At 70.6% G+C, this 113,014-nt stretch carries 106 protein-coding genes (1 of these 106 only partly in view); 68 read left to right on the top strand and 38 right to left on the bottom strand.

What is annotated here, in order from left to right; genetic code table 11:
- Positions 1-422 carry the 5' end (the start) of an N-acyl-D-amino-acid deacylase family protein gene (locus ACQPXS_RS29135; protein WP_433452207.1) on the bottom strand. It extends 1,198 nt beyond the left edge of the window, so only the first 422 of its 1,620 coding nucleotides appear in the window; it begins with the start codon at positions 420-422; the stop codon falls past the left edge of the window.
- A gap of 29 nt (positions 423-451) precedes the next feature.
- The gene (locus tag ACQPXS_RS29140) at positions 452-1,735 is read right to left on the bottom strand and encodes an amino acid deaminase (protein ID WP_433452208.1); all 1,284 of its coding nucleotides are present in this window, start codon (positions 1,733-1,735) and stop codon (positions 452-454) included.
- 176 nt (positions 1,736-1,911) lie between these two features.
- Here ACQPXS_RS29140 and ACQPXS_RS29145 point away from each other — a divergent pair, with 176 nt between their 5' ends.
- The 6 genes from ACQPXS_RS29145 (at position 1,912) to ACQPXS_RS29170 (ending at position 6,811) form a co-directional block, all read left to right on the top strand.
- Positions 1,912-2,934 (top strand): sugar kinase, encoded by a 1,023-nt coding sequence (locus tag ACQPXS_RS29145; RefSeq protein WP_433452210.1) that lies wholly within the window; start codon positions 1,912-1,914, stop codon positions 2,932-2,934.
- Positions 2,931-3,692, top strand: coding sequence for an IclR family transcriptional regulator (locus ACQPXS_RS29150; RefSeq protein WP_433452211.1), 762 nt, complete (start codon positions 2,931-2,933; stop codon positions 3,690-3,692). Before ACQPXS_RS29145 ends, ACQPXS_RS29150 begins: the two co-directional genes overlap by 4 nt.
- A gap of 16 nt (positions 3,693-3,708) precedes the next feature.
- The gene (locus tag ACQPXS_RS29155; RefSeq protein WP_351799047.1) at positions 3,709-4,119 is read left to right on the top strand and encodes a RidA family protein; all 411 of its coding nucleotides are present in this window, start codon (positions 3,709-3,711) and stop codon (positions 4,117-4,119) included.
- A gap of 124 nt (positions 4,120-4,243) precedes the next feature.
- Positions 4,244-5,719 (top strand): GntP family permease, encoded by a 1,476-nt coding sequence (locus ACQPXS_RS29160; RefSeq protein WP_433452213.1) that lies wholly within the window; start codon positions 4,244-4,246, stop codon positions 5,717-5,719.
- A gap of 73 nt (positions 5,720-5,792) precedes the next feature.
- Entirely contained in the window at positions 5,793-6,386 is a 594-nt protein-coding gene (locus ACQPXS_RS29165; RefSeq protein ID WP_433452215.1) for a hypothetical protein, read from the top strand.
- Positions 6,383-6,811 carry a DUF5959 family protein gene (locus tag ACQPXS_RS29170; RefSeq protein WP_433452217.1) on the top strand — a complete coding sequence of 143 codons (429 nt, stop codon included), beginning with the start codon at positions 6,383-6,385 and terminating at the stop codon, positions 6,809-6,811. Before ACQPXS_RS29165 ends, ACQPXS_RS29170 begins: the two co-directional genes overlap by 4 nt.
- A 4-nt stretch (positions 6,812-6,815) precedes the next feature.
- Here the strand turns inward: ACQPXS_RS29170 and ACQPXS_RS29175 are convergent, their stop codons facing one another.
- Both ACQPXS_RS29175 and ACQPXS_RS29180 read right to left on the bottom strand, forming a co-directional pair.
- The gene (locus tag ACQPXS_RS29175) at positions 6,816-7,466 is read right to left on the bottom strand and encodes a CatB-related O-acetyltransferase (RefSeq protein ID WP_433452218.1); all 651 of its coding nucleotides are present in this window, start codon (positions 7,464-7,466) and stop codon (positions 6,816-6,818) included.
- Positions 7,467-7,617: 151 nt separating this feature from the next.
- Positions 7,618-9,339 carry a chitinase gene (locus ACQPXS_RS29180; RefSeq protein ID WP_433452220.1) on the bottom strand — a complete coding sequence of 574 codons (1,722 nt, stop codon included), beginning with the start codon at positions 9,337-9,339 and terminating at the stop codon, positions 7,618-7,620.
- Positions 9,340-9,670: 331 nt separating this feature from the next.
- Here ACQPXS_RS29180 and ACQPXS_RS29185 point away from each other — a divergent pair, with 331 nt between their 5' ends.
- From ACQPXS_RS29185 to ACQPXS_RS29250, 14 genes are all read left to right on the top strand, one after another.
- Positions 9,671-10,531 (top strand): hypothetical protein, encoded by an 861-nt coding sequence (locus ACQPXS_RS29185; RefSeq protein WP_433452221.1) that lies wholly within the window; start codon positions 9,671-9,673, stop codon positions 10,529-10,531.
- 58 nt (positions 10,532-10,589) lie between these two features.
- The gene (gene cpaB, locus ACQPXS_RS29190; protein WP_433452222.1) at positions 10,590-11,297 is read left to right on the top strand and encodes a Flp pilus assembly protein CpaB; all 708 of its coding nucleotides are present in this window, start codon (positions 10,590-10,592) and stop codon (positions 11,295-11,297) included.
- Between the two features lie 12 nt (positions 11,298-11,309).
- Positions 11,310-12,548: a P-loop NTPase gene (locus ACQPXS_RS29195; protein ID WP_433452224.1), complete on the top strand. Its 1,239-nt coding sequence runs from the start codon at positions 11,310-11,312 to the stop codon at positions 12,546-12,548.
- A gap of 7 nt (positions 12,549-12,555) precedes the next feature.
- A complete protein-coding gene (locus ACQPXS_RS29200; RefSeq protein ID WP_351799068.1) occupies positions 12,556-12,936 on the top strand; it encodes a TadE family protein in 381 nt (126 codons plus the stop codon).
- A gap of 1 nt (position 12,937) precedes the next feature.
- On the top strand, positions 12,938-13,285 hold the full coding sequence (locus ACQPXS_RS29205) for a TadE/TadG family type IV pilus assembly protein (protein WP_433452225.1): 348 nt from the start codon (positions 12,938-12,940) through the stop codon (positions 13,283-13,285).
- Positions 13,286-13,301: 16 nt separating this feature from the next.
- Positions 13,302-14,639, top strand: a complete 1,338-nt coding sequence (locus tag ACQPXS_RS29210) for a CpaF family protein (protein ID WP_351799074.1) — start codon at positions 13,302-13,304, stop codon at positions 14,637-14,639.
- Between the two features lie 7 nt (positions 14,640-14,646).
- Entirely contained in the window at positions 14,647-15,591 is a 945-nt protein-coding gene (locus ACQPXS_RS29215) for a type II secretion system F family protein (protein ID WP_433452227.1), read from the top strand.
- A 16-nt stretch (positions 15,592-15,607) separates the two neighbouring features.
- A complete protein-coding gene (locus ACQPXS_RS29220; RefSeq protein WP_351799079.1) occupies positions 15,608-16,498 on the top strand; it encodes a DUF5936 domain-containing protein in 891 nt (296 codons plus the stop codon).
- A 25-nt stretch (positions 16,499-16,523) separates the two neighbouring features.
- Entirely contained in the window at positions 16,524-17,921 is a 1,398-nt protein-coding gene (locus ACQPXS_RS29225) for a sensor histidine kinase (RefSeq protein ID WP_433455996.1), read from the top strand.
- An 11-nt stretch (positions 17,922-17,932) separates the two neighbouring features.
- Positions 17,933-18,682, top strand: a complete 750-nt coding sequence (locus ACQPXS_RS29230; protein ID WP_433452229.1) for a response regulator — start codon at positions 17,933-17,935, stop codon at positions 18,680-18,682.
- A gap of 125 nt (positions 18,683-18,807) precedes the next feature.
- Positions 18,808-19,005 (top strand): Flp family type IVb pilin, encoded by a 198-nt coding sequence (locus ACQPXS_RS29235; RefSeq protein ID WP_365321953.1) that lies wholly within the window; start codon positions 18,808-18,810, stop codon positions 19,003-19,005.
- Positions 19,002-19,598, top strand: coding sequence for a pilus assembly protein TadG-related protein (locus tag ACQPXS_RS29240; protein WP_433455998.1), 597 nt, complete (start codon positions 19,002-19,004; stop codon positions 19,596-19,598). Before ACQPXS_RS29235 ends, ACQPXS_RS29240 begins: the two co-directional genes overlap by 4 nt.
- A gap of 34 nt (positions 19,599-19,632) precedes the next feature.
- Positions 19,633-20,214, top strand: coding sequence for a hypothetical protein (locus ACQPXS_RS29245; protein ID WP_433452230.1), 582 nt, complete (start codon positions 19,633-19,635; stop codon positions 20,212-20,214).
- A gap of 7 nt (positions 20,215-20,221) precedes the next feature.
- Positions 20,222-20,836: an OmpA family protein gene (locus tag ACQPXS_RS29250; protein WP_433452231.1), complete on the top strand. Its 615-nt coding sequence runs from the start codon at positions 20,222-20,224 to the stop codon at positions 20,834-20,836.
- A gap of 30 nt (positions 20,837-20,866) precedes the next feature.
- On the opposite strand, the gene ACQPXS_RS29255 is transcribed toward ACQPXS_RS29250, so the two are convergent.
- Positions 20,867-21,280 carry a DUF3224 domain-containing protein gene (locus tag ACQPXS_RS29255; RefSeq protein WP_433452233.1) on the bottom strand — a complete coding sequence of 138 codons (414 nt, stop codon included), beginning with the start codon at positions 21,278-21,280 and terminating at the stop codon, positions 20,867-20,869.
- Between the two features lie 34 nt (positions 21,281-21,314).
- Complete coding sequence (locus tag ACQPXS_RS29260) at positions 21,315-21,710, bottom strand: DUF192 domain-containing protein (RefSeq protein WP_433452235.1); 396 nt, start codon at positions 21,708-21,710, stop codon at positions 21,315-21,317.
- 92 nt (positions 21,711-21,802) lie between these two features.
- On the opposite strand from ACQPXS_RS29260, the gene ACQPXS_RS29265 reads away from it, so the two are divergent.
- From ACQPXS_RS29265 to ACQPXS_RS29275, 3 genes are all read left to right on the top strand, one after another.
- The gene (locus tag ACQPXS_RS29265; RefSeq protein ID WP_433452236.1) at positions 21,803-22,675 is read left to right on the top strand and encodes an LLM class flavin-dependent oxidoreductase; all 873 of its coding nucleotides are present in this window, start codon (positions 21,803-21,805) and stop codon (positions 22,673-22,675) included.
- Positions 22,676-22,720: 45 nt separating this feature from the next.
- Positions 22,721-23,212, top strand: a complete 492-nt coding sequence (locus tag ACQPXS_RS29270) for a GNAT family N-acetyltransferase (RefSeq protein ID WP_433452238.1) — start codon at positions 22,721-22,723, stop codon at positions 23,210-23,212.
- A 239-nt stretch (positions 23,213-23,451) separates the two neighbouring features.
- Entirely contained in the window at positions 23,452-23,643 is a 192-nt protein-coding gene (locus ACQPXS_RS29275; RefSeq protein ID WP_351799100.1) for a hypothetical protein, read from the top strand.
- Here ACQPXS_RS29275 and ACQPXS_RS29280 read toward each other — a convergent pair.
- Positions 23,640-24,134: a DinB family protein gene (locus tag ACQPXS_RS29280; protein WP_365321970.1), complete on the bottom strand. Its 495-nt coding sequence runs from the start codon at positions 24,132-24,134 to the stop codon at positions 23,640-23,642. The two genes, ACQPXS_RS29275 and ACQPXS_RS29280, sit on opposite strands and share 4 nt — an antisense overlap.
- A 52-nt stretch (positions 24,135-24,186) precedes the next feature.
- On the opposite strand from ACQPXS_RS29280, the gene ACQPXS_RS29285 reads away from it, so the two are divergent.
- From ACQPXS_RS29285 to ACQPXS_RS29305, 5 genes are all read left to right on the top strand, one after another.
- Positions 24,187-24,969 carry a methyltransferase domain-containing protein gene (locus tag ACQPXS_RS29285; protein WP_433452240.1) on the top strand — a complete coding sequence of 261 codons (783 nt, stop codon included), beginning with the start codon at positions 24,187-24,189 and terminating at the stop codon, positions 24,967-24,969.
- Between the two features lie 807 nt (positions 24,970-25,776).
- The gene (locus ACQPXS_RS29290) at positions 25,777-26,550 is read left to right on the top strand and encodes an isoprenyl transferase (protein WP_351799108.1); all 774 of its coding nucleotides are present in this window, start codon (positions 25,777-25,779) and stop codon (positions 26,548-26,550) included.
- A gap of 346 nt (positions 26,551-26,896) precedes the next feature.
- Positions 26,897-28,222: a PhoH family protein gene (locus ACQPXS_RS29295; RefSeq protein WP_330338055.1), complete on the top strand. Its 1,326-nt coding sequence runs from the start codon at positions 26,897-26,899 to the stop codon at positions 28,220-28,222.
- Between the two features lie 398 nt (positions 28,223-28,620).
- Positions 28,621-29,319: a lytic transglycosylase domain-containing protein gene (locus ACQPXS_RS29300; protein WP_351799113.1), complete on the top strand. Its 699-nt coding sequence runs from the start codon at positions 28,621-28,623 to the stop codon at positions 29,317-29,319.
- Between the two features lie 151 nt (positions 29,320-29,470).
- Complete coding sequence (locus ACQPXS_RS29305; RefSeq protein ID WP_433452242.1) at positions 29,471-30,808, top strand: AI-2E family transporter; 1,338 nt, start codon at positions 29,471-29,473, stop codon at positions 30,806-30,808.
- Positions 30,809-31,034: 226 nt separating this feature from the next.
- Here ACQPXS_RS29305 and ACQPXS_RS29310 read toward each other — a convergent pair whose 3' ends face one another.
- Together ACQPXS_RS29310 and ACQPXS_RS29315 are read right to left on the bottom strand one after the other, a co-directional pair.
- The gene (locus ACQPXS_RS29310; RefSeq protein WP_351799121.1) at positions 31,035-31,568 is read right to left on the bottom strand and encodes an alkyl hydroperoxide reductase; all 534 of its coding nucleotides are present in this window, start codon (positions 31,566-31,568) and stop codon (positions 31,035-31,037) included.
- A 3-nt stretch (positions 31,569-31,571) separates the two neighbouring features.
- Positions 31,572-32,126 carry a peroxiredoxin gene (locus tag ACQPXS_RS29315; protein ID WP_055704786.1) on the bottom strand — a complete coding sequence of 185 codons (555 nt, stop codon included), beginning with the start codon at positions 32,124-32,126 and terminating at the stop codon, positions 31,572-31,574.
- 139 nt (positions 32,127-32,265) lie between these two features.
- Here ACQPXS_RS29315 and ACQPXS_RS29320 point away from each other — a divergent pair, with 139 nt between their 5' ends.
- From ACQPXS_RS29320 to ACQPXS_RS29335, 4 genes are all read left to right on the top strand, one after another.
- On the top strand, positions 32,266-33,213 hold the full coding sequence (locus ACQPXS_RS29320) for a LysR substrate-binding domain-containing protein (RefSeq protein WP_351800155.1): 948 nt from the start codon (positions 32,266-32,268) through the stop codon (positions 33,211-33,213).
- Between the two features lie 174 nt (positions 33,214-33,387).
- Positions 33,388-34,254, top strand: coding sequence for a MarR family transcriptional regulator (locus tag ACQPXS_RS29325; protein ID WP_433452244.1), 867 nt, complete (start codon positions 33,388-33,390; stop codon positions 34,252-34,254).
- 59 nt (positions 34,255-34,313) lie between these two features.
- On the top strand, positions 34,314-34,700 hold the full coding sequence (locus tag ACQPXS_RS29330) for a roadblock/LC7 domain-containing protein (RefSeq protein WP_433452245.1): 387 nt from the start codon (positions 34,314-34,316) through the stop codon (positions 34,698-34,700).
- 3 nt (positions 34,701-34,703) lie between these two features.
- Complete coding sequence (locus ACQPXS_RS29335) at positions 34,704-35,129, top strand: hypothetical protein (RefSeq protein WP_433452247.1); 426 nt, start codon at positions 34,704-34,706, stop codon at positions 35,127-35,129.
- A 64-nt stretch (positions 35,130-35,193) separates the two neighbouring features.
- On the opposite strand, the gene ACQPXS_RS29340 is transcribed toward ACQPXS_RS29335, so the two are convergent.
- The 4 genes from ACQPXS_RS29340 to ACQPXS_RS29355 all read right to left on the bottom strand — a co-directional run bounded on the left by ACQPXS_RS29340 (position 35,194) and on the right by ACQPXS_RS29355 (position 39,222).
- Entirely contained in the window at positions 35,194-37,536 is a 2,343-nt protein-coding gene (locus ACQPXS_RS29340) for an ABC transporter permease (RefSeq protein WP_433452249.1), read from the bottom strand.
- Positions 37,533-38,222 carry an ABC transporter ATP-binding protein gene (locus ACQPXS_RS29345; RefSeq protein WP_356301536.1) on the bottom strand — a complete coding sequence of 230 codons (690 nt, stop codon included), beginning with the start codon at positions 38,220-38,222 and terminating at the stop codon, positions 37,533-37,535. The genes ACQPXS_RS29340 and ACQPXS_RS29345 overlap by 4 nt, the downstream gene beginning before the upstream one ends.
- Positions 38,219-38,743 (bottom strand): PadR family transcriptional regulator, encoded by a 525-nt coding sequence (locus tag ACQPXS_RS29350; RefSeq protein ID WP_351799130.1) that lies wholly within the window; start codon positions 38,741-38,743, stop codon positions 38,219-38,221. The genes ACQPXS_RS29345 and ACQPXS_RS29350 overlap by 4 nt, the downstream gene beginning before the upstream one ends.
- Positions 38,744-39,051: 308 nt before the next feature.
- Positions 39,052-39,222 (bottom strand): hypothetical protein, encoded by a 171-nt coding sequence (locus tag ACQPXS_RS29355; RefSeq protein ID WP_433452251.1) that lies wholly within the window; start codon positions 39,220-39,222, stop codon positions 39,052-39,054.
- Positions 39,223-39,469: 247 nt separating this feature from the next.
- On the opposite strand from ACQPXS_RS29355, the gene ACQPXS_RS29360 reads away from it, so the two are divergent.
- Positions 39,470-41,782, top strand: a complete 2,313-nt coding sequence (locus ACQPXS_RS29360) for a transglycosylase domain-containing protein (RefSeq protein ID WP_433452253.1) — start codon at positions 39,470-39,472, stop codon at positions 41,780-41,782.
- 80 nt (positions 41,783-41,862) lie between these two features.
- On the opposite strand, the gene ACQPXS_RS29365 is transcribed toward ACQPXS_RS29360, so the two are convergent.
- The 4 genes from ACQPXS_RS29365 to ACQPXS_RS29380 all read right to left on the bottom strand — a co-directional run bounded on the left by ACQPXS_RS29365 (position 41,863) and on the right by ACQPXS_RS29380 (position 48,463).
- Complete coding sequence (locus tag ACQPXS_RS29365; protein WP_433452254.1) at positions 41,863-44,007, bottom strand: SpoIIE family protein phosphatase; 2,145 nt, start codon at positions 44,005-44,007, stop codon at positions 41,863-41,865.
- Positions 44,008-44,266: 259 nt separating this feature from the next.
- Positions 44,267-44,974, bottom strand: a complete 708-nt coding sequence (gene fomD / locus ACQPXS_RS29370; RefSeq protein ID WP_433452255.1) for a cytidylyl-2-hydroxypropylphosphonate hydrolase — start codon at positions 44,972-44,974, stop codon at positions 44,267-44,269.
- 95 nt (positions 44,975-45,069) lie between these two features.
- Positions 45,070-46,461 (bottom strand): class II fumarate hydratase, encoded by a 1,392-nt coding sequence (locus ACQPXS_RS29375; RefSeq protein WP_365322017.1) that lies wholly within the window; start codon positions 46,459-46,461, stop codon positions 45,070-45,072.
- 331 nt (positions 46,462-46,792) lie between these two features.
- Complete coding sequence (locus ACQPXS_RS29380) at positions 46,793-48,463, bottom strand: fumarate hydratase (protein WP_356301521.1); 1,671 nt, start codon at positions 48,461-48,463, stop codon at positions 46,793-46,795.
- A 167-nt stretch (positions 48,464-48,630) separates the two neighbouring features.
- On the opposite strand from ACQPXS_RS29380, the gene ACQPXS_RS29385 reads away from it, so the two are divergent.
- Together ACQPXS_RS29385 and ACQPXS_RS29390 are read left to right on the top strand one after the other, a co-directional pair.
- On the top strand, positions 48,631-49,350 hold the full coding sequence (locus tag ACQPXS_RS29385) for a DUF1707 SHOCT-like domain-containing protein (protein ID WP_433452257.1): 720 nt from the start codon (positions 48,631-48,633) through the stop codon (positions 49,348-49,350).
- Positions 49,351-49,525: 175 nt separating this feature from the next.
- Complete coding sequence (locus tag ACQPXS_RS29390; protein ID WP_433452259.1) at positions 49,526-49,903, top strand: WhiB family transcriptional regulator; 378 nt, start codon at positions 49,526-49,528, stop codon at positions 49,901-49,903.
- 127 nt (positions 49,904-50,030) lie between these two features.
- Here the strand turns inward: ACQPXS_RS29390 and glpX are convergent, their stop codons facing one another.
- Positions 50,031-51,065 (bottom strand): class II fructose-bisphosphatase, encoded by a 1,035-nt coding sequence (gene glpX / locus ACQPXS_RS29395; protein ID WP_351799149.1) that lies wholly within the window; start codon positions 51,063-51,065, stop codon positions 50,031-50,033.
- A 127-nt stretch (positions 51,066-51,192) separates the two neighbouring features.
- Here glpX and ACQPXS_RS29400 point away from each other — a divergent pair, with 127 nt between their 5' ends.
- A complete protein-coding gene (locus ACQPXS_RS29400; protein ID WP_433452260.1) occupies positions 51,193-51,720 on the top strand; it encodes a DUF4245 domain-containing protein in 528 nt (175 codons plus the stop codon).
- Between the two features lie 66 nt (positions 51,721-51,786).
- On the opposite strand, the gene ACQPXS_RS29405 is transcribed toward ACQPXS_RS29400, so the two are convergent.
- The 3 genes from ACQPXS_RS29405 to xseA all read right to left on the bottom strand — a co-directional run bounded on the left by ACQPXS_RS29405 (position 51,787) and on the right by xseA (position 53,961).
- Positions 51,787-52,377 (bottom strand): malonic semialdehyde reductase, encoded by a 591-nt coding sequence (locus ACQPXS_RS29405; RefSeq protein ID WP_433452261.1) that lies wholly within the window; start codon positions 52,375-52,377, stop codon positions 51,787-51,789.
- 148 nt (positions 52,378-52,525) lie between these two features.
- Positions 52,526-52,756, bottom strand: a complete 231-nt coding sequence (locus ACQPXS_RS29410; RefSeq protein ID WP_356301509.1) for an exodeoxyribonuclease VII small subunit — start codon at positions 52,754-52,756, stop codon at positions 52,526-52,528.
- On the bottom strand, positions 52,753-53,961 hold the full coding sequence (xseA, locus tag ACQPXS_RS29415; RefSeq protein WP_356301507.1) for an exodeoxyribonuclease VII large subunit: 1,209 nt from the start codon (positions 53,959-53,961) through the stop codon (positions 52,753-52,755). Before xseA ends, ACQPXS_RS29410 begins: the two co-directional genes overlap by 4 nt.
- Positions 53,962-54,031: 70 nt before the next feature.
- Between xseA and ACQPXS_RS29420 the strand changes: the two genes are divergently transcribed.
- Both ACQPXS_RS29420 and ppgK read left to right on the top strand, forming a co-directional pair.
- On the top strand, positions 54,032-55,048 hold the full coding sequence (locus tag ACQPXS_RS29420; protein WP_356301505.1) for a 4-hydroxy-3-methylbut-2-enyl diphosphate reductase: 1,017 nt from the start codon (positions 54,032-54,034) through the stop codon (positions 55,046-55,048).
- A gap of 29 nt (positions 55,049-55,077) precedes the next feature.
- Positions 55,078-55,824, top strand: a complete 747-nt coding sequence (gene ppgK, locus ACQPXS_RS29425; protein ID WP_351799163.1) for a polyphosphate--glucose phosphotransferase — start codon at positions 55,078-55,080, stop codon at positions 55,822-55,824.
- Between the two features lie 23 nt (positions 55,825-55,847).
- Here ppgK and ACQPXS_RS29430 read toward each other — a convergent pair whose 3' ends face one another.
- A complete protein-coding gene (locus ACQPXS_RS29430; protein ID WP_433452263.1) occupies positions 55,848-56,405 on the bottom strand; it encodes a DUF6542 domain-containing protein in 558 nt (185 codons plus the stop codon).
- A 184-nt stretch (positions 56,406-56,589) separates the two neighbouring features.
- Here ACQPXS_RS29430 and ychF point away from each other — a divergent pair, with 184 nt between their 5' ends.
- A complete protein-coding gene (gene ychF, locus ACQPXS_RS29435; protein ID WP_351799168.1) occupies positions 56,590-57,678 on the top strand; it encodes a redox-regulated ATPase YchF in 1,089 nt (362 codons plus the stop codon).
- Between the two features lie 110 nt (positions 57,679-57,788).
- On the opposite strand, the gene ACQPXS_RS29440 is transcribed toward ychF, so the two are convergent.
- The 3 genes from ACQPXS_RS29440 to ACQPXS_RS29450 all read right to left on the bottom strand — a co-directional run bounded on the left by ACQPXS_RS29440 (position 57,789) and on the right by ACQPXS_RS29450 (position 61,127).
- On the bottom strand, positions 57,789-58,370 hold the full coding sequence (locus ACQPXS_RS29440; protein ID WP_433452265.1) for a Uma2 family endonuclease: 582 nt from the start codon (positions 58,368-58,370) through the stop codon (positions 57,789-57,791).
- Between the two features lie 292 nt (positions 58,371-58,662).
- Positions 58,663-59,883, bottom strand: a complete 1,221-nt coding sequence (locus ACQPXS_RS29445) for a serpin family protein (RefSeq protein ID WP_433452266.1) — start codon at positions 59,881-59,883, stop codon at positions 58,663-58,665.
- Positions 59,880-61,127: a serpin family protein gene (locus tag ACQPXS_RS29450; RefSeq protein WP_433452267.1), complete on the bottom strand. Its 1,248-nt coding sequence runs from the start codon at positions 61,125-61,127 to the stop codon at positions 59,880-59,882. Before ACQPXS_RS29450 ends, ACQPXS_RS29445 begins: the two co-directional genes overlap by 4 nt.
- 110 nt (positions 61,128-61,237) lie before the next feature.
- Here ACQPXS_RS29450 and ACQPXS_RS29455 point away from each other — a divergent pair, with 110 nt between their 5' ends.
- The 6 genes from ACQPXS_RS29455 to ACQPXS_RS29480 all read left to right on the top strand — a co-directional run bounded on the left by ACQPXS_RS29455 (position 61,238) and on the right by ACQPXS_RS29480 (position 67,980).
- The gene (locus ACQPXS_RS29455) at positions 61,238-62,383 is read left to right on the top strand and encodes a DUF4190 domain-containing protein (protein WP_433452268.1); all 1,146 of its coding nucleotides are present in this window, start codon (positions 61,238-61,240) and stop codon (positions 62,381-62,383) included.
- Between the two features lie 158 nt (positions 62,384-62,541).
- Positions 62,542-63,294, top strand: a complete 753-nt coding sequence (locus tag ACQPXS_RS29460; RefSeq protein WP_433452270.1) for a GntR family transcriptional regulator — start codon at positions 62,542-62,544, stop codon at positions 63,292-63,294.
- Positions 63,295-63,842: 548 nt separating this feature from the next.
- On the top strand, positions 63,843-64,034 hold the full coding sequence (locus ACQPXS_RS29465; RefSeq protein WP_351799181.1) for an SPOR domain-containing protein: 192 nt from the start codon (positions 63,843-63,845) through the stop codon (positions 64,032-64,034).
- Positions 64,035-64,091: 57 nt separating this feature from the next.
- Positions 64,092-64,529, top strand: coding sequence for a (deoxy)nucleoside triphosphate pyrophosphohydrolase (locus ACQPXS_RS29470; RefSeq protein ID WP_356302384.1), 438 nt, complete (start codon positions 64,092-64,094; stop codon positions 64,527-64,529).
- Positions 64,530-64,688: 159 nt separating this feature from the next.
- Positions 64,689-65,123 carry an ATP-binding protein gene (locus tag ACQPXS_RS29475; RefSeq protein WP_351799184.1) on the top strand — a complete coding sequence of 145 codons (435 nt, stop codon included), beginning with the start codon at positions 64,689-64,691 and terminating at the stop codon, positions 65,121-65,123.
- A 271-nt stretch (positions 65,124-65,394) separates the two neighbouring features.
- Complete coding sequence (locus ACQPXS_RS29480) at positions 65,395-67,980, top strand: SpoIIE family protein phosphatase (RefSeq protein ID WP_433452272.1); 2,586 nt, start codon at positions 65,395-65,397, stop codon at positions 67,978-67,980.
- Between the two features lie 16 nt (positions 67,981-67,996).
- Here the strand turns inward: ACQPXS_RS29480 and ACQPXS_RS29485 are convergent, their stop codons facing one another.
- Entirely contained in the window at positions 67,997-69,571 is a 1,575-nt protein-coding gene (locus tag ACQPXS_RS29485) for a hypothetical protein (RefSeq protein WP_433452273.1), read from the bottom strand.
- A gap of 108 nt (positions 69,572-69,679) precedes the next feature.
- Between ACQPXS_RS29485 and ACQPXS_RS29490 the strand changes: the two genes are divergently transcribed.
- The 3 genes from ACQPXS_RS29490 to ACQPXS_RS29500 are packed head-to-tail and all read left to right on the top strand — an operon-like array spanning position 69,680 to position 72,180.
- Positions 69,680-70,840, top strand: a complete 1,161-nt coding sequence (locus tag ACQPXS_RS29490) for a hypothetical protein (RefSeq protein ID WP_433456001.1) — start codon at positions 69,680-69,682, stop codon at positions 70,838-70,840.
- A gap of 42 nt (positions 70,841-70,882) precedes the next feature.
- The gene (locus tag ACQPXS_RS29495; protein WP_433452274.1) at positions 70,883-71,860 is read left to right on the top strand and encodes a phosphotransferase; all 978 of its coding nucleotides are present in this window, start codon (positions 70,883-70,885) and stop codon (positions 71,858-71,860) included.
- 5 nt (positions 71,861-71,865) lie between these two features.
- Positions 71,866-72,180, top strand: coding sequence for a hypothetical protein (locus ACQPXS_RS29500; RefSeq protein WP_433452275.1), 315 nt, complete (start codon positions 71,866-71,868; stop codon positions 72,178-72,180).
- Here ACQPXS_RS29500 and ACQPXS_RS29505 read toward each other — a convergent pair.
- The 4 genes from ACQPXS_RS29505 to ACQPXS_RS29520 are packed head-to-tail and all read right to left on the bottom strand — an operon-like array spanning position 72,161 to position 76,024.
- Positions 72,161-72,931 (bottom strand): succinate dehydrogenase/fumarate reductase iron-sulfur subunit, encoded by a 771-nt coding sequence (locus ACQPXS_RS29505; protein WP_433452277.1) that lies wholly within the window; start codon positions 72,929-72,931, stop codon positions 72,161-72,163. The genes ACQPXS_RS29500 and ACQPXS_RS29505 overlap by 20 nt on opposite strands.
- The gene (locus ACQPXS_RS29510; protein ID WP_433452278.1) at positions 72,928-74,865 is read right to left on the bottom strand and encodes a fumarate reductase/succinate dehydrogenase flavoprotein subunit; all 1,938 of its coding nucleotides are present in this window, start codon (positions 74,863-74,865) and stop codon (positions 72,928-72,930) included. The genes ACQPXS_RS29505 and ACQPXS_RS29510 overlap by 4 nt, the downstream gene beginning before the upstream one ends.
- A gap of 18 nt (positions 74,866-74,883) precedes the next feature.
- Entirely contained in the window at positions 74,884-75,705 is an 822-nt protein-coding gene (locus ACQPXS_RS29515; RefSeq protein WP_433452280.1) for a hypothetical protein, read from the bottom strand.
- A gap of 28 nt (positions 75,706-75,733) precedes the next feature.
- Positions 75,734-76,024 carry a hypothetical protein gene (locus ACQPXS_RS29520; RefSeq protein ID WP_433452281.1) on the bottom strand — a complete coding sequence of 97 codons (291 nt, stop codon included), beginning with the start codon at positions 76,022-76,024 and terminating at the stop codon, positions 75,734-75,736.
- 315 nt (positions 76,025-76,339) lie between these two features.
- On the opposite strand from ACQPXS_RS29520, the gene ACQPXS_RS29525 reads away from it, so the two are divergent.
- The 7 genes from ACQPXS_RS29525 (at position 76,340) to ACQPXS_RS29555 (ending at position 87,191) form a co-directional block, all read left to right on the top strand.
- Positions 76,340-78,328 (top strand): ABC transporter family substrate-binding protein, encoded by a 1,989-nt coding sequence (locus ACQPXS_RS29525; protein ID WP_433452283.1) that lies wholly within the window; start codon positions 76,340-76,342, stop codon positions 78,326-78,328.
- Positions 78,329-78,481: 153 nt separating this feature from the next.
- A complete protein-coding gene (gene typA, locus ACQPXS_RS29530) occupies positions 78,482-80,389 on the top strand; it encodes a translational GTPase TypA (RefSeq protein ID WP_351799213.1) in 1,908 nt (635 codons plus the stop codon).
- Between the two features lie 557 nt (positions 80,390-80,946).
- Positions 80,947-81,981, top strand: coding sequence for an ABC transporter permease (locus tag ACQPXS_RS29535; RefSeq protein WP_433452284.1), 1,035 nt, complete (start codon positions 80,947-80,949; stop codon positions 81,979-81,981).
- Between the two features lie 111 nt (positions 81,982-82,092).
- A complete protein-coding gene (locus ACQPXS_RS29540; protein ID WP_433452285.1) occupies positions 82,093-83,901 on the top strand; it encodes an ABC transporter substrate-binding protein in 1,809 nt (602 codons plus the stop codon).
- A gap of 87 nt (positions 83,902-83,988) precedes the next feature.
- Positions 83,989-84,969 carry an ABC transporter permease gene (locus tag ACQPXS_RS29545; protein WP_433452286.1) on the top strand — a complete coding sequence of 327 codons (981 nt, stop codon included), beginning with the start codon at positions 83,989-83,991 and terminating at the stop codon, positions 84,967-84,969.
- Between the two features lie 10 nt (positions 84,970-84,979).
- The gene (locus tag ACQPXS_RS29550) at positions 84,980-86,044 is read left to right on the top strand and encodes an ABC transporter ATP-binding protein (RefSeq protein WP_365322065.1); all 1,065 of its coding nucleotides are present in this window, start codon (positions 84,980-84,982) and stop codon (positions 86,042-86,044) included.
- A 28-nt stretch (positions 86,045-86,072) separates the two neighbouring features.
- Positions 86,073-87,191, top strand: coding sequence for an ABC transporter ATP-binding protein (locus ACQPXS_RS29555; RefSeq protein WP_433452287.1), 1,119 nt, complete (start codon positions 86,073-86,075; stop codon positions 87,189-87,191).
- Here ACQPXS_RS29555 and ACQPXS_RS29560 read toward each other — a convergent pair whose 3' ends face one another.
- The 6 genes from ACQPXS_RS29560 to ACQPXS_RS29585 form a co-directional block, all read right to left on the bottom strand.
- Positions 87,192-87,932, bottom strand: coding sequence for a class I SAM-dependent methyltransferase (locus ACQPXS_RS29560; RefSeq protein WP_433452288.1), 741 nt, complete (start codon positions 87,930-87,932; stop codon positions 87,192-87,194). It abuts the gene before it with no gap.
- A 216-nt stretch (positions 87,933-88,148) separates the two neighbouring features.
- Positions 88,149-89,207 carry an ABC transporter ATP-binding protein gene (locus tag ACQPXS_RS29565; protein ID WP_433452290.1) on the bottom strand — a complete coding sequence of 353 codons (1,059 nt, stop codon included), beginning with the start codon at positions 89,205-89,207 and terminating at the stop codon, positions 88,149-88,151.
- A 26-nt stretch (positions 89,208-89,233) separates the two neighbouring features.
- Complete coding sequence (locus tag ACQPXS_RS29570) at positions 89,234-90,271, bottom strand: ABC transporter ATP-binding protein (protein ID WP_433452291.1); 1,038 nt, start codon at positions 90,269-90,271, stop codon at positions 89,234-89,236.
- 50 nt (positions 90,272-90,321) lie between these two features.
- Positions 90,322-91,302 carry an ABC transporter permease gene (locus tag ACQPXS_RS29575; RefSeq protein ID WP_365322075.1) on the bottom strand — a complete coding sequence of 327 codons (981 nt, stop codon included), beginning with the start codon at positions 91,300-91,302 and terminating at the stop codon, positions 90,322-90,324.
- A 99-nt stretch (positions 91,303-91,401) separates the two neighbouring features.
- Complete coding sequence (locus tag ACQPXS_RS29580; protein ID WP_433452293.1) at positions 91,402-93,159, bottom strand: ABC transporter substrate-binding protein; 1,758 nt, start codon at positions 93,157-93,159, stop codon at positions 91,402-91,404.
- A gap of 81 nt (positions 93,160-93,240) precedes the next feature.
- Positions 93,241-94,269, bottom strand: coding sequence for an ABC transporter permease (locus ACQPXS_RS29585; protein ID WP_433452295.1), 1,029 nt, complete (start codon positions 94,267-94,269; stop codon positions 93,241-93,243).
- A 474-nt stretch (positions 94,270-94,743) separates the two neighbouring features.
- Between ACQPXS_RS29585 and ACQPXS_RS29590 the strand changes: the two genes are divergently transcribed.
- Genes ACQPXS_RS29590 through ACQPXS_RS29610 form a run of 5 tightly spaced genes read left to right on the top strand, consistent with a single transcriptional unit; the run spans position 94,744 to position 100,280 of the window.
- Positions 94,744-96,363 (top strand): peptide ABC transporter substrate-binding protein, encoded by a 1,620-nt coding sequence (locus ACQPXS_RS29590; protein ID WP_433452296.1) that lies wholly within the window; start codon positions 94,744-94,746, stop codon positions 96,361-96,363.
- A 5-nt stretch (positions 96,364-96,368) separates the two neighbouring features.
- On the top strand, positions 96,369-97,289 hold the full coding sequence (locus ACQPXS_RS29595; protein WP_351799243.1) for an ABC transporter permease: 921 nt from the start codon (positions 96,369-96,371) through the stop codon (positions 97,287-97,289).
- Complete coding sequence (locus ACQPXS_RS29600) at positions 97,282-98,262, top strand: ABC transporter permease (protein ID WP_433452297.1); 981 nt, start codon at positions 97,282-97,284, stop codon at positions 98,260-98,262. Before ACQPXS_RS29595 ends, ACQPXS_RS29600 begins: the two co-directional genes overlap by 8 nt.
- 7 nt (positions 98,263-98,269) lie before the next feature.
- Positions 98,270-99,253: an ABC transporter ATP-binding protein gene (locus ACQPXS_RS29605; protein ID WP_433452299.1), complete on the top strand. Its 984-nt coding sequence runs from the start codon at positions 98,270-98,272 to the stop codon at positions 99,251-99,253.
- Positions 99,237-100,280, top strand: coding sequence for an ABC transporter ATP-binding protein (locus ACQPXS_RS29610; protein ID WP_433452300.1), 1,044 nt, complete (start codon positions 99,237-99,239; stop codon positions 100,278-100,280). Before ACQPXS_RS29605 ends, ACQPXS_RS29610 begins: the two co-directional genes overlap by 17 nt.
- A 146-nt stretch (positions 100,281-100,426) precedes the next feature.
- On the opposite strand, the gene ACQPXS_RS29615 is transcribed toward ACQPXS_RS29610, so the two are convergent.
- Positions 100,427-102,565 (bottom strand): prolyl oligopeptidase family serine peptidase, encoded by a 2,139-nt coding sequence (locus ACQPXS_RS29615; protein WP_433452301.1) that lies wholly within the window; start codon positions 102,563-102,565, stop codon positions 100,427-100,429.
- A gap of 164 nt (positions 102,566-102,729) precedes the next feature.
- Between ACQPXS_RS29615 and ACQPXS_RS29620 the strand changes: the two genes are divergently transcribed.
- From ACQPXS_RS29620 to ACQPXS_RS29655, 8 genes are all read left to right on the top strand, one after another.
- Complete coding sequence (locus tag ACQPXS_RS29620; protein WP_194294050.1) at positions 102,730-102,924, top strand: hypothetical protein; 195 nt, start codon at positions 102,730-102,732, stop codon at positions 102,922-102,924.
- Between the two features lie 1,242 nt (positions 102,925-104,166).
- A complete protein-coding gene (mshB, locus tag ACQPXS_RS29625) occupies positions 104,167-105,024 on the top strand; it encodes an N-acetyl-1-D-myo-inositol-2-amino-2-deoxy-alpha-D-glucopyranoside deacetylase (RefSeq protein WP_433452302.1) in 858 nt (285 codons plus the stop codon).
- A complete protein-coding gene (locus ACQPXS_RS29630) occupies positions 105,021-105,437 on the top strand; it encodes a DUF6113 family protein (protein WP_365322094.1) in 417 nt (138 codons plus the stop codon). The genes mshB and ACQPXS_RS29630 overlap by 4 nt, the downstream gene beginning before the upstream one ends.
- Positions 105,438-105,598: 161 nt before the next feature.
- Complete coding sequence (locus tag ACQPXS_RS29635) at positions 105,599-108,034, top strand: hypothetical protein (RefSeq protein WP_433452303.1); 2,436 nt, start codon at positions 105,599-105,601, stop codon at positions 108,032-108,034.
- 150 nt (positions 108,035-108,184) lie between these two features.
- Complete coding sequence (locus ACQPXS_RS29640) at positions 108,185-109,138, top strand: ABC transporter ATP-binding protein (protein WP_433452304.1); 954 nt, start codon at positions 108,185-108,187, stop codon at positions 109,136-109,138.
- Complete coding sequence (locus tag ACQPXS_RS29645; RefSeq protein ID WP_351799269.1) at positions 109,135-109,875, top strand: ABC transporter permease; 741 nt, start codon at positions 109,135-109,137, stop codon at positions 109,873-109,875. Before ACQPXS_RS29640 ends, ACQPXS_RS29645 begins: the two co-directional genes overlap by 4 nt.
- A gap of 5 nt (positions 109,876-109,880) precedes the next feature.
- Complete coding sequence (locus ACQPXS_RS29650) at positions 109,881-111,071, top strand: sensor histidine kinase (RefSeq protein ID WP_433456003.1); 1,191 nt, start codon at positions 109,881-109,883, stop codon at positions 111,069-111,071.
- Positions 111,068-111,682, top strand: a complete 615-nt coding sequence (locus ACQPXS_RS29655) for a response regulator transcription factor (protein ID WP_351799271.1) — start codon at positions 111,068-111,070, stop codon at positions 111,680-111,682. The genes ACQPXS_RS29650 and ACQPXS_RS29655 overlap by 4 nt, the downstream gene beginning before the upstream one ends.
- Before the next feature lie 4 nt (positions 111,683-111,686).
- Here the strand turns inward: ACQPXS_RS29655 and ACQPXS_RS29660 are convergent, their stop codons facing one another.
- The gene (locus ACQPXS_RS29660) at positions 111,687-112,553 is read right to left on the bottom strand and encodes a tetratricopeptide repeat protein (RefSeq protein WP_433452305.1); all 867 of its coding nucleotides are present in this window, start codon (positions 112,551-112,553) and stop codon (positions 111,687-111,689) included.
- Positions 112,554-113,014 lie beyond the last annotated feature (461 nt).

A 113,014-nucleotide genomic window follows, 5' to 3' on the forward strand; every position in this document is an offset into this window, starting at 1 on the left:
CGGTCGAGCCGGTCCAGGTACTCGCCGACCGACCGCCAGTCGAAGTCGATGTCGTCGCCGTACCCGTTCCACCCGGTGATCGCCCGCCGCACCTCCTGAAGCGTGCGGTCGTCGACGGGCGCGTACGACAGCCCGTCCTGCCCGAGGACCTCCAGCGTGACCCCCTGCGCCGCCTTCGCGCTGTGGTCGAGGTCGCGGAGCAGGGCGAGGTCGGAGTGGGCGTGCATGTCGATGAAGCCGGGGGAGAGGACCAGGCCCTCCGCGTCCAGCTCCCGCATGGCGCGCGGGCGCTGGCAGCCCGCCGCGGCGGCCTCCTTGACGATCGACACGATCCGGCCGCCGTCGATCACCACATCGGCCCGGTACGACGGTTCGCCGCTGCCGTCCACGACGTCGGCGTCCCGGATGACCAGGTCCTCCATGCCAGGCCTCCTGATGTCCCTGATGTCGTCTAGAAGAAGGTGCGGATGTATTCGACGACCGTCCCGTCGGCCTCGGCCACCGGGATCAGCTGCCACTTGTCGAACGACGTGCACGGATGGGACAGACCGAGCCCGATCCAGTCGCCGACCCGGACGTCCGCACCGGGTTCCGTGCGCAGCCAGGCGTGCTGGTCGGACAGGCCGGTCACGGTGATCCCGTCGGCCGGGCGCTCGGCACCGTTCCGGCGTACCACCTGGGCGGTGGGCAGGTCCAGGTCGTAGGCCGCGTCGCGTTTGCCCGCGTTGGCGAAGGCCTGCTCGGGGGTGGGCCGGGAGACGACCTGCGCCCACAGCCGGAAGGCGGGCTCCAGGGCCCCCTCCTCGGGAACGCGGGTGAAGGGCGTGAGCCTGCGGTAGTGCCCGTCGTCGTGCGAGACGTACGCCCCCGAGCGCAGCAGCTTCAGCACCGGCAGGGAGAGCTCGGGGATCTCGGCGAACACCTCGGCCACCGCGTCGAACCAGGCGCTGCCGCCCGCGCTCACCACGATCTCCCCCGCGTCCTTGAGGAGGCCGGTCCCGTCGAGGTCGGCGGCGAGCGCCACCAGCCGCCGCAAGTACGACCGCACCCGCTCCGGATCGGCCTGCGGGACCTCGCCCTCGTACCCGGCGACCCCCACGAGCCGCAGCGTCCGGGTTCGGGCCACCGCCTCGGCCACGGCGCGGGCCTCGGCCTCCGTGCGCACGCCGGTCCGTGCGCCGTCTCCGGCGCCCAGCTCGACGACGACGTCCAGGGGCCGCGCGCAGCCGTTGAGCGCCGCGTCCATCAGCTCGACGCCGTGCACCGAGTCGACGTAGCAGACGAACCGGAAGTCCGGGTCGGCGGCGAGTTCGGCGGCGATCCACCCCAGCGCCGGGGCGTCGACCAGCTCGTTGGCGAGGAAGACCCGCTGGATGCCGAACGCCCGGGCGACGCGCACCTGGTGGGGCACCGCCAGCGTGATGCCCCAGGCGCCGTGCTCGATCTGGCGGTGGAAGAGCTGCGGGGCCATGGAGGTCTTGCCGTGCGGGGCGAAGGCGAGGCCGTGCCGGGCGGCATACGTCTCCATGAGCGCCAGGTTGTGCGCGAGCCGCTCGGCGGAGAGGACGAGGAGGGGCGTGGTGAAGCCGCCGCCTGCGCCTGCCGCTGCGAAGAGCTTGCGGCGCTGGGCGGCCAGCTCGCCGACCGTGAGGCCGTCGGCGTCCGGCGGGAGGCCCTTGAAGCGGTGGTCGACGCGTTCCTCGGCCAGCCGGGCGAGCGCTTCGCTGCTGCTCATGGAGCCCCTCTCTCAGTCGTTGCAGGAGTTGCAACGGCCATTGCATGTATTGCCAACTGGTGTCTAGCATCTCGCCGACATCGGGTCAACGGAAACCGTCGCCCGGGTATCGGACAGGAGTCATCATCAACGACGCTGCTTACGTCTCGACCGTTGCGCACGACACGGTTCCGTTGGTGGACGTCGTGGCGCTCGGCGAGTCCATGGTCACCTTCCTGCCCAGCCGGCCGGGCCGCCTCGCGGACGTGCCCTCCTTCGACCGTGCCATCGGCGGGGCCGAGTCCAACGTGGCCTGCGCGCTGGCCGCCGCCGGGCACACCGCCCGCTGGGTCGGCCGGGTCGGCGCGGACGGCTTCGGCGACCACCTGGTGGAGCGCATCGCCGGGTACGGCGTCGACGTCACGTCCGTATCCCGTGACCCGGCCCGCCCCACCGGCGTCTACTTCCGCACGGCCGTCGACCGGGGAACGGGCGTGCACGAGGTCGCGTACTACCGGGCGGGCTCGGCGGCGTCGGCGATGTCGGTGACCAACGTGGATCTGCCGGCCGTACGGGCGGGGCGGGTTCTGCATCTGTCCGGTATCACGGCTGCGCTGTCCCGGGAGTGCGGAGCCCTGATGCGGACGCTGACGGAGGCCCGCCCGGGGCGCCCGTTGCTGTCCTTCGACGTGAACCACCGCCCGGCCCTGTGGCCCACCCCCGAGGGCCCGCTGACGCTGCTGCACCTGGCCCGCCGGGCGGACATCGTCTTCGTCGGCGAGGACGAGGCGGAGGAGGCCTGGGGCATCACCGGCGGCCCGGAGGCGATCCGAGCGGCGCTTCCGGAGCCGGGGGTGCTGGTGGTGAAGCAGGGCGAGAAGGGCGCGACGGCGTTCGAACGGTGCCGGCGCACCGCGACCCCGCCCACCTTCGAACCCGCCCTCCACGTGGACGTCGTGGCGACCACCGGCGCCGGGGACGCCTTCGCCGCCGGCTTTCTCTCCGGGACCCTCCGCGACCTCCCGCTGAGGGCGCGCCTCCGGCTCGGTCACCTCTTCGCCGCGGCAGGCCTCACCGTCCCCGGCGACCTGGCCACACCCCCCGCCCGGGACCACGCCGACCGCCTGACCGCCCTGGACGACACCGCATGGGGGAGACTTCGACTCGCCCCCGGCTGGACGCAGGCCGAGCGGGCCACACAGGAGGCGAACACCCCATGAGCCAGACCGTAGACCGCGCCCTGAGCATCCTGCCGCTCCTGGCGGAGGGCCCGGCCGACCTCGGCCGGGTCGCCGACCGGCTCGGCGTCCACAAATCCACGGCACTCCGCCTCCTGCGCACCCTGCACGAGCACGGCCTGGTCTACCGCCAGTCCGACCAGCGCTACCGCCTCGGCGCCCGTCTCTTCGCCCTCGCCCAGGAGGCGATGGAGAACCTCGACATCCGCGAGATCGCCCACCCCCACCTCATGCGGCTGAACGAGGCCTGCGGGCACACCGTGCACCTCGCCGTGTACGAGGAGGGCGAGGTCCTCTACATCGACAAGGTGGACAGCCGCTACCCGGTCCGCATGTACTCGCGGATCGGCAAGCCCGTCGCCATCACCGTGGCGGCCGTCGCCAAACTGCTCCTCGCCGACCTGCCCGAACCCGAGCGCCGCGCCCTCGCGGACAAGCTCGACTACCCCCTGTACACGCCCCGTTCCACCCCCAACGCCCCCGCCTTCCTGCGGGAGTTGGAGAAGGTACGCGAACAGGGCTGGGCCGCCGACCTCGGTGGTCACGAGGAGTCCATCAACTGCGTCGCCGCCCCCATCCGCGGCGCCGACGGCCGTGTGGTCGCCGCGATGTCGGTGTCCGCTCCGAACGTGGTCGTCACCGCCGAGGAACTCCTCACCCTGCTCCCGCAGGTCCGCCGCACCGCGGACGCGATCAGCGGCGAGTACTCCGGAAGAACGCCAGTAGGTGACCCCGAATGACAGACGAGGACCGTGCATGACCGAGAAGACCGCCCTCACCCCGAAGACCCACACCACCCCGCCCGCCAAGTTCTCCCACGGCGTGCGGAAGGGCAACATCCTCCAGGTCGCCGGCCAGGTCGGCTTCCTGCCCGCCGAGGAGGGCAAGCCCCCGACGCCGGCCGGTCCCACCCTGCGCGAGCAGACCCTCCAGACCCTCGCCAACGTCAAGGCGATCCTCGAAGAGGGCGGCGCGAGCTGGGACGACGTGATGATGATCCGCGTCTATCTGACGGACGTGGACCACTTCGCCGAGATGAACGAGATCTACAACGCCTACTTCGAGGAGCAGGGCCTCACCCAGCCGCCCGCCGCCCGGACCACCGTCTACGTCGGTCTCCCGGCCGGCCTCCTCATCGAGATCGACGCGCTCGCCGTCCTCGGCTGACGGCCGACTGACGTCCCCTCACCCTCCGCACCGCCGTCACGGCACGGCGGCCCCCACCCCCGGGCCGCCGTGCCGCGATCCCCCCTGCCCGAAAGCACCATGTACTTATGCAGAGGACCCCCGTATGTCCCTCCCCCTGGCTGCCACAGCCCCCGCCGCCCCACCCCACACCGGAGGCCTGCTCCTCCTCCTCGACGGCACCCCCGGCCTCCTCACCGTCGCAGGCCTCGGCATAGCCCTGCTGCTGTTCCTGATCATCAAGGTCCGGCTGCAGCCCTTCGTGGCCCTTCTGGCCGTCTCCATAACCGTGGGCCTGCTGGCCGGCCTGTCGGTCACCGAACTCTTCGGCACGGTCCAGCGTTCCGACGCCGTCTCCACCATCGAGTCCGGCATGGGCGGCATCCTCGGCCACGTCGCGATCATCATCGGCCTCGGCACGATGCTCGGCGCGATCCTGGAGGTCAGCGGCGGCGCGGAGGTCCTCGCGGGCCGCCTGCTGGGCCTGTTCGGCGAACGCCGAGCGCCCCTGGCGATGGGCCTGACGGGCCTGATCTTCGGCATCCCCGTCTTCTTCGACGTGGGCATCTTCGTCCTGGCCCCGCTCGTCTACGCGGCGGCCAGGCGCGGCGGCAAGTCGATCCTCCTGTACTGCCTGCCCCTGCTGGCCGGCCTCTCCATGACCCACGCCTTCCTGCCGCCGCACCCCGGCCCGGTCGCCGCCGCGGGCCTCCTGCACGTCCAGCTCGGCTGGGTCATCCTCATGGGCATCGTCTGCGGCATCCCGGCCGTACTGGCCGCCTGGGCGTACTCCGCCTGGATCGGCAAGCGCATCTTCGTCGCCGTACCGCAGGACATGGTCGAGGCGGCGGAGGAGGCGAAGCAGGCGGTCGTGGCCGAACAGCGCGCCCAGGGCGTGGAGCCGCAGGAGAGGCCCGTACCGCTCGGCACGGTTCTGGGCATCATCGGCACGCCCCTGATCCTGATCCTCGCCGCGACGTTCTCCTCGATCGCCCTGGACCCCTCTCCCACGCGCTCGGTCCTGGAGTTCTTCGGCAGCCCGTTCGTGGCCCTGAGCCTGGCCCTGCTGCTCGCGTACTACCTGCTGGGGATCCGGCGTGGCTGGTCCCGCAAGTCCCTGGAGGCGGTGTCGACTTTCTCGCTCAAGCCGGTCGGCAACATCCTGCTGGTGGTCGGCGCGGGCGGGATCTTCGGCGCTGTGCTGAAGGCGAGCGGGGTGGCCCAGGCCCTGTCGGACACCTTCAACGGCGTAGGTCTGCCGGTGATCGTGCTGTCGTATCTCATCTCCCTGGTCCTGCGGGTGGCCCAGGGCTCGGCGACGGTGGCGATCGTGACGACGGCGGGCATCGTGGCGCCCCTGCTCTCGGAGGGCCACCACTCCCAGGCCTTCGTGGCCCTGGTCATCATGGCCATCTCGGCTGGCTCCATCTTCGCCTCGCACGTCAACGACGGCGGCTTCTGGATGGTGGCCAAGTACTTCGGCATCAGCGAACGGGACACGCTGCGCACGTGGACGGTCCTGGAGTCGGTGCTGTCGGTGGCGGGGTTCGCGGTGGCGGCGGCGGTGAGCATGTTCGTGTGAACGTGACGTGAGTGAAACCGGGGATGGGCGGGCTGACTGGTTCCGGCACAGGTAAGTCGTCCATACTGCCGCCGTGGAGCAGCGCATAGGAGCGAGCAGCAAGCCGTCCGAGGCCGAGCCGTTGAAGGTCGAGCCCGTGACGGGCGCCGGTTTCGACCCGGCGTTCATCCCCGGAATCACGGGCCCGGCACCGGCCAGGTCGGAGGAGCCGGCGGGCGCGGAGCCGGAGTCGGTGGAGCCGGAGGACGCGACGGGGCCTGAGGCCGCCGGGGCGTCCGAGGCGTCCGAGGTGACCCAGGTGACCGAGGAAGCCGCGGCGTCTGCGGACGACGGCGGCCCGGACGACGGTCCGGACGGCGGCCCGGTCTTCGAGGCCTCCGACCGGCGGGCGAAGATCGTGGCCGACCGCAAGGGCGTCCGTCTCCGGCTGGACGAGGAGTCCTGCGAGTTCCGCTGGGACGAGATCGCGGCGGTCGAGACGGAGTCCCCCCGCTTCGGCAAGCGCTACACGATCACCGTCCACACCCCGGACCGCCGCTGGTACCCGATCGAGATCGAGGCGGCGGCCCGGGCGCGCTTCAAGGAGTGGGACGAGCAGCTGGACGCGGTACTGGACGCGTACTTCGAGGACGCCGAGGACTCCAAGGACGCCAAGGACGCCGAGTGACCGAAGCCGGTCCGGGCCCGGTGGACCTGGTCCGTCTGGAGGACGCGGACGGCAGCTTGTGCGTCGTGCGCGTGACCGGCCCGTCCCAACCCGTCGGTGAGACCCTCAGGGCCGACGTGTTGCTCTCCACGAGCTTTCTCGACGCACGCCTGGACGTCCACCTCTTCCCGCAGGATCTCGACGACTGGCAGGGCGGCTTGATCGAGCTGGCGCCGGGGCGTGACCTCAGCATCGGGAACGAGCGCGGACTGACGCTCATGCTGCACATGTTCGAGGACCGCTCCCTGGCCGTGACGGTCCACGACCCCGACCGCCTCACCGCGATGTTCGGCATCGATCCGGAGGAGAACTGGATCGACGACCATCACGAGCGGGTGAACCAGGTCAGACGGAGCTGGTGGGAGGGGTCTCCTTCAGGGCGTTGACGACTCAACCGCGGGGGACGTCCCGGGCGGCGGCCTCCAGGTCGTCGATGGTGCCCGACATGATCGTTCGCACGTGCTCGGTGATGTGTTCCGCCGGCCAGTCCCACCAGGCCACCGCCAGCAGGCGGGCGATGTCCCGGTCGTCGTAGCGGGTGCGGATGAGGCGGGCCGGGTTGCCGCCGACGATGCCGTAGTCGGGTACGTCGGTGGTGACCACCGCGCCAGTGGCGATGATCGCGCCGTGGCCGATCCGTGCGCCGGGCATCACCGTGGCGCCGTGGCCGAACCAGACGTCGTTGCCGACGACGGTGTCCCCGCGGTTGGGCAGGCCGGTGAGCAGGTCGAAGTGGTCGGCCCAGGAACCGCCCATGGTGGGGAAGGGAAAGGTCGAGGGGCCGTCCATGCGGTGGTTGGCGCCGTTCATGATGAACCGCACCCCCGTGCCCAGCGCGCAGAACTTGCCGATGATCAGCTTCTCGGGGCCGTAGTGGTAGAGCACGTTGCGGGTCTCGAACGCGGTCGGGTCGTCCGGGTCGTCGTAGTAGGAGTACTCGCCGACCTCGATCAGCGGGGACCTGACCAGCGGTTTGAGCAGCACCACCCGCGGCTGCTCGGGCATGGGGTGGAGGACCGTCGGGTCGGCGGGTACGGGCATGGCGGGCGCTTCCTCAACGGTCGTGAGTGACGGTGACCGGTCCATGATCGCCGCAACCCGGTGTCCGGGGCACTGGATTGTCGCCTGTGTGCATGTGCGACGACGCCCGGGCCGCTGCGGGCCCGGGCGTCGTCACCATGTGGAACCCGTGTCACGGCAGCGCGTGCACGTGCGCTCCCACCGCGTTCGACCACGCGTTCCCCGCCGAAGCGTCCCAGTTCGTCGACCAGGTCATCGCGCCCCGGAGGTCGGGATAGGTCTTGGACGGCTTGAAGGTGCCGCAGTTGGTGCCGGCCGTCAGGCAGTCAAGGGCGTTGTTCACCACCGTGGGTGATACGTAGCCGCTGCCCGCCGCGCTGGTCGAGGCCGGGAGGCCGAGGCCCACCTGGGAGGGGGAGAGGCCGCCCTGGAGCTGGATGCAGGCGAGGGCGGTGAGGAAGTCCACCGAGCCCTGGCTGTAGACCTTGCCGTCGCAGCCCAGCATGGAACCGCTGTTGTAGTACTGCATGTTGACGACCGTGAGGATGTCCTTCACGTTGAGCGCGGTCTGGAAGTACGCGTTCGACGTCGACTGCATGTCGATCGTCTGCGGGGCCATCGTGATGATCAGGGACGAGCCCGCCTTCGCGGACAGGGCGCGCAGCGCCTGGGTCATGTACGTCGCGTTGAGGCCGTTCTCCAGGTCGATGTCCACGCCGTCGAAGCCGTACGTCTGCATCAGCGAGTAGACCGAGTTCGCGAAGTTCGTCGCCGACGCCGAGTCGCTCACCGACACCGTGCCGTTCTGGCCGCCGATCGAGACGATGACCTTCTTGCCCGCCGCCTGCTTGGCCTTGATGTCCGCCTTGAACTGGTCCACCGTGTAGCCGCCGAGGCCGGAGGAGTCCAGGTTGAAGGTCACCGCTCCGGGCGTCGAGGTGGCGTCCGCGAAGGCCACCGCGATGATGTCGTAGGAGGAGGGGACGTCGGAGAGCTTCTGGACCCTCGCGCCGTTGTTGAAGTTCTGCCAGTAGCCGGTCACCGCGTGCCTGGGCAGCGCACCCCCACCACCCCCGCCGCCGGTCGCGGCCGTCGTGGCCGTCACCGGCGCCGACTTGGCCGACTCGCCCGCCGTGTTCGTCGCCGTCACCTGGAAGGTGTACGACGTGGCGGCGGTCAGGCCGGTCACGGTCGCCGACGTTCCCGTCACCGCCGTCACCTTCGTGCCGTCGCGGTAGACGTTGTAGCCCGTCGCGCCCGACACCGGGGACCAGGACAGCGAGACGGAGGAGGACGTCGTACCGGAGACCGTCACGCCGGTGGGAGCCGCCGGGACCGTCGGGGTCGGGTCGCCGCCTCCGCCGCCGTCGGGGCCGTAGACCGAGACGTCGTCGGCGTAGTAGGGCGCCTGGCCGTACCAGCCGTGCGTGTAGATCGTGACGGATGTCGTGGACGGGCCCGTGGTGAAGGTCGTGGACAGTTGCTTCCAGGCGGAGGTGTCCGGCGTCCATGTGGACACGTCCGTCGTGCCGGTGCCCGTCACGCCCAGGTAGGAGTAGCCGCCCTGCACCCATGCGCTCAGCGTGTACGTCGAGTTGGCCTTGACCGCGACCGTCTGGGTGCACTGGGCGTTGTCCTGGCCGGCCGGGGTCGCCTTCAGCGCCGAGGTGCCGGAGTGCACCGGTGAGGAGACGGTCGTGCCGCTGGCCGCCGTGCACGTCCAGTTGGACAGGCCCGACTCGAAACCGGCGTTCTTGACGTTGTTGACGTCCGCCGCGGAGGCCGGGCCGGCGGCTGCGGTGAGGCCCGCCACGGAGAGGGCCAGTGCCGTGGCGGCGGACCACAGGGTGATTCGCCGTCCGCGAGGTCTGGGTATGCCTGGTGCATGGTCCACTGGGGCCTCCGGTGGGGAAGAGGAGTCGGAGAAGGGGGAGCCGTGGCGGGCAGGGAGGGGAAGAGATGGGGTGGCCGCCGTCGCGCATACAAGTTGGTCCAGACCAATCGGGGTGTCAAGAGGTCCAGACCAAATCGGCTTCCGGATCGCCACTCAAGCTGTCCGTATTTGGCCGGAGTTGTGAACAGAGAGTTCCACGCGAGCTTCACAAACGCTGTTCTCCGGTCATCCGGCCGTGGTTACAGTGCTCACGTAGTCACGCAGTGAAGTCGTCCCGGCGCACGGGAGTTACCTCTGTGGGCCGACGGGTGTGAAGAGCGGGGAGCTGCGCGTGCCAACTGCCATCGCCGTGACCAGTGCCGACATGGCACTGCCGGCGCAGGACGAACGGACCATGCCCGCCGTCGTGCTCGCAGGCCTCGACCAGCGGCCCCTGGAGCAGGCGCTCACCGAACTCCACGCCCTGACCGAGCAGTACGGATACGTGGTCGTCGTGTGCTCGACCGCCACCTCGGAATCCGTCGTACGACGGCTGCACACCCTGCGCTCGCTGCTGGAGAGCGATCGCATCGCCCTCTTCCGGCCGGAGCTGCCCCCGCTGGGCATCGCCGTTCTCGCCCGCCAGCTGCGGCAGCTCGCCTCCTGCGATCTGAGCCCCGGCGTGCTCGCCTCCGCCGGGCGGCTGCTCACCCACTACATCCACGCCGGGGCCGTGCTCGGCTCGGTCGCCAAGCTGGACCGGGTGCCGGTCGGGCTGAAGGCGCACGCCAAGTCCTGGGTTCCCGGCAGCCAGTTCGCCGTGCTCGCGCATCCCGAACCCCAGCTCGTGCGGATAGGGCCCGGCGTCACGCTCAAGGGGCCCGAGTTCAGCACCTGGATGCTCGTCGCCAAGGGGCAGACACAGAGTGACTGGGTCGCCGGGCTCGCGGGGCAGTGGAGCGTGCACGGCCTGCGCGAGGTCCCGCTGCCCGCCGAGTCCCCGGTGTGGTGGGGCACGGGCCGCATGACCGAGTTCTGCAGCCACCTCGCCGATCTGTCCGTTCTGTACCAGCTGGTCACGTCGGTACGGCAGACCGTCTGCCACTGGTGCGGACTGGACGTCATCGGCGACCGCTGCGTCTTCTGCTCCGCCACCCCGCCCGCCTACGAACCCGCCGCGCCCCGCGCCCTGGAACGGCGCACGCCCGCCTGACCCGACCAGCAAGTCCGCATCCCGCTCGACCGATTCCCCCAATGAGGTTGCACGGTTCATGAACTCCCGTCAGCGCCGCGGCGTGATACTCCTGATCCTGTCGGTCCTGTGCGCTCTCGGCGCGTTCGCCGGCGTGCTCTCCGTCGTCCGCAACGTCGATTCCAAGGTCGGCCCGGAGGTCACCGCCTACCGGGTGCGGTCCGACGTGAAGCCGTACACCACCCTGGACGCCGGGCAGTTCGAGAAGATCGAGATGCCCAGGCGGTGGCTGTCCGGCAACGCGGTCACGGATCTGCGGCAGATCCAGGGCAAGATCGCGGTCACCACCCTGCGCAAGGGCTCGCTGCTCCAGACCGACATGATCGTCGACCAGCCCGCCCTCCAGCCCGGACAGCAGGAGGTCGCCATCATGATCGACGCGGCGACCGGCGTGGCGGGGAAGATCACCCCCGGATCGCACGTCAACGTGTACGCCACCTTCGCCGGAAAGAAGGAAGGCGACCCGGACCAGTCGAAGATCATCGTCACCGATGCCCGGGTCCTCGACGTCGGCCAGATCACCGCCCTCGACCCGGACCAGAGCAAGAACCAGCAGCAGCCCAGTGAGGCCGTCCCCATCACCTTCGCGCTGTCCACCCTCGACGCCCAGCGCATCACCTACGCCGAGTCCTTCGCCCAACGCGTCCGGCTCGCGCTGGTGGCGCCCGGCAGCGAGACCAGCGTCCCCGACAAGGACCGCACCTACGAACTCGCGACGGACAAGTGAGAGGCGGCCCGCATGCCTACCAGGATCCTCCCGGCGGGAGCCGACCCGGACGCCGTACGCTCCCTCACCACCCTGCTCAGCCAGCTTCCGGACGCCGAACCACAGCCGCCGGCCGGCGACTCGACCCAGCTCGTCGACACCCTCGCCCGCCTCGCCGCCGAGTCCGTGGACGAACTGCCCGAGGTCGTGGTCGTCCACGAGCGGATCGGCCCGGTACCGGCCCTGGAGCTGATCCGCGAGGTCGCGCTGCGCTTCCCCGCCGTCGGCGTCATCCTCGTGACCACCGACGCCGGCCCCGGCCTGTTCTCCGCCGCCATGGACTCCGGCGCCCGCGGCCTGGTCGCGCTCCCGCTGTCGTACGAGGAACTCGCCAGCCGGGTCCAGGCCGTCGCCCAGTGGTCGACGGGGGTACGGCGTCATCTCGGCCACGGGTCCGACGTGTTCGGCGGAGTCGGCGGCACGGTCGTCACGGTCAGCGGCGCCAAGGGCGGCGTGGGCGCCACCCTGGCGGCGATCCAGCTGGCCCTCGCCGCGCAGGCCTCCGGGCGGCCGACGGCTCTGCTCGACCTGGATCTGCAGACCGGGGACGTCGCCTCCTACCTGGACATCCAGTTCCGGCGGTCCGTGGTCGACCTCGCCGCCATCACCGACATCTCCCCCCGCGTCCTCGCCGACGCCGTCTTCCGCCACGACACCGGGCTCGCCCTGCTCCTCGCGCCCGGCGAGGGCGAACGCGGCGAGGAGGTCACCGACCGCGTCGCCCGCCAGATCGTCAGCGCCCTGCGCTCGCGCTACGAGGTGGTCGTCGTCGACTGCGGCGCGCAGCTGAGCGGGGCGGGTGCGGCGGTGGTGGAGATGGCCGACACCGCGCTGCTGCTCACCACGCCGGACGTCATCGCCGTCCGCGCCGCCAAGCGGACCGTACGGATGTGGGACCGGCTGCAGATCCGCAAGGCCGAGGAGACGACCGTGGTCGTCAACCGGCACACGCGCAGCACGGAGATCCAGCCCGCGCTCGTGCAGCGCATCACCGGGACGGCGCTGGCGCGTACGGCCATTCCCGCCAACTTCAAGGAACTTCAGGCCGTTGTCGACGCCGGGCGGGTGCACGAGCTGGACAACAGGAGTTCCGTGAAGCAGGCCTTGTGGGGGCTCGCGGGGGAGCTGGGGCTCGTGCGGGCCACCGAGGGGACCGCGGCCCATCGGGGGAGCGGGCGCGGTCCGGGTGGGTTCCGGCGGCGGAAGGAGTGAGCGCTCCATGAGGAGGCCGGGTGGCGATCGGGGGCAGGTGAGCATCGAGTTCCTCGGGATGACGCCGCTGATCATTCTGACCTTGGTGCTCGTGTGGCAGGCCGTGCTCGTGGGGTACACCTTCACGCTCGCCGGGAATGCTGCGGACGAGGCGGTGCGGGCCGGGACGGCTGCGCCGCGAGGGGAACGGTCCGGGGTCTGCCGGCAGGCGGCACTGAAGCATCTGTCGGGGGCGTGGCAAGGGGGTGCCGAGGTGAGCGGGTGCGACCAGACCGGCTATGTGAGCGTGGACGTGAGGCTCAGGGTTCCCGTCCTCTTCCCCGGGCTCATCGACTTCCCGGCCCACGTGACCGGTCACGCCGGCGCCGTCGAGGAGGTGAAGCGCTGAGATGTCGTACCGGCGCGGACGGCGGGACAGGGGCCAAGTCGCCATCGAGTACCTCGGTTTCCTTCCGGTCCTCCTGATCGTGGCCATGGCCGGCATCCAGATCGGGGCCGTCGCCTACGCCGCCGAGCAGGCCGGTACGGCGGCCAGGGCGGGGGCCCGGGCCGCGTCCCTGGAGCAGGACCCGCAGCAGGCCTGCGTCCAGGCGGTCAGCGGCGGGCTCACCGTGTCGTGCGGCAGGTCAGGCGGTGGTGCGGGCTCGGTCACCGTCACCGCCACGGTGAGGATCCCGAAGATCATCTGGGACTTCGGCAACGCCACCAAGTCCGCCACCATGCCGCTCGACCACTAAGCGAGGAGGTGCCGACATGAGCCTGCGGGCACGCATCAGCACTCCGGAGGAGCACGGCAGCCGGGGCGAGGACGGGCATCTGGTCGCCTCCTACCGGGCCAAGCTGCTGGAGGAGATCGACCTCGCGGAGATGAGCTCGCTCGCGGCGGCCGAGCGCCGGGCCCGCCTCGAGCGGGTGCTCGGGCACATCATCAGCCGCGAGGGCCCGGTGCTGTCGACCGTGGAGCGCTCACAGCTGATCCGCCGGGTCGTGGACGAGGCGCTGGGCCTCGGCATCCTGGAACCGTTGCTGGAGGACGCGTCGATCACCGAGATCATGGTGAACGGACCCGACGCGATCTTCGTGGAACGCGGCGGCCGCGTCGAGCAGTTGCCGCTCCGGTTCGTCTCCGCCGACCAGCTGATGCAGACCATCGAGCGGATCGTGTCCACGGTCAACCGCCGGGTGGACGAGTCCAACCCGATGGTGGACGCCCGGCTGCCCTCCGGCGAGCGCGTCAACGTCATCATCCCGCCGCTCTCCCTGACCGGCCCGATCCTCACCATCCGCCGCTTCCCGCGCTCCTTCACCCTCCAGGAGCTGATCTCCTTCGGCTCGCTGGACGAACACATGGTGTACCTGCTGGCCGGGCTGGTGCAGGCGAAGTTCAACATCATCGTCTCCGGCGCCACGGGCACCGGGAAGACGACCCTGTTGAACGCGCTGTCGGGTCTGATCCCGTCCCACGAGCGCATCATCACCATCGAGGACTCCGCCGAGCTCCAGCTGCAGCAGACGCATGTGGTCCGGCTGGAGGCGCGGCCGCCGAACGTCGAGGGCAAGGGCCAGGTCACCATCCGCGACCTGGTCCGCAACTCGCTGCGCATGCGCCCGGACCGGATCGTGGTCGGTGAGGTCCGTGGCGGCGAGTCCCTCGACATGCTCCAGGCGATGTCGACGGGCCACGACGGATCGCTGGCGACGGTGCACGCCAACAGCGCCGAGGACGCGCTCACCCGGCTGCAGACCCTCGCCTCCATGTCCGACGTCGAGGTGCCCTTCGCAGCCCTGCACGACCAGATCAACAGCGCGGTCGACGTCATCGTCCAGCTCACCCGGTTCGCCGACGGCGCCCGCCGGATCACCGAGATCGCGCTCCTCGACAGCCATGGCGGGGAGCCGTACCGGATCGCCACCGTGGCCCGGTTCGACGCCCAGCCCATGACCCCCGACGGCCGCGTGTACGGCAGCTTCCGGTACTTCCCGCTGCCGCGCCGCAGCGCGGACCGCCTCTACATGGCGAGCCAGCCCGTCCCGCAGGCCTTCGGAGTCGCCCACTCCGTGGACCAGCTCGCCACCCGAGAAGCCAGGTAGGCCCCCCATGGAACTCCACACCCTCGTCCAGCTCACCACCGGCGTGACGCTGCTGACCTGCGTCCTGGCGGTGGCCGGCGTCCACGCCTACGCCTCGGGCCGGGCCCAGCGCGCGGCCCTCGTGGACCGGCTCACCCACACCGGCCCGGTCCCGGCGGCCGGCCGCAGGCGCCGCTTCCGCGACCTGGACCGGCGGTTGCGCCGCACCCGCCTCGGCCGCCGGCTGGAACTGCGCCTGGCGGCGACCGGACTGGACGTCACCCCGGGTGAGTTCTTCGTCTACATGCTCGCCACGGTCGCCGCGCTGTGGCTGATCGGCCAGGCCACCCTGGCCCCCTTCTTCGGGCCGCTCGCCGGCCTCCTCGGCGTCTGGGCGGCGGTGCAGTTCCTCAACTGGCAGCGGCAGAAACGCATCGAGCGCTTCATCAACCAACTCCCCGAACTCGCCCGCATCCTGGCCAACGCCACCCAGGCCGGCCTCGCCCTGCGCACCGCGATCGGCATGGCGGCGGAGGAGCTGGAGGCCCCGGCGGGCGAGGAACTGGCCAAGGTCGCCGACCAGTTGGCCATCGGCCACTCCCTCGACGACGCGCTGGGCGAACTGGCGGACCGCCTGCCGTCCCGGGAGCTGGTCGTCCTCGTCACGACCCTCATCCTGTCCAACCGGGCGGGAGGCCAGGTGGTGTCGGCCCTGCGCAACCTGACCGAGACCCTGGAGGAACGCAAGGAGACCCGGCGTGAGATCCGCACCCAGCTCTCCCAGGTGACCATGACGTCGTACGCCGTCCCCGTCCTCGGCGTCGGCGCGCTCTTCCTCATGAACGCCGTCAAGGACGGCGCGCTGGCCCGCATGACCGGCTCACCCGTCGGCCAGGCCTGCGTGCTCATCGCCTTCGCCATGTACGCCGTCGGATTCGTCCTCATCCGGCGCCTGAGCCGGATCGACGTGTGAGGAGGCGGCCGGTCCGATGGTTGGATTTCTGCTCGCCCTGCTGATGGGGCTCGGCGTCTGGGGCGCCTTCGCCGGCATCCGGATGTACCGCGCGGACGCGAAACTCCCCGGTGACCTGGCGCTGGCCCTGGAGGTCGGTGCCACCCGCACCGGCGCGGTCGGCTCGGTCATCGACCGGATGGGCATGCGCTACGCCCCCGCCGTGCTGCGCCTGATGGGCCCACGCCTGGTGGCCAGGTACCGCCGCAAGATCGACCTCGCGGGCAACCCCGGCGGCCTGACCATCGACCGCTACGCGGCCCGGCGGGCGGTCTACGGCGCGCTCGGTGCGGTGGGCTGCCTGGTCTTCCTCCTGCGCGGCCAGTGGTTCGTGGCCGTACTGCTGCTGCTCTTCGGCGCGTTCTGGACGGAGGTCGGCATCTGGTCGGCGATCCGGGTCCGCAAGGACGTCATCGAGCGCACGCTGCCGGACTTCCTGGACGTGCTGGCGGTGGTGGTCAGCGCCGGGCTCGGCTTCCGCCAGGCCCTGGACCGCGTGGCCTCCCGCTACGAGGGCCCGTGGGCCGACGAACTGCGCATCACCCTGCGCCAGATGGACCTCGGCATGAGCCGCCGCCAGGCCTTCGCGGAACTGAGGCGGAGGAACGACTCCGAACAGGTGGCGATGTTCGTGACGGCACTGCAGCAGGGGGAGGAACTGGGCGCCCCGATCGTGGACACGCTGGTCTCCCTGGCGAAGGACATGCGCCGCACGGACGCCCAGAACGCCCGCCGCAAGGCCGCCCGCGCGGTGCCCAAGGCCACGCTGATGATCACCACGTTCATGGTTCCGGCCACGATGCTGCTGCTGGGCGCCGGCCTGCTCCTCGGCTCCGGCGTGGACTTCGGCTCGCTCACGGGGAAGTGAGGCGGACGTGACGGTGGCCGGTTCGATGGGGCGCGGGGGAGGAGTGTTCTCCGGGGGCGGCAGCCGGGTGCGCGGAGCCATCGGCTGGTTGGTACGCCGGCGGAGGGCTACCGCCGGTACGGATCCCGCCACCGCCGAACCCTCGGAGAAGATCCAGATCCGCGCGCTGCAGGCGATGTGCCGGCAGGTCTTCGGATTCCGGCTGGCCATGATCGCCGTGGCGGCCCCCGCCGCGCTGCTCAACGCGGCCCCCGGCCTGGGCGTCCGCCTGGTCGGCGCGGCCGTGGTCGTGACGTTCATGGTGTCGTACGTCCTGTTCCGCGACTGGGAGCGCTTCGGCCCGCTCCTCCTGCGCCACCCCAGCCTCCTCGCCGCCGACACACTCTTCGGCTCGTTCCTCCTGGTCTCGGCCGGCCCGGACACCACCCTCGCCTACGTCAGCGTCTGCACGCCGCTCCTGGCCGGCCTGGTCTACAGCTGGCGGGGCGCGGCCTGCTTCGCCTCCCTCCAGTCCCTGATCCTGCTGCTGGTCCACGCCACCCTGAAGGCCGACCGCCACGCACCGATCGCCGAGGCCCTCCTCCTGCCCGGCCTGTGCGTCATCGCCGGCGCGATGGGCTCGACCCTGCGCAACCTGATGCTCCGCTTCGGCGCCGCGACCCACGCCCTGACGACGGTCCAGGCGCGCCTCGCGGCGGCGGAGGCGGTGAGCGCGGAACGTGCCCGGCTCGCCCGCGAGATGCACGACTCCGTGGCCAAGACCCTGTACGGCGTGGCCCTCGCGGCGGACGGCCTGGCGGCGACGGCCTCGGCCGGCGACCCCGACCCCGACCGCATCCGGCAACAGGCGGAACTGGTCTCCCGCTCGGCGCGCAGGGCGGCGGCGGAGTCGAGGGACCTGCTGACGGACCTGCGCACACAACAGCCGGACCCGCCCGCCGGGCGCGGAACGTCGATGTGGCGCGAACTGCCGGACCTGACGAGCGACTTCACAGCGCGCACGGGCCTGCCGGTCACCTGCTCCTGGCCGCTCCACGACAGCGGCGGTCCGGACACCGGCCCCGCCCGCCTCCCCGAGCTTCCCGCCCCCACGAGCCGCCACCTCCTGTCCATCACCACGGAAGCGCTGGAGAACGCCTACCGCCATGCGCGTGCGACCCGGGTGGAGGTGGGGGCGGCCGTGCACGGAGACCTGCTGCGCCTCACGATCCGCGACGACGGCCGGGGCCTGCCGCCCGGCACCACGCTCGAACGGCTCCGTGACTCCGGCCACTTCGGCCTGCTCGGCATGGTGGAGCGGGCCGCGCAGGTGGGCGCCCGGATCCGCATCGGCCGGGGCGGCCACGAGCGCGGTACGGAGGTGCGCGTGGAACTTCCCCTGTCGTCCCCGAACGGCTCCGACCCCGCATCCCGGGAACCCTGAGAGGAGGCGCCATGCAGCACAGTGACCCCTGGCCGAAGGCCCCCACGCCGACGCCGCCGTTGCGGCTGTTGGTGGCCGACGACAACCCCGTGGTCCGGGCGGGCCTGACGGCGCTGCTCTCGGGCCGCGAGGACACCACGGTGGTGGCGGAGGCGACGGACGGCAGAGAGGCCTACGAGGCGGCCGTACGACACCGCCCGGACGTCATCCTCCTCGACGTCCGGATGCCCGGGGTCGACGGAATCTCGGCGTTGCCGCACCTGGTGCGGCTGGCGCCGGTCATGATGCTCACCTACAGCCACGAGACGGAGACCGTGCGGGAGGCCTTGCGGCTGGGGGCGGGGGGATATCTGGTGCACGGCGAGTTCACGACGGAGCAGTTGCTGCGCGCGGTGCGGGATGTCCGGGAGGGGCGGCCGCATGTGACCCCGGGTGCGGCGAAGGCATTGCTGACGGAGCTTCAGGCAAGTGCACCTGCACACACGGAACGCGAAGCCCCGGAATTTTTAAGGAAAAACACACCCGAAGTTCTTTCGCAACTGCAATCCTCTATGGGACAGTCGTTCCGTTCGCGTTTCCGGCTGAGCACGAGGGAGGCGGAGATCATGGACCTCATCGCGTCCGGCATGACCAACCAGCAGATCGCCGCCGCGTGCTTCATCTCCGAGAAGACGGTCAAGAACCACATCAACCGCATCTTCCCCAAACTCCAGAGCACCACCCGCTCCCAGGCGGCCGCGAAGTGGTTGGGGGTGGCTTGAGGTGGGGATGCGGGGGAGAGAGCGGGGCGGGCAATGGGCCTGGAGTTGGGTCCTGGGGCCCTTTGGCAACAGGAGCGTCGGGCCGTACGGTGCCCGGACCGGAGGCGAAGTCGGAGGGGGCAACCGTGAGCAAATGGTTCAACACCACCGTCGCGTATCTGCAGGCCCGTGTTGCTCGCAGCGACAGGGGGCAGACCGCGGTGGAGTACCTCGGCATCATCGCGGTGGTGGTGGCGATCGTCCTGGCGATCACCGGCACGAGCATCGGCCAGTCGATCTACGACGCGATCACGAACAAGATCGCCGAGGTCACCGGGGGCTGATTCCTCCACGCCGCGACGCAGGGCAGGCCTTCCCCATCTACATCACGGTGGTGGCAGGCCTGCTCTTTCTTGCGTTGGCCTACCTCGCTGTCGGCCAGGCGTCGGTGAATCGCAGCGGGGCTCAGACGGCGGCCGACGCGGCAGCGCTCGCGGCGGCCCAGAACGAGCGTGACCAACTCACTGCCCAGTGGGTGAAGGCGCTGCCCGATCCCGCGAAGTGGCGGGACATCTTCGAGGGCAGGGTGGCGTTCGCCGAACTCGAGCCGTGCCGGCGGGCCGGTCAACTCGCCGCGCAGAACGATGCCGTGCTGAATGGCTGCTTTCCGCCAGGGTTGCGGAAGTACCGGGTCGACGTGCAGACCAGCAAGTCCGTCGGCCGGTCTGTCGTGCCCGGGTCGGAGAAGTACCGGTCGACGGCTTCCGCCACCGCCGAGATCGAGCCTCTCTGTTCCTTCACAGCCCCCGCCGAGCGTGCCAACGGCGATGCGCTGCCCGAACTCACCTGCGGGGGCAAGGTCTGGCATCTGAAACCGGACGACACAACCGGGCTGCCCAAACCCGAAGACCTCTTCGACGTCCACCTGGCCGACTGACGAGCGAACGATCAACGACGAAGGAAGCGGAGCGATGAGCATTCGGTTCACTGCGAAGGCCCGCAGGGGGATGGTCGCATTGACCGTTGCGGCTGGTCTGGCCGTCGGTGTGGCCGGGTGCGGCGGAGGTGCCGGCGACGACAAGAAGCCGCACAGTTCCGCGTCCGCTTCCCAAGGCGGCAACGCCGGCCCGAGCGCCCAGGAAGGGCAATCGGACCAACCGCTGGCAGAGTTGAAGGGCTCGGACGGCCTACTCCTGCAGATCACCTCGGCCCAGCGCGATACGGGCGGATTCGTCACGGTCAACGGCACATTGAAGAACGACGGGGCCCAGACCGTGGTGATCCCCTCCGCACTGAGCGGCAACGAAACCGAGATCATCAAGAACGGCAGATCTCTGGGCGGGGCCACGCTGGTCGATCCGCAGGGCAAGAAGCGGTACTACGTGCTGCGCGACACCGAAGGCCGCCCGCTGACGACCACCGGCTTCTCCACGCTCAAGGCAGGCTCCACCTTGGCCGTCTTCATGCAGTTCCCGGCCCCTCCCGCGAACACGACCGGCGTGGAGTTCCAGCTGCCGACCTTCTCCTCCGCCACCATCAAGATCTCCGGGTGAGGCCGAAGTGACCACCACCCGTCTCGCCCTCACCCTCACCGCCGCCACCCTCCTCCTCGCGGCCACGCCGGCCCGAGCCGACGACACCGACCCCAGTCAGCCGCCGGACACCGCGCCCTCCGCCAGTGCCCCGGTGAAGATCGACCCCACCGATCCCGACCTGAAGCTCCCCGAGGGGGCCACCCTCGCCGCGCCCAAGGTGCTCGACATCAAGTCGGTCGTGGAGGACCAGAGCGGGGACGAGCGGCGCGAGGACACCAACGCCGACGTCACGTTCGCTCTGCAAGCCGAGGTCCTCTTCAGCAAGGACAGCGCGAAACTCAGCGAGGAGTCGAAGGGCCGGATCGCGACCATCGCCGAGGAGATCAAGAAGCAGAACGCGACCCGGGTCCGTGTCTTCGGCTTCACGGACAACCTCGGTTCGTCCGCCCACGGCGACGTCCTGTCCAGGCAGCGGGCCAACGCCGTACAGGCCGTCCTGGACCAGGACCTGAACGACCCGAACGTCGTCTTCGAGGTCCGCGGCTACGGCGAGCAGTACCCGATCGCCGACAACTCCACCGAGGAGGGAAGGCGGAAGAACCGACGCGTCGAGGTGTCCTTCCCCCGTACCCAGGAGTGACCCAGGGGCAATCCGACACGCGAAGTCCGGCTACTCACCCACCTCGTACTCGAACCAGACCCGATGGGTGCCGTCCGCGTCGATCCGCAGGCCGCCCGCCCCTCGGATCCCGGCCAGTGCCCCCGTCCCGCTCCCCGGCACGATCACGAAGAACTCGGCCTCTCTGCCCTCTCCGAGGGTCGTCGCCGAGTGGGCGAAGTTGAAGCTGCCGCTCAGCCCGCCGAGACGTCCCTCGAACGACTCCATGGCGACATACGTACCGGTCCCACTGGACTGGTCGTACGCCGCGGTGAACAGCGTCTGCGACACCCCGGCGACCTCGCCCCCGTACCGCTTCCGCATCGTGGCCACCCCGACCGGCACCGCCGTGCCGACCACCGGCTCCGGCAGCCGCACCTCCGCCGGAACGAACTCCTCGACCTCGAACGTCCCTGAAGTCCTCATGACGCGATGCTAGGACGCACCACTGACAACGCCCTCAAACCGAGCCGCCCGCACCGCCTTCGACGTCCGCCCTCAACCGCACCCCCACCCGCACCCCCCACCCCGCCATCGCCCCCGCCTCCGCCTCCAGTACGTGCCGGGCCCGCAGCCGGGGCAGCCCGAGGCGGCCCGGCGGCATCGTGCGGACGGCGAGGACGGTCAGGTGGCGGTCCAGGTAGGCGACGTCGATCGGGATGCGCATGCCGAAGGTGTGCACCCCGCTCGCCGGTGACAGCAGCATCGCCCCGTCGATCGAGTCCCGGCCCAGCAGGCCCTTCGTCCGGGCCCGGTAAGAGGCCGAGATCTCCAGCGGAAGGACCAACGGGTCCTCCGTTCGCTCACCCCGGGGCACGATCAGCCTTCCGGCCCCGTCCCGCCATCGTCTGCCCATGTCCGTCCCCTCCCGTGGTCTGTCGGTGTCGCCAACTCTCCACCGGACAAAACCACTTGTCACCCCACGTCCTCCCCACTAGGAAGAGGTCCATGACTGGACTCGGTGTCGTCTTCCGCCCCCAGCTTCCGCCCGAGCGACTGCGGGCGGTGGCCCGCGCGGCGGACGAAGCAGGCCTTGAGGAACTGTGGCTGTGGGAGGACTGTTTCCGCGAGGGCGGGATGACGACCGCCGCCGCGGCGCTCGCCTGGACCGAGCGGGTGCGGGTCGGCGTCGGGCTGCTGCCCGTGCCGCTCAGGAACGTGGCGCTGACCGCGATGGAGGCCGCCTCCCTGCACCGGATGTTCCCGGGGCGGGCCACCGTCGTCGTCGGGCATGGCGTACAGGACTGGATGGGGCAGGTCGGCTCCCGTGCCGCCTCCCCGCTCACCCTCCTCGGCGAGCACCTCGACGCCCTGCGCGCCCTGTTCCGCGGTGAACGGCTCACCGTGCGGGGCCGGTACGTCTCCCTGGACGACGTCGCCCTCGACTGGCCGCCGGAGCGGGCGGTGCCCGTCCTCGCCGGCGCCACCGGGCCGCGCACCCTGCGCCTGTGCGGTGCCAAGGCCGACGGCACCCTCCTGACCGCCGCCACCTCCCCGGACGGCGTACGCCAGGCCCGGCAGCTCATCGAGGAGGGACAGAAGGAGGCGGGGCGCGGCGAGCATCACCCGGTCGTCGTCTACCTGCTCGCCGCCACGGGCCCGGACGCCGATGCCCGGCTGCGGGCGGAACTCGCCGACGAGGGGCTGGCGTCGGCCACGGACATCGGCGTCGCCGGTGACGCGGCGGCCGTGGCCGCGGCCGTACGGCGGCTGGCCGAGGCCGGTGCCGACACCGTCGTGCTGCAGCCGACCGGGGACGAGCCCGAACCGGAGGGGTTCGTGCGGTTCGCCGCCGAGGAGGTCCGGCCCCTGCTGGGCTGACGCGACGGAGAGGCGTTGTCAGTGGCGGCTGCCACACTGCCCGGCATGAGCGACGAACGTGACGAGCACAGCGAAGTGAGCCTTCGGGGCGTCACGGACGACGACCTGTTCGTCTTCCTCGCCTATGAGCACGACCCGGAAGCCGTCCGGCGGTCGAGATTCACTCCCCGGCCGCGGGACGCCTTCCTGCGGCACTGGCGGGAGCGTGTGCTCGGCGATCCGGACTGCCTCGTGCGGACGGTCACGGTGGGCGGTGCGACCGCCGGGAGCGTCGTCTCCTGGACGGAGGGCGAGCGGCGGTTCGTCGGGTATTGGCTCGGGCGGCCGTACTGGGGGCGTGGCGTCGGCACGCGCGCCCTCGGCCTCTTCCTGGAGCTGGAGCGCGTACGGCCGCTGTACGCCGACCCCTTCGGCGGCAACACCGCCTCCGTCCGGCTGCTGGAGAGACACGGCTTCGAACGGGCCGGCATGGTCCGGCACGGCGACGACGAGCACATCCTCCTCGTGCTCGGGGGGACGACCGGCGGGGGCCGCTGATGGCGCACCTTCCCGGTGCCGCCCCCGCCTCCCTCCCCGCGCCCTGGCAACTGCCCTTCGAGCTGGCCTGGGAGGCCCTGCGGGCCGGAAGCCGGCCCGTCGGCGCGCTGCTGCACAACAGGCAGGGCTCGAGGGTGGTGTGCAGCCGGTGGCCGGGGTGGCGGGGACCGGCCGGGAGCTGGGCGAGGGCGTTGATCTCGGCGTGCGCGAGGCCGGTGCCGGCCGGCTGACCGTGCGGGGTGTCCGTCTCCCGGCCGCCGGCCCGGTTCGGCGGGCTGCTCGTGCGGCTGTGGGAGGTGCGGTACGGACCGCAGCGGTCGCCGGAGGGCGCGGGCGCGCGGGAGGCCCGGCGTCTGCTGGACGCCGGGGTGCTCACCGCGCCGACCGCCGAGGCGGCCTACGCCCTCATCGCCCCGTCCCTGGTCGGCTAGCGCCGGTCCGCCGGCGGGTGGTCGCCGGTGGCGCCGTCGATCAGCTCCCGCAGGATGTCCATGTGGCCGGCGTGCCGCGCGGTCTCCTCCACCATGTGGACCAGCGTCCAGCGCAGGCTCACGGTGATGTCCCGCCAGGCCGGGCTGCCGGTGGTGTCCAGCGGCAGGCCGGTGATCACGGCGTCGGCGGCGGCGCGGGCGCGGCCGTAGAAGGCGACGATCCGCTCGGTCGTCTCCTCGGGGGTGACCCGCATGTCGTCGTGCGGGTCGAACCACAGGGGCTCGGGCTCGCCGCCGAACGTCTCCACGAACCAGCCGTACTCGACGCAGGCCAGATGTTTCACCAGACCCAGCAGGTTGGTGCCGGACGGTGTCATCGGCCGGCGCAGCTGTTCGTCGTCCAGGCCGTCCAGCTTCCACAGCACGGCGTCCCGGTGCCGGTTCAGGCTCGCGTGCAGGGTCTGCTTCTCTCCGGCGGAGTAAGTCGTCATGCGGGCGGAAATTAGCAGGCCGCGCCGACAACAGCCTGCGATCATGGCGGGCATGTCAGTGAACCGCTCCTTCGAGGACCTCGTGGCCGAGGGCGCCGCCGTACCCACGGAAGGGTGGGACTTCTCCTGGTTCGAGGGGCGGGCGAGTGAGGAGCGGCCCTCGTGGGGGTACGCCGTCTCGGCGGGGGAGCGGCTGGGCCGGGCCGAGGCCGTGCTGGACATCCAGACCGGCGGCGGTGAGGTGCTGGACTTCGCGCTGGGCAGGGCCGAGCCCGCCCGGCCGGTGCTGGCCGCCGCGACGGAGGGCTGGCCGCCGAACGTGGCCAAGGCCACCGCGCTGCTGCGGCCGCGCGGGGTGGTGGTCGTCGCCGCGGCGGACGACGCGCCGCTGCCGTTCGCCGACGGGACGTTCGACCTGGTGCTCAGCCGGCATCCGGTGCGGCCGTACTGGGACGAGATCGCCCGGGTGCTGCGGCCGGGTGGCAGGTACTTCGCCCAGCATGTCGGGCCGGCCAGCGTCTTCGAGCTGGTGGAGTACTTCCTCGGGCCGCTGCCGAAGGAGGTGCGTTCGGCGCGGGATCCCGAGCGTGAGCGGGCCGACGCCGAGGCGGCGGGCCTGGAGGTGGCCGGGCTGCGGGCGGAGCGGCTGCGGATGGAGTTCCACGACATCGCCGCCGTCGTCCACTTCCTGCGCAAGGTGGTGTGGATGGTCCCGGGATTCACGGTGGAGGCGTACGAGCCCCAACTGCGCGCGTTGCACGAGCGGATCGAGAAGGAGAGGCCGTTCGTGGCGCACAGCACCCGGCATCTCTTCGACGTCCGCAGACCCGGCTGATTCACCCGCGGTTTGCCAACGGTTTCCACATCGTTATCCAGTCTGGTTCACATCAGCCTCATCCTTCACATAAGTTCAGACCAAGGTAATTCGCGCAGGCAAACCAGCGCGGGTGGCACCGCGCAGTGGAGGGGGCTGCGCGGTGCTGTGAAGCCCCGGGCGATGTTCCCGGGCCGCCGTAGCGGAGCCGTCAAGTCGCCGTTCGCTGACCGGGTAGTCCGTCGGGGGGACGCCGGAGCAACGTGCCGACATATCCCCAAGATGGCGTAAACCGGTCCGAATCCCTCCGAATCATTTCGTATCCGATCGGTTTTGCCTGGGATTCCGCTGTGAACCGGCCATGGGACACCCGTGAATCCAGTGTTCCGCACCCACCGGGGCGTCGCCGGATGATTCCGGAGAGTAGTTATGCCCCGCCGATGCACCCACCATCCCTTACGAAGGGTTATGGTGGAAACCCCCCCTCGGGCCGGTCCGTCTCCCCCCCACGGACCGGCCCGTTTTTCGTTCCCGCCACCGGCGGCCCCTTCGAAGGGAACACCGGCCAGGTCCATCGAGGGGAACCCGGGAACCGCTCGGTGCCCGCCCGGCGTCCCCTCTCAAGGGGTGCGGGGCCGCGCTCGACACGCGGCTGAGCCGTGTGGGCGCGACAAGCCCCCACGGACCTGCACCAGACGGCCGAAACCCCAAGCCCCCGAACCCCAATCCCCAAACCCGAACCAGAACCAGGCCCCCGGCAGGGGTAGGCTCGACGGCTCGGGCACCCTTACGCACCGAACCCCCCATGCCAAACCCCCGGAGGGCCACGTGAACCTGCGCGACAACCTGCGCAGCCTGCTCGTCAGGCTCTACGCACGCCGGGTGGAGGGCCACCTCGACCACGCTCAGGTGCCCAAGCACATCGGCGTCATCATGGACGGCAACCGCCGCTGGGCGAAGGCGTCCGGTTCCACCACCGTCCACGGCCACCGGGCCGGTGCGGACAAGATTGAGGAGTTCCTCGGCTGGTGCACCGAGACCGACGTCGAGGTCGTCACCCTGTGGCTGCTGTCCACGGACAACTTCGACCGGCCGCAGGAGGAACTCGTCCCGCTGCTCGGCATCATCGAGGACGTCGTCCGCACGCTCGCCGCCGACGGCCGCTGGCGCGTTCACCACGTCGGCACGATGGACCTGCTGCCCGGCGGCATGCAGCGCACCCTGAAGGAGGCCGAGGAGGCCACCGCCCACATCGACGGCATACTCGTCAACGTGGCCATCGGCTACGGCGGCCGGCAGGAGATCGCCGACGCCGTGCGCTCCATGCTGCTCGACGCCCACGACAAGGGCGTGGCGATGGAGGACCTCGCCGAGTCCGTCGACATCGACATGATCGGCCGTCACCTCTACACCGGCGCCCAGCCCGACCCGGACCTCGTCATCCGCACCAGCGGCGAGCAGCGGCTGTCCGGATTCATGCTGTGGCAGACCGCGCACTCCGAGTACTACTTCTGCGAGGTCTTCTGGCCCGCGTTCCGCAAGGTCGACTTCCTGCGCGCCCTGCGTGACTACGCCGCACGTCACCGGCGTTACGGCGGCTGAGCCCCGACGCACGCCCCGCCGGCCACCAAGGCAGCGGGGCGTTCGCATACCCATGATTCGTCGGGATGTAACCAGGAGTTCACCGGCACGCCGATGGCTGCTTTTGCATGGCGGTGCATGTTCGAGGGCATAAGCCAAACAGGTCGACACCCGAACCACGGGTGTCGGATCTCAGCGGGCGGCACGGGGCCGTCCGCCCGGGAGGCCCTTTGCACCAGCCCGATCGTGCGGTCCACGCGCGGACGAAGAGGCGGAGGGCCGGTTCTCGGCCCGCGCAGGGCGGCCGACGACCGGTCCAGCTCGATCTCGTCGCTCCCCGACCTCATCCGAGGGGGTACGTCCTTCCGTGGTGACCAGCACAAAGCGCCACAAGCCAGACCGGCGCACCTATGTTCTCGACACCAGCGTCCTGCTGGCCGACCCGAACGCCCTGACCCGCTTCGACGAGCACGAGGTCGTGCTCCCCATCGTGGTGGTCACGGAACTGGAGGCCAAGCGGCACCATCCGGAACTCGGCTACTTCGCCCGCCAGGCCCTGCGCCTGCTGGACGACTACCGGGTGAAGAACGGTCGCCTCGACGCCCCCATCCCGATCGGGGAGCTGGGCGGGACCGTCCGTGTCGAGCTCAACCACTCGGACCCCAGCGTGCTGCCCACCGGCTACCGCCTGGGGGACAACGACTCCCGCATCCTCGCGGTGGCCCGCAACCTGCAGGCCGAGGGGTACGACGTCACCGTCGTCTCGAAGGACCTGCCGCTGCGGATCAAGGCGTCCTCCGTCGGTCTGCTCGCCGAGGAGTACCGCGCCGAACTCGCCATCACGGAGAACTCCGGCTGGACCGGAATGTCCGAACTGACGCTCTCCGGCGAGCAGGTGGACATCCTCTTCGAGGAAGGCCATCTGTACGTCCCCGAGGCCGCCGAGCTGCCGGTGCACACCGGGCTGACCATCCACTCCGAGCGCGGCAAGGCGCTCGGCCGGATCACCGCCGAGGGCAACGTCCGCCTGGTGCGCGGCGACCGGGAGGCGTTCGGCATCAAGGGCCGCAGCGCCGAGCAGCGCATCGCGCTCGACCTGCTGCTCGACCCGGACGTCGGGATCGTCTCGATGGGCGGCCGGGCCGGCACCGGCAAGTCGGCGCTGGCTCTGTGCGCGGGCCTGGAGGCGGTCCTGGAGCGCCGCCAGCACCAGAAGGTCATGGTGTTCCGGCCGCTGTACGCGGTCGGCGGGCAGGAGTTGGGCTATCTGCCGGGCAGCGAGGCGGAGAAGATGAGCCCGTGGGCGCAGGCCGTCTTCGACACGCTGTCGGCGGTCACCAGCCGCGAGGTCATCGAGGAGGTCACCGCGCGCGGGATGCTGGAGGTCCTCCCGCTCACCCACATCCGCGGCCGCTCGCTGCACGACGCGTTCGTGATCGTGGACGAGGCGCAGTCGCTCGAACGGAATGTGCTTCTCACCGTTCTGTCCCGAATCGGCGCGAATTCACGGGTTGTTCTGACCCATGACGTGGCGCAAAGGGACAATCTGCGCGTCGGCCGCTATGACGGAGTGGTCGCCGTCGTGGAGAAGCTGAAGGGGCATCCCCTCTTCGCGCACGTCACGCTGACCCGGTCCGAGAGGTCCCAGATCGCGGCGCTTGTGACCGAAATGCTGGAGGACGGTCACATCTGACCCACCCGCACGCAGTTGGCGCCGCCCGGCAAAGGTCGAGAGCCTAGCCGGGCGGCGCCTTGGCGTGTGGAGCTTTCCGGAAATCCCCAGGGGCAAACGGGATGTGACCTTTCACACGCAACGCAGAATTGCCACCCGGCGTCCGGTTACGGCAGAGTCTCAGTCCTGTCAGGCCCCGCATACGACACACCTGTACCCCCAGCGGTACAGCACCACAGAAGCACCACCAACTCCATAGAGTTCGTCGTATGCCGCCCGAGCACCACGCGGCGCTCCCCGGAAGGGGGGTTGCCCACCGGGCCCGTGCCTCCCGTGACCCCGCAGTTGGGAGGCCAGTGCCAGGGGCACGATTGCGTCCGCCAGGGTCACCGAAGCGGGCGATGCTGGAAGGAAACCGTGTGAGCCGGATTTCGGTCCGGGGATTCGCAGTGGCCTCGGCCACCGCGGTCACCGCCGTCGGAAGCGTCGTCGGAGTTGCCTCGGGCAGCGTCGCGCAGAACAACAACGACGCCGAGGCGACGGCAGCCGACACCACGCTCCTCGCAGACATACCCGCGGGTCAGCAGGCGCAGGTCCAGTCCGCGTCCCTGACGCAGCAGGCCGACGCCCAGGCCATCGCCGCGGACGCGAGTGCCAAGAAGGACGCCGAGGAGGCGGCCCGCAAGGCCGCTGCCGAGACCGCCATCGCGAAGAAGGCGGCGGCCGAGAAGGCGGCCAAGGAGGCCAAGGAGCGCGCCGAGGCGAAGGCCGCGGCCAGCCGCGACAGCGCCCGCTCCTCCTCCAGCTTCCCCGTCCAGAGCAGCTACACCGTCGCGCAGATCCAGGCGATGGCGCGTCAGATGGTGGCGGCCGACCAGTTCCAGTGCTTCAGCAACATCGTGGACCACGAGTCCAGCTGGAACTATCAGGCGACCAACGCCTCCTCCGGTGCCTACGGCCTCTTCCAGGCCCTGCCCGCCGGCAAGTACGCCTCGGCCGGCGCCGACTGGCGGACCAACCCCGCCACCCAGATCAAGTGGGGCCTCAACTACATGAACAGCCGGTACGGCAGCCCCTGCCAGGCCTGGTCGTTCTGGTCGGCCAACCACTGGTACTAGGCCCGTCCGGTCACCGCCGGTCGGACTCAACCTCGCGCAGCCCCTCCCCGTCCTTAGGGGAGGGGCTTTCGCCCTGTACGGTCGTACCCAATGCCTCCTGGGGGGAGGAGAGGTGGCGAGCACGCGGGGACGCGGGGGAAAAGGACGGATCATGTCGCGAGTGCCAGGGTGGCTCGGCAGGCTCGGTGCCGGTCTCACCGAGATGAGCGAGCGCCTGGACGAGCGCCGTGCGGAGGTGGAGCGCGAGACCGCCCCGGATCCCTCGGTCACCCCGCCGGTCCCGTCGCAGCCCGCCGACCCCGACCCCGTCGCCGAGGCCGCCGTACCGCCCGCGCGCCGGCCCGCACCCGCGGCCTCCGGCCACCGCCCCGACCCCGCCGAGGCCGTGCCCTGGGGTGTGCGGGTCGCGGCCGAGGCGGGCTGGCGCATGCTGGTCCTCGCCGGCACCCTCTGGATCCTGATGCGGGTCATCAGCGCGATCCAGCTGGTGGTGTTCGCCTTCGTCATCGCCCTGCTCGTCACCGCGTTGCTGCAGCCGACGGTCGCCCGGCTCACCCGCCGCGGAGTGCCGCGCGGCCCGGCCACCGCGCTCACCGCGATCAGCGGGTTCGTCGTCATAGGGCTGATGGGCTGGTTCGTGACCTGGCAGGTCATGGAGAACATCGACACGCTCTCCACCCAGATCCAGTCCGGCATCGACGACCTGCGCGACTGGCTGCTGAAGAGTCCCTTCCACGTCACCGACAAGCAGATCAACCAGATCGCGAAGAACCTCCGCGAGGCGATCGGCGCCAATGCCGACCAGATAACGTCGGCGGGCCTGGAGGGCGTTCAGGTCATCATCGAGGCCCTCACCAGCATCCTGCTGGTGTTCTTCTCGACGCTGTTCCTGCTCTACGACGGCAAGCGGATCTGGGAGTGGTTCCTGAGGCTGGTGCCCGCCGCGGCCCGCCCGGGTGTGGCCGGCGCCGGTCCGCGCGCCTGGCGCACCCTGACGGCGTACGTGCGCGGCACGGTCCTGGTCGCCCTGATCGACGCGATCTTCATCGGCATCGGCATCTACTTCCTGGACGTGCCGATGGCCGTCCCGCTGGCCGTCTTCATCTTCCTGTTCTCGTTCATCCCGCTCGTCGGCGCGGTCGCCTCCGGCGCGCTCGCGGTGATCGTGGCGCTGGTCACCCAGGGCGTCTTCACGGCCGTCATGACCCTGGTGGTCGTCCTCGCGGTCCAGCAGATCGAGGGCCACGTCCTGCAGCCGTTCATCCTGGGCCGCGCGGTCCGCGTCCACCCGCTGGCCGTCGTGCTCACGGTCGCCGCCGGTGGCATGGTGGCCGGCATCGGCGGCGCGGTGGTGGCCGTACCGCTGGTGGCGGTGACGAACACGGTGGTCGGGTATCTGCGGCAGTATGCGGAGGAGCTCCAGCGGCAGAAGGCCGTCGCGGACGAGCCTGTCGCGGAGAACGCCGAAGGCCCCGCCCACCAGGGGTGAGCGGGGCCTTCGCGGAACCGCTGGACGGCCAGCCGTTCATCCTGGGCCGCGCGTTCGCGTCCACCCGCTGGCCGTACCGCTGGTGGCGGTGACGAACACGGTGGTCGGGTATCTGCGGCAGTATGCCGAGGAGCTCCAGCGGCAGAAGGCCGTCGCGGACGAACCTGTCGCGGAGAACGCCGAAGGCCCCGCCCACCAGGGGTGAGCGGGGCCTTCGCGGAACCGCTTACTCGGCCAGCACGGCCTCGGCGTCGAGGGTGACACCGACCGCCTGGATCACCGAGGCGATCTTGAACGCCTCCTGGACGACCTCGCGCTCCACGCCCGCCTTGCGCAGCACCTGCTCGTGCGAGTCCAGGCACATGCCGCAGCCGTTGATCGCGGAGACCGCGAACGACCACAGCTCGAAGTCGACCTTCTCCACGCCCGGGTTGCCGATGACGTTCATCCGCAGACCTGCGCGCAGGGTGCCGTACTCGTGGTCGGACAGCAGATGACGCGTCCGGTAGAAGACGTTGTTCATCGCCATGATCGCGGCGGCCGACTTGGCGGCCGTGTACGCCTCCGGCGAGAGGTTCGCCTTCGCCTCCGGCTCCAGTTCACGCAGCACGATCGGGGAACGGGAGGCGATGGCGGTCGCCAGCACCGTGCCCCACAGCTGCTGCGCGGGCAGGTCGGAGTTGCCGATGACGGAGCCCAGGTTGAGCTTCAGGTCCTTGGCGTAGTCCGGGACCCGGGACTTCAGCGAGTCGAGCGACATGGGTCACTCACCAGCCAGCAGCGCGACCGGGTCCAGGGTGTCCTCGCCCTTGGTCCAGTTGCACGGGCACAGCTCGTCGGTCTGCAGGGCGTCCAGGACCCGCAGGACCTCCTTGGGGTTACGGCCCACGGAACCGGCGGTGACCATGGTGAACTGGATCTCGCGGTTCGGGTCGACGATGAAGACGGCGCGCTGTGCGAAGCCGTCCTCGCCCTCGATGCCCAGGTCGCGCATCAGCTCGTGCTTGGAGTCCGCCATCATCGGGAACGGCAGGTCGGTCAGGTCCGGGTGGTCCTTGCGCCAGGCGTGGTGGACGAACTCGGAGTCACCGGAGAAGCCGAGGATCTGGGCGTCGCGGTCGGCGAACTCGTCGTTCAGCTTCCCGAACGCGGCGATCTCGGTCGGGCAGACGAAGGTGAAGTCCTTCGGCCATGCGAACACGACCAGCCACTTGCCCTCGTAGGACTTGTGGTGGATCTGCTCGAACTCCTTGCCCTTCTCCAGCGAGACGCAGGCGGTCAGTTCGAACTCGGGGAACTTGTCACCGACAGTGAGCACACGCTCTCCTTGCAGCGAGGAAAGGCCCCTTTTGAGGATCTTTCCCATGGGTTGGACGCAGTCGATGTTGGCACAGGGTGCATTGATTAGTGAAATAGCTACACTCGGTCATGTTGATCGGAGGTAGTTATCAGTGACCATGAGTAACGGCAAGCGCAGGCAGCCGAGCCTCGCACAGCTGCGTGCCTTCGCCGCCGTCGCCGAGCATCTGCACTTCAGGGACGCGGCGGCCGCCATCGGGATGAGCCAGCCCGCCCTGTCGGGCGCGGTCTCGGCGCTGGAGGAGACCCTCGGGGTGACCCTCCTCGAGCGTACGACGCGCAAGGTGCTGCTCTCGCCCGCCGGCGAGCGGCTGGCCCTGCGGGCGAAGGCGGTGCTGGACGCGGTCGGGGCGCTGCTGGAGGAGGCCGAGGCGGTCCGGGCGCCGTTCACGGGCGTCCTGCGTCTCGGGGTGATCCCCACGGTCGCGCCGTACCTGCTGCCGGCCGTGCTGCGGCTGGTCCACGAGCGCTATCCGCACCTCGACCTCCAGGTGCACGAGGAGCAGACCGCCAGCCTGATCGACGGCCTGAACTCCGGCCGCCTCGACCTGCTGCTGCTGGCGGTGCCGCTCGGCGTGCCCGGGGTCGTCGAACTCCCGCTGTTCGACGAGGACTTCGCGCTCGTCACCCCGCTCGACCACTGGCTCGGCGGCCGCGAGGGCATCCCGCGCGAGGCGCTCAGGGAGCTCAACCTCCTGCTCCTGGACGAGGGGCACTGCCTGCGCGACCAGGCCCTCGACATCTGCCGGGAGGCGGGCCGCGCGGACGCCCCGGTGACCACGACCGCCGCCGGCCTGTCCACGCTGGTGCAGCTCGTCGCCGGCGGCCTCGGCTGCACCCTGCTGCCGCGTACCGCCCTGGAGTTGGAGACCACCCGCAGCAGCCGGCTCCTCACCGGCTACTTCGCCGAGCCGGCCCCGAGCCGTCGGGTCGCCTTCGCCATGCGCGCGGGTGCGGCCCGGTCCGCCGAGTACGAGGAGTTGGCGGCAGCCCTGCGCGGGGCACTGCGCTCACTGCCGGTGAGGGTGCTCGACCCGGACGCCTGAGCCCGCCGATCGATCAAATGAGTGTCGAACAAAGCGATGTGACCGGCTCGAAACTCCAACTTCCTTCAGTCCGGGTCAGGTGGGAAATCTCCGGCGGAAATATGCCGATCGACTGATACACATACCCCCTCGGTGCGACACGTCAGGCGTCTGTACGAAATACCAAGGGGGGCAATGGATCACGGCGGGCTCGCGCACGCGCTGACCGCGTGCGGGCGTGACGGATTCACGGGGGAGCTGCGGGTGCCGGGCAGCCCCGGCGGCGCCTTCCATCTGCGGGACGGACTCGTCGTGGCGGCCGAGAGCCCCGGCGCCCCCGGCCCCGAGGCACTGCTCCTGCGCTCCGAGCGCATCGACGGCGAGCAGTGGGCGGAACTGGTGCGCGAGTCCGCGGGGCGCTGGCCGGCCGCCGGGCTGACCGCGCACGGCTACGCGGGGGCCGCCCAGCTCCGGGTGGTGTGCCTGCTGGCGCTGCGGGACGCGGCCTTCGCCGTCGTCGCCGGCCGGGTGGACGCCTGCGAACGCGTCACCGGCACCGGGCCGCACGCCCCGTGCGCCGCCGGTGAGCGGCCCGCCCGGCTGCTGGAGGACGCGGTGCGCAAGGTGGCCGCCGTGGACGCGCTGCCGTACCCCGTGCGCCCCGACCGTGAACGCCCCCTGCCCGTGGCCGCGCCGGAACAGGCCCGCACCCCGCTGCAACGGGAGCTGCTCGCGCACGCCGACGGCCGCCGTACCGCCCGCGACCTGGCCTTCCGCACCGGCCGCGGGGTCTACACGGTCACCGTGGAGGTGGCGCGGATGCTGGGCGAGGGGCTGCTCGAGTGCCCCGGCCCGCTCGCCCAGGCCCCGCTGCTGGTGGCCCCCGATGCCCCCGTCGTACGGCACCGCGAGCCCTGCCCGCCGGAGCCGGAGGCCGCCGCCCCCGCCGAACTGCCGCGCCGCGCACCCGGTGCCAGCGGCATCACCGAAGTCCTCGTCCCGCCGGTGAGCGGGGCGGGCTGGAAAGGGCTCTTCCGGCTGCGCCACGGAACCGCTGGATGACCTGCGTCCGTTGGCTGCCGCAGCGGTCGAACCCGGTAAGGAACAAGGGAGTTGAGCACATGGACCACGAAGCGCTGGCGCGGGAGATGCGCGGACTGCGCGAGGAGGTGACCGGGATCACCGACACGGCCCTCGCGGCGGCCGACGGCATGCTCATCGCGGCCGACACCGCGGAGTCGATCGACCCGGAGGGGCTCGCCGCGCTCGCGGCGGCGGGCCTGGGCCTGGCGCGCCGCACCGCCGCCGCCACGGCGCGCGGAGCGCTGCGCCAGACGGTGACCTACGGCAGCCACGGCTGCGTCGCCTTCTACGCCGTCGGCGACACCGCCCTGATGGTGGTCCTCGGCGACGAGGGGATGGACGTGAACCGCCTGCACCGGGCGACCCACCCGGCCCTCGACCGCATCGGGTCGATCCTCACCGAGAAGACGCCAGAGGGGGTGTGACGGATGGCGACGAAGCGTATGACGGGTTTCTCCGACCAGGTGATGAGTCTGGTCAAGTCGCTGCGCACCGAGGCGCCGGACTGCGTCGCGTCCGGTGTGGTCGACATGTCCACCGGGATGCTGCTGTCCTACGAGACCGTGGACAACCACCCGCCGGAGGTCCTGGACCTGCTGGCGGGTGCGACCCTCGATCTGTTCCAGGGGCGTACGGTCGTCATGATCGAGGACGTCTTCAAGGAGCGTCGCGGAGTCAGCGACGACAACCACTTCTTCCAGGAGATCCTCGTCAACAGCGAGAACCTCACCCACCTGTTCCTGCGGATGAACGAGCAGCAGGACGTGGTCGCCGTGGTCGTCTGCCGTAAGTCGGTGAACGTCGGCATGCTGTTCGCCCAGGCGCGGAGGGTGGTGCGGGAGCACAGCCTGTGAGGCACCGGCCGTGGGCCCCCGGGTGGGAGGGGCCCACGGCCGACCGCGCTCCGACGTGGCGCCGCTACTCCGTCCGCAGCCCCTCGGGCCGCATCAGCCGCAGCAGCGGCGGCAGGCTCAGCAGCGTGACCGTGACGACCACCGCCGCGCCGGCGCCGGCCATCGACAGCACGCTCGGCCAGTCGACGCTCACCGTCGCGCCCACCATCTTCAGCAGCACCCCGCCCAGCGTCAGCCCGACGGCCGAGGCGAGCAGCAGGCCCAGCGCGATGGGGATCGCCGTCTGCCACAGCACCGACATGCTCAGCGTGCGCCGCCGGGTGCCGAAGGCGACCAGCGACGACAGCAGCTTGCGCCGCTCGCGCAACTGCTCCAGCTGGGACACCAGCAGGCTCGCCCCGATCAGCGCCAGCACACACACGGCGCCGACGAACGTTCCGGTGCGGATGGAGGTGAACTTGTTCGACTCCTCGGTGGCCGACCACACCATCGCGTCCGCGAGCGGGTCGATCCGCGCCGCCGTGTTGCGGACGCGGTCGTGCACGTCCGGCACCGACTCGTCGAGCTTGAGGTACACCGCTCCGGTCAGCGCGCTGCTCATCCGGCCGGACAGCGCGGCCGGCGTCATCAGCACCTGGCTGTCCCTGGTCCCGCCCGGACCGGTGATCGCGCGGGCCTGCTTCATCCCGTGCGGCACGGTCCAGACGACGTCCGGTCCGGCGCCCGTGCCGTCGCTCGTGTTGAGGTGGAGCCTCAGGCCCGGCCGGGCGAGCTTGTCCACGTCGACGTCCCGTTCCCCGCCCTTGGCCGTGAAGACGTCCCCGTCGTGGCAGGACGTCAGCCGGGCCACGTCGCGCAGGGAGGCGCAGGTGCCGACGGTGAGGTTCAGCGTGTTCTCCGGCCCGTGATCGGGGGTCCAGCGCCGGTCGCCGAGTTCGGTGCTGGCGAGCGCGGTGGCCTTGCGCACACCCTTCGTCGAGGCGAACTTCCCGGCGGCCGGCACGAAGGGCAGCCCCCGTGGCAGGTTGACCTGCATCTGGATGCGGTCGGTGTCCCGCGCGGTGGCCTTCGTGTAGTCGCCCTGGACGCCCGCGAACAGCATCTGCAGCGCGATCGCCCCGGCCACCGCGACCGCGATGCCGTTGACCATGCGGGCCGCCGAACCGCTGCTCAACTGCAGCCGCCGTACCGCCAGTTGCCAGGCCACCCCGCCCAGGCCCAGCCGGGCCACCACCGCCTCCACGACCCAGGGCAGGAGCGCGGTGACGCCGACCAGCAGGAGCAGGACGCCGCCGATCACCAGGTACTCGTTGAAGGTGCCGTTGCTCCGGCCCTGGCCGATCATCGGCGCGAGGCACGCCAGTCCGCCCAGCGGCAGCAGCAGCCGCCACCACAGCCGGCGGCGCGCGGGCTTGGCCGTACGGACCACGCCCAGCGGTTCGATGACCACCCCGCGCAGCGCGAACAGCGTGACCAGGACCGCCGCCGCCGGAACGGCGACCGCGACCAGGGCGGCCAGCGCCGGGGAGGGGTTGAGATAGCTGGGGAACACGCTGACGCCCATGATGTCGACCGAGGCCGCCAGCTGCCGGCCGAGCAGGAAGAAGCCGGTGCCGAAGACCAGCCCGACCAGCGATCCGGCGAGCGCCTCGCCCGCCGCGATCCGCCGGGTCATCCGGCTGTCGGAGCCCACCAGCCGCAGCGCGGCCAGCCTGCGGTCGCGCCGCTCGCCGCCGAACCGCACGGCCGTGGCGATGAACACCGCGACCGGCATCAGCAGCACCACGAAGACCACCAGCACCAGCAGGATCAGCACCGGGTCGAGCCCCTCCTGCTGGGGCGACCGCGAAGGCCCGAAGTGGGTGATCCGGGCCGTCTGCCATCCGTTGATGCGTGGGGCCAGGTCCTTCGCACCGGCGTAGTAGGCGAGTTCGTGCGAGCCGATGAGCCCGGGCTCGCCGATCGTCCCGACGATCCGGTACGGCAGCCGCTCACGCAGCAGCTTGCCGTCGGCGGAGCCGAGCAGCGTCTTCAGCGCGGGGGAGACCACCATGTCGCCCGGTGCCGGGTACTTCGTCAGGCCCGGCGCGATCGGTGCCCGGGGCCCCTCCGGCTCCACCAGCCGGCCGCGGACGTCCGAGCCGTGGTACGTCGTGTCGGCGTCGGAGATCACCAGGGTGTTCGCGGCCTTCGGCACGTGCGGGCCGTAGGTGTAGTCGTTGCGGTCCTCGTTGCGCTGGTCCCGTACCGCCAGCGCGTTCGGGATCGCGGTCGTCAGCAGCAGCAGCGCCACGCCGAGGCCGACACCGACCGCGGTCAGCAGCATCCGGACCCAGCCCTCGCGCCCGCCGGTGCAGGCGAACCGGACCCCCATGCCCAGGTCCCGGGACCACTGCCGGGTGTTCATACGGCCCGCTCCATGTCCCGGGACTTCCCGTCGCGTACGACGATCTCGCGGTCGGAGTAGGCCGCCACCCGGGGCTCGTGCGTGACCAGGACGACGGCCGCGTTGGTGGTGCGGGCCGCGTCGGTCAGCAGCTCCATCACGCGCTCGCCGTTCAGGGAGTCGAGCGCGCCGGTCGGCTCGTCGGCGAACACCACCCGGGGCCCGGTGACCAGCGCCCGCGCCACCGCGACGCGCTGCCCCTGGCCGCCGGAGACCTCGCCGGGCCGCTTGCCCTCGAGGTCGTCCACCTCCAGGCGTTCCATCCAGGCGAGCGCGGCCTTCTCGGCCTGCTTGCGGGAGGTGCCGTTCAGCCTGAGCGGCAGCGCCACGTTCTCCACGCACGTCAACTCGGGCACCAGCTGGCCGAACTGGAAGACGAACCCGAACTCGGAGCGGCGCAGCGCGCTGCGTTCGGTGTCGCTCATGCCGGCCAGTTCGCGGCCGTTGTAGACGATGGACCCGGAGTCGGGCGGCACGATGCCGGCGAGGCAGTGCAGCAGGGTCGACTTGCCGGAGCCGGAGGGGCCCATGACGGCGACGACCTCGCCGGGGTGGATGGAGAACTCGGCACCGTCGAGCGCGACCGTGGGGCCGTAGGCCTTGCGCAGGTTCTCGGCGGTGAGCAGGGAGCCGGCGGGAGGAGTCACTCGGCCACCGCCGCACGGAGCTTGTCGAGGCGCGCGGCGGTCAGTTCCAGCCAGCGCAGGTCGGCCTCCAGGTGGAACAGCGCGTGGTCGCAGATCAGCTGGTCCGCGAGGTCGCCCTTGCGCTTGCGGTCGGTCAGGATCCGCATGCTGCGCAGGTGCTCGGCGCGCTGGGTGTCGAGGATGACGGCGGCGTCGCGGTGGGTGAGGAGGGCGAGGACGACCTTGGTGTACAGGGTCGACTGCAGGTACTCCTCCGGCTTCTCCGGGGTGCCGAGCCAGCGCTCGACGTCCGTGACGCCGGCGTCGGTGATGGCGTACCGCTTGCGCTCGGGGCCGCCGCCGGCCTCGATCCCGTCGACTTCCACGAGGCCGTGCTTCAGCAGCCGCGACATCGTGGAGTAGACCTGGCCGTAGTGCAGCGGCCGGTCGTGACCGAACTTCTCGTCGAAGGCCCGCTTCAGGTCGTAGCCGTGCCGCGGGCCGGACTCCAGGAGTCCCAGGAGGGTGTGACCGATGGACATGCGCAGCACTCTACACACGGTGTATACGCCGTATGTATACGCGGGGTGTGGAGATCATGGCGGGCTGTACGGCGGTCCAGGTGGGAGCCGATTGTCACGGTTCCGAAACAGGCGGTCCGTAGGTCGTCCCCGGCCCAGCGCGCCAGTGCCTCGCACGCCGACGGGTCCAGCCGCAGCAGCACCTGCTTGCGCTGCGGCGGCCGTCGCTTCGGAGCCTCCGCGGAGTCCGTCACCGGTAGAGCGTCCCGGTGTCGAGGGCCGGCTGCGGGACCCGGTCGCCGCACAGCACCACCCGAGTGGGGGAGGGTTCACTCGCGCAGGTCCTCTTGCCGGATCGTGACCCGCCGGCGCCCGAAGAGTCGGCAAAGCCAGAAGAGCTGGACGTCCCGGGCCTCGCCGGGCGCGACGGTGTTCAGCCCGCGCAGCGCGATGACCGCGGCGAGGAAGACGACGAGCCGGGCGATGACGAGCCGGGCCATGGCACAGGGCGAGCCCGCCGCCTGGCGATCATGCTGATCCCGTGCCGATGCGGCCTATCGCGGATCTAACTAAGCGATATCACTTTTGTGGCTCGAAGCAACCCGCTGACCTCCAGAACCGTCGGTTCCCTTGGAAACAGGTGCTGATTGTCACGTCCGTAAAAGAGCGGATCGGACGACCTTTGTCATATAGACGGGTGTTAGCTTTCGGAGCTGACCCCGAGACGGAAGCGGAGCGAAGGAACCCATGGGACGAGCGGAAGAGAGACGAGCGCGACAGCGCGGTGGCCACCGCGCGGCCCCCAGGCGCCGCCGCTCCGCCCCCACGGCGGGTGCACCGGCGGGTGGCAAGCCCGCGAAGAGCTTCATACGCCGGCTGTTCACCTGGAAGAAGATCCTCGGGACGTTCTTCGGGCTGTGCCTGCTCGGCATCGGCGGCTTCATCGCCCTCTACATGATCGTGGACATCCCCCAGGGCAACGCCCTCGCCAAGCAGCAGAGCAACATCTACAAGTACAGCGACGGCTCGATCATGGCCCGGGTCGGCAAGACCAACCGCGAGAGCGTGGACCTGGCCAACGTGCCCAAGGAGGTCCAGCACACCTTCGTCGCCGCCGAGAACAAGACCTTCTACACGGACTCCGGGATCGACCTCAAAGGCCTGGCCCGCGGTCTGTACAACACGGCGATGGGCCGCGGCGCCCAGGGCGGCTCCACGATCACCCAGCAGTACGTCAAGAACTACTACCTCACCCAGAACCAGACCGTCAGCCGCAAGCTCAAGGAGATGGTCATCTCCTTGAAGGTCGACCAGAAGCTGTCCAAGGACCAGATCCTCGCGGGCTACATCAACACCAGCTACTACGGCCGCGGCGCCTACGGCATCCAGGCCGCCGCCCAGGCCTACTACCGCACCGACGCCGAGAAGCTGACGGTCCAGCAGGGCGCCTACCTCGCCGCGCTCCTCCAGGCGCCGAGCCAGTACGACTGGGCCGTCGCGACCCCCACGGGCAAGAAGCTGGTGCAGGCCCGCTGGAACTACGTCCTGGACAACATGGTCAAGCAGCACTGGCTGGACCCGTCCAAGCGGCAGGACATGAGGTTCCCCTACCCCAAGGAGCCCAAGGCGGCGCCGGGCCAGGAGGGGCAGAAGGGCTACCTGATCGAGCTCGCCAACCAGCAGCTCGAACAGCGGCTGATGGAGGAGGAGAACATCAGCCGCTCCCAGGCGGAAGCCGAGGTGGTCGACCGCGGCTGGACCATCACGCTGAACATCGACAAGAAGAAGCAGACCAAGCTGGAGCAGGCGGTCAAGTCCCAGCTGACCGGCAAACTGGACGCCAAGAAGCGCAAGGTGGACGGCGCCGTCCAGGCCGGCGCGGTCTCGGTGGACCCGAAGACCGGCAGCATCGTCGCCCTGTACGGCGGCACCAACTACTTCGAGCACTACATCAACAACGCCACCCGCCGGGACTACCAGCCCGCCTCGACGTTCAAGCCGGTCATCCTCGCCGCCGCCCTCGAGAACAGCGCCACCACGCAGGACGGCAAGCCCATCACCGCCAACACGGTCTACGACGGCACCAGCGGCCGTCAGGTCGTGGACCACGGCAGCAAGGTCGGCTTCGGCCCGCCGAACGAGGACGACCACGACTACGGCCCCATCACCGTCCAGCAGGCGATGAACAACTCCGTCAACTCCGTCTTCGCGCAGATGGGCATGGACGTGGGCATGGACAAGGTGATGAGCACGGCCAAGCAGCTCGGCATGGACACCACGGGCATGCAGGCGGTGCCCGCCCAGACCCTCGGCTCCATGGGCGCCAGCCCGCTGGAGATGGCCGGGATCTACGCCACGCTCGACAACCACGGCAACAAGGTGACGCCGAGCATCCTCAAGTCGGCCGAGCAGAGCGGCCGTAAGGCGCACATTCCCAGCCCGATCGGCGGCTCGGTGATCACCCGGACCGCCGCTGACACCGTGACCTCGGTGCTGACCGGCGTGGTCGACGACGGTACGGCGAAGACGCACGTGGCGGACAACCCGCTGCGCGACGGCCAGCAGGTGGCCGGCAAGACCGGTACCTCCGACGAGGACAAGTCCGCCTGGTTCACCGGCTACACGCCCGACCTGGTCACCTCCGTCGGCCTCTTCGGCGAGGACGCCAAGACCAAGGCCCACGTCTCCCTGACGGGCGCCACCGGTCTGATCCCGCCCCGCGTCAACGGCGGCGGCTTCCCGGCGCAGATCTGGGCGGAGTACACCTTCGGCGTGACGGACAAGGCCGAGTTCGATCTGGACACCACCCAGGGCGCGGCGGTCCAGCCGACGGACACCCCGACCTACAGCCAGACCCCGTCGCAGACGCCGTCGCACACGCCGACCAGCAAGCCACCGACCAGCTCCGCGCCGCCGTCCCGGACGCCGTCGCAGACACCCTCCCGGACGCCCACGCAGACGCCGACGCAGAGCCCGAGCCAGACGCCGACGCAGTCGCCGACGAGCGAGATCACGGAGAACCCGCTCGATCCGGGCGGTAACCGGAACTTCGGCCAGTAGGCCGGTAGGCCGGTTGGAGCGCGCATGCGAAAGGGCGCCCGGGAATCCCCGGGCGCCCTTTCGCGTGGGCCAAGGCCGCCTCAGCCCCGGTTCAGCTCGAACCACACCACCTTGCCGGTGCTCAGCCGGGTCGCGCCCCAGCGCCGGGCCAGCCTGTTGACCAGGTACAGGCCGCGCCCGCCCTCGTCCGTGGCCCGGGCCTGCCGAAGGCGCGGCAGCTGCGGCACGTCGTCGCCGACCTCGCAGCGCAGCACGTCCGTGCGCAGCAGACGCAGCGTCACCGGCCGGGACGCGTACCGTACGGCGTTCGTCACGACCTCGCTGACCAGCAGCTCCACCGCGTCCGACAGGTCCTCCAGGTCCCAGCGGGCGAGCGCGCGCCGGGCCAGCCGGCGGGCCTGGCCGGGGGCCGTCTCCTCCGGATCCAGCTGCCAGTACGCCACATCGCTCGGCGCGATCCCGTCGAAGCGGGCCGCCAGCAGCGCGATGTCGTCGTCCCGGTCACCCGGCCCGAGCATGTCCAGCACCTCGTCGCACAGGGCTTCCAGGGGCGGCGGATGGTCGGGGCCGGTCAACTGGGCGGTCGCGGCGAGCTTTTCGCGCAGCTGCTCTATGCCGGTCCACACGTCCCGCAACCGGGACTCCACCAGCCCGTCGGTGTAGAGGAGCAGCGTGGCCCCGGCGGGCGCGTCCAGCTCGACGGCCTCGAAGTCGACCCCGCCGACCCCGATGGGCGCGCCCGGCGGCACCCGCAGCACCTCGGCCCGGCCGCCCAGGTGCAGCAGCACGGGCGGCGGATGGCCGGCGTTGGCGATGGTGATGCGGTGCGTCACCGGGTCGTAGACGGCGTACAGGCAGGTCGCCATGCGGTCCGTGCCGAGTCGCTGCGCCTGCTCGTCCAGGTGGTGCAGCACCTCCTGCGGCGGCAGATCGAGCCCGGCCAGGGTCTGCGCGGTGGTGCGCAGCTGGCCCATGATCGCCGCCGAGGTCATGGAGTGCCCCATGACGTCACCGACGACCAGCGCGACCCGGCTGCCGGGCAGCGGGATCGCGTCGTACCAGTCGCCGCCCACCCGCGCCGTCTCCGCCGCCGGCAGGTACCGGGAGGCGAGCCGCACACCGGTCGGGCGGGGCAGGGTCTCGGGCAGCATGGTGCGCTGCAGCTCGTCGGCGATGTACGCCTCACGGCCGTACAGCACCGCCTTGTCGATGCCGAGCGCGCTGTGCGTGGCCAGCTGGGCCGCCACCAGCAGGTCGTCGGCCTCGAACGCGAGCCGCTCCGGGCGGCGCAGGAACAGGGCCGCGCCGATCACCCGGCGCCGGCCGCGCAGCGGCGCGAGGATCGCGTGCTGCCCGGACGGTACGACCGTCTCGGCGCACTCGCCGAGCAGCTCGGGCAGCGCGGCCCGGGCGGCGGGCGACTCGGCGAACACCGGCCGCACCCCGCGCAGCACCTCGTTCAGCGCGCCGCCCGGGCGCACCTCGCACAGTTCGGTGGTGAGCGACGACAGCTCGGCCAGCGCGCTCGGCTCCGGCTCGGGATCGAACGCGGGCGGCAGCAGCACATCGTCGGTGTCCCGGTCCTCCGGTATCCGGTCGGTACGGCGCAGCCGCAGCACCACCGGTCCGGTGGGCCGCTCGTCGCCGACCGGCAGCGGGTCGCGCAGATAGACCAGGATCGCGTCCGAGAAGGTCGGCACGGTCGCCCGGCACAGCCCCATCACGATCTCGTCCAGGTCCAGTCCGCGTGCGATCCGCCGGGTGGCCGCGCCCACGAATCTCAGCCGGTCGCCGTCGCGCCGCATCGGCATCGGCCGGCCCGGCGGCAGGCCGCGCCCGGTACGGCGCTCCTGACCGCCCGGCGCCCGCTCCTGCTCGGCGCCGGGCTGCGGCGGGATGGCCTCCGGCGCGGGGCGCGACGGGGTGGCCTCCGGCGCGGGGCGCGGGCGGTGCGCACCGGGTTCGGTGGTGGCGGGCTGGGAGTGCTCGGGGCCGTTGACTGGGGGCTCCTTCCCCTTGCCGACCGGGGGCTGAATCCCCTTGCCGTCCTTTCCCTGGCCACAGGGCCTGGCCGTGCCGGGTCCGGAGGACGCCCCCTCCGCCCGGGCCGCTTGCACCGGTAAGGCCGGGGCGGCGGCGGGCTCCGGGGTACGCAGGAGCGCCCCGCGGCCTTCCGCGGGGTCGGCGCCCTGGCGGCGCTCGAAGGAGGTGGGCTGCTCCGTCACGCGTGTCGCATCCATCCGTACGGCACTGCGCGTCGGGCGCGCAGTTGCTCCCGCAGAAGTCCCGATACCCGCAATACGTGCCCCAGGAACGGAATTCCCGCGTGGTCAGAGGTGGTTCCTGTGCCCTGGTGCCCCTCGCTCACGTGCTGCCGCCCCTCGGTGACGATCGGTCAAGCCCGGCACATGCTCCGGGAGTTGCACTTCTGCGCCCTTGCGGAGGACGATCCTACGTTTCTTGCCCGGGGGCGCATCAAGGGTCTCATGAGGACACGTGCGCGGGCGTACGGTCCCAGTCATCGGGGAGAGAAGGTACCGCCCAGGACGGATCCGGGCGCCAGTGCTGCCAGCCGTCCGAGAACGGCGCCCCCCAGGCCTCGATCACCTCGACCGCGTCCTGCCCGGCCGCCCGCACCCGCTCGGCGGTGGCGGCGTCCATCAGCCCGTCCCGCTGGGCCTGCGCGAACTCGTCCTCGTCGCGCCAGTGCCAGCTGCGGTCGGGGTGCACGGAGATGTCCAGGAAGTAGTCCTCGGAGTCCACCCCGCCCGCCCAACGGGCCAGGGGCTGCTCCAGGTTGACGTACCAGTTCTTGAACCGCCAGCCCGGCTCCCAGAACAGCCACACCGACCAGGGCCGGCCGGGCTGGGCCAGCTTCAGCACCCCGGTGCCGAACCAGCGGTCCCGCTGCACCGAGCGCGGCTTGGTGTAGCGGGACTGGAGCGGCTCCAGATGCACGGGCGTGCCGTCGGCGAGGACCGGCTTCACACACTCGGTGCCGGGGGCCATCCACACGGCGAGCAGTTCGGCGTCGTCACGGACGACGGTGACGGGCCGGGCGATGTGGATGCGCCGGCCGGCGTTCTGCCGGTAGCGCCACAGGATCGGGGTCCCCGGGGGCCAGCCGGCCGCGGGTCCGTTGTCTCCCGTGTCCGCCGTGTCCACGCGTGTCATCGCTCCGTCGTCCGTCATGGACAGATTTTAGGTGCCGTAGGCATACGACGCTGCGGTGCGCGTCACGGTTCCGGCCGGTCCGGTGAGGGGTGGCCGGAACTGTTCGCTCGTGGTTACGGGTGCGTCATCCGCAGGACGTCCAGGGCCTCGTCGAGCTGGTCCAGGGTCAGGTCGCCACGCTCGACGTACCCGCCCTCCAGCACGACCTCCCGGATCGTCTTCCGCTCGGCGAGGGACTTCTTGGCGACCTTCGCGGCCTCCTCGTAGCCGATGTACTTGTTCAGCGGGGTGACGACGGAAGGAGACGACTCCGCGTACTCGCGGGTCCGTTCCCGGTCGGCGGTGATCCCGTCGACCGTACGGTCGGCCAGCAGCCGGGAGACGTTGCCGAGCAGCCGGATCGACTCCAGCACGTTCTTGGCGATGACCGGCAGCATGACGTTCAGCTCGAAGTTCCCGGCGGCGCCGGCGGTGGCGATGGTGGCGTCGTTGCCGATGACCTGGGCGGCGACCATCAACACGGCCTCCGGGACTACGGGATTGACCTTGCCCGGCATGATGGACGACCCCGGCTGGAGGTCGGGCAGGCGGATCTCGGCGAGCCCGGTGCGCGGTCCGGAGGACATCCAGCGCAGATCGTTGGCGATCTTCGTCAGCCCGACGGCGATGGTCCTGAGCTGCCCGCTGGTCTCCACGATCCCGTCCCGGGCACCCTGCGCCTCGAAGTGGTCGCGGGCCTCGGTCAGCGGCAGCCCGGTGACCCGGGCGACCTCCTGGATGACGGCGGCGGAGAAGCCGGGCGGGGTGTTGATCCCGGTGCCGACGGCGGTACCGCCGAGGGGGAGTTCGGCGAGCCGGGGGAGGGAGGCCTTCAGCCGTTCGACGCCGTACCGGATCTGGGCCGCGTATCCGCCGAACTCCTGACCGAGCGTCACGGGCGTGGCGTCCATGAGGTGCGTCCGCCCGGACTTCACGACGTCGGCGAACTCCTCGGACTTGCGGGCCAGGGAGGCGGCGAGGTGGTCGAGGGCGGGGATCAGCTGGTGGGTGACGGCGGCGGTGGCGGCGATGTGGATGGAGGAGGGGAAGACGTCGTTGGAGGACTGGGAGGCGTTGACGTGGTCGTTCGGGTGCACGTCACGGCCGAGCCGCTCGGTGGCCAGGGTGGCGATGACCTCGTTGGTGTTCATGTTGGACGAGGTGCCGGAGCCGGTCTGGAAGACGTCGATGGGGAAGTGCTCGTCCCACTTTCCCTCGGCGACCTCGGCCGCCGCCTCCTGGATCGCCTCGGCGATCTCCTTGTCGAGCACCCCGAGCTGGGCGTTCACCTTGGCGGCGGCACCCTTGATGCGCGCGAGGGCCTCGATGTGGGCGCGTTCGATGCGCTGTCCGGAGATGGGGAAGTTCTCGACGGCGCGTTGCGTCTGGGCCCGCCACTTCGCGGCGGCGGGGACGCGGACCTCGCCCATGGAGTCGTGCTCGATGCGGTAGTCGCTGTCGCTCATGGCGGTTATAGCGATCGACCACGCCGGGTTGTTCCCGTTCGTCACAGTGAGTGAGGCATCGAGCGCACCGAGTCGCACGGGTGTCGGCCCGGCGCCCACCCCCGGGCTCACTCACCGTAAGCCGGAGATTGGCAGATTTGTTCCAGGGGCGACTCGAGAAGGCGCAGTTCAGAGGCCTGACCAGGCTGGACGGGTGGCACAAATCTGCCAATCACCTGGCGGACTCCACGGCGACCGGGGATCGGTGGACCGGTCCGGTGTGCGGGGGAGGGGCGTTCACCGTCAGGCGGCCCCAGCAGGTACTGGGGCCGCCTGGCAGCGGGGTCGGGGCTTACGCCAGCCCGGGGCCCCGTACGGGGATCGAGGTGAACGTCGGCTGAGGGGCCGGGTCGGTGAAGAAGTCGTTGCCCTTGTCGTCCACGACGATGAACGCCGGGAAGTCCTCGACCTCGATCTTCCAGACCGCCTCCATGCCCAGCTCCTCGTACTCCAGGACCTCGACCTTCTTGATGCAGTCCTGGGCGAGGCGGGCGGCCGGGCCGCCGATGGAGCCGAGGTAGAAGCCGCCGTGCGCGTTGCACGCGTCGGTGACCTGCTTCGACCGGTTGCCCTTGGCCAGCATCACCTTGGAGCCGCCCGCCGCCTGGAACTGCTCCACGTAGGAGTCCATGCGGCCGGCCGTCGTCGGGCCGAAGGAACCGGAGGCGTAGCCCTCGGGGGTCTTCGCCGGGCCCGCGTAGTACACCGGGTGGTCCTTCAGGTACTGCGGCATGTCCTCGCCCGCGTCCAGCCGTTCCTTGATCTTGGCGTGCGCGATGTCACGGGCGACGACCAGCGGGCCGGTCAGGGACAGGCGGGTCTTGACCGGGTACTTCGTCAGCTCGGCGAGGATCGTGTCCATCGGCTGGTTCAGGTCGATCTTGACCACGTCGCCGTCCGACTCGAGGTGCTCGTCCGTCGTCTCCGGCAGGAAGCGCGCCGGGTCGGTCTCCAGCTGCTCCAGGAAGACGCCCTCGGCGGTGATCTTCGCGACGGCCTGGCGGTCGGCCGAGCAGGAGACGGCGATGGCGACCGGGCAGGACGCGCCGTGGCGGGGGAGGCGGACGACCCGGACGTCGTGGCAGAAGTACTTGCCGCCGAACTGCGCGCCGATGCCGATCTTCTGCGTCAGCTCGAAGACCTTCTGCTCGAGGTCCTTGTCGCGGAAGCCGTGGCCGAGCTCCGAGCCCTCCGCCGGGATCTCGTCCAGGTAGTGCGCGGAGGCGTACTTCGCGGTCTTCAGCGCGTACTCGGCGCTGGTGCCGCCGACGACGATCGCCAGGTGGTACGGCGGGCAGGCGGCCGTACCGAGCGAACGGATCTTCTCCTCCAGGAACTTCATCATGGAGGCCTCGTTCAGGACGGCCTTCGTCTCCTGGTAGAGGAAGGACTTGTTGGCGCTGCCGCCGCCCTTCGCCATGAACAGGAACTTGTAGGCGCCGCCGTCCGTCGCGTACAGCTCGATCTGGGCCGGCAGGTTGGAGCCGGTGTTCTTCTCCTCCCACATGGTGAGCGGAGCCATCTGCGAGTAGCGCAGGTTGAGCTTGGTGTAGGCGTCGTAGATGCCGCGGCTCAGCGCCTCCTCGTCGCCCCCCTCCGTCAGCACGTTCTGCCCGCGCTTGCCCATGACGATCGCCGTGCCGGTGTCCTGGCACATCGGGAGCACGCCGGCCGCCGCGATGTTCGCGTTCTTCAGCAGGTCCAGGGCGACGAACTTGTCGTTCGAGCTTGCCTCCGGGTCGTCGATGATGCGGCGGAGCTGGGCGAGGTGGGCGGGGCGCAGGTAGTGCTGGATGTCGTGGATGGCCTCCTCGGCCAGCTTGCGCAGCGCCTCCGGCTCCACCTTGAGGAACGTCCGCCCGTCCGGGCCCTCGACGGTGGAGACGCCCTCGGACGTCACCAGCCGGTACGGGGTGGTGTCCTCTCCCTGGGGGAGCAGATCGGTGTACGCGAACTCAGGCATCTCAGCCCATTCCTCACTCTGACGGACGGCGCCCGCCGACGCTGGCGGGCCTCACCAGCGTAGAACCTGCCGCCGACACGGAATCTGTGAGGTAAGGCTCAGTTCGACACGCCGAGGTTTTCCACAGCCCCTAGTCGCGATCTATCGCGTTTCGGTACGCTGCTTCCGTGGACCTTCAGAAGCACACCGAAGCACCTGTCGCCGAGCTGCGTGCCTCGGACGCCGACCGTGATCGCATCGCCGAGATTCTCCGCGAGGCCCTGGCCGAGGGGCGGCTGACCGCCGACGAGCATGCCGAGCGGATCGAGGGCGTCCTCGCCGCCAAGACGGTGGGCGAGCTGGACGTCTTCATCCGGGACCTGCCCGCCGCCCACCAGCGCCCCGCCGCCCCCGCCTACACCCCCGTGCCGCCCCGCCCCACCCCGGGCGCGATACCGCACGAGGCGGACGCCAACGTTGTCGCCGTGCTCAGCAGCGCCGTGCGCCGGGGCCGCTGGCGCGCAGGCCGCCGGATCCACGCGTTCTCGGTCTTCGGCAGCGTCGAGATCGATCTCAGCGAGGCGATCTTCGAATACCAGCAGGTCGTCATCAAGGCCGTCTCCGTCTTCGGTGACATCCAGATCCGCGTCCCGGAGAACGTGTCGCTGCGCGGCACCGGAGGCGGCGTCCTCGGCAACTTCGAGGTGGACACGCTGGACTCGGTCGAGTCCGAGGCCCCGGTCGTCTACGTCGACGGCTGGGCCGTACTCGGCAATGTCGAGGCACACCCCAGGCGCGGCAAGCGCGTGGCGGACATCCTGGACCGGGTGCAGAGCAAGGTCGACCGGAAGCTGGAGCGGGTCCAGGACAAGGTCGACCGGAAGCTGCGCAAACACCTGGGGCGTTGACGGTCGCGAATCCGCCGGTGATCGAAAGGATCCGCTCCTGACGTGCCGCGGCGGCGGGGGCGTGAACGAGCCGCCCGCGCGCCCGCGGCTGGGGACGCTGTGCATAGGCGCGCGCACAGCGGGTAGGCCTTGCTGCATCGTCTCTCGCTCGCGAAGCCGTCGTCAGGAGTAGACCGTGCTGCAACCGCCGCATTCGTCCCTGCAGGTAGCTGCTCTTCCGGCGCCGCGGGTGCCAGCACGAGACAGGGATCAAGACGCACCCTGGCACACCGAGGCCGTGTGCCGGCGCGACGAGGCCGGCCTGTTCTTCGCTCCGTCGAAGGAGCCGACCGCCGCCCGGCTGTCCCGCGAGGAGGCGGCCAAGCGCGTCTGCGCCCGCTGCCCGGTGATGGTCGAGTGCCGTGAACACGCCCTCCTCCAGCCCGAACCGTACGGCGTCTGGGGCGGCCTCACGGCAGCGGAGCGCCGCGTGGTCCTGGCGAGGCGCCGCCGCAGGGAGATGGAACTGAAGAAGGCGGCGAGGGCGACGACGGCCAACCGCATAGCGGGTTAGACACGCAGGAGGGAGCGCCCCCGCCGCACCGGGGGCGCTTGTTCCCTCAGGGGCGCGGGGATGCGTGCGGGCAACCACGGACATCCCGCGGTCGCCGACACCCCACGCGCCCCCCTCGGAGCAGGCTCTACTTGGCCCGGTCGAAGTCGATCGCGCTGTAGGCCCGCAGCTTGCTGAGCCGGTGCTCGGAATAGATCCTCCGCACCGTCCCGGACTTCGACCGCATCACGATCGACTCGGTCAGCGCGGTCTCCGACCGGTACTGCACACCCCGCAGCAGCTCACCGTCGGTGATACCGGTGGCCACGAAGAACACGTTCTCACCGGAGACCAGGTCATCCGTCGTGAGCACACGGTCGAGGTCGTGCCCGGCGTCGATGGCCCGCTGCCGCTCCTCGTCGTCCTTGGGCCACAGCTTGCCCTGGATGGTGCCGCCCAGGCACTTCACGGCGCAGGCCGAGATGATGCCCTCGGGCGTACCGCCGATGCCGAGCAGCAGGTCGACGCCCGTGCCCTCGCGCAGCGCGTAGATCGAGCCCGCCACGTCACCGTCGGAGATCAGCTTGATGCGCGCGCCGGCCTCCCGGACCTCCCTGATCAGACCCTCGTGCCGCGGCCGGTCCAGGATGACGACCGTGACGTCCTCCGGCGTGGCCTTCTTCGCCTTGGCGATCCGCTTGATGTTCACGGCCACGGGCGCGTCGATGTCGACGAACTCGGCGGCCTCCGGGCCGGTGACCAGCTTGTCCATGTAGAACACGGCGGACGGGTCGAACATGGCGCCCCGCTCGGCCGCGGCGAGGACGGCGATCGCGTTCGGCATGCCCTTGGCCGTCAGCGTGGTGCCGTCGATCGGGTCGACCGCGATGTCGACCTCGGGACCGGTGCCGTCGCCCACGTGCTCCCCGTTGAAGAGCATCGGGGCCTCGTCCTTCTCGCCCTCGCCGATGACGACGACGCCGTTCATCGACACGGTGGAGACGAGGGTCCGCATGGCGCGCACCGCGGCGCCGTCGGCGCCGTTCTTGTCGCCGCGCCCCACCCAGCGGCCGGCGGCCATGGCGGCGGCTTCGGTCACCCGGACGAGTTCCAGGGCGAGGTTGCGGTCGGGAGCCTCGGAGGGAACATCGAGCTCGGACGGCAGGTGATGATTTTCGGTCATCGGAGCGCACCTTTCTGATACGACGACGGCCGGATGAGGGTGTTGGCCTCGACTCTATCGTTAGGCAGACAAAATGAGCAGGGGACCCCACGGATGAGCGCTTGGGGTACCTGCGACGATAGAGGGCGTGGCAGGTTCGAACGGCAAGCAGAAGACGGCCAGGGACATGATCCTCTCCCTGGCCCTGATCGGCATCGCGGCGGCGGTCGTCTACTTCCTCACCATCCCGCACGACGATCACGCTCCCGACCTCAAACGGGTCGACTACCGGGTCGAACTGCTCACGGCCCGTCGCGCGGCGAGTTACCCGGTGGCCGCGCCCGAGGGCCTGCCGAGTACCTGGAAAGCGACGTCCGTACGCTTCCAGGGCGAGAACGGCGACCGCTGGCACCTGGGCTTCCAGACCCCGGACAGCCAGTACGTGCAGATCGAGCAGTCCACGCAGAAGCCGGCCGACTTCATCGACGAGGCCAGTCAGGGCGGGTCGGCGACGAAGCACACCGAGACGATCGACGGCCGCACCTGGACCCGCTACACCGGCGGCCGCTACGACGCCCTCGTGCTGAACGGCGCGCCCGGCTCCACCACGGTCGTGGCCGGCACGGTGCCCTTCGCGGAGCTGACGAAGTTCGTGGCGGCGCTGAAGCTGCAGTGAGCCACGCGGGACATGGGAAAGAGGCCCCCGGCGGTGCCGGGGGCCTCTTCGTGTGTCCGGTGGGGCTCAGACGGTCGTGACGACGTCCTCGTACGCCAGGCGCGGCGAGCGCGGGAACCAGGCGTCCGGGCCCGGCCTGCCGATGTTGACCACCATCAGCGGGGTGTGGTCGTCGTCCAGGAACTCCTTGCGGACGCCCTCGAAGTCGAGGCCGGTCATCGGGCCGGCGGCGAGGCCCGCGGCACGGACGCCGATGATGAAGTAGGCGGCCTGCAGGGCGGCGTTCAGGGCGGCGCTGCCCTCGCGCACCGAGCGCTCGCCGAAGAAGAGGTCCTTGGCCTGCGGGAAGTGCGGGAAGAGCTCCGGCAGCTCCTCGTGGAACTCGTTGTCCGCGGAGAGGATCGCGACCAGCGGGGCGGCGGCGGTCTTCTGCTGGTTGCCCTCGGCCATGTGCTGCACCAGGCGCTCACGGGCCTCGGGGGAGCGGACCAGGGTGATGCGCAGCGGCGACTGGTTCATGGAGGTCGGGCCGTACTTGACCAGGTCGTAGATGGCCTGGACCTGCTCGTCGTTCACCGGCTCGTCGGTGAAGGTGTTGGCGGTGCGGGCCTCGCGGAACAGCAGGTCCTGGGCGGCGGGGTCAAGAACGAGAGACATGCGTGAACTTCCTAGGTGGCGCCGTGATCCGACGTACCGGACCGCGGTCCGGATCGGCTGACAGGGGTGACCCTACGGCAATGAAGTTCAAGCTTCAACAATAGTCGGGGCGCGGTGACCCGCTTCACAGGGCACGACGGACCGACGCCTACTCGGCGTCCGTCTCCTCTTCCGCTTCCTCCTCGGCGAGTGCCGCGTCCAGCCGCGCCCGCGCCCCCTCCAGCCAGCGCCGGCACACCTTGGCCAGCTCCTCGCCGCGCTCCCACAGCGCCAGGGACTCCTCGAGTGTCGTACCGCCCGCCTCCAGGCGGCGTACGACCTCGATCAACTCGTCGCGCGCCTGCTCGTACGAGAGCGCCTCGTCCACCTTGCCGGTCATTCGCCTACCTTCACTGTGAATTCGCCGTCGGCGACGCGGGCCCGGAGCGCCTCGCCCTCCGTCACCTCGTCCGGACCGCGCACCACGTGCCCGTCCGTCTTCTGCAGCACCGCGTAGCCGCGCTTGAGGGTCGCCGCGGGGGAGAGGGCCACCACGCGTGCGTGCGTGTGCGTCAGCTCCGAGTCCGCGCGGTCCAGGAGATGGCCGAGGGTCCGCCGGCCGCGCTCGGCGAGGGAGGCCACCTGGTCGGCACGCTCGTCGATCATGCGGTGCGGATCCTCTATCGAGGGGCGGGCCAGCGCGTGCGCCAGCCCGCGCTCCTCCCGCTCCACGTACGCGTTCACGCAGCGCCGGGCCCGGTCCCGCAGCATCCGCACCCGCTCGAACTCCTCACCCACGTCCGGCACGACCTTCTTGGCCGCGTCGGTGGGCGTGGAGGCGCGCAGGTCGGCGACGTAATCCAGCAGCGGGTTGTCGGGCTCGTGCCCGATGGCGGACACGACGGGCGTACGGCACTCGGCCACGGCCCGCACGAGCTGCTCGTCGGAGAAGGGCAGCAGGTCCTCCACGCTGCCGCCGCCCCGCGCGACGACGATCACGTCGACGTCCTCGATCTCGTCCAGCTCCTTGACGGCCTGCACGACCTGCGGGACGGCGTGCACGCCCTGCACCGGGACGTTGCGCACCTCGAAGCGGACGGCGGGCCAGCGGTGGCGGGCGTTCTCCAGCACGTCCCGCTCCGCGGCGGAGGCGCGACCGCAGACGAGGCCGATCAGCTGCGGCAGAAACGGCAGCGGCTTCTTCCGCTCCGGCGCGAACAGGCCCTCGGCCGCGAGCGCCTTCTTCAGCTGCTCCAGCCGGGCCAGCAGCTCACCGACGCCGACGGGCCTTATCTCGGCGGCCCGAAGGGACAGCTGGCCGCGCGGGGCGTACCACTCCGGCTTCGCCAGTACGACGACCCGGGCGCCCTCCCCGACGACATCGGCGACCGCGTCGAACACCTGCCGGTAGCAGGTCACGCTCACGGAGATGTCGTACGACGGATCCCGCAGCGTCAGGAACACGACGCCGGCGCCGGGCCGCCGCGACAGCTGCGTGATCTGCCCCTCGACCCACACCGCACCGAGCCGATCGATCCATCCCCCGATCAGCCGGGAGACCTCGCCCACGGGCAGGGGGGCTTCGGGGGTGGTTTTCGCAGCCATGCGGTTGAGGGTAACGGGGGGTACCGACAGCGGGCGGCACCACGCAAGCGCGGGCGAACGCACCCTTACGATGGGACGCATGACCGCTTCGTCTGGCCGCCGTGTCCTGCTCGCCGCCCCCCGGGGCTACTGCGCCGGTGTGGACCGCGCCGTGATCGCCGTCGAGAAGGCCCTGGAGCAGTACGGGGCCCCGATCTACGTCCGGCACGAGATCGTCCACAACAAGTACGTCGTGCAGACCTTGGAGAAGAAGGGCGCCGTCTTCGTCGAGCGGACCGAGGAGGTGCCGCCCGGCAACATCGTGATGTTCTCGGCGCACGGCGTCGCCCCGGTCGTGCACGAGGAGGCCGAGCGGGGCCGCCTCGCCACCATCGACGCCACCTGCCCCCTGGTCACCAAGGTCCACAAGGAAGCCGTCCGCTACGCCAAGGAGGACTACGACATCCTCCTGATCGGCCACGAGGGCCACGAGGAGGTCATCGGCACCTCCGGCGAGGCCCCCGACCACATCCAGCTCGTCGACGGTCCCGGCGACGTCGACAAGGTCGAGGTCCGCGACCCGTCGAAGGTCGTCTGGCTGTCCCAGACCACCCTGTCCGTCGACGAGACCATGGAGACCGTCGACGCCCTGAAGACCAAGTTCCCGGGGCTCGTCTCCCCGCCCAGCGACGACATCTGCTACGCCACGCAGAACCGCCAGCTCGCCGTGAAGCAGATGGGCGCCGAGGCCGAGCTGGTCATCGTCGTCGGCTCGCGGAACTCCTCCAACTCCAAGCGGCTGGTCGAGGTCGCCAAGCTCGCCGGCGCCCGCGAGGCCTACCTCGTGGACTTCGCCGACGAGATCGACGAGGCCTGGCTGGAGGGCGTGACGACCGTCGGCGTCACCTCCGGTGCCTCCGTGCCCGAGGTGCTGGTCGAGCAGGTGCTGGAATGGCTCGGCGAGCGCGGCTACGGCGACGTGGAGATCGTCAAGGCGGCCGAGGAGTCCATCACGTTCTCCCTCCCCAAGGAGCTCCGCCGCGACCTTCGCGAGGAGGCCGCCACCCTGGTCGCCGAGCGCGGCGGCAGTGGCGCTTCCGAGGAGTGACTGTCAGTCGTCCGTCGTAACGTGGTGCCATGCAGATCTTCGGTGTGGACATCGGCGGCTCCGGCATCAAGGGCGCCCCTGTGGACCTGGACAGGGGCGACCTCGCCCAGGAGCGCTGCAAGGTGCTCACCCCGCACCCGGCGACGCCGGACGGCGTGGCCGACGGGGTCAAGCAGGTCATCGACCACTTCGGCTGGGCCGGCCCCGTCGGACTGACCTTCCCCGGAGTGGTCACCGGCGGCGCCACGGTCCGCACGGCGGCGAACGTCGACCGGAGCTGGGTCGACACCGACGCGCGCGCGTTGTTCAGCGGCAAGCTGGGCGGCCTGCCGGTGACGGTCGTCAACGACGCGGACGCGGCGGGCGTCGCCGAGATGCAGTTCGGCGCCGGCCGCAACCGCAGGGGCACGGTCATCCTGCTCACCTTCGGCACCGGCATCGGCAGCGCCGTCTTCGTGGACGGCATCCTCGTCCCGAACACGGAACTGGGCCACCTGGAGCTCGAAGGCCACGACGCCGAGCGGCGAGCCTCCAGCAAGGCCAAGGAGGACCACGAGCTGACCTGGGAACACTGGGCGCGCCGCGTCCAGAAGTACCTGGCGCACGTGGAGATGCTGTTCACGCCCGAGCTGTTCATCATCGGTGGCGGAGTCAGCCGCAAGGCCGACAAGTTCCTCCGCTTCATCGACGGCATCAAGGCCGAGATCGTCCCCGCACAGCTGCAGAACAACGCGGGGATCGTGGGGGCGGCGATGAGGGCGGCCCAGGAGAGATGACCGGGGGCGGCCGGGGCGTCGCCTTAGGTCCGCCGCCCCCGACGCTGTCGCACCCACCGCACCCGGCGTACGAGCACGATCACCCCGGCGACCAGCGTCCCCCCGTACAGCCAGCCGGCCTGCGTGGCGAGCCCGGTGAACAGGCCCATCAGCCGGCCGAGCAGCCCCCCGCCGCCGTCGGCGACGGGGACCAGCCCCGCGGCGAAGGCGATCGGTACGACCACGGGGGTGGTCAGTACGTCCCCGGCCCGCACCCACAGCGCGGTCAGGACGCACACCGGCAGGAACAGCACGCCGTACACGGTCATGGCCCCGCCGAACAGCGCCGCGTCCAGGCAGCCGAGCAGGAACATCACCAGGACGCAGAACAGTCCGCTGCCGAGCCCGGTGAGCCGCGGCCCCGGCGGCGCCGTCCGGGCGGCGGCCCCTGTCTGCCGCCCCGGCCGACGCGTCCCCTGCCCCTGGCCGGGCCGTCGCTCGCCGCCGGCGCCGCGCCGGGCCTGCGGGGGCAGGCGCGCGGGCTGGTGCGGTGTGCCGCGTCGCGGTCCGTCGTTCGGGGGGCGCGTCCTGTGTTGCTCCACTGGACCAACTTAGGTCTGTTTATGTGCCGAATAGCCCATCAGACACGCCGGTGGGAAGAGCTTGGGCAGCCGTTCGAAGCTCCCTCGAGCCGCCCGCCGCGGACGCCGTAGACTGGTGGATCGGCCAGTGTCGGTCTCTGGCCCCTGGCAGCCTCTGGCCCACTCATCTACGGGAAGTCGCAACGTGTCGCTCACGATCGGAATCGTCGGCCTGCCCAATGTCGGCAAGTCGACCCTGTTCAACGCCCTGACCAAGAACGACGTGCTGGCGGCCAACTACCCGTTCGCCACGATCGAGCCCAACGTCGGCGTGGTCGGCGTCCCCGACGGCCGCCTGGCCAAGCTGGCCTCGATCTTCGGCTCGGAGCGCATCCTTCCGGCCACGGTCGACTTCGTCGACATCGCCGGCATCGTGCGCGGCGCCTCCGAGGGTGAGGGTCTGGGCAACAAGTTCCTCGCGAACATCCGTGAGTCCGACGCGATCTGCCAGGTCATCCGCGCCTTCAAGGACGAGAACGTCGTGCACGTCGACGGCAAGGTCTCGCCGAAGGACGACATCGAGACGATCAACACCGAGCTGATCCTCGCCGACCTCCAGACCATCGAGAAGGTCCTTCCGCGCCTCCAGAAGGAGTCCCGGATCAAGAAGGATGTGGCCCCGAAGGTCAAGGCGGTCGAGGAGGCCAAGGAGATCCTGGAGAAGGGCGACACGCTCTTCGCGCACGGCATCGTCCAGGGCACCGAGCGCAACGAACTCCTCCACGACCTGCACCTGCTCACCACCAAGCCCTTCCTGTACGTCTTCAACGTCGACGAGGACGAACTGATCGACGAGGACTTCAAGAACGAGCAGCGCGCCCTGGTCGCCCCCGCCGAGGCGATCTTCCTCAACGCCAAGCTGGAGGCGGACCTCGCCGAGCTGGACGAGGAGGAGGCCCTGGAGCTGCTGGAGTCCGTCGGCCAGCACGAACCCGGCCTCGCCACCCTCGCCCGCGTCGGCTTCGACACCCTCGGCCTGCAGACCTACCTCACGGCCGGCCCCAAGGAGTCCCGCGCCTGGACGATCAAGAAGGGCGCCACGGCCCCCGAGGCGGCCGGCGTGATCCACACCGACTTCCAGAAGGGCTTCATCAAGGCCGAGGTCATCTCCTTCGACGACCTGGTCGAAACCGGCTCGGTCGCCGAGGCCCGCGCCAAGGGCAAGGCTCGCATGGAGGGCAAGGACTACGTCATGCAGGACGGGGACGTGGTGGAGTTCCGGTTCAACGTGTGAGCGGTTCGTTACCGAACGCCAGGCCGCGCGGCAAGCGGCCAGGTGGGAAGGGGCCGGACTCTGGTGAGCCCGGCCCCTTCCACGTTCCGCGCTGACATGGTGCCGACTCTTCAGCCGCTTCGGTGCGGTAGCAGCTTGTCGAGGTCCAGGCTGATCTCGAAAGGCACAGGGCGCTTCAGAGTGCCCCGGAAGATGCCGGCGGGCGCGTAGACGCCGGTGGGTTCGTCGCGTTCGTAGACGTGGACGACAGGGGCGCCGTTTTCGTCCTCGATGCACCAGTAGTGCGGGATGTCGGCCTCCGCGTACTTGCGCAGCTTGACCGTGCGGTCCCGGTGCGCGGACTCGGGTGAAACGACCTCGATGACGAGTCGCACCTCGTCCGGCGCGAACCAGGTGCGGTCTCCGTCGTAGTCGGCCGTCGTCACCAGCAGATCCGGCTCGGGCCGGTTTCGCTCGTCGAGTTTTATGGTCATCCCGCGGCCGACCCTGACATCGCCGGGCGCCTGCTCCATGAGAGCGACGGTGAGCGTGGTGACGAGGTGGCCGTGCCACCACCTCTGCGGCGACATCATGAAGACAAGCGCTCCGTCGATCAGCTCGGTGTGGCGGGGCGCCTCGGGAAGGCGGTCCAGGTCCTCCGCGAACCAGCCTTCCTCGCGCGGCGGGCGCATCCAGTCGGGCAGTGCGGTCATGGCTCAACCGTAGCGATTCGGCGAGGTCCGGGCCACGAGATCGTCAAGGGGGGAGCGCTGATATAGGCGTTCCGGTTCAACGCGTGAGTGGTCCGTCCCTCAAGTAGAGCAGTGCCGGGACCGCATCGGATCCCGGCAGGCCTCAGGGCTGGTGACGAGCGTGCCCGGCGGCCTGACGCGGTACACCCGACACGGCCGGACGCCGGTGCCCGTGAGCTGAGCGTCCGGCGTCGGGCGCTCACATCCCCGTCACCCGAGCGCGAGGCCCTGACCAGGCTGCTCGCCCGGTGTGTCAGAGTCCTGGAGGAACAGCGCCCGGGAAGTTCATGACGGGCTCCGGCGCCGGATCCGTCACCCAGCCCGCGACCAGCACCAGCCGGGACTCGCGGTCGACGGCGAGGAAGCCGAAGGGGCGGTCGAAGACGGCCCGGACGACCGTGGTCTCGTAGCGGTACTGCGGCGGAGCGCTGCCCGGCGCCGCCATCACCGCCGTCACGGCGGCCGCCCGGAAGCCCAGCGGACCGAACTGCGCCAGCGCCGACTGGCGGGCCGCGCCGATGGCGAGCGGCTGGTCGCTGATCCCCGGGAAGTGACCGACCCGGGCATCCCTTGCCGCCGTCAGTCCGAACAGCCCCGCCAGGGCGAGCAGATCGTGGTCGGCGCGCACCTCGTACGCCACCGTCCGCACATCCAGCGTCAGCGGCGCCGGCTCGACGGCCGGCTGCTGCTCCACGTGCAGGCCCGGGCCCACGTGTCCGTGCGGCAGCGAGCCGCCCCCGGTCAGCGGCAGCGCCCGCTCCACGATCCCGACCCCGGCCGTCAGCACCTGCCCCGGGGTCATGCGCTCCTCGCCGAGCACCAGATGGACGTCGATGCCGTTGTCGCCGGGCACCGTCAGCGCCGTGACGAAGCCGTCCGGGGTGCCCGTCACCCCCACCCGGTCCGGACGGACGCTACGCCGGTACAGCCCGCGCAGTGTACGGCCCTGCCAGGGGCCGGAGCCGGGCCGCAGCGGCAGTTCGGTGAACGGCTGCCGCCAGGTCGTGCGCAGCGCCAGGGCGCAGGCCAGCACCATCCGCGCGTCCCTGGTCAGCGTCACCGGCATGCGCTCCACCAGCCCGCCGGTCCGCTCGGCCGCCCAGGCGTCCAGCCGCTCCTGCGCGGTGACGAGGTCGTCCCCGAACACCCCGTACGTCCCGGCCGGCAGTCCGGCCCGCCACTCCTCCCGCAGGGCGAGCGCCTGGTGCGTCCACAGCCCGAGCGCCGCGTCCAGCCCGGACACCGACCGCAGCGCCGCCAGCAACTCCCGTGCGGCTCCGGCCGCCTGATCCGCCGGCAGGCCGAGGGCCTCGCTCAGCTCCGTCCGTGCCGGGCCCGCGGCGCCGTCGGCCAGGAAGGCCAGCAGGGGCCAGACACCGGGCGCGGAGAAGACCGTGCCCTCGGGCAGGGCGTGCGCCCAGCGGGTGGTCAGCCCGTTCACCCTGCGGACCGTCTCGGCGGTCACCTTGCTCACTGGTCGTTCTCCCCCGTGTCGTCCGGGTACGCCTCGTCCGGGTGGTCGGGGTACGGCAGTGGATCCGTCACCCACCCCGCCGCCAGCACCAGCCGCGAGTGCCGGTGCAGCGCGAGGAAGCCGAAGGGGCGGTCGAAGGCGGCGTCCACCCTCCGCGTCACGTACCTGAGGCGGGGCATCCCGCCGGCCGCCCAGAACATCGTGACCGCCGCCGCGCGGAAGCCCAGCGCCCCGAACCGCGCCAACGCGCTCTGTGCGGCCGAGCCGATGGCGAGCGGCAACCCGCTGACGCCCGGGAAGTGCCCCTGCCCGGCGTCCCGTGCCGTCGTCAGCCCGAACAGCTCGTGCCGTTCGAGCAGGTCGTGGTCCGCGCTCACGTCGTACGCGGCCGTCAGTACGTCGAGGACCGGCGGGCCGGGCTCCGAGCTGCGCTCCTTGACCACCCGCAGCCCCGGCCCCACCTCCCCGTACGGCAGCCGGGAGCCCGGTACGACCGTACGCGGCCGGTGCAGCAGGTCCACGCCCGCGCCCAGCACCCGGCCCGGCGCCATCCCCTCCTCGCCCAGCAGCAGATGCACGTCCAGCGCGTTTGTGCCGAGGACCTTCAGTTCGGTGACCCAGCCATGCGGGGTGTCGGCGACACCGACCCGGTCCAGCACGGCGCTCCTGCGCCGCAGGCCCAACCGCTCGGTGGCGGCCCAGGGTTCGTACGCCGTCTCCAGCGGCACCTCGTCGAAGGGCCGCAGCCAGCGGGTCCGCATCGTCAGCGCCCCGGCCAGCACCAGCTCGGTGTCCTCGCTCAGCGGCGCCGGCATCCGGCCGATCAGCCCGCCGGTACGGTCCGCCGCCCAGGCGTCCAGCGCCCGCCGGTCGGCGCCGAGGTCCCCGGTGAGCACGCCGTGCGCGTCGGCGGGCAGCCCCGCCTCCCACTCCGGGACGAGCTCCACCGTCCGCTTCGTCCACAGACCGACGGCCGAGTCCACACCGGGCAGAGCGGCCAGCGCGCCGAGCAACTCCCGTGCGGCACCGGCCGCCTGATCCGCCGGCAGGCCGAGCGCCTCGCTCAGCTCGGCCCGCGCCGGGCCCGTCGCGCCGTCCGCCAGGAAGGCCAGCAGCGGCCACACCCCGGCCGCCGAGAAGACCGTGCCGCTCTGTGCCGTCGCCGCCCATCGTGTGGTGAGCCCGTTCACCGCTCGCACGACCTCGCCGCCCACCCGGCTCCCGGCCTGGGTGTCCACCCTCATTCCGCCCCCGTTCGTGCCCCGACTACCATCCGCCCAGTCGTACGTCAGCCCGCACACCGGCTGTTCACCGGTCCCGCGCTGCCACCGCCCGACACAGGAGCACGCTACCGGTGTCCATACCCCCGTCTCCCGGCCCCCACCAGCCAGAAGACCCGTATCAGCCATCCCGGCCGTACCCGCAGGGAGTGCCGCCGTACCGGCCGTGGGCGCAGGGCTACAGCCCCTTCAACCGCCCGGCGCCCGTCAACGGTCTCGCCATCGCCTCCCTCGTGCTCGGCGCGCTGTGCTTCCTGCCGGGCGTGGGCCTGGTGCTCGGGCTGGTCGCGCTGCGGCAGATCCGCCGGCGCGGCGAGCGCGGCACCGGGCTCGCCGTCGGCGGCGCGGTGCTGTCCGCCATCGGACTGGTGCTGTGGGCGCTGCTCCTCATCTCGGGCGGCGCGTCGGATTTCTGGCAGGGGGTCAAGGACGGCGCACACGGCGGCGCGAGCAGCTCGCCGGCCAAGGGTGAGTGCTTCAACGCGCCCGGCGGCTCGCTGAGCGGCGAGGCCGGCGACCTCGACGAGGTGCCCTGCGCCGGCGCGCACGACGGCGAGGTGTTCGCGTCCTTCCGGCTCACCGGCCGTGGCTATCCCGGTGACGTGAGGATCACCGGCACCGCCGACGAGCGCTGCTGGGGCCTGCGGGACGGCTACGCGATGGACGGCTGGGCGGTGCCGGACGACGTCGACGTGTACTACCTGACGCCGACCGAGGACGGCTGGGCCGCCGGGGACCGCGAGGTCACCTGCGTGTTCGGCAGCACCGACGAGGGCGGCCGGCTGACCGGCTCACTGCGCAACGACGAGACCGTCCTCGACGCCGACCAGGTGGCCTATCTGAAGGCCGCGCACGTCCTCAACGTCGCGCTGGCGAGCGCCCCCGACGCGGAGCACGTGGAGGACGACCTGCCCGGCCATCGCCGCTGGGCGGGCCGGGTCGCGTCCGCCCTGGGCGAGCAGGCCCGGATGCTGCGGGCGCACGACTGGCCCGCGGGCTCCCGGCGCCAGGTCTCCGCCCTGGCCGCCGACCTCGACACGGCGCGGGCGGAGTGGACGAAGGTGGCCGGGGCGCCGGACGCGGACGCCTACTTCGACCACTACGAGACCGCACTCGGCCTGATCGAGCCGCACCGGGCGGTCACCGTGCGGAAGGCTCTGGGGCTGGCCACGGTCCCGCCCCAGGGCGACGACGGTGCCGACACCGGCGTCCAGGTGTGAGCGCGACTGTGCGAGCGCATGTATAGGGAGAAAGTGCCTGCGTAAAGCCCTCCCGCGCCCCGAGTCATCACATCGGGTGATTCTCTGGCCTTTGCTTGCACGGCACAACCCACGGTTGCCACGCTGTTGCTGTCTGTACAACCTGATGGGAGCGGCCAGTGACTTTCGGTGAGCAGCCGGCGTACCTGCGTGTCGCGGGTGATCTCCGCAAGAAGATCGTCGACGGATCGCTGCCACCCCACACGCGCCTGCCCTCCCAGGCCCGCATCCGCGAGGAGTACGGCGTCTCGGACACCGTCGCGCTGGAGGCCCGCAAGGTGCTGATGGCCGAGGGCCTGGTCGAAGGCCGCTCCGGTTCGGGGACGTATGTCCGTGAGCGCCCGGTGCCGCGCCGCGTGGCCCGCTCCGGATACCGCCCGTCCGGCGGCGCCACGCCCTTCCGGCAGGAGCAGGCCGACGCCTCGGTGCGCGGCACCTGGGAGTCCAGCAGCGAACAGACCGAGGCCGGGTCCGCCATCGCCGAGCGGCTGGGCCTCGAGGTCGGGGAGCGGGTCATGCGCACCAAGTACCTGTTCCGGGAGGCCGGCGAGCCGATGATGCTCTCCACCTCCTGGGAGCCCCTCGCCGTCACCGGCCGCACCCCCGTGATGCTGCCCGAGGAGGGACCGCTCGGCGGCATGGGCGTGGTCGAGCGCATGCGCGCCATCGACATCGTCGTGGACAACGTCACCGAGGAGGTCGGCGCCCGCCCCGGCCTCGCCGAGGAGCTCCATGTGCTCGGCGGAGTCCCCGGACATGTGGTGCTGGTCGTGCAGCGTACGTACTACGCCTCCGGCCGGCCGGTCGAGACGGCCGATGTGGTGATTCCGGCGGATCGGTACCGAGTGGCTTACCACTTGCCTGTTCGGTGAGAGGTGTTCCCGGGCGCGGCCCGGTCGCAGGGACGCGGTGATTGGCGGGTCCGTTCCGTGCCGGCCAGAGCGGCCGGCCTCCTGACCAGCGGCGTTCCCGAAGCCCCTGGAACAAAGCTGCCAATCCCTCCATGCCACCACGCCCACCGCGGCCCGGCGCCTCGCCGTCCGCCGGGTGTGCGCCCCGCGCGTGAGGTAGCGCACATCCCCTGCACCCGCAGCGGCACCGGGCCGGGCGTGTGGCCTGCGGTCGCGGGTGGCCCGGCGCCGTATTCCGGCCGTTTTCCCAGGTGACCACGGGTCACACGGATATGCCTCCGACTCGGGACAGGGGCGCTCACAACGGCGCGTTCGCTTCCGTGCGCCCCCTGTGTTCTGGCTGGTTGCATACCTCTTTGTGAAAAGGCGTATTCGCTGCGTGAAGGTTGGGCGTACGCTCGGGCATATGCGTATTGCGGTTTCCTCAGGCGGGGCACGGCGGGGGCCCGGGACAGGAAGCGGAAGCAGGTGGGGCGGTGCGAGAGGGAGCGACTCGGGCGGTGGGGGCCATGAGTGAGGGGACGGTCTCCCTGCCCTGGATCGTGATACGGCAGGACGACAACGGCAATCGCTACCGCGTCGGCCGGTACGCGACCCGCGCCGAGGCCCAGAGGATCGCCGACAGTCTCGACGACCGGGGGCACAAGCAGATCTACTGGGTCGAGCGCATCGGCCAGAACGGGGACGGCACCCGCAACTGACCCCGCGGGCCCTCCCGTAGGCTCCGCCCCATGACGCCCATGACACCCGGCACACCCATGACGGACCGGATCGTGGTGGTGGGAGCCGCCCTGCTCGACGGCGGCCGGCTGCTTGCCGCGCGCCGCAGCGCACCCGCCGACCTGGCCGGGCGCTGGGAGCTGCCCGGCGGCAAGGTCGAGCCGGGTGAGCGGCCCGAGGACGCCCTGGTGCGTGAACTGCGCGAGGAACTCGGCATCGAGGCCGAGACGGTCGGGCGCGTGCCCGGGCAGTGGCCGCTGCGGGCACCGTACGTCCTGCAGGTGTGGACCGCCCGCCTGTGCCCCGGCTCGCCCGCGCCGAGACCCCTCCAGGACCATGACGAGCTGCGCTGGCTGACCCCGGACGGGATCTGGGAGGTGGACTGGCTCGACCAGGACGTACCGGCGGTCCGGGAGGTGGCTGCCCGATGGGGCGCGCAATCGGGGCCCCGGACTTGGGGGAGCGACCGGCCCTGACGGACCCGCAGTCGCACGGCAGCCGCACCACCCGGGCTCTCAAGCGTGCGACTGTCCGAACGGAGCGCCCCCTACGCCGTTCGTGCCACTGTGTGCCCTCCCGCACGGTACTGCCCCCTGGATATCGGGTATGTGCCCATTAACCCCACGAAACCGGACATGGGTGGGGGCTCGCTGGCCTGGGAAGTGATCGGCGTGATCGACACCGAAGGCGACTGCGCCGAGTGGACCTTTCCCGCGGAGCCCGGTGCCGTGCGCACCGCACGCGCCGCGGTCCGCCGCCAGTTGCACGGCTGGAACCTCGACTGCCTCGCCGATCTGGCCGCTTTGCTGGTCAGCGAGTTGGTCACCAACTCGCTGCGGCATGCCACCGGCCCGATCGGCGTACGGCTCGTCCGTCCCGTAGGGCTGGACGACGCGTTGCTGGTGGAGGTCTCCGACCCGCTGCCCGATCTGCCGCGCGAACGCGTCGCCCGCGAAGAGGACGAGAGCGGGCGCGGACTCCAACTGGTCGCCGGCTCCTCGCGCCGCTGGGGCACCCGGCCCGGCGCGAGCGGAAAGACCGTCTGGTTCGAACTGGCGGTGCCGGGGTGAGCCGGAAGCATCCGGGGAGCACGGGGGTGTACGGCCGGCGGGAGCGCGTCCATCGTGCGCCACGGGTGCGCGGCCGGCTCCGGAGTCCGTGATTCGAGGGCGTGTTCCCTGGTTAGAAGAGTGGAAGTGTTGTCACGGACCGGTCCGAAAAACATCTGGACCGAGCTGTGATCGTGAACACCGTGTCGTGCGGCGCCGTAGTGCTGGATACTGCGGGCAGCCGCTGTCGGTGACCGGTGCCGGGCGCGGTGAGCTGGAGGGGACGGTTCGCGTGAGCGAGATACCAGCGAAGGCCACGGAGTCCGAGGACCCGTCGGACGGCGCGATGAACCAGGCCGCGGAGGCAGCCGCAGCCGGCGACGCCATGTGGCAGAGCAGTCCGCCCGGTTCCATCTACGACTACATCAGGGTCGCGTCCTTCTCCATCAGTCCCGGCGGGCTGGTCGACCAGTGGAGCCTGCGCGCCGAACAGCTCTTCGGCATCCCCGCCGCACGCGCCGTCGGCATGGACCCCATAGAGGCTTTCATCGACCCCGACCTGCGCGAGCGCGGCCAGCGCAAGATGGCCGAAATCCTCGACGGGCGGGAGTGGACCGGAGTTGTGCCCTTCCGGATGCCGGACAAGCCGGACGGCGGGCGCGGCGAGGAGGGCCTGGCCGAGGTCTACGTCATGCCCACCCGGACCGCCGAGGGCGACAAGGCCGCCGTGTGCATCGTCGTGGACGTCCGCACCCTGCGCAGCATCGAGACCGATCTGGCCGCCTCGCAGGCCATTTTCGGTCAATCCCCGTTCGGATTCCTGCTGATCGACACCGATCTGAGAGTCCGTCGGGCCAACGAGCGGTTCGCCTCCACCTTCGGCGGAACCCCGGACGACCACCGCGGCAGGGGAGTTCACGACTATCTGCCGCGCGGTGAGGCCGAGCGGGTCGCGGCCACCCTGCGGCGGGTGCTGGAGACCGGCCAGTCCATCACCGACATGCATGTCACCGGTCACCTCCCCGGCTCCGAGGAACGCCGGCACTGGTCCGTCAACCTCTACCGCGTGCACAGCGGCAGCGGCCGGCCCATCGGCATCGCCTGGCTCGGCACCGACATCACCTCCCGGCGGGCCGCCGCCCGCGAGGCCGCCGCCGCCCGGCGCAACCTCGCCCTGCTCAACGAGGCCGGCGCCCGCATAGGGAACTCCCTCGACCTGGAGACCACGGCCCGGGAACTCCTCGACGTCGTCGTCCCCGGCTTCTGCGACCTCGCCACCGTCGACCTCTACCAGGGCCTGCTCACCGGCGACGAGACCCCGCCCGGGCTCACCGACGGCAGCGCCGAACTGCGCCGCGTCGCCTTCGCGAGCGCCGTCTCCGGCGCCCCCTTCGCCGGCTCCGGTGAGCCCGTCGAGGTCGGCGCCGTCCACCACTTCCCCTTCAACTCGCCCTGCGCGGACGCCCTGCGCACCGCCCGGCCGCGGGCCGTGCCCCCCGAGGAGGGCGGCCTCGTGCAGTCCACGCTCGCCGTGCCGATGGTCGCCCACGACACGGTGGTCGGCCTCGCCCAGTTCGCCCGCGCCAAGGGCAGCGAGCCGTTCGGCGACCGGGACCGGGACCTCGCGGTGGAACTCGCCGCGCGCGCCGCGGTCTGCATCGACAACGCGCGCCTGTACCGCCGGGAGCACGAGCGGGCGCTGATACTGCAACGCTCGCTGCTGCCGCCGGGCGACCCGGAGGCCTCCGGACTGGACATCGCCTGCCGCTATCTGCCCGGCAACGCGGCTACCGAGGTGGGCGGCGACTGGTTCGACGTGATCGAACTGCCCGGCCACCGTACGGCGTTGGTGGTGGGCGACGTGATGGGGCGCGGGCTTCGGGCGGCCGTCGCGATGGGAGAACTGCGGACCGCGGTACGGACCCTGGCGCTGCTGGATCTCGAACCGGCCGAGGTGCTGTCCGCGCTGGACGAGATCGCGCGGGGCCTGGGGACTCCCGGGGGCGTGCAGCAGGCGACCCGTACGGCCCGTCAGCCGCGCGACGCCGACCTCTCCGAGGTCTACCTCGCGACCTGCGTCTACGCCGTGTACGACTCCGTCACCAGACGCTGTACGTTCGCCAACGCCGGCCATCTGCCGCCGGTGCTGGTCGAGCCCGGCGAGCCGGCCCTGATGCTGGACGTGCCGCCCGGCATGCCGCTCGGGGTGGGCGGCGAACCGTTCGAGGAGGTCGAGGTCGAGCTGCCGGAGGGCGCGCTGCTGGCGCTCTACACGGACGGCCTGGTCGAGTCCCGGGACCATCCCCTGGACGAGGGCCTGCAGGCGTTCGTCGGCGCGCTCACGGACCCCTCCCGCCCGCTGGAGGACGTCTGCGACCACGTCCTCAACACCCTCGACACCCACCACGGCGAGGACGACATCGCGCTGCTGATGGCCCGGGTCCAGGGGCTGCCGGCCGAGTCCGTCGGCGACTGGACGCTGCCGCGCGAGCCGCGGAGCGTCGGGCGGGCGCGGGAGTACGCCCGGGGACAGCTGCTCAGCTGGGACCTGGAACCGCTCGTCGACACGACCGAACTGCTCGTCAGCGAGCTGGCCACCAACGCGCTGCGGTACGGCGAGGGGGAGATACGGCTACGGCTGCTGCTGGACCGCACGCTGGTGTGCGAGGTGTGGGACTCCGGGTTGGTCCAGCCCCGTCGGCGGCGGGCCCGGGACACCGACGAGGGGGGCCGGGGGCTGCAACTGGTGGGGTTGCTGAGTGCGGCCTGGGGCTCGCGCCGGACGCCCCGCGGTAAGACGGTGTGGTTCGAGTTGCCGTTGCCCGGGGGAGAGGCAGGCCTGACCGATCCGGCGGAGGCCTTGCTGAGCCTCTTCTGACCCCGCCCACCGTCGGCTAGGCCGGTGCCGACAAGCGGTGGCGGCCCCGCGTCCGTTGTCCCCCGTAGCTCGCCGGTGGCCCGCCGTCCGGGTCCTCCGCCAGGAGGACTCCGCCCAGGACCGCGGCGGCCAGGCCCGGTGCGTCCCCGTCGGCGCTCGTGTGCGGGTTGCCGTGCGCCCGTACGTTCCGTTCGGCCAGCTCCCGGGCCTCCCGGGCCAGAGCGTCGGCCTGACCGGCGTCGCCCGCGCCCAGTTCGCGTACCGCCTCCGCCAGACGGACCCGCGCCTCCGGGCCCACCGCGCCCCGGTGCACCGTGAGGAAGTCCTCCGCCCCGGCGACGGAACTCCTCGCCACGAGCAGCGCCGCGGCGGACGGCGCACCGGCGTGGCCCGTCTCCAGCCGCTCCACCGCCCGCGCGATCCGGCGCAGGGCGTCCAGCGGATCGTACGAGCCCGCCGTCAGCTCCTGGCGTACGGCGGCCAGCACGGCGTCCGCGTGGGCCAGCCGGGCGTGCAGCTCGCCGCTGGTCAGATGACCGGGCACGCCCCCTTTCCGGGCCGCCGCTATCTCCGCCTCCGCGCCGGTCAGCGCGGCCGGCACCAGTTCCGCCGCCTCCCGTAGCTCCGCGGCGAGCCGTTCCACCCCGGTGACCAGGACATCGGCCTGGGCCACCGCGCCCTCGGCGGCGCGCAGCCGTCCGGCGGCCCGCGCGCCGCGGCCCGCGTCGGCCTCCTGGCGGGCCTCGTTGAGCCGCGTGGTGGCGAACACCAGCCGGTCCTTGGCCTGTTCCAGGTAGCCGGTGACGGGCGCGACGGCCGCGGGCGTGCAGCGGTCGTGCAGGGCGGTCAGGGTGTCCCCGGCGGTCAGCGTCCGTCCCGTCAGCTCCCGGAACCGCCCCTCGGCGACCGCCAGCGCCCCGGCCAGTCCCGACCCCTCCAGCTCCCGCAACCCGTCCAGGGCGGGGGCCTGCGCATCCAGCCGGCGTCCCGCCTCCGCGCACCGGCCGACCACGCCGACCAGCGCCTGCCGCCGGGCCACGGCGTCCCCCGGCACCCCCTGCTCGTACCGCCGCCAGATCGCGCACGCGGCCGCCAGCTCGGTCTCGGCGGCCCGCAGCGCATGGACGAAGGGCTCGGTCTCGCTCTCCGCGAAGTGCGCCCGGACGAAGGAGAGTTCCTCCCGGCTCGTGCGCACACAGTCGTCGGCCAGGACCAGCGCGGCGCGCGCCTGACGCTCGGTGTCGGCCGGCGTGGGCGCGGGCGGGGCGGCGGAGACGATCCCGGGGGTCGTCCGGGTACGGGCGCGGCGGGTGCGGCGCAGGTAGCCGTATCCGGCCAGCCCCACTGCGGCGACCACCGCGATCAGGGGCAGCACGAGGTCGGTGGTGGACGTCTCGTCCTGCGGCGGCGCGGCGGCGCTCACCGCGGTGCCGGCGGGCGCCACGGGAACCGGATCTTGTGCACCGACCGTCATCACCGGCAACACCAGCCACCCGGCCCCGACCACGACACCGAGCAGGGCATGCGCCACCCGCACCCATATGTGGGCCTTGGCGCGCCGAGGCCGGCCACGTATCAGGGAGGACGTCACATTTCGGAGCGTATGGGCAGGTAGACGCCTTCGCGAGCGGGATGGATACGGGTGGGGGACGGGATGGGCAGGGGGTCAGGAATGGACACCGGGGGAAGCGACCGCGCGATGACCGACGGGGCCATGGCGGACGGGGAGGAAAGGGGCGCGGAAGCGGGCGAGCTCACACCACGACGGCCTGAGGCCCCCGACCCCGGGAACGCCCCACCGAACCCATCCGCACCCGACGACGAAAGCCGCCCCGCCGGTCCGGGCCGGAACCGAACATGGCCCCGCACCCTGAGGCGCACCGCGCTCGCCCTCGTCCTCCTCCTGCTCCTGCCCACCCTCGCCGCGGAGACCGCGCTCCGCCTCAACTGCACCGGCACCCCCGAGCGCGGCACGTACACGCGGAACCGCGACGCCATCTGGCTCGGCCACGCCTGGGTCGACGGCCGCAAGACCGACGCCGACGTCACCGCCCTGGTCAGCCGGCTGCGCGCCACCGGCATCCGCGACCTGTACGTCCACGCGGGCCCGCTGGAACACGACGGCACGCTCCCGGAGTCGGCGTACCCCAAGGCGCGTCGGCTGATCAGGACCCTGCACGGCAAGGCGCCGCACATCCGCGTCCAGGCCTGGCTCGGCGACGAGGTCGCCCCCGAGAAGCCGTACGCCATGCACCTGGAGCGCCCCGCGACCCGCTCGGCCGTGGTGGAGTCCACCCGGCACATCCTGGACGCCGGCTTCCAGGGCGCCCACTTCGACCTGGAGCCCCTGCACTCCGGCGACCGGAACTACCTGGCCCTGCTGGACGCCCTGCACCGCGTCACCCGCTCCCGCCACGCCGTGCTCTCCGTCGCCGCCCACCAGATCGATCCGCTCCCGGCCCTGCACTCCGTGTGGGGAACGGTCACCGGCCACCCCAAGTGGTGGTCCCAGGCGTACTTCGGGCAGGTCGCGCGCCGCGTCGACCAGATCGCGGTGATGTCGTACGACACCGTGCAGCCGTTGCCGAGCCTGTACGGCGGCTATGTCGCCCAGCAGACCTCGCTGGCCCTGGAGGTCACTCCGAAGTCCACCGACCTCCTCATGGGCCTGCCCTTTTACCACGAGAACCGCTTCGGCCACTGGGCCCACGCCGAGACCGTCCCGGCCGCCGTACGCGGGGTCCGCCTCGGTCTGTCCCGCACCGACAAGGCCCGGGCCCGCTTCGGCGTCGCCCTCTACGTCGACTTCGCGGCCACCGAGGCGGACTGGACGGCCTACCGGGAAGGCTGGGTCCGGTGAATCGGGAGGACCGGCGGCGGTGAATTCGGCAGACTGGGGCCGGTGACCGGAACACGACAGCACAGGACCGTCGCCGACCTCTCCCCGCTCGCCCGGGCCGCCTTCGGCCGGCAGCGCGTTCTCACGGCCGTCACCCGGCTGCGCGGCGGCTCCAAGAAGGGTGTCTACCGGCTCCGCCTCGACGACGGCCGCACCGCGATCGCCTACGTCTGGTCGCCGGACGAGGACTACTGGGACCAGCCCGAGGCCGATCCCCGCGACCCCTTCTCGCACGCCTCCGGACTCGATCTGTTCACCGCCTCCCACGACCGTCTCACGGCCGCCGGCGTCCGCACCCCGCGCCTGCTCCACATGGACCCCGAAGCGACCGCGGCCGTGGTCGATGACCTGACCGGCGGCAGCCTGGAGGAGGCCCTGCGCCGGGACCCGGACGCCGCGGGCCCGGCGCTGCGGGAGCTCGCCGAAGCCCTGCGGACCCTGCGCGGCTGCCGCTCCGCCGGGTACGGGAAGGTCGCACTGGTCGACGGCGGCGGCACCTCGTACGGCGACTCCTGCGCCCGGCTCGTCACCGACCGCGCCCTGTCCGACATCGCCGGGACCGCCGTACGCGACCCGCGGGCCGCCGCCGCCCGGGAGCGGCTAGAGGACGCCGTGCGCCGCCTCGCCGAGGAGGTCCGCCCGCGTACTGCCGGTCACTCCCTCGTGCACGGGGAACTCGGTCCGGACCACGTCCTGTTGGACGCCGACGGCCGTCCCGCCCTGATCGACGTCGAAGGGCTGATGTACTTCGACGCCGAGTGGGAGCACGTCTTCCTGCGGCTGCGCTTCGGGCCGCACTACGACGCCCTGCGCGACGGCGGCCTGGACGAGGACCGGCTGCGGCTGTACCGGCTGGCGATGCACCTGAACCTCGTCGCCGGTCCGCTGCGGCTGCTCGACGGGGACTTTCCCTTTGCGGAATCCATGCGCGGGATCGCGGAGTACAACCTGGCCGAGGCCCTTGCTCTGGTGGGAGCCTGATGGGCATGCACACGTTCTTGGTGGTGGCCGCCGCGCTGGTGGTGGCGCTCATGGTGGCGTTCGGCGTCGCGGGCATCACGACCGGCTGGGTGATCCCGCTCGGCCGGCACCGGATCCTGCGGCCGAAACTGTGGGGCTACGGGCAGCTGATCGGCGCGGTCGGGCTGTCCCTCTGGAAGTTCCTCGGGATCCTCCCCGAGAGGTTCGACCTGCTCCCCCTCATCGGCTGGTTCGCGTTCACGGGGGCGCTGGGCCTGCAGATGCTGGCCCAGCGCCCCGGCCGCACGCCGCGGGACGGTGCTACGAAGACCGTCTCCTGATCTTCGAGCCGAGCCACACCAGCGGGTCGTACTTGCGGTCGACCGCGCGCTCCTTCAGGGGGATCAGGGCGTTGTCGGTGATCTTGATGCCCTCGGGGCAGACCTCGGTGCAGCACTTGGTGATGTTGCAGTAGCCGAGGCCGTGGTCGTCCTGGGCGGTGCGCTTGCGGTCCAGGCCGGTCTCGGCGGCCGCGTCCAGCGGGTGCATCTCGAGTTCGGCGATCCGCATCAGGAAGCGCGGGCCCGCGAACGCCGTCTTGTTCTCCTCGTGGTCACGGACGACATGGCAGGTGTCCTGGCACAGGAAGCACTCGATGCACTTGCGGAACTCCTGCGAGCGGTCCACGTCCTCCTGCATCATCCGGTACTCGCCGGCGCCCAGACCGGCGGGCGGGACGAAGGCGGGGACCTCCCGGGCCTTCTGGTAGTTGAAGCCGACGTCCGTCACCAGGTCCCGGACCACCGGGAATCCCCGCATCGGCGTCACCGTGACCGTCTCCGCCCGGTCGAAGACCGACATGCGGGTCATGCACATCAGCCGCGGGCGGCCGTTGATCTCCGCCGAGCACGAACCGCACTTGCCGGCCTTGCAGTTCCAGCGCACGGCCAGATCGGGCGCCTGGGTGGCCTGGAGGCGGTGGATGATGTCCAGGACCACCTCACCGTCGTTCACCTCGACGGTGAAGTCCTCCAGGCCGCCGCCCTCGACATCACCCCGCCACACCTTGAAGCGGGCCTCGTAGCTGCTCACTCGTACAGCTCCTCTTCGGCGAGGTACTTGACCAGCTCCTCCTTCTCGAAGAGGGCGAGCAGGTCCGGGCGGATGGGGGCCGTGGTCTCACGGCTGAGGCGGATCTGACCGCGGCCGGGGTCGGTGGCCGCGAGGCCGCCGGTGGGGTCGGCGAGGGTGCACAGCAGGTTCACGTTGCGCCACTTGCGGTCCATCGTGGGGTGGTCCTCGCGGGTGTGGCCGCCGCGCGACTCGGTGCGCTCCAGGGCCGCACGGGCCACGCACTCGCTGACCAGCAGCATGTTCCGCAGGTCCAGCGCCAGGTGCCAGCCGGGGTTGAACTGGCGGTGGCCCTCGACCCCGGCGCGGCGGGCGCGTACCCGCAGCTCGGCGAGCTTGTGCAGGGCCTGCTCCATCTCGCCCTCGCGGCGGATGATGCCGACCAGGTCGTTCATGGTCTGCTGGAGTTCCTGGTGCAGGGTGTAGGGGTTCTCCGGCGGGCCCGCCTCGCCCTCCCGGTCCGCCTCCGCGGAGAACGGGCGCAGGGCCTCCGCCGCGGCCGTGTTGACCTGGGCGTCGTCCACCGGCGGGCGCTGGTACGCCACCCCTTGCGCGTACTCCACCGCGTGCCAGCCCGCGCGGCGCCCGAAGACCAGCAGGTCGGAGAGCGAGTTGCCGCCGAGGCGGTTGGAGCCGTGCATACCGCCGGCCACCTCACCGGCCGCGAACAGGCCCGGCACCCCGCGCGCCGCCGCCGTGTCGGAGTCGACCGCGATGCCGCCCATCACGTAGTGACAGGTCGGGCCGACCTCCATGGCCTCCGCCGTGATGTCGACGTCCGCCAGCTCCTTGAACTGGTGGTACATGGACGGCAGCCGGCGCCGGATCACCTCGGCGGGCATCCGCGTGGACACGTCCAGGAAGACCCCGCCGTGCGGCGAGCCCCGGCCCGCCTTGACCTCGGCGTTGATGGCGCGGGCCACCTCGTCGCGGGGGAGGAGTTCCGGTGGGCGCCGGTTGTTGTCCGGGTCCTCGTACCACCGGTCGGCCTCCTCCTCCGACTCGGCGTACTTCTCCTTGAAGACGTCCGGGATGTAGTCGAACATGAACCGCTTGCCCTCGGAGTTCCGCAGGACCCCGCCGTCGCCGCGCACCGACTCGGTGACGAGGATGCCCTTCACCGACGGCGGCCAGACCATGCCCGTCGGGTGGAACTGCACGAACTCCATGTTCAGCAGGGGTGCGCCCGCGAGCAGGGCGAGGGCATGCCCGTCACCGGTGTACTCCCACGAGTTCGAGGTGACCTTGAAGGACTTGCCGATGCCGCCGGTCGCGACCACGACCGCGGGGGCCTCGAGGACGAAGAAGCGGCCGGTCTCGCGGTCGTAGGCGAAGACACCGGAGACGCGCTCGCCGTCCTTGAGGACCCGGGTGACCGTGCACTCCTGGAAGACCTTCAGCCGGGACTCGTAGTCCCCGGTCTCCTTGAAGTCCTCCTGCTGCAGGGCGACGATCTTCTGCTGGAGCGTGCGGATCAGCTCAAGGCCCGTACGGTCGCCGACGTGCGCGAGCCGCGGGTACTCGTGGCCGCCGAAGTTGCGCTGGGAGATCCGGCCGTCCTTCGTGCGGTCGAACAGCGCGCCCCAGGTCTCCAGCTCCCACACCCGGTCCGGGGCCTCCTGCGCGTGCAGCTCGGCCATCCGCCACTGGTTGAGGAACTTGCCGCCGCGCATGGTGTCGCGGAAGTGCACCTGCCAGTTGTCGTGCTCGTTGGCGTTGGCCATGGCCGCCGCGATTCCGCCCTCGGCCATCACCGTGTGCGCCTTGCCGAACAGGGACTTGCAGATCACCGCCGTACGGGCGCCCCGCTCGCGCGCCTCGATCGCGGCCCGCAGACCGGCGCCGCCGGCACCGACCACGACGACGTCCCACTCCTGGCGGTCCACCACGGACATAAGACGGCTCACCTGTTCCTAGAAGAAGCGCGGGTCGGCGAAGACCCCGGACGCGACGAGATAGACGTAGAAGTCGGCGAGCGCCACGCTCACCAGCGACGCCCAGGCCAGCTGCATGTGCCGGGCGTTGAGCCTGCCGACGAACTGCCACGCCTTGTAGCGCACGGGGTGTCTGGAGAAGTGCTTGAGCTTGCCGCCGACGATGTGCCGGCAGGAGTGACAGGAGATGGTGTACGCCCAGATCAGCACGATGTTGGCCAGGAACACCAGGGTGCCGAGCCCCATGTGGCCCCAGCGGTAGTGGGTGTCCCGGAAGGACAGCACGGTGTCGTAGGTGAGCACGCCGGCGACCAGCAGGGCCGCGTAGAAGAAGTACCGGTGGACGTTCTGCAGGATCAGCGGGAAGCGGGTCTCGCCGGTGTACGTCCGGTGCGGCTCGGCCACCGCGCAGGCGGGCGGGGACGCCCAGAAGCTGCGGTAGTACGCCTTGCGGTAGTAGTAGCAGGTCAGCCGGAAGCCGAGCGGGAAGATCAGGATGATGATCGCGGGGGAGATGCCCCACCAGCTCCCGAAGAGATCGGCGTTCGGGCCCGCGTGCATGGTCTTGCAGTTGCTCGCCAGGCACGGTGAGTAGAACGGCGAGACGTACGGCGCCGCGTAGTAGTCGGCGTTGGCGAAGGCCCGCCAGGTCGAGTAGACGACGAAGGCCAGCAGACCGGCCGCGGTGACGGCGGGCGCCAGCCACCAGCGGTCGGTCCGCAGATGCGGGGCGGTGAGCGCGGCGCGCGCACCGGTTCGTACGCCGCCGCTGTTCTGTTGGGATTCCGTACCAGTGGCCAAGGGATGACTCCGGTCGGTTCGGGTCGGTTCAGGGGGCGTGCCGGTCGCGGGCGCCCAGGCCCTCGTCGTCCGAGCCCACCCACAGGCTGGTGTCGTACGGCGTGTCGGAGATGGTGACGAGGTCGGGGCGGCGCGGGGCTTCCCCGGTGGTGGCGGCCTCACGCAGCAGCGCCACGCTCTCGCGCAGGTGGTCGGCGTCCAACCGGACCCGGCGCATCTCCAGGCCGCCGCTGCCGAGCTGGTTCTCCAGGCGTCCCAGCGACCGGGTCAGGTCGTCGAGGGAGCGCTGGACCGAGGTGATGTCGTCGTGCACGGACATGACTTGCCCTCACTTCCGCGGGTCCGGCGGACCCTGGGCGGCAACGTTCATGCGCCTTGGAGTGTCGCGCGTCACACCTGTCGATGTGAAGGCGTGTGCAGCGATTGGCGGAGGCGCACTGGTGCATCTCGGGTGGTGTTTGCGCCGCACGGGTGGGGTTACCGCCCGTCGCCGCCGTGTCGCCCGGTGTCGCCGAATCCTTTCCTCTTCAGTGGGCCGCATAGATCTGATCAGCTCCAAATATCGCCACAGGTGATCAGCTCCATATACCGACAAATGTGAGCATAAACCCGCGGCTTCCCGGAGGTAGCAGAGATGTCCCACGACGGCGTCGGACTGCGCGCGGTGATGCGCTCGGTTTCCTTCCTGACCGCGGGCGCGCTCGCGGTGCCGTTCCTCGCCGGGTGCAGCTCCGACGAAAAGGTCAGCAAGCCGCTCGCCGGGCAGGACATCGCTCCGGCCGCCCGTAACCTGGTCGCCGACGGCGGCGCGCTGAAGTGGGCCGTAGACGCCCTGCCCGAGACCCTGAACACCTTCCAGGCCGACGCCGACGCCGGCACCAGCCGCGTCGCCCAGGCCGTCCTGCCGTCGATGTTCCGGCTGGACGCCGGCGGCCGGCCCGTGCCCAACCCGGCCTACCTGGAGTCGGCCAAGGTCATCGAGACCGAGCCGCGCCAGGTCGTGCTGTACAAGCTGAACCAGAAGGCCGTCTGGAGCGACGGCCGGGAGATCGGCGCCGCCGACTTCCTCGCCCAGTGGCGCGCCCTGTCCGGGAAGAACAGCGCCTACTGGACCGCCCGCAACGCCGGCTACGACCGCATCCAGAAGATCGAGCGCGGCGCCGACGACCTCCAGGTCCGGGTCACCTTCTCCCGCCCCTACGCCGACTGGAAGTCGCTGTTCTCCCCGCTGTACCCGAAGGACGTCATGAGCACCCCGGACGCCTTCAACGACGGGGCCCGCCGCAAGCTGAAGGTCACCGCCGGGCCCTTCAAGGTGGACAAGGTCGACACCGCCAAGAAGGACGTCGTCCTCACCCGCAACCCGCGCTGGTGGGGCAAGCCCGCCAAGCTGGACGAGATCGTGCTGCACGCCGTACCCCGCGACAAGCGGGCCGCCGCGCTCGCCGACGGCAGCGTGGACCTCGCCGACGTCGACCCCGCGGACGCCCAGCGGATCGGGCTCGCCGCCCGCGGTCAGGCGCTGCGGGGCATCAAGGTCCGCAAGTCGCTGGAGCCCGCCTACACCCAGCTCGCCCTGAACGGCTCCACGGGCCCCCTCGCCGACGAACGCGTCCGCAGGGCCGTCGCCCGCGCCCTGGACCGCCGGGAACTGGCCAGGCTGGTGCTCACCCCGCTGGGCCTGCCCGCCGTCCCGGTCGGCAGCCATCTCGCCCTGTCCGGGCAGCCCGCGTACGCCGACAACAGCGGCGCGATCGGCGACCTGGACACCAAGGAGGCGCAGGCGCTGCTCGGCGACGCCGGCTGGGTGCCGGGCGGCCCGGTCAAGGAGCAGAAGAAGACCCAGAAGGCGGCCGGCCCCGAGCAGGACAAGAGCAAGCACGAGAAGAAGTCCGACGGCGGCAAGGACGGCGAGGACAACAAGAGCGGCGGACGGGGCGACGGCGGCGACCGGCACCTGGCCCGCGAGGGCAAGCAGGGCGGCGCACAGGGGGCGTACGCCCCGCAGGGCACGGCCGCGCCGGCGGCCGCGGCCGTGCAGCCCCTGGCCAAGGACGGCAAGCCCCTCCTGCTCCGCTTCGTGCTCCCGACCGGCGCCGGCTCCGAGACGCTGAACTCGGTCGCCGAGCGGATCTCGGCCATGCTGGAGCGGGTGGGCATCCGCACGACGATCAGCAAGGTCCCGGACACGAGCTACTTCAAGGACCACATCGCCTCCGGCGACTACGACCTCGCGCTGTACTCCTGGCCGACCTCCGCGTTCCCGGCGACGGACGACCGGCCGGTGTACGCGAAGCCGGTGCCGGCGGCGGACGGCTCGGTGAACGTCGAGCAGAACTACACACGGGTCGGCACGGACCAGGTGGACCAGCTGTTCGACGAGGCCTTGGCTACGTTGGACGAGGGCGACGAGGTGGCGCTGATCCGCAAGGCGGACTCGCGGATCTGGGCCACGGCGGGGTCGATCCCGCTGTACCAGCGGCCTCAGCTGGTGGCCGTACGGAAGAACCTGGTCAACGCGGGGGCGTTCGGATTCCAGACACCGGTCTACGAGGACATGGGCTACCTGAAGAAGGGCGCGAAACTCCCGGCCGGTCCCGCCGGCTCCCCTTCACCCAGCTGACCTCCATGGAGATCATCACACGGCCCTGAGGAAGCCCACTCCCTCAGGGCCACGTACCATGGGGTGAGGCCGTGGCGTGTCCAGCCCGGCAGGGCCCGCGTGACACACAGGTACGCGCAGGGTGATCCTCACACTCCGGGAGTTCGTCGCACTATGGCCACGCGCCACGACATCCGCAACGTCGCCATCGTCGCTCACGTCGACCACGGCAAGACCACCATCGTCGACGGCATGCTGAAGCAGGCCGGCGCCTTCGCCGCCCACCAGCTCGAAGGCGTCGACGACCGCATGATGGACTCGAACGACCTGGAGCGTGAGAAGGGCATCACGATCCTCGCCAAGAACACGGCGGTCAAGTACCACCCGAAGGACGGCGGGGACCCGATCACGATCAACATCATCGACACCCCCGGCCACGCCGACTTCGGCGGCGAGGTCGAGCGCGGTCTGTCGATGGTCGACGGTGTCGTCCTCCTCGTGGACGCCTCCGAGGGCCCGCTGCCGCAGACCCGGTTCGTGCTGCGCAAGGCGCTGCAGGCCCGCCTGCCCGTCATCCTGTGCATCAACAAGACGGACCGCCCGGACGCCCGGATCGACGAGGTCGTCAACGAGACCTACGACCTCTTCCTGGACCTGGACGCGGACGAGGAGCAGATCGAGTTCCCGATCGTCTACGCCTGCGGCCGTGACGGCATCGCCTCGCTGACCAAGCCGGACAACGGCACGGTCCCGGCCGACAGCGACAGCCTGGAGCCGTTCTTCTCCACGATCCTGGAGCACATCCCCGCGCCGACGTACGAGGAGGACGCGCCGCTCCAGGCCCACGTCACCAACCTCGACGCCGACAACTTCCTCGGCCGTATCGCGCTGCTCCGCGTCGAGCAGGGCGAGCTGCGCAAGGGCCAGACGGTCGCGTGGATCAAGCGCGACGGCACCATCAGCAACGTCCGCATCTCCGAGCTGATGATGACCGAGGCGCTCACCCGCAAGCCGGCGGAGAAGGCCGGCCCCGGTGACATCTGCGCGGTCGCGGGCATCCCGGACATCATGATCGGCGAGACGCTGGCCGACACCGAGAACCCGATCCCGCTGCCGCTGATCACGGTCGACGAGCCGGCGATCTCCATGGTCATCGGCACGAACACCTCGCCGCTGGTCGGCCGCGGCGGCACCGGCAAGGGCGCCGACGCGAAGGCGGCCGTGAAGGACCGCAAGGTCACCGCCCGCCAGGTGAAGGACCGCCTTGACCGCGAGCTGATCGGCAACGTCTCGCTGCGCGTGCTGGACACCGAGCGTCCGGACGCCTGGGAGGTCCAGGGCCGTGGTGAGCTGGCGCTCGCCATCCTGGTCGAGACCATGCGCCGGGAGGGCTACGAGCTCACCGTCGGCAAGCCGCAGGTCGTCACCAAGGAGGTCGACGGCAAGGTCTACGAGCCGGTCGAGCGCATGACGATCGACGTGCCCGAGGAGCACATGGGCGCCGTCACGCAGCTGATGGGTGTCCGCAAGGGCCGCATGGACAACATGTCCAACCACGGTTCCGGCTGGGTGCGCATGGAGTTCGTCGTGCCCTCGCGCGGACTCATCGGTTTCCGGACCGAGTTCCTGACCCAGACCCGCGGCACCGGCATCGGGCACTCCATCCACGAGGGCCACGAGCCCTGGTTCGGCGCGCTGCAGACCCGTAACAACGGTTCGCTGGTGGCCGACCGCTCCGGCGCGGTCACCGCGTTCGCGATGACGAATCTTCAGGAGCGCGGCGTGCTCTTCGTGGAGCCGGGCACCGAGGTGTACGAGGGCATGATCGTCGGTGAGAACTCCCGCTCCGACGACATGGACGTCAACATCACCAAGGAGAAGAAGCTCACCAACATGCGGTCCTCGACGGCCGACGTGGCCGAGTCGATCGTGCCGCCGCGCAAGCTGTCGCTGGAGCAGTCGCTGGAGTTCTGCCGTGACGACGAGTGCGTCGAGGTGACCCCGGAGGCCGTTCGCATTCGCAAGGTCGTGCTCGACCAGCGGGAGCGGGCGCGCGCCGCGAGCCGCGCCAAGCACGGCTGATCCCGGAGCAGTTGAGGCCGGCAAATAAGCCCGGGTGTCCCCAGAATGGGGGCACCCGGGCTTTTTGCAAACCGTTTTCGGGGGCTCATGTCCGACATGCGGAGATCCCTGACCGATAGCCAAGTAACAAGTCCGTTTCGCGCCTTCTTCCGTCGAACAGTTTGTCCAGATTTTGGAAGGTCTAGGCGGCAGCCGTGACTGAATTGAGATCTACGGGCAGTGGTCGGTGCTCGACCCATGGCAGATAGTTAGCCGCGTAGCGCTCGGGTCAATGGGTCTCGCACTGTGGGGACGGCGCGTCGACTCACGAGCACCAGGGGGTGTCTGGCCCTCCGTCAGGGGTGTCGGAGGGTAGACGGAAACCCTCTCCTGTTGGTGAACATGTGGAGTCATGAGGAGGAACCCCCATGCGCGGTGTCACAAACACCAGGTGGGTCTGTTCGTCGCTTCCAGCGGTGTGATTCGGCTGTAGAACTACGCGCGTCCGCCTTGCGGTTCCGCGCGTTCTCGGAGTACCCGAGTATCTCTCACACTCATACCTGTGAAACGGACGAACCGTGACAAGTCCTATCGACATTGAGGGCGGCGGAACCTCGGTCGTCGTCGACGGCGAACCAGGGCCGGAGGCGAAGAGCGAAGCCGTCAAGCTCGAAGGCCGGTCCCCCGGCCAGCTGATGTGGATGCGCTTCAAGCGCGACCGCACCGGCGTGATCTCGGCCTACGTCGTGGGCTTCTTCTTCCTGGTCGGGCTGCTCGCCCCGCTGATCGCCAAGCTGTACGGGAAGGACCCGTACACGGTGTACGCGGACGAGCGCCCGGAACTCTTCGACAGCGCCGGCGTGCCGGTGCATCCCAACGGCGGTATCAGCAGCGAGTTCTGGTTCGGTCTCGAACCCGGAAACGGCTACGACGTCTTCACCAAGCTGATCTACGGCATCCGCACCTCACTGATGATCTCGGTCGCCGTCACCGTCGCCGTCGTGGTGACCGGCATCCTGCTCGGTGTCGCGGCCGGCTATCTCGGCGGCAGGACCGACTACTTCATCGGCCGGGTCATCGACTTCCTGCTCGCCTTCCCGGCGCAGCTGTTCTTCATCGCGAGCATGCCGGTCGTGGTGTCCCTGTTCGTCAGTCCCCGCGACGAGACGCCGACCTACGTCCGGGTGGTGGCCCTGATCATCGTCCAGTGGTTCCTGGGCTGGATGGGTCTCGGGCGTATCCTGCGCGGCACCGCACTCGCGCTGCGGGAACGGGAGTTCATCGAGGCGGCCAAGGTCAGCGGTGCCTCGTCGTGGCGGATCATCAGCAAGGAGATCCTGCCGAACGTCGTCACCCCGCTGCTGGTGCAGGCGACGTACCTGCTGCCCGGTTTCGTGACGGCCGAGGCCGGTCTGTCCTTCCTGGGCGTCGGCATCGTCGAACCGACGCCGGACTGGGGGCAGATGTTCTCCAAGGCGTCCACCGAACTGGTGATGCAGAACGACATCACCTACATGTTCTTCCCCGGCATATCGATGATCATCTTCGTCGTCGCGTTCAACCTGCTCGGGGACTCGGTCAGAGACGCCTTCGATCCCAAGACCGCGCGCTGACCTTTCACTGCACCAACTCCACTGCACCACAGCGCACTTCCAGCAGTCTTTTTCGCACTGGTGAGACACAGAACGCACTGGTGACACACAGAATGGGTGGGAATCTTCGTGATGAGTAGGGGCGGACGCCACGTCTACAGCGCGCTCTCCGTGCTCGCGGCCGGAGCTCTTGTGCTCACCGGTTGCAGCAAGGGCGGCAGCGACACCGGCTCCAACGAGAAGAAGGACCAGCAGGACGCCAAGCGGCAGCAGGCGTCGATCAAGTTCGGTGACACGGCGGCCTCCACCGGCCCCGCGGCCGACGTGCCCGGAGCCAAGCCCGGCGGCACCATGGAGGTGCTGCAGCGGGACTCGTACGCGCACCTCGACCCGGGCCAGATCTACGTCTCCGACGAGGGTTCACTCGCGACCCTCCTGCACAGAGGTCTCACGGGCTACAAGGCCACCAGCAACGACGGCAAGCAGCACGAGGTGGTCGGCGACCTCGCCACCGACTCCGGCACCACCACCGACGGCGGCAAGACCTGGAAGTACACGCTGAAGGACGGCATCAAGTTCCAGGACGGCACGCCGATCACGTCCAAGGACATCCGCTGGAGCATCGAGCGGCTCTTCGCGCCGTTCATCAACCAGGGCCCCGCCTACGTCCAGCAGTGGCTGGCCGACACCTCGGGCGCCGACTACCGCAAGCTGCTCAAGGACGGTCCGTACAAGGGCAAGCACCTGCCCGACTCCATCCTGGAGACCCCGGACGACAAGACCATCGTCTTCCACTTCAAGAAGTCGCACCCCGACCTGCCCTACGCGCTGGCCATGGCCGGCTACGCGGTCGTCTCGCAGAAGGGCGACACCAAGGAGCGGTACGACAAGAACCCGGTGGTGTCCGGCCCGTACAAGATCCAGTCGTTCAAGTCCGGCAAGTCGATGGTGCTGGTCAAGAACACGAACTGGGACCCGAAGACGGACCCGATCCGGCACCAGTACGTGGACCAGTTCAACATCACGTTCAACCAGCAGTTCGAGACCTCCACCAAGGCCCTGCTCGCCGACAGCGGCGCCGACCAGACCGGCATCAGCTTCAACAACCAGGTCGACGCGGGCAACCTCTCCCAGGTGCTGCGTGACCCGAAGATGAAGTCGCGCACGGTCTCCGGCTACCAGCCGTACGTCGGCCAGATGAACATCAACATGAGCCACCCGGCCATGAAGGACAAGACGGTCCGCGAGGCCATCGCCTACGCCCTGCCGGTCACCCCGTTCGTGCGCGCCTACGGCGGCAACGACGCCATGGAGGTCGCGGGCGGTCTGATCTCCCCGACCGTCTCCGGCTACGACGCCTCCTTCGACCCGTGGGGCAAGAAGAAGAACCCCGGCGGTGACCCGGCCAAGGCCAAGGAGCTGCTGAAGAAGGCCGGCAAGCTCAACATGAAGCTGACCTTCGGCTACATCAACACCCCCGAGGGCCAGCAGTACTCCACGGCCATGGCGGCGGGCCTGAAGAAGGCCGGCTTCGACGTCCAGCGCCAGGAGATCCCGGCCGAGACCTACTACGACCAGGTCTCCAAGCTGAACAACAACTACGACATCTTCCACACCGCGTGGGGCGCCGACTGGCCGTCCGCCTCGACCGTGATCCCGCCGCTGTACGACGGCCGCGTGATCGCCGACGGTGCGCAGAACTACTCGCAGGTCAACGACCCGAAGATCAACAGCGACATCGACCGGATCAACCAGATCACCGACCCGGTCAAGGCCGCGGCCGAGTGGGAGAAGCTCGACCAGTACATCGTCAAGGACGTCGTCAACGTCGTCCCGACCGCGTACTACAAGCAGACCCAGATCGCCGGCTCCAAGGTCGGCGGCCTCGTCTACGACGACGTGATCGGCGGGGTCGACCCGCGTCGCCTCTTCATCAAGTAACCGTCCCCGTCCGGTACCCGGCGCGCTCCCGAACAGGGGGCGCGCCGGGCACCGCCAAGGCCGCCGACGTCTGAGAGCTGCCCTGTCATGCTGCGCTTCCTCGTCCGCCGGATCATCGGTGCCGTCATCATTCTGTTCCTGCTGAGCATCGTCACGTTCGTGCTGTTCTTCGGGGTGCCCCGGGACCCCGCACTGATGATGTGCGGCAAGACCTGCAACCCGGACAGCATCGCGAACATCCACCATGTGCTCGGCCTGGACAAATCCATCACCGAGCAGTACTGGATCTTCCTGCACAACCTCGTCATGGGCAGCGACCAGTTCGCCCAGGGCCCTTGCCCGGCCCCCTGCTTCGGCTACTCGTACCACACCAACGAGCAGGTCTGGGGCACCCTGATGGACCGGCTGCCCACCACCGTCTCGCTCACCCTGGGCGCGGCCGTGTGCTTCCTGATCGTCGGCCTCGGCACCGGGCTGCTCGCCGCCTGGCGGCGCGGCACGCTGATCGACAAGACGGCCACCGCGGGCGCCATGGTCATCAGCTCCCTGCAGATCTACTTCCTCGGCCCGCTCGCCCTGGCGATCCTCGTCTACCAGACCCACTGGTTCGACAAGCCCTCCTACAACGAGTTCACCCACGACCCGGCCTCCTGGTTCACCGGCCTGATCATCCCCTGGGTGATCCTCTCCACGATCTTCGCGGCGCAGTACACCCGTATGGCGCGCTCCTCGATGATCGAACAGCTCCAGGAGGAACACGTCCGCACCGCCCGCGCGAAGGGCATGTCCCGCGGTTACGTCTTCTTCCGCTACGCCTGGCGGGGTTCGCTGATCCCGATCGTCACCATCTTCGGCATCGACCTCGGCTCGCTGTTCGGCGGCGCCATCATCACCGAGTACACCTTCGGCCTGCCCGGTCTCGGCAACCTCGCCGTGCAGTCCGTCTTCTTCAGCGACCTGCCGCTGCTGCTCGGGGTGATGCTCTTCTCCGCCAGCATGATCCTGCTGTTCAACATCATCGTCGACGCCGCCTACGCCTTCATCGACCCGCGCGTGCGGCTGTCCTAGGAGCACTGTCGTGACCACTCTGACCAAGGAGGCCGGTGCTCCGACCCCGGCCGGCACCGGTCCCCTGCTCTCGGTACGGGACCTGCACGTCAGCTTCAAGACCGAGGACGGCGTCGTACGGGCCGTGGACGGACTCTCCTTCGACCTGGAGCGCGGCAGGACGCTCGGCATCGTGGGGGAGTCCGGCTCGGGCAAGTCGGTGACCAACCTGACCATCCTCGGCCTGCACAACCCCATGTTCACCACGGTCGAGGGCGAGATCCTGCTGGACGGGCGGGAGTTGACCACGGCCCGCGAGTCCGAGCTGGAGAAGCTGCGCGGCAACAAGGTCGCCATGATCTTCCAGGACCCGCTCACCGCGCTCTCCCCCTACTACACCGTCGGCCGGCAGATCGCCGAGCCGTACATGAAGCACACCGGCGCCTCCAAGAAGCAGGCCTGGGAACGCGCCGTGGAGATGCTCGGCAAGGTCGGCATCCCCAACCCGAAGGAGCGGGCGAAGGACTACCCGCACCAGTTCTCCGGCGGTATGCGCCAGCGCGCCATGATCGCCATGGCGCTGGTCTGCGACCCCGACCTGCTGATCGCCGACGAGCCGACGACCGCCCTGGACGTGACGGTCCAGGCGCAGATCCTCGACCTGCTCAAGGACCTGCAGCAGGAGTTCGGATCCGGCATCATCTTCATCACCCACGACCTGGGGGTGATCGCCGACATGGCCGACGACATCATGGTGATGTACGCGGGCGGCGCGGTGGAGCGCGGCACGGTCGACGAGGTGCTCAGGTCCCCGCGTCATCCCTACACCTGGGGCCTGCTGAACTCGATGCCGCGCCTGGACTCCGACCTCGGCGCCCAGCTCTCCCCGATCCCCGGGGCCCCGCCGTCGCTGCTCAACCCGCCGTCCGGCTGCCGTTTCCACCCCCGCTGCACCTATCCGGAGCGGGTGGAGGGCACGGGCCGCTGCATGCGCGAGCGCCCGCTGCTCGCCCCGGACCGGGCCTCCGCGTGCCATCTCACGGAGGAACAGAAGCGGACCATCTTCATCGAAGAGATCAAGCCCCGTCTGGGGTAGTCGTCAGTTGTCCTAGGAGGACATCGTCATGACCGAGGACATGGTCCTCCCAGCCCCGCGCGAGAAGAGCGCCGGCGCGGACGGGGAGCCGCTGCTGCGGGTCTCCGGACTGACCAAGCACTTCCCCGTCAAGGGCGGCTTCCCGATCCGCCGGACGATCGGCGCGGTGCAGGCCGTGGACGGCATCGACCTCACGGTCCACGCCGGGGAGAGCTTCGGCCTGGTCGGCGAGTCGGGCTGCGGCAAGTCGACCACCGGCCGGCTGATCACGCGTCTGCTGGAGCCGACGGGCGGCACGATCACCTACCGCGGGCAGGACATCAGCCACGCCACGCGCAAGCAGCTCGCCCCGATCCGCTCCGAGATCCAGATGATCTTCCAGGACCCGTACTCGTCGCTGAACCCGCGGCAGACGGTCGGCAAGATCATCTCGGGCCCGATGGAGATCAACGGGATCGAGCCCGAGGGCGGCCGCGAGAAGCGGGTCCGCGAACTCCTGGAGATCGTCGGCCTCAACCCCGAGCACTACAACCGCTTCCCGCACGAGTTCTCGGGCGGCCAGCGCCAGCGCATCGGCGTGGCGAGGGCGCTCGCCCTGGAGCCGAAGCTGATCGTCGCGGACGAGCCGGTCTCCGCGCTGGACGTCTCCATCCAGGCGCAGGTGGTGAACCTGCTCCAGGAGGTCCAGAAGGAACTGGGCATCGCGTTCGTCTTCATCGCCCACGACCTGGCCGTCGTCCGCCACTTCTCGCAGCGGGTGGCGGTCATGTACCTGGGCAAGATCATCGAGGTGGGCGACCGCGACTCCATCTACACCCGCCCGCGCCACCCGTACACGCACGCCCTGCTGTCCGCCGTGCCCGAGGTGAACCTGTCGGACGAGGACACCGGCGGGCGCGAGCGCATCCGCCTGGCCGGCGACGTGCCGTCCCCCATCTCCCCGCCCTCGGGCTGCCGCTTCCGCACGCGCTGCTGGAAGGCGCAGGACAAGTGCGCGACCGAGGAGCCGCCGCTGGTCCAGATCTCCGGCAACCACAGCGGACATCTGACGGCCTGCCACTTCCCGGAGGAGCCGACGACCGAGGCCCGGGACGAGGACATCGTGCTGGACCCGGCACTGGCGGCACTGGAGGAGGACGCCGACTGATCAGGCGGGCCGGGCCACCGTGATGATCTCGGGGCTGGCGGGGGTGACCGGCCCCCGCCGCCAGTCGCCGTACTGCTCGACGACCGCGAGGCCGGCCTCGGCCAGGAACCCCTCCAGGGACTCCTGGTCCAGGAACCGCAGGACACTGTGGCACACCTGCGGGACCGGCCACGCATCGCCGTCGTAGCTCTCGGTGAACCGGATCCGGCCGTTGACCAGGCCGTCACCCCGCACTTCGTGCCACACCCGCACCGGTGCCCCGTCCCCGGCGGTGATCTCGTACACCCGGTCCGGGGTCCAGCGCTCCCAGGCGCGGGCGGCCGGGTTGCGGGTCTCGAACACGAACCGCCCGCCGTCGCCGAGGGCCGCCCGGGCCCCGCGCAGACAGTGCCGGATCTCCTCGTCCCCGACCAGCTCCTGGAAGGCGTGGCCGGTCATGACGGCGAGGTCGAACTCCCCGTCCCACAGCCGGGTGCGCATGTCCCCGAGCACCCACTCGACGTCCGGCCGGGCCCGCCTGGCCTGTACGAGCATGGCGGGGGCCGGATCGAGCCCCATCAGCCGGCCGCCGTGCCCCTCGGCCCGCGCCCGGCGCAGCAACTGCCCGGTACCGCACCCGATGTCCAGCACCGAGCGTGCCCCGCGCATCAGACCGAGGTAGAAGTCGTCGCCCGGACCCCAGGGGTTGAGGCGGTCGTAGAGCGCGGCGAGCGTGAGATCGGTAAAGGCATGATCTACCACCGCGGCAGTTTGACACACGATGTTGAACGGCGCGTCAGGTTCCGGTGCGCTTCTCGGGCGATTTTCAACTCCGCGCCGACGCCGAACCCTTGTACGACGAAGGCCCGCGTCTGGGGAGGCGCGGGCCTTCGTCCCCTGGAAGCGGACGTTCAGGGCTCGGGTCAATGGGCCGGTGAAGTCCCTTCCGCAAGCGGACGGCTGACGAAAAGGGGTGTGTCAGGCCGCCGCCTCGGGGTCCTTGGAGAGACGGTCCTGGGAGGCACGCGGGGCGGGGATCGTCTCCTGCGTCTCAGGATAGTGGCACGCCGTGAGGTGACCCGGCTTGTTGCCCTCTACCTGCACCAGCGGCGGGGCCTCCGACGCGCACTTCTCCGTCGCCTTCCAGCAGCGGGTGCGGAAGCGGCAGCCGGAGGGCGGGTTGATGGGGGAGGGCACGTCGCCGACCAGGCGGATGCGCTCGCGCGGCTCCGCGTCCACCGTCGCCTCGGGCACGGCGGAGAGCAACGCCCGGGTGTAGGGGTGGCGCGGGTTGCCGTACAGGTCGTCGCGGTCGGCGATCTCGACGATCTTGCCGAGGTACATCACCGCGACGCGCTGCGAGAAGTGCCGGACGATCGCGAGGTCGTGGGCGATGAAGACGAACGCGATGCCGAGTTCCCGCTGCACCTTCTGCAGCAGGTTCACCACCTGCGCCTGGATCGAGACGTCCAGGGCCGAGACCGGCTCGTCCGCCACGATCAGCTTCGGCTCCAGGGCGAGCGCGCGCGCCACGCCGATGCGCTGGCGCTGGCCGCCCGAGAACTCGTGCGGGAAGCGGTTGTAGTGCTCGGGGTTGAGGCCGACGATCTCCAGCAGCTCACGGACGCGCTTCTCGCGGCCGCCGGCCGGGTTGATGTCGTTGATCTCCATCGGCCCAGAGATGATCTTGCCGACCGTCTGCCGCGGGTTCAGCGAGGCGTACGGGTCCTGGAAGATCATCTGGATCTCGGAGCGGATCGGCGCCAGATCCCTGCGGCCCGCGTGCGTGATGTCCTGCCCGCGGTAGGTGATCTTGCCGCCGGTCGGCTCCAGCAGGCGCGTGATCAGCCGGCCGGTGGTCGACTTGCCGCAGCCCGACTCGCCGACGAGGCCCAGGCTCTCGCCCTCGCCGACCTGGAAGTCCAGCCCGTCCACGGCCTGCACCGCGCCCACGGTACGGCGGATCGGGAAGCCGCCCTTGATCGGGAAGTGCTTGGTGAGCCCGGAGACGTCCAGGAGGGGGTTCGTGTTGCTCATGGTCGTGAAGTCCCGTCTGCTGTCCGTCAGTTGTGCCGGGTTGTGGCGAAGTCGGCGAACAATTCCTGCTTCTGTTCGGCGGTGAGGTGGCAGGCCGAGCCGCGGCCCTCGGTGATCTCCAGCACCGGCCGGTCACTGGAGCACTTCCCGCCCGCCACCTTCTCCGCGAAGGCGCAGCGCGGGTGGAAGCGGCAGCCGGACGGCGGGTTGAGCAGCGACGGCGGCGAACCCGGGATCGGCGTCAGCGGCACGTCCACCGGGCCGTTCAGGCTCGGCATCGAGTTCAGCAGGCCCAGGGTGTAGGGGTGCTCCGGGGTGCGGAGCACCTCCTGCTTGGTGCCGCGCTCCACGCATCGGCCGCCGTACATCACCAGCACGTCGTCCGCGATGTCCGCGATGACGCCGAGGTCGTGGGTGATGAAGATGATCGCGGTGCCGAACTCCTGCTGGAGGTCCTTCAGCAGGTCCATGATCTGGGCCTGGACCGTCACGTCGAGGGCCGTGGTCGGCTCGTCGGCGATCAGCAGCTCGGGGTCGCAGACCAGCGCCATGGCGATCATCGCGCGCTGGCGCATACCGCCGGAGAACTGGTGGGGGTAGTCGTCGACCCGCATGTCCGGCTGCGGGATGCCCACCCGGCGTAGCATCTCGATGGCCCGCTTGCGTGCCTCGGCCTTGGAGCAGCCCGTGTGCTTGCGGTAGGTCTCGCCGATCTGGACGCCGATGGTGTGGTACGGCGACAGCGAGGCCAGCGCGTCCTGGAAGATCATGGACATCTTGTTGCCGCGCAGCCGCTCCAGCTCCCTCTCGGAGGCGGTGAGCAGGTCCTTGCCGTCGAGGAGGATCTCGCCCTCGATCGCCGTGTGCGCACGGTCGTGGAGGCCCAGGATCGTCAGGTTGGTGACCGACTTGCCGGAGCCCGACTCGCCCACGATGCCGAGCGTCTGGCCCTTGGCCAGGTCGAAGCTGAGACCGTCGACGGCCTTGACGATGCCGTCCTCGGTGGAGAAGTGGACCTTCAGGTCCCTGATCGAGAGGAACGGCTGCTGATCGGTGCTCGTCACGGGGACGCTCCTGAGGGGGGTGATGCGAGGGGTCGGGGATGGGGCGGAGGTCAGGCGAGCCGGATCCGCGGGTCGATAAGGGCGTAGACGGCGTCGACGACGATGTTGAAGATCACGATCGCGCCGGCCGACAGCAGGGTCACGCCGAGCACCATGGGCAGGTCGCTCTTGTTGACCGCGTCCACCGCGAGGCGGCCGACGCCCTGAAGGCTGAACACCGTCTCGGTGATCATCGCGCCACCGATGAGCGTGCCCAGGTCGATGCCGAAGATGGTGACGATCGGGCCCATGGCGCCACGCCAGGCGAACCGGAAGAAGACGTTGCGGCGGGACAGACCCTTGGCGCGGGCCGTGCGGACGTAGTCCTCACTGAGCGTCTCGACCAGCTGGGACCGCGTCATACGGGTGTAGTTGGCGGTCCAGATCAGCGCCAGCACCAGCCACGGCAGCAGCAGGCCGGAGGCCCAGTCGACCGGGTTCTGGGTGATGGGCGTGTACGACGGGTTGTCGAGGATGCCGAGCTTCGCGACGAAGAAGTACATCGCGATGTAGCCGACGAAGTAGATCTGCAGCGAGGAGCCGATCAGCGAGGCCGAGCTGGCCACCTTGTCCTGCCACTTGCCCTGCTTGACGGCGGCGACCATGCCGGTGCCGACGCCGAAGACGAGGAAGACGACGGCCGATCCGAAGGCCAGCGAGAGGGTCAGCGGCAGCCGGTCCAGGATGGTGCCGAGGACAGGCTCCCGGTTGGCGAACGAGTAGCCGAGGCAGGGCGCGCTGCAGTTGCCGAAGTCGCCGTAGCTGCGCCCGACGAAGATGCCCTTCACCCAGTACCAGTACTGGACCGGGACCGGGTGGTCGATGCCCAGGTTGTGCCGGACCTGCTTGAGCATGTCGGGCGTGCAGTTCTTGCCGCACGACATCATGGCGGGGTCACGCGGGATGGCGTAGAAGAGCCAGAAAGTGACGGCGCTGATGATCAACAGAATGACCAGCGCGCCGAGAACTCGGCGGACAAGGAAGCGGAACATGGGGCGTGACTTTCCGGACGGGGCGCCGTCGCCGGGATTGGGGGATGGGCCGGAGGGGGCGGCCAGGTCGTGGCCGCCCCCGGAGGGTCGATGCCGCGCTTACTTCTTGGCGTACAGCTTGCAGAGCGCGACGCAGGTGTTGCCGGCGTCGTAGACGACGTTGCCGACCTTGGACCCGTACATCCAGTTGCGGATGGAGTGGTAGTCCGGGACCACCGGCGCCAGCTCCATGATCTGGCGGTCGATGGCGCCCCAGGCCTTGTTGGCCTGGTCGACGTCGGCGATCGTCGAGGCGGCGTCGATCGCCTTGTTCACGCTCGGGTCGTTCAGCTGGGCGTAGTTGCTGCGGCCGTCGCCGATGTTCTTGCCGCTCCAGCAGGGGAAGAAGACCGAGTAACCGTTCGGCCAGTCCGGGCTCCAGCCCGCCGCGAACAGGTCGTACTCATTGTCGATCTTGCCGATCTGGGTGTAGAACGTCGACTTGTCGACCTGCTTGTTGACCACCTGGAAGCCGGCTGCCTCCAGGGCGTTCTTGATCGCGACAGCCTGCTTCACGGCGTTGTCGGACTGCTGGTACGCGATGACCAGCTTCTGGCCGAGCTTGCCGGCCTCCTTCAGCAGGGCCTTGGCCTTCGCCGGGTCACCACCCGGCTTCGTGTCCGTGCCGTACAGGTCGAACTTCTGGTAGCCGGGGGTGACCGGGCTGAGGATCGTGGTGGCCAGCTCGCTGGTGGCCTTGCCGCCACGGATGGTCTGGAGCTGCTGGTGCGGCCACGCCCAGTTGATGGCCTGGCGGACCTTGACGTCCTTGATGCGGGTCGTGTTGATCGGCCAGTAGTACGTGACCGTGTCGACCTGGGTGAGGACGCGCTGCTTCAGCGTGGCGTTGGTGAGGACCTGGGCGATGCGCTCGGGGGCGACCTCGTTGAAGATCGACATCGCGTACTGGTCGTTGCCCTTGTCGGCGATGTACCGGTCGGTCGAGGCGACCGACTCGAAGCCGAACTGGAACACGTACTTGTCCGGGTACGCGTTGCGGATCGAGTCCGTCTTCGGGTCCCAGTGCTCGTTGCGCACGTAGGTCAGCGACTTGCCGACCTGACGGTCACCGATCTTGTAGGGACCGAGCGCGTAGGGGCGCTTGTCGTACTTCTCCTTGGTGTCGTGCTTCTTGTTCACGAGACCGTAGCCCGGCATGGCGAGCGTGTAGTTGAAGTCGGCGCGCGGCTCGCTGAGGTGGAAGGTGACCGTCTTGCCGGAGACCTCCAGCGAGTCGATGTGCTTGCCGTCGTAGGGGCCCTTGTACTTGTCGCCGCCGACCAGCCACTGCTGGACGTAGCGCGGGCCCTCGGTCACGAAGGAGGCGAAGAGGCGCTCGAAGGTGTGGCGGACGTCGTCCATGGAGAGGTCGGTGCCGTCCTCCCACTTGATGCCGTCCTTGATCGTGAACGACCAGGTCTTGCCGCCGTTCTTCATGGTGCCGGCGTCGGTGGCGAGGTCGCCGACCAGCGTGCAGCCGCCCTTGTCGTCGACCTTGTAGCCGGTCAGACCACGCAGGATGGGTCGGGTGATGGCACCCTCGGTCGAGACGTAGATCTGCGCCGGGTCCAGGTGGTCCATGTCGAACTGGTCGAGCGAGTAGATCGTCCCGCCCTTGACCGCGCCCGGAACCTCGGGGGCCGGACCCGTCGAGTCGGCCTTGGTGCCGACCGGGATGTTCATGGTCTTGGCCTTGCTCACCGACGGGATGTTCTTGTCGGTGCCGTTCTTGCTGCCGCTGCTGCAGGCGCTCAGCACGGTCGTCGAGGCCGCGGCCACGCCGGTGGCGATCAGGAAGTTTCTACGGGAAAAGGACATGCTGAGCCTGCCTATACGGGTCAATTCGGAGGGTCGGGACCAGCCGGACGTCATCGAACCGGGCCGGGTGGAACTGGGCTGCTAGCGCTTGGACTTGGGGTCGAGCGCGTCGCGCACGGAGTCGCCGAGCAGGTTGAAGGCGAGGACGAAGATCACCATCGACAGGCCCGGGAAGAGCATGAAGGTGATGTCCTGCGAGTAGAACTGGGCTCCTCGACCGATCATGACGCCCCAGTCGGGGGTCGGGTCGGTGATGCCGACGCCGAGGAAGGCCAGACCGGCCTCGGCGGTCACGTAGGCCGGGAGCATCAGCGTGGACTGGATGATGATCGGCGTCCACAGGTTCGGCAGCAGCTCCTTGAACACGATGCGCATGGGGGACGCGCCCGTGACCTTGGCCGCCTCGACGAACTCACGCTCACGCAGGCCGAGAACCTGGCCGCGCAGCAGCCGGGCGATGGACGCCCAGCCGAAGGCGGACAGGACGATGATCAGGGAGAGGGCGATCAGCCAGGTCGGGACGTTGTCGGTGCTGGCGACGAAGAGGCCGTAGACGACCGGCATGAACGCGATGAAGAACAGCGTGGACGGGAAGGAGAGCAGGATGTCGATGATCCGGCCGACGAGGTAGTCCGTCTTGCCGCCCAGGTAGCCCGCCGTCACGCCGACCACGACACCGACGAGCGTCGTCAGGAGGGTCGCGGCCACGGCGATGCCGAGCGAGGTCCGGATGCCGTAGATCAGGAACGTGAAGACGTCCCGGCCAAGCTGCGGCTCGATGCCGAACCAGAACTCCGAGCTCATGCCGCCGTTCGGGCCCGCCGGGTACGAGAACGCGTCGAGCAGGCTCGGGTCCTGGCTCGCGTACGTGGTGTACGGGTTCTTGCCGTACAGCTTGGCTATCAGCGGCGCCGCGATCGCGATCACGAAGAAGAAGATCACGACGTAGGCGGATATCACGCCCGTCTTGTCGCGCTTGAAGCGCTTCCAGGCGAGCCGCCCTGGAGAGCGGCTCTCACTGCCCTTCGGCCCGCCGGAAGTGGTCGACTTCGCCACGGTCTCGTCGGTCACCTCAAGCGGGGCAGCCGCGGATGGAGATGGGGGGGTCATGGTGCTCCTGGCCCACGGGAGGGTCTGATGACTCCGCAGGGCACGCTTCCCCTACGGGCTACGGCGGACTTTTTCAACCGAATTCATGCAGGGTCAATAAATTCTCGGTCGCCTTGGTTGCGTCTTTACCTTCTTTACTCGCTCTTGATCATTCCGTAGCTACGCGTGTAGCGTGCCGTGATCGATCCGTGCTTCACATCGGACTAACCGGACCAATCGGGCGATGAGTTCGATATACGGACGCCGACGTGTCGAAATGCGTACATCGACACGTCGCAATCCAACGTTTCGGCATCGTTGCATGAAGATCTATTGCGCTCCCCGTCCAAGATCGTCCGAGCGCTCCAGGGGCCTGCCTGCTTTCGGCTGACGTGTCCCGCCGGCGGCCTCTCAATCCGACAGTCAGGCTGTGGTATGTGATCGTATGAACCGATATTGGCCGGTATCGGATCTGCGCTCGCGGAGGAGGCAGCCATGCGGGGTATCAGGCACGCCCGATGGGCCGCCTGTGTGATCGCCGCCGGGCTGCTGGTCACCGCGTGCGGAGACAGCGGCGGCTTCGGCGGCGCCGGGGTGCTGACCTCCTCCTGGGGCGACCCGCAGAACCCGCTGGAGCCCGCCAACACCAACGAGGTGCAGGGCGGCAAGGTCCTCGACATGATCTTCCGGGGGCTGAAGAAGTACGACCCGAGGACCGGCAAGGCCCAGAACTGGCTCGCCGCGTCCATCGACACCAGGGACTCGCGGAACTTCACGATCAAGGTGAAGGACGGCTGGACCTTCGCCAACGGCGAGAAGGTGACCGCCCGCTCCTTCGTGGACGCCTGGAACTACGGGGCGAGCCTGAAGAACAACCAGAAGAACGCCTACTTCTTCGCCTACATCGACGGCTACGACAAGGTCCACCCCGACAGCGGCGCGCAGACCGCCGACACCCTGTCGGGACTGAAGGTCACCGGCCCGATGACCTTCACCGTCCGGCTCAACCAGAAGTTCTCCAGCTTCCCCGACACCCTCGGCTACGCGGCCTTCGCCCCGCTGCCCCGCACCTTCTTCACCGACCACGCCGCCTGGGTGAAGAAGCCGGTCGGCAACGGGCCCTACCGGATCGAGTCCTACACCAGGGGCTCGGCGATGAACCTGAAGAAGTGGGACGGCTACCCCGGCCCCGACAGGGCACGGAACGCCGGGGTGACCCTGCTGGTGTACACCGACAGCAACACCGCCTACACCGACGTGCTGGCCGGCAACCTCGACCTGGTCGACGACGTGCCCTCCACCCAGCTCAAGAACGTCGAGACCGATCTGAACGGCCGCTACATCAACACCCCCGCGGGCATCCTGCAGACCCTCGCCTTCCCGTACTACGACCCGAAGTGGGACACCCCCGGGGCGCGGAAGGTCCGCACCGGCCTGTCCATGGCGATCAACCGCAAGCAGATCACCGAGACCATCTTCCGGAACACCCGCACCCCTGCCACCGACTGGACCTCCCCGGTCCTCGGCGCGGCCGGCGGCTACAAGCCCGGGCTGTGCGGCCACGCCTGCGACTACGACCCCGCGCAGGCCAAGAGGCTCATCCAGGAGGGCGGCGGGATCCCCGGCGGGCAGCTGAAGATCACCTACAACGCGGACACGGGCTCGCACAAGCAATGGGTGGACGCCGTGTGCAACTCCATCAACAACGCGCTCGGCAAGGACAAGGCCTGCGTGGGCAACCCGGTCGGCACCTTCGCCGACTTCCGCAACCAGATCGGGCAGCACAAGATGACCGGCCCCTTCCGGGCCGGCTGGCAGATGGACTACCCGTTGATCCAGAACTTCCTGCAGCCGCTGTACTACACGGGCGCCTCCTCCAACGACGGCAAGTGGTCCAACAGCGACTTCGACCGGCTCGTCGACCGGGCCAACGCCGAGACCGGGCAGGCCAAGGCCGTCGCCCTCTTCCAGCAGGCCGAGGAGGTCGTCCGCGACAACATGGCGGCCATCCCGCTGTGGTACCAGAACGGCAGCGCGGGCTACACCGCCCGGCTCTCCCACGTGGCGCTCAACCCGTTCAGCGTGCCGGTCTACAACGAGATCAAGGTCGGCTGATCCCCATGGGGCGCTATGTCGCGAGGCGTCTGCTCCAGATGATCCCCGTGTTCATCGGGTCCACCCTGCTGATCTTCCTCATGGTCAACGTGATGGGCGACCCCATCGCCGGGCTGTGCGGCGAGCGGGCCTGCGATCCGGCGACGGCCGCCCAGCTCAAGCGCGAGTTCGGCTTGGACAAGCCGCTCTGGCAGCAGTACCTGACGTACATGGGGAACGTCTTCACCGGAGACTTCGGCACGGCGTTCAACGGCCAGCCGGTCACCGAGCTGATGGGCACGGCGTTCCCCGTCACCATCCGGCTCACGATCGTCGCCATCCTCTTCGAGATCGTCGTCGGCGTGACGCTGGGCGTGCTCACGGGCATGCGGCGCGGCCGGCCCGTCGACACCGGGGTGCTGCTGTCCACCCTGGTGGTGATCTCCGTACCCACCTTCGTCACCGGTCTGCTGCTCCAACTGCTGCTCGGCATCAAGTGGCAGTGGATCAGTCCGTCCGTGCGCTACGGAAGTTACGACGAGCTGATCGTGCCCGGCCTGGTCCTCGCCTCCGTGTCCCTCGCCTACGTCACCCGGCTGACCCGCACCTCCATCGCGGAGAACAAGCGGGCCGACTACGTCCGCACGGCGATCGCCAAGGGCCTGCCCCGGCACCGGGTCGTCATCCGCCACCTACTGCGCAACTCGCTGATCCCCGTGGTCACCTTCATCGGCGCCGACATCGGCGCGCTGATGGGCGGTGCGATCGTCACCGAGCGGATCTTCAACATCCACGGCGTCGGCTTCCAGCTCTACCAGGGCATCCTGCGCCAGAACACCCAGACGGTCGTCGGCTTCGTGACGGTCCTCGTCCTGGTCTTCCTCGTCGCCAACCTCCTGGTCGACCTCCTGTACGCCGTACTCGACCCGAGGATCCGCTATGCCTGAGCAGCCGTACGAACCCGAGGGCGCGATCGCCGGGACCGGCATGGGAGGCGCGATGGACCTGGGCGCGAGCGAGGCCGCCACCCTGGAGCGGACCCCGGGCGGACCCGAGGGCACGGGGCCGGCGGGCAAGCCGCGCTCCCTGTGGTCCGACGCCTGGCGGGACCTGCGCCACAACCCGGTCTTCCTGGTCTCCGCCGTGGTGATCCTCTTCCTCGTCTTCATCTCCGTCTGGCCCCAGGCGATCGCCACCGGCAGCCCCCTGAAGTGCGACCTCGCCAAGGCCCAGGACGGCCCGGGCCCGGGGGCGCCCTTCGGGTACGACGGCCAGGGCTGCAACGTCTACACGCGCACGGTGTACGGCGCCCGTACGTCCGTCACGGTCGGCGTGCTGGCGACGCTCGGGGTGGGCGTCCTCGGATCGGTCCTGGGGGCCCTGGCCGGGTACTTCGGCGGCGTCTGGGACTCGTTCCTGTCCCGGATCACCGACATCTTCTTCGCCATCCCGGTCGTCCTGGGCGGTCTGGTGCTGCTGTCGGTGGTCACCAGCAACACGGTCTGGCCGGTGATCGGCTTCATGGTCCTGCTCGGCTGGCCGCAGATCAGCCGTATCGCCCGCGGCTCGGTCATCACCGCCAAGCAGAACGACTACGTCCAGGCCGCCCGCGCGCTCGGCGCCTCCGACTCGCGCATCCTGCTGCGCCACATCGCCCCGAACGCCGTGGCCCCGGTGATCGTGGTGGCGACCATCGCGCTCGGCACCTACATCGCGCTGGAGGCGACCCTGTCGTACCTCGGTGTGGGGTTGAAACCGCCCAGCGTCTCCTGGGGCATCGACATCTCCGCCGCCTCCCCCTACATCCGCAACGCCCCCCACGCCCTCCTGTGGCCCTCGGGCGCCCTGGCGATCACCGTCCTGGCCTTCATCATGCTGGGCGACGCGGTCCGCGACGCCCTCGATCCGAAGTTGAGGTGATGGCGGCGTGCTGCTCGAAGTGCGGGATCTGCACGTGGAGTTCCGGACCCGGGACGGGATCGCGTATGCCGTCAACGGGGTGAGTTACGAGGTGGACGCGGGGGAGACCCTGGCCGTGCTCGGCGAGTCGGGGTCGGGCAAGTCCGTGACCGCGCAGGCCGTGATGGGCATCCTCGACACCCCGCCCGGGAAGGTCACGGGCGGCCGGATCCTGTTCCAGGGGCGGGACCTGCTCACACTGAAAGAAGAGGAGCGCAGGAAGGTCCGCGGCGCCGGCATGGCGATGATCTTCCAGGACGCTCTGTCGGCGCTCAACCCGGTGCTCTCCGTGGGGGATCAGCTCGGCGAGATGTTCGTCGTGCACCGCGGGATGTCGCGGAAGGACGCGCGCGGCAAGGCCGTCGAGCTGATGGAGCGGGTGCGCATCCCGGCCGCCGCCCAGCGGGTGCGGGACTACCCCCACCAGTTCTCCGGCGGTATGCGCCAGCGCATCATGATCGCCATGGCGCTGGCCCTGGAACCGGCGCTGATCATCGCCGACGAACCCACCACCGCCCTCGACGTCACCGTGCAGGCCCAGGTCATGGACCTGCTCGCGGAGCTGCAGCGCGAGTACCACATGGGGCTGATCCTCATCACCCATGATCTCGGGGTCGTGGCGGACGTGGCCGACCGGATCGCGGTCATGTACGCCGGCAAGATCGTCGAGTCCGCGCCCGTCCGCGACATCTACAAGGCGCCGGCCCACCCCTACACCCGAGGCCTGCTGGACTCCATCCCGCGCCTGGACCAGAAGGGGCAGCAGCTGTACGCCATCAAGGGCCTGCCGCCGAACCTGATGCACATCCCGCCGGGCTGTTCCTTCCACCCGCGCTGCCCGATGGCGAGAGACGTCTGCCGCACCGACGAACCCCCGCTGTACGAGGTCTCCGGCACCCGCGGCAGCGCCTGCCACTTCTGGAGGGAGTGCCTGGATGGCCGCGAGCACTGAGCCGATCCTCGAAGTGACCGGACTCGTCAAGCACTATCCCCTCACCCGGGGCATCCTGTTCAAGAGGCAGATCGGCGCGGTGAAGGCCGTCGACGGCGTCGACTTCACCCTCGGCAAGGGCGAAACCCTCGGCATCGTCGGCGAATCGGGCTGCGGCAAGTCGACGGTCGCCAAGATGCTGTGCAACCTGGAGCGCCCCACGGCCGGCTCCATCAGGTTCAAGGGCGAGGACATCACCAAGCTGTCCGGCAAGGCCCTGAAGGCCGTACGCCGCAACATCCAGATGGTCTTCCAGGACCCGTACACCTCGCTCAACCCCCGTATGACGGTCGGCGACATCATCGGGGAGCCGTACGACATCCACCCCGAGGCCGCGCCGAAGGGCGACCGCCGGCGCAGGGTCCAGGAACTGCTCGACGTGGTCGGCCTCGACCCCGAGTACGTCAACCGCTATCCGCACCAGTTCTCCGGCGGCCAGCGCCAACGCATCGGTATCGCACGGGCGTTGGCGCTGCGCCCGGAGGTGATCGTCGCCGACGAGCCGGTGTCCGCGCTGGACGTCTCGATCCAGGCCCAGGTGATCAACCTCCTGGACCGCCTCCAGTCCGAGTTCGACCTCTCCTACGTCTTCATCGCGCACGACCTGTCCATCGTCCGGCACATCTCCGACCGGGTCGGCGTGATGTACCTCGGGCGGATCGTGGAGATCGGCCGGGACGCCGAGATCTACGACCACCCCACGCACCCCTACACCCAGGCCCTGCTCTCGGCGGTCCCGGTGCCCGATCCCGAGGCCCGGGAACAGCGCGAGCGGATCCTCCTCAGCGGGGACGTGCCGTCGCCGACGAACATCCCCTCCGGCTGCCGCTTCCGCACCCGCTGCTGGAAGGCGCAGGAGCGCTGCGCCCTGGAGGTGCCGGCCCTCGCGGTCCCGGCCGTCTTCCGCGACACCTCCGGCCCGGCGGCCCACGCCTCGGCTTGCCACTTCGCGGAGGAGAAGCACGTGGTTCCGGCGGAGGACTCGTAGGGGCAGGCGTACGGCAGCGGGCCGGGGCGACATGGCGCACCCCGGCCCGCTCACGGCACCCGCACGGCCGTACGCTGATCAGCCTCCCGCGTCCGTATATCGGTACCGCTTCCGCGAAGTTGCCTGCGTGTTAACGCAGTTCATGGTCATTTGCCCTGGTCGGGCAGCGCGCGCCGGAGGAAGTCCAGCTGGAGCAGCAGCAGGTTCTCCGCGACCGTCTCCTGCGGGGTCATGTGCGTCACCCCGGACAGCGGCAGCACCTCGTGCGGGCGGCCCGCGGCGAGCAGGGCGGAGGACAGCCGCAGGGAATGGGCGACGACGACGTTGTCGTCCGCAAGCCCGTGAATGATCATCATCGGGCGGTGCGGCTCGGCCGGGCCGACCAGACCCGCGTCGTCGATCACCGAGTTGCGGCGGTAGACCTCCGGCTGCTCGTCCGGGAGGCCGAGGTAGCGCTCCTGGTAGTGGGTGTCGTACAGCCGCAGATCGGTGACCGGGGCGCCGACGACCGCCGCGTGGAAGACGTCCGGGCGGCGCAGCACGGCCAGCGCCGCCAGATAGCCGCCGAACGACCAGCCGCGGATCGCCACCCGGCCCAGGTCCAGCGGGAACTCCCCGGCGAGCGCGTGCAGCGCGTCCACCTGGTCCTGGAGCACGACGGCCGCCAGCTCGTCCCGGACCGCCTTCTCCCAGGCCGGTGAGTGCCCCGGAGTACCCCGTCCGTCCGCCACGACCACCGCGAAACCCTGGTCGGCGAACCACTGGGAGGTCAGGTGGGCGTTGTGCGCGGCGACCACCCGCTGGCCGTGCGGGCCGCCGTAGGGGTCCATGAGAACGGGCAGGGGAGTGTCACCGTGGTAGTCCCGTGGCATAAGCACGGCGCACGGAATTCGGCGTGCGCCCCCCTGGGTCAGTGTCACGCGGGGGGCGAAACCGGGATTTTCGGCATACGAACGGACAGTCGCCGCCGGTTTTCCGTCACGCAGCACCTGGACCCGGGTGCCCGGAGTGTCCGGTGTCGCGGACACGAGCACGGTCACATGGCCGGCGCGCACCGCCGAGTGCACCCCGGGCTCCTGCGACACGCGCTCCACGCCCAGCTCGTTCACCCGGTACACATGGACCTCGCCGGTCTCCGGCACCTGCGCCTCCGTGCCCGCCGAGGCGGAAACCAGCACGTCGTCGTCGCCCACGTCCAGGACCGCACGGACGTGCAACTGGGCGCTGGTCAAGGGCCGTTCGCCGACCGCCAGCACGCGTGCGCCACCCTCGTCCGCGATCCGGACAAGCTGCCCGGACGGGCTCCAGCAGGGCACTCCAGCGAACAGTTCAAGCCAACTTGGATCTTCGTCCGCGTGCACCATGCGCGTCGCCCCGGTATCCGGGTCCACCGCCAGGAACAGCTGGCTGCGCTGGTCCCGCGCCTGCACCAGCATCAGCGGCGCACCCGCCGCTGACCAGTGCACACGGGCCAGATACGGATACCGGGACCGGTCCCACGCGACCTCCGTGCGCTCCCCGTCGAGCCCCAGCACGAACAGTCGCACGTCCGCGTTCGGCGTGCCCGCGGCCGGGTACGCGATGTCGATCGGCTCACGTTCCGGGTGGGCCGGGTCCGCGATCCACCACCGCTTCACCGGCGTGTCGTCCGCGCGCGCCACGAGCAGCCGGCGCCCGTCCGGCGCCCACCAGAATCCCCGCGAACGGCCCATCTCCTCTGCCGCGATGAACTCCGCGAGCCCGTACGTGACCCGTCCCGGTCCGTCCGTGGGCTCCGGCTCGGCGAGCGCCCGGTCGCCCTCGCCCTCGGCGCCCACCACCCGCAGCGCGCCCTGCGCGACATACGCGATGTGCCGGCCGTCGGGGGAGGGGCGCGGGTCGATCACCGGTCCGGGGACCCGGAGTTCGCGTGCCGTACCGGCCCGCAGCTCGGCCGTGAAAAGCCGTCCTGACAAGGCGAAAGACGCCAATTCCAGGGCGTTGTCGGTGGCATAGCCGACGATGCCGGCACCTCCCTCCCGACTGCGTTCGCGGCGCGCCCGCTCCTCGGCCGAGAGCTCTTCGGAGGCGCCGCCGAGGAGGGCGCCGGGATCGGCCGCCAGGCGCTCCGCGCCCTCCGGAAGATCCATGACCCACAGGGAGTTGGCCCGGTCGGTGCCGGAGCCGGAACGCAGGAACGCGACACGCGCACCGTCGGGTGCCACCGTGAACGCACGCGGCGCGCCGAGCGTGAACCGCTGGGTCCGGGCGTGCCGACGGGGGAAGGAGTCAGACTCGGTCGTCATACCCCGACCATATTGGCCATGCGCCCCCTTGTGCGGCCGTGCGCCGCGCGATGCGCGAGCACGGATAGTTATGATCACTACCGCTGTGTGGGTATGAACCTGCTGGCATCTGCATGGATTTGCTCAACTGATCTAGATCTGACGATCTTTGGAGGTGAGCCGCCGTGGCACTCTCGATTTCGGCGGTGGTGCTGCTGGCGATCATCGTCTTCCTGTTGATCAAGAAGTCGGGGCTGAAGGGCGGCCACGCGGTGGTCTGCGTCCTGCTCGGCTTCTATCTCGCCTCCTCGACCGTCGCCCCCACGATCAGCCAACTGACGACCAACGTCGCGAGCATGATCAGCAGCATCAAGTTCTGATCGGCGGCATCACGCTCCGAGGCGGCCCTCGGCACCGCTACGGCGTCCCGCTGGGAACCCTGGCAGATTCGTTCCAGGGCGCGTTTCCAAAGCCGCAGGTCAGGCAGTCGCTCTCTCGGTCGGGGTGGCACAAACCTGCCAATCACCGTGCGGTGCGCTGCAGGGCACGTGGGGCGGCGCCGCTCCCGGCCAGCCATCAGCCGTGCAGGGGGCGGGCGGGCTGACGGTGACACGGACGGGCTGCGGCTGGAGCGCCCGCCCCGCTCCCGCTACCGAGCCCACTCGACATCCCCGACCCGGCCCACGCGCCGCGCCCGCTCCGCCAGGCCTCGGCCCCGGCTCGCGCACGCGCTGCGCCGGCTCCGCCAGGGGCCCCGCATCGCCTCCAACTCACGCACCGCACGACACCACCCACCCAGGCACGCACCGCTCGCCCGGCTCGCGCCCACCGACGCGTCGCGCCCGCCGCCCGCCGCCCGCCGCCCGCCGCCCGCCGCACGCCGCGTCGCCCCGTCTCGCCCTGCGCACGTGCCGCGCCGGCTCCGCGCGTGCACCGTGTCGCCCCCACTCACGCACCGCGCGGCACCGTCCGCTCTCGCACTCCGCCCACCGGTGCCCGCGTCGCCCGTCTCGCCCCCCACCAGCCCCCGCCTACCCCCGTGTCACACCCGCGCTAAACCCTGTCCGCACCCCTCACCCACCTCTCCACCACTCGTCGGGCCGCAAGCCGCCAAGCTCACCCGACGTGTATGCGTGACGCGACCGCGTCCCACCCCCCAACGTGTCGCACCCGCGCCGCACCCCCACCCACCTCTCCCACCCACCGGGCCGCAAGCCGCCAACCCACCCGGCGTGCATGCGTGACGCGGCCGCGCGCCACCCGCCGGCCGTTCGCCGCCAACCCCACCCGGCGTGCATGCGAGACGCGACCGCGTCCCCCGCAGCGCAGGGTGCGGGTGCGGGTGCGGCCGAGCCAAGGGACCGGTGCCGGTAAGGGGCCCACTTTCCCGGGCTGCCCGCTCGCTTCTTCCCCGTGCTGGAGCGAGGTGGGTCAAGGGTGGCCCGGAGGGCCATCGCCGAAGGCGACGCGCAGCGCCCTTGACGCAGCTCGCGAAGGTACGACACTGGCCGGGGAAGCGGGCGGCCCAAGGGGTGCTTGCCGGTGTCGGGTGCGAAGGTCGGCCAAGGCTGTGGGACCCGGCCATGTGCGGTAGGGGCGCCGTTGCCTCGTAGGGTGGTCCCATGACGGATCTCCCCGCCCGGCGTCTGCTCCTCGTGCACGCGCACCCGGACGACGAGTCGATCAACAACGGCGCCACCATGGCCAGGTATGCGGCCGAGGGCGCGCACGTGACCCTGGTCACCTGCACCCTCGGGGAGCGGGGCGAGGTCATCCCGCCGGAGCTGCGGCACCTGACGGGGCCCGCCCTCGGTGCGCACCGGCGTGGGGAGCTGGCCGCCGCCGTGCGCGCGCTGGGCGTCAGCGACGCCCGGCTGCTCGGCGGAGCGGGGCGGTACGGGGACTCCGGGATGATGGGCATTGCGGACAATGAGGACCCGGGGTGCTTCTGGCAGGCCGACGTGGACGAGGCCGCAGGGCACCTGGCCGAGGTGATCCTGGAGATCCGCCCCCAGGTCCTCGTGACGTACGACGACAACGGCGGCTACGGCCACCCGGACCACATCCAGGCCCACCGCGTCGCCATGCGCGCCGTCGAGCTCGCGGACGAGCGCGGGCACCGGATCGCCAAGGTCTACTGGAACCGCGTCCCGCGCTCCGTCGCCGAGGCCGCCTTTGCCCGGCTCCAGGACGAGCTGGCCGTACTGCCCTTCGAAAAGAGCGCCACCGTGGCGGACGTACCCGGCGTGGTCGCCGACGAGCGGGTCACCACCAGCGTCGACGGGAGCGCCTTCGCCACCGCCAAGGCCGCCGCGATGCGCGCCCACGTCACCCAGATCGAGGTGGCCGAGCCCTACTTCGCGCTCTCCAACGAACTGGCCCAGCCGCTGTTCACCACCGAGTACTACGAGTTGGTGCGCGGCGAGGGCGGGCCCGGGGAGACCGACCTGTTCGCGGGCATCGAGGAGGCGGGGGCGTGAGCGACAACGGACAGGGCTCGCTGCTCGCCCAGCCGCTCGGGCGGCCCTCGGCCGGACGGGTCGCGGCCTACCTCGGCCTCTTCCTGCTCGGTGCCGTCATCGGCTTCGCCGGGGCCCTCGTGCAGGCCGCCTGGTTCCCCGGCGGGCTGCTGCTCGCCCTCGCGGGCGCGGCCGGGCTGTTCCTCGGCGGGGCGTACGCCATGGGCGGCCGGGGCGGGGCGGTCGCACCGGTGGTCGGCTGGATCGTCACCGTCATCCTGCTCACCACCTCGCGCCCCGAGGGCGACTTCCTGTTCGGCGCGGGACTCGGCTCCTACCTCTTCCTGCTCGGCGGCATGGCCCTCGCTGTGATCTGCGCCACCCTTGGCGCCGGGCGGCAACCTCGGGGCGGTCCCGCCCGACTTGGCAAGTGACGTACCACTTCGCCGTGCTGCGCAGGTGCGAGTCCGGTGTGGGTTTCCTCTGCGGTCATGGGATACACGCCGGAAGTGGCCAGTATGGTGGTGCGCGCCGCCGAGCCGCCCGAGCTGGTTGAGGTCGTAACGGACGGCGAAGCCAACTGGGAGAACCTGCCTTGAGTCGTGAAACTGACACTCCGTCCTCCGGGCCCAACGGGCGCGGCGGAGCCGCATACCCCTCCGGTACGCCGCCGTACGGGACCCCCATGGCTTCCGACGACGGTACGGACGCCGGTCGTTCGGCCAGGCGTCCGGAGGAGAAGAAGACCGAGACCACGCTGACCACCCGGATCCGCATCAACATCCCCGGATCCCGGCCCATCCCGCCGGTCGTCGTGCGCAAGCCCGTCGGGGACACCGACGCCGCCGGGGACGAGGCGCCCGTCCGCGACCCGAGGCCCGCGGCCGACCAGGAGGCGGCCTCCGCCGCCGAGCCCCCCGCCGAGCCCGCGGCCCAGGCCGAGGAGAAGACCAGCGACTGGTTCGCGCCCCGCAAGTCCTCCGCCGGCAAGGCCGGTCCGGGCGGCGGTGGCACGAACGGAGCCGGAACGCCCGGCGGTTCCACCACCGCCCCCGGCGCGTCGGGGACTCGTCCGGGTGGTCCGGCAGCATCCGGTGCGTCCGGTACCACCGGCACGCGCTCCGGTGGCCGCCCCGGCGGTGTGGTCGGCTCCATGAGCGTCCCGGGCCGCTCCGGCACCACCAGTGGCAAGGGCCTGCCCGGCACCACCAGTGGCAAGGGCCTGCCCGGCGCCACCGGCGGCCCCGTCGCCCCCGGACACGGCGGCGGCACCGGCTCCTTCGACGTGACCGAGGCGCTGAACGCGGGCCCGCTGAGCAGCGGCTCCCGGCCCGGCGCCGCCGACGGCGAACGCCGCCGCGACGGCCTGCCGTACTTCTCGGAGAACGGCGGCCAGGACGACTTCGGCGGCACGGACCCGGCGGGTTCGGGTACGACCGGTGCGGGCCGCGACGGCTTCGCCGGCACCCCGGGTGCGGGCGGCCAGAGCGGCTTCCCCGGCACCCCCGGCACCCCCGGTACGAACGGACACGGCGGCCTGGGCGGCCCCGGTGGTCCCAGCGGCTTCAACGGCCCGCACGGCCACGGCGGTCCGAGTGGCCCGCAGGGTCCGGCCGGCCCCACCAGCGGCCCGGTCACCGGTGACAGCCCCCTCGTCCCGCCGGCGGGCGAACCCTTCGACGGCCTGTCCGGCACGGGCGCGCCGCTCGGCACGGGTGGCTACGACGGCCCCGGCGGCCCGGGCACCCCGTCCGCCCAGCCCCCGCGCAGCGCCCTCGCCGACATCGCCGACCTGGATGGTCCCGAACGCCCCGGCGCTCCGGGTGCCGCCCCCACCGGTCTCGGTCCGGGCGGCGGGCTCAGCGACGACACCGCGATCCTCACCCCGCAGAAGCCGGCCCCCGAGGGCACGCCCGGCTACCGTCCGGCCGACAACGTCTCCGGACACACCGTCACCAGCGGCATCCCGGTCGTCCCCGGCGCCGGCACCTCCCCTTTCGGCGGCCCCTCGTCCGGCGGTACGGGCCCGCAGGCCCCGGCCAGGCCGGAGCCGGCGTCCGCGCCCAAGGCGCAGGCCAAGCCGAAGAAGAAGGGCCGCAGCAAGCTGGTGCTGCTCGGTGTCGGCGTGGTCGTCGTCGTGGGCGGTGCCTACGGCGCCGGACTGCTGATGAACCACACCGACGTGCCCAAGGGCACCACGGTCCTCGGCGTGGACATCGGCGGTGGCACCCGTGACGACGCCGTCAAGAAGCTCGACGACGCCTTCGGCAGCCGGGTGAACAAGCCGCTGAAGCTCTCCGTCGGCGGTCGGACGGTCACTCTCACACCGGAGAACGCCGGTCTCCAGTTCGACTTCCAGGCCACCGTGAGCAAGGCCGCGACCAGCGACTACAACCCGGTCCACGTCATCGGCTCGCTCTTCGGGCAGAAGCGGGTGATCGAGCCCGACATGCCGGTCGACGAGGAGAAGCTCCAGGCGGCCCTCCAGCAGGCCGGGGGCGGCTCCGGCTCGGTCGTCGAGGGCGGCATCGACTTCAAGCCGGGCAGGGCGGTCGCCGTCTACGGCAAGGCGGGCAAGGCCATCGACGCGGTCCAGTCGACCCAGGCGGTCGAACAGGCCTACCGGACCCTGGTGGAGACGGGCACGGCGACCCCGGTCACCGTCCCGACGACGACCAAGCAGCCGACGGTGCCGAACGCCGAGGTCGACCGCGAGATGAAGCAGTTCGCCGAGCCGGCGATGTCGGGCAACGTCACCGTGAAGACGGACGCCACCCACTTCATCGCGTTCAGCCCCGGGAACTCCCTGTGGAAGTTCCTCAAGGTGAAGGCCGTGGACGGCAAGCTCGTCGACAGCCCCGACCTGAACGCGCTCAAGGGGCTCTACGGCAAGACCTTCGACGGCGTGCTCATCACCCGCGCCACCGGCAAGAAGACGCCGGTCACCCCGCAGGACGTCTATGGCGCCCTGCGCCAGGCGCTGATCAGCAAGACGAACCGGGTCGCGGTCATCCAGACCAACCCGAACTGACCGGGACACAGCCCGACAAAGGGGGCGTCCGCCATCGAGCGGGCGCCCCCTTCGGCAGGTCCGTCACCTGATCCGCATGACATCTGTCATCCGGCACTCAGGACCCCCGACACTGCCCCGCCCCCGGCCCCTGCCGCGAGCATGGATGCCATGACGACAACTGCGGCACCGGCCACCACCACCCCGGTGGTCGGCTTCGACCAGGTGAGCAAGACGTACGGGAGCGTCAGGGCCGTCGACGGGCTCTCGCTCCGGCTGTACCCGGGCGAGACCGTCGCCCTCCTCGGCCCGAACGGGGCCGGTAAGTCCACCACCCTCGACCTGCTCCTCGGCCTCAAGCAGCCCGACGCCGGCACCGTGAGCCTCTTCGGCGGCACCCCGCGCGAGGCGATCGTCGCCGGGCGGGTCGGGGCCATGCTGCAGAGCGGCGGCCTGATGGACGAGGTCACCGTCGAGGAACTGGTCAAGCTCAGCTGCTCGTTGCACCCGAAGCCGTACAAGGCCGCGGACGTGATGGCCCGCGCGGGCATCGCGCAGATCGCCGACCGCAAGGTCAACAAGCTCTCCGGCGGCCAGGCCCAGCGCGTCCGCTTCGCCCTCGCCACCGCCGGCGACAGTGACCTGATCATCCTGGACGAGCCGACCACCGGCATGGACGTCTCCGCCCGGCAGGCCTTCTGGGCCACCATGCGCGAGCAGGCCGACCAGGGCCGCACCGTCCTCTTCGCCACCCACTACCTCGAAGAGGCCGACGCCATCGCGGACCGCGTGCTCGTGCTGCACCGCGGCCGGCTGCTCGCCGACGGCACCGCCGCCGAGATCAAGGCCAAGGCGGGCGCCCGCCGGGTCTCCTTCGACCTGGAGGGCGAGATCGACGAGGCCGCCCTGCGCGCCCTGCCGTTCCTCACCTCGATCACTGTGTCCAACAGCGGCTCCGCCGCGGGCTCGGGCCAGACCGTCCGCATCCAGTCGTCCGACGCCGACGCCACCGTGCACGCCCTGTACGGCCTCGGTGTCTACCCCCGCAACCTCGAAGTCGCCGGTCTCGGTCTGGAGCAGGCCTTCGTCGCCATCACGGAGGCCGAGGAGGCCAAGCAGTCATGAACGCCCTGATCAAGCTCGAACTGACCCGCGCCCTGCGCAACAAGAAGTTCCTGTTCTTCTCGGTGCTCTACCCCTCGATCCTCTTCCTGATCTTCTCCAGCAGCTCCGGCTCCACCTCGAAGGTCGACGGCACCGGCCTGACCGTCGCCACGTACCTGATGGTCTCCATGGCCTCCTTCGGCGCGCTGACCGCCGTCCTGATGGGCAACAGCGAGCGCATCGCCAAGGAGCGCGAGAACGGCTGGGTACGGCAGCTGCGGCTGACCCCGCTGCCCGGGCGCGGCTACGTCCTCGCCAAGACCGCCAGCGCCGCCGTGGTGAGCCTGCCCTCGATCATCGTGGTGTTCGCGGCCGCCGCCGCGATCAAGCACGTCCACCTGGACGCCTGGCAGTGGCTGGCCCTCACCGGCGTCATCTGGGCCGGCAGTCTCGTCTTCGCCGCGCTCGGCGTCGCCATCGGCTATGTCGCCTCCGGTGACGCGGTCCGCCCGATCACGATGATCATCTACTTCGGTCTGTCGATCCTCGGCGGCCTGTGGATGCCGTCCACCACCTTCCCGAAGGTTCTCCAGGACATCGCGAAGTGGCTGCCCACGCACGCGTACGCTGCACTGGGACGGGCGATCGAACAGAGTCAGGCCCCGCACGCGACGGACATCGCCATCCTCGCCGTCTACTTCGTCCTCTTCGCGGGCGGCGCGGCCTGGCTGTACCGGAAGGACACGCTGAAGGCGTGAGCACGATGACGGAAGACCCGCAGGCCCGCGAGCGGCGGTCGGAGCCCCGGGTGCGGATCGGCCAGGGGCCGCGCAACCGGCGCGAGCTCATGGTCAAGACGCTGTGGATCGGGGTCTGGCTGATCTTTCTCAGCTCCCCGGTCCACGATCTGACCAGCGGCCGGCACACCACGGGCGGCACGGTGGCCGGCGCGCTCGGCCTGACCGCCTTCGTGGTCACCTACCTGTCGCTGGTCTTCCGGCACATGGGGCGGCCGTTCTCGCCGGGGGTCGTCGTCTCGACGCTCGCGGTCCTCGCCGTCCTCGCCCCCCTCCTGGCCTACACCCTCGGCCCCGCCTGGCTCGGCCTGTTCGTCTACCTCTCGGTCGCCTGCGGGGCCACCCTGCCGGTCCGGGCCGCGTACTGGGCGATCCCGTCGACGGGCGTGGTGATGTACCTCGTCGGTCGGCACTGGGACCAGAAGCCGGACGACAGCCTGGTCCTCGTCGTGCTCATCGGCTTCGCGATGGTCGGCGTCGGCCAACTCGTCCGTACGACCGTCGAGTTGCGCAAGGCCCGGGCGACGGTCGCCCAGCTCGCCGCCAACGAGGAGCGGCTGCGGCTCGCCCGTGACCTGCACGACCTGCTCGGTCACTCGCTCTCCCTGATCACGCTGAAGAGCGAGCTGGCCGGCCGGATGCTGCCCGGCCACCCCGACAAGGCGGCCCAGCAGGTCGCCGACATCGAGCACGTCAGCCGGCAGGCGCTGGTCGACGTCCGGGAGGCCGTCACCGGCTACCGGCGCCCCCGGCTCGCCGCCGAGCTCGCCGGCGCCCAGGTCGCCCTGACCGCCGCCGGTGTCATCGCCGAGGTGCCGGCGGAGCCCGACCTCGACGGCGTCCCCGAGGAGTCCGAGTCCGCGCTCGCCTGGGCGCTGCGCGAGGCGATCACCAACGTGGTCCGGCACAGCGGCGCCGACAAGTGCCTCGTCCAGCTCACCCACCGCCAGACCCTGGACGGCGCGATGCTCGAACTCTCCGTCGAGGACAGCGGTTCCGGCGGCGACGGCGGCGGCCCCGGCAACGGTCTGATCGGCCTCACCGAGCGGCTGGAGAAGGCCGGCGGCACCCTGGAGGCGGGCCGGATCAAGCACGGGTTCCGGCTGGTCGCCCGCGTCCCCTCGGCCCCCGGGAGGGACGTAGGATCCGGGGCATGACGAGCACGATCAAGGTCCTTCTCGCCGAGGACCAGTCGATGGTCCGCGAGGCCCTGGCCGCGCTGCTCGGCCTGGAGGAGGACATCGAGGTCGTCGCCCAGGTCGCGCGGGGTGACCAGGTGCTGGCGGCCGTCGGCGCGCACGGCGTGGACGTGGCGCTGCTCGACATCGAGATGCCCGGTTGCACAGGCATTGAGGCGGCCGCGCAGGTCCACCGGGAGTTTCCGCAGGTCAAGCTGGTCGTCCTCACGACCTTCGGGCGCCCCGGCTATCTGCGCAGCGCCATGGAGGCCGGCGCCGACGCCTTCCTCGTCAAGGACGCCCCGGCCGCCCAGCTCGCCGAGGCGATCCGCAAGGTGCTGTCCGGTGAGCGGGTCATCGACCCCACGCTGGCTGCCGCCGCGCTCGCCGAGGGCGCCAACCCGCTCACCGAGCGCGAACGCGAGGTGCTCCGCGCGGCCGCCGACGGCTCCACCAACGCCGAACTGGCCAAGACCCTCCATCTCTCCCAGGGCACGGTCCGCAACTACCTCTCCACGGCCATCCAGAAGCTGGCGGTGCGGAACAGGGCGGAGGCGGTGCGGATCGCGCGGGAGAAGGGCTGGCTCTGAGAGGTCAGTTGAGCATCGCGCGGGCGGTGTGCGCCTGTTGCCGTACCTTCTGCGCCGCCGACTCGTCCACCACCTCGATCAGCTCGGCGTAGTACTCCAGCTCTTCCGCGCCCGACGCGAACTCGCCCCGCTGCACGAGGAGCTGCCCGCGCTCGTAGCGCAGCCGAGCGGGGTGCGCGGGCACCAGCAGCGCCAGCTCCACGGCCCACATCGCCACGTCCGACCGCTCGGGCCGGGCCGAGGCCCACGCGCGGATGTTGTTCAGAATCCGCTGGACGACCTCCAGCGGCGTCGCGGGCTCCAGCATGGAAGGCTCCAGCGGCGCCCCCGTGGCCCCCACCACGAGCATCTCCGCGTCGGTCCCGGTCAGCACCCGCCCGCCGTCGAACGGATCGGCCAGCACCTGCTCCTCGGTCGGGCCGAAGCCCACCACGAAGTGCCCCGGCAGCGCGACGCCGTACACCGGGGCGCCCGCCCGCCGCGCGACCTCCAGCCACACCACCGACAGCAGGATCGGCAGCCCGCGCCGCCGCCGCAGCACCTCGTGCAGCAGCGAGGACTCCAGCCGCTGGTAGTCGCCGGGCGTCCCACGGAAGTCGTAGCCCGCCCCGAGCAGCCGCCGTACGGCCTCCGCCCACGCGTGCGGCCCACCGGGCCGGTACGGCAGCTCGCCCGCGAGCCGGTCCAGCTCCAGCTGGGCGGCGTCGATCCCGGCCTCGTCCAGCGTGCCGTCCCCCTCGGCGCCGATCAGCAGGCACAGCGCCGACAGATCCGGCCGCTCGGACCGTGCCTCCTCGGCGAACCTGCGGCGCAACTCCGCCGACCGCTCCGGCGGGGGCGGGTACGGCGGCGGCAGATACGGGTGGCGCATGCCAGGCTCATGCCCTTCCACGGCGGGTTCTACGACCCGGTCGGCCGGGATTCCTCCAGCCCCTGCTCCCGGGCCGGCTGCCTGCCGGGTCCGGGCGGTGCGACGGCGTGGCTCCGGAGGCCTGGTGCGCTGGTGGCGGTGTCTCGGTCGCCGGCGGTGTCCGCCGTGCCGCCTGCCGGGTCCGGGCGGTGGGCGGGTGCGACGGCGTGGCTCCGGCGGCCTGGTGCGCTGGTGGCGGTGTCTCGGTCGCCGGCGGTGTCCGCCGCGCCGCCTGCCGGGTCCGGGCGGTGGGCAGGTGCGGCGGCGTGGCTCCGGCGGCCTGGTGCGCTGGTGGCGACGTCTCGATCGCCAACGGAGTCCGCAGTCCCGGCTGTGTAGGCAGCTCCGGCCGCGTGCGGCGGTGTCGGCCTGGTCCGCAGTCCCGGCTGGGTCGCGATCGACGACGGTGTTTTGATCGCCGA

The sequence above is a fragment of the Streptomyces sp. CA-142005 genome (genome assembly GCF_050942335.1).
Classification (GTDB): domain Bacteria; phylum Actinomycetota; class Actinomycetes; order Streptomycetales; family Streptomycetaceae; genus Streptomyces.

What these genes read in the sequence shown, in the direction of transcription:
- ACQPXS_RS29440 (WP_433452265.1), bottom strand. Translation starts at nt 58,370, where the DNA reads ATGACCGCACTGCCCGACTGGATGCGCCCGCCGCGCGAGGAAGGCTGG.
- ACQPXS_RS29155 (WP_351799047.1), top strand. Translation starts at nt 3,709, where the DNA reads ATGACCGAGAAGACCGCCCTCACCCCGAAGACCCACACCACCCCGCCC.
- ACQPXS_RS29580 (WP_433452293.1), bottom strand. Translation starts at nt 93,159, where the DNA reads ATGTCCTTTTCCCGTAGAAACTTCCTGATCGCCACCGGCGTGGCCGCG.
- glpX (WP_351799149.1), bottom strand. Translation starts at nt 51,065, where the DNA reads ATGACCGAAAATCATCACCTGCCGTCCGAGCTCGATGTTCCCTCCGAG.
- ACQPXS_RS29280 (WP_365321970.1), bottom strand. Translation starts at nt 24,134, where the DNA reads ATGACGACTTACTCCGCCGGAGAGAAGCAGACCCTGCACGCGAGCCTG.
- ACQPXS_RS29590 (WP_433452296.1), top strand. Translation starts at nt 94,744, where the DNA reads ATGCGGGGTATCAGGCACGCCCGATGGGCCGCCTGTGTGATCGCCGCC.
- xseA (WP_356301507.1), bottom strand. Translation starts at nt 53,961, where the DNA reads ATGGCTGCGAAAACCACCCCCGAAGCCCCCCTGCCCGTGGGCGAGGTC.
- ACQPXS_RS29325 (WP_433452244.1), top strand. Translation starts at nt 33,388, where the DNA reads ATGGATCACGGCGGGCTCGCGCACGCGCTGACCGCGTGCGGGCGTGAC.
- mshB (WP_433452302.1), top strand. Translation starts at nt 104,167, where the DNA reads ATGACGGATCTCCCCGCCCGGCGTCTGCTCCTCGTGCACGCGCACCCG.
- ACQPXS_RS29490 (WP_433456001.1), top strand. Translation starts at nt 69,680, where the DNA reads ATGACCGACGGGGCCATGGCGGACGGGGAGGAAAGGGGCGCGGAAGCG.
- ACQPXS_RS29260 (WP_433452235.1), bottom strand. Translation starts at nt 21,710, where the DNA reads ATGGGCAGACGATGGCGGGACGGGGCCGGAAGGCTGATCGTGCCCCGG.
- ACQPXS_RS29525 (WP_433452283.1), top strand. Translation starts at nt 76,340, where the DNA reads ATGTCCCACGACGGCGTCGGACTGCGCGCGGTGATGCGCTCGGTTTCC.
- ACQPXS_RS29215 (WP_433452227.1), top strand. Translation starts at nt 14,647, where the DNA reads ATGGAACTCCACACCCTCGTCCAGCTCACCACCGGCGTGACGCTGCTG.
- ppgK (WP_351799163.1), top strand. Translation starts at nt 55,078, where the DNA reads ATGCAGATCTTCGGTGTGGACATCGGCGGCTCCGGCATCAAGGGCGCC.
- typA (WP_351799213.1), top strand. Translation starts at nt 78,482, where the DNA reads ATGGCCACGCGCCACGACATCCGCAACGTCGCCATCGTCGCTCACGTC.
- ACQPXS_RS29600 (WP_433452297.1), top strand. Translation starts at nt 97,282, where the DNA reads ATGCCTGAGCAGCCGTACGAACCCGAGGGCGCGATCGCCGGGACCGGC.
- ACQPXS_RS29245 (WP_433452230.1), top strand. Translation starts at nt 19,633, where the DNA reads ATGAGCATTCGGTTCACTGCGAAGGCCCGCAGGGGGATGGTCGCATTG.
- ACQPXS_RS29200 (WP_351799068.1), top strand. Translation starts at nt 12,556, where the DNA reads ATGAGGAGGCCGGGTGGCGATCGGGGGCAGGTGAGCATCGAGTTCCTC.
- ACQPXS_RS29350 (WP_351799130.1), bottom strand. Translation starts at nt 38,743, where the DNA reads ATGTCCATCGGTCACACCCTCCTGGGACTCCTGGAGTCCGGCCCGCGG.
- ACQPXS_RS29310 (WP_351799121.1), bottom strand. Translation starts at nt 31,568, where the DNA reads ATGTCGCTCGACTCGCTGAAGTCCCGGGTCCCGGACTACGCCAAGGAC.
- ACQPXS_RS29520 (WP_433452281.1), bottom strand. Translation starts at nt 76,024, where the DNA reads ATGTCCGTGCACGACGACATCACCTCGGTCCAGCGCTCCCTCGACGAC.
- ACQPXS_RS29230 (WP_433452229.1), top strand. Translation starts at nt 17,933, where the DNA reads ATGCAGCACAGTGACCCCTGGCCGAAGGCCCCCACGCCGACGCCGCCG.
- ACQPXS_RS29470 (WP_356302384.1), top strand. Translation starts at nt 64,092, where the DNA reads ATGACGGACCGGATCGTGGTGGTGGGAGCCGCCCTGCTCGACGGCGGC.
- ACQPXS_RS29500 (WP_433452275.1), top strand. Translation starts at nt 71,866, where the DNA reads ATGCACACGTTCTTGGTGGTGGCCGCCGCGCTGGTGGTGGCGCTCATG.
- ACQPXS_RS29335 (WP_433452247.1), top strand. Translation starts at nt 34,704, where the DNA reads ATGGCGACGAAGCGTATGACGGGTTTCTCCGACCAGGTGATGAGTCTG.
- ACQPXS_RS29510 (WP_433452278.1), bottom strand. Translation starts at nt 74,865, where the DNA reads ATGTCCGTGGTGGACCGCCAGGAGTGGGACGTCGTCGTGGTCGGTGCC.
- ACQPXS_RS29450 (WP_433452267.1), bottom strand. Translation starts at nt 61,127, where the DNA reads ATGAGGGTGGACACCCAGGCCGGGAGCCGGGTGGGCGGCGAGGTCGTG.
- ACQPXS_RS29380 (WP_356301521.1), bottom strand. Translation starts at nt 48,463, where the DNA reads ATGCCTGAGTTCGCGTACACCGATCTGCTCCCCCAGGGAGAGGACACC.
- ACQPXS_RS29265 (WP_433452236.1), top strand. Translation starts at nt 21,803, where the DNA reads ATGACTGGACTCGGTGTCGTCTTCCGCCCCCAGCTTCCGCCCGAGCGA.
- ACQPXS_RS29305 (WP_433452242.1), top strand. Translation starts at nt 29,471, where the DNA reads ATGTCGCGAGTGCCAGGGTGGCTCGGCAGGCTCGGTGCCGGTCTCACC.
- ACQPXS_RS29585 (WP_433452295.1), bottom strand. Translation starts at nt 94,269, where the DNA reads ATGACCCCCCCATCTCCATCCGCGGCTGCCCCGCTTGAGGTGACCGAC.
- ACQPXS_RS29645 (WP_351799269.1), top strand. Translation starts at nt 109,135, where the DNA reads ATGAACGCCCTGATCAAGCTCGAACTGACCCGCGCCCTGCGCAACAAG.
- ACQPXS_RS29160 (WP_433452213.1), top strand. Translation starts at nt 4,244, where the DNA reads ATGTCCCTCCCCCTGGCTGCCACAGCCCCCGCCGCCCCACCCCACACC.
- ACQPXS_RS29195 (WP_433452224.1), top strand. Translation starts at nt 11,310, where the DNA reads ATGCCTACCAGGATCCTCCCGGCGGGAGCCGACCCGGACGCCGTACGC.
- ACQPXS_RS29405 (WP_433452261.1), bottom strand. Translation starts at nt 52,377, where the DNA reads ATGTCTCTCGTTCTTGACCCCGCCGCCCAGGACCTGCTGTTCCGCGAG.
- ACQPXS_RS29360 (WP_433452253.1), top strand. Translation starts at nt 39,470, where the DNA reads ATGGGACGAGCGGAAGAGAGACGAGCGCGACAGCGCGGTGGCCACCGC.
- ACQPXS_RS29660 (WP_433452305.1), bottom strand. Translation starts at nt 112,553, where the DNA reads ATGCGCCACCCGTATCTGCCGCCGCCGTACCCGCCCCCGCCGGAGCGG.
- ACQPXS_RS29610 (WP_433452300.1), top strand. Translation starts at nt 99,237, where the DNA reads ATGGCCGCGAGCACTGAGCCGATCCTCGAAGTGACCGGACTCGTCAAG.
- ACQPXS_RS29575 (WP_365322075.1), bottom strand. Translation starts at nt 91,302, where the DNA reads ATGTTCCGCTTCCTTGTCCGCCGAGTTCTCGGCGCGCTGGTCATTCTG.
- ACQPXS_RS29655 (WP_351799271.1), top strand. Translation starts at nt 111,068, where the DNA reads ATGACGAGCACGATCAAGGTCCTTCTCGCCGAGGACCAGTCGATGGTC.
- ACQPXS_RS29220 (WP_351799079.1), top strand. Translation starts at nt 15,608, where the DNA reads ATGGTTGGATTTCTGCTCGCCCTGCTGATGGGGCTCGGCGTCTGGGGC.
- ACQPXS_RS29565 (WP_433452290.1), bottom strand. Translation starts at nt 89,207, where the DNA reads ATGAGCAACACGAACCCCCTCCTGGACGTCTCCGGGCTCACCAAGCAC.
- ACQPXS_RS29465 (WP_351799181.1), top strand. Translation starts at nt 63,843, where the DNA reads ATGAGTGAGGGGACGGTCTCCCTGCCCTGGATCGTGATACGGCAGGAC.
- ACQPXS_RS29320 (WP_351800155.1), top strand. Translation starts at nt 32,266, where the DNA reads ATGAGTAACGGCAAGCGCAGGCAGCCGAGCCTCGCACAGCTGCGTGCC.
- ACQPXS_RS29595 (WP_351799243.1), top strand. Translation starts at nt 96,369, where the DNA reads ATGGGGCGCTATGTCGCGAGGCGTCTGCTCCAGATGATCCCCGTGTTC.
- ACQPXS_RS29420 (WP_356301505.1), top strand. Translation starts at nt 54,032, where the DNA reads ATGGGACGCATGACCGCTTCGTCTGGCCGCCGTGTCCTGCTCGCCGCC.
- ACQPXS_RS29640 (WP_433452304.1), top strand. Translation starts at nt 108,185, where the DNA reads ATGACGACAACTGCGGCACCGGCCACCACCACCCCGGTGGTCGGCTTC.
- ACQPXS_RS29255 (WP_433452233.1), bottom strand. Translation starts at nt 21,280, where the DNA reads ATGAGGACTTCAGGGACGTTCGAGGTCGAGGAGTTCGTTCCGGCGGAG.
- ACQPXS_RS29175 (WP_433452218.1), bottom strand. Translation starts at nt 7,466, where the DNA reads ATGCCCGTACCCGCCGACCCGACGGTCCTCCACCCCATGCCCGAGCAG.
- ACQPXS_RS29375 (WP_365322017.1), bottom strand. Translation starts at nt 46,461, where the DNA reads ATGAGCGACAGCGACTACCGCATCGAGCACGACTCCATGGGCGAGGTC.
- ACQPXS_RS29650 (WP_433456003.1), top strand. Translation starts at nt 109,881, where the DNA reads ATGACGGAAGACCCGCAGGCCCGCGAGCGGCGGTCGGAGCCCCGGGTG.
- ACQPXS_RS29270 (WP_433452238.1), top strand. Translation starts at nt 22,721, where the DNA reads ATGAGCGACGAACGTGACGAGCACAGCGAAGTGAGCCTTCGGGGCGTC.
- ACQPXS_RS29475 (WP_351799184.1), top strand. Translation starts at nt 64,689, where the DNA reads ATGGGTGGGGGCTCGCTGGCCTGGGAAGTGATCGGCGTGATCGACACC.
- ACQPXS_RS29150 (WP_433452211.1), top strand. Translation starts at nt 2,931, where the DNA reads ATGAGCCAGACCGTAGACCGCGCCCTGAGCATCCTGCCGCTCCTGGCG.
- ACQPXS_RS29210 (WP_351799074.1), top strand. Translation starts at nt 13,302, where the DNA reads ATGAGCCTGCGGGCACGCATCAGCACTCCGGAGGAGCACGGCAGCCGG.
- ACQPXS_RS29205 (WP_433452225.1), top strand. Translation starts at nt 12,938, where the DNA reads ATGTCGTACCGGCGCGGACGGCGGGACAGGGGCCAAGTCGCCATCGAG.
- ACQPXS_RS29555 (WP_433452287.1), top strand. Translation starts at nt 86,073, where the DNA reads ATGACCGAGGACATGGTCCTCCCAGCCCCGCGCGAGAAGAGCGCCGGC.
- cpaB (WP_433452222.1), top strand. Translation starts at nt 10,590, where the DNA reads ATGAACTCCCGTCAGCGCCGCGGCGTGATACTCCTGATCCTGTCGGTC.
- ACQPXS_RS29540 (WP_433452285.1), top strand. Translation starts at nt 82,093, where the DNA reads ATGAGTAGGGGCGGACGCCACGTCTACAGCGCGCTCTCCGTGCTCGCG.
- ACQPXS_RS29410 (WP_356301509.1), bottom strand. Translation starts at nt 52,756, where the DNA reads ATGACCGGCAAGGTGGACGAGGCGCTCTCGTACGAGCAGGCGCGCGAC.
- ACQPXS_RS29355 (WP_433452251.1), bottom strand. Translation starts at nt 39,222, where the DNA reads ATGGCCCGGCTCGTCATCGCCCGGCTCGTCGTCTTCCTCGCCGCGGTC.
- ACQPXS_RS29615 (WP_433452301.1), bottom strand. Translation starts at nt 102,565, where the DNA reads ATGACGACCGAGTCTGACTCCTTCCCCCGTCGGCACGCCCGGACCCAG.
- ACQPXS_RS29340 (WP_433452249.1), bottom strand. Translation starts at nt 37,536, where the DNA reads ATGAACACCCGGCAGTGGTCCCGGGACCTGGGCATGGGGGTCCGGTTC.
- ACQPXS_RS29140 (WP_433452208.1), bottom strand. Translation starts at nt 1,735, where the DNA reads ATGAGCAGCAGCGAAGCGCTCGCCCGGCTGGCCGAGGAACGCGTCGAC.
- ACQPXS_RS29330 (WP_433452245.1), top strand. Translation starts at nt 34,314, where the DNA reads ATGGACCACGAAGCGCTGGCGCGGGAGATGCGCGGACTGCGCGAGGAG.
- ACQPXS_RS29285 (WP_433452240.1), top strand. Translation starts at nt 24,187, where the DNA reads ATGTCAGTGAACCGCTCCTTCGAGGACCTCGTGGCCGAGGGCGCCGCC.
- ACQPXS_RS29225 (WP_433455996.1), top strand. Translation starts at nt 16,524, where the DNA reads ATGGGGCGCGGGGGAGGAGTGTTCTCCGGGGGCGGCAGCCGGGTGCGC.
- ACQPXS_RS29545 (WP_433452286.1), top strand. Translation starts at nt 83,989, where the DNA reads ATGCTGCGCTTCCTCGTCCGCCGGATCATCGGTGCCGTCATCATTCTG.
- fomD (WP_433452255.1), bottom strand. Translation starts at nt 44,974, where the DNA reads ATGACGGACGACGGAGCGATGACACGCGTGGACACGGCGGACACGGGA.